109 protein-coding genes (2 of these 109 running past the window's edge) are annotated in these 115,343 nt (G+C 69.3%); 61 read left to right on the forward strand and 48 right to left on the reverse strand.

What is annotated here, in order from left to right; all coding sequences use genetic code 11:
* Together HQ325_RS09175 and HQ325_RS09180 are read right to left on the reverse strand one after the other, a co-directional pair.
* On the reverse strand, positions 1-279 hold the 5' portion of the coding sequence (locus tag HQ325_RS09175) for a C40 family peptidase (RefSeq protein ID WP_222628227.1). 732 nt of this gene lie to the left of the window's left edge; only the first 279 of its 1,011 coding nucleotides appear in the window; its start codon is at positions 277-279; the stop codon falls past the left edge of the window.
* A complete protein-coding gene (locus HQ325_RS09180; protein WP_222628229.1) occupies positions 276-599 on the reverse strand; it encodes a type VII secretion target in 324 nt (107 codons plus the stop codon). Before HQ325_RS09180 ends, HQ325_RS09175 begins: the two co-directional genes overlap by 4 nt.
* Positions 600-748: 149 nt before the next feature.
* Here HQ325_RS09180 and upp point away from each other — a divergent pair, with 149 nt between their 5' ends.
* Entirely contained in the window at positions 749-1,372 is a 624-nt protein-coding gene (upp, locus tag HQ325_RS09185; protein ID WP_027503708.1) for a uracil phosphoribosyltransferase, read from the forward strand.
* Here the strand turns inward: upp and HQ325_RS09190 are convergent.
* The 3 genes from HQ325_RS09190 to HQ325_RS09200 are packed head-to-tail and all read right to left on the reverse strand — an operon-like array spanning position 1,369 to position 4,023.
* Positions 1,369-2,973: a phospho-sugar mutase gene (locus tag HQ325_RS09190; protein WP_222628231.1), complete on the reverse strand. Its 1,605-nt coding sequence runs from the start codon at positions 2,971-2,973 to the stop codon at positions 1,369-1,371. The genes upp and HQ325_RS09190 overlap by 4 nt on opposite strands.
* Positions 2,970-3,815 (reverse strand): purine-nucleoside phosphorylase, encoded by an 846-nt coding sequence (locus HQ325_RS09195; protein WP_222628234.1) that lies wholly within the window; start codon positions 3,813-3,815, stop codon positions 2,970-2,972. The genes HQ325_RS09190 and HQ325_RS09195 overlap by 4 nt, the downstream gene beginning before the upstream one ends.
* A 55-nt stretch (positions 3,816-3,870) precedes the next feature.
* Positions 3,871-4,023, reverse strand: coding sequence for a hypothetical protein (locus HQ325_RS09200; RefSeq protein ID WP_222628236.1), 153 nt, complete (start codon positions 4,021-4,023; stop codon positions 3,871-3,873).
* 89 nt (positions 4,024-4,112) lie between these two features.
* Here HQ325_RS09200 and HQ325_RS09205 point away from each other — a divergent pair, with 89 nt between their 5' ends.
* The 3 genes from HQ325_RS09205 to HQ325_RS09215 are packed head-to-tail and all read left to right on the forward strand — an operon-like array spanning position 4,113 to position 7,163.
* Complete coding sequence (locus HQ325_RS09205) at positions 4,113-4,814, forward strand: enoyl-CoA hydratase/isomerase family protein (protein WP_222627188.1); 702 nt, start codon at positions 4,113-4,115, stop codon at positions 4,812-4,814.
* 13 nt (positions 4,815-4,827) lie between these two features.
* On the forward strand, positions 4,828-6,000 hold the full coding sequence (locus HQ325_RS09210) for a M20 family metallopeptidase (protein WP_222628238.1): 1,173 nt from the start codon (positions 4,828-4,830) through the stop codon (positions 5,998-6,000).
* Positions 5,997-7,163 carry a M20 family metallopeptidase gene (locus tag HQ325_RS09215; RefSeq protein WP_222628239.1) on the forward strand — a complete coding sequence of 389 codons (1,167 nt, stop codon included), beginning with the start codon at positions 5,997-5,999 and terminating at the stop codon, positions 7,161-7,163. Before HQ325_RS09210 ends, HQ325_RS09215 begins: the two co-directional genes overlap by 4 nt.
* A gap of 20 nt (positions 7,164-7,183) precedes the next feature.
* Here the strand turns inward: HQ325_RS09215 and HQ325_RS09220 are convergent, their stop codons facing one another.
* Positions 7,184-7,651 carry a gamma-glutamylcyclotransferase gene (locus HQ325_RS09220; RefSeq protein ID WP_222628240.1) on the reverse strand — a complete coding sequence of 156 codons (468 nt, stop codon included), beginning with the start codon at positions 7,649-7,651 and terminating at the stop codon, positions 7,184-7,186.
* Between the two features lie 161 nt (positions 7,652-7,812).
* Here HQ325_RS09220 and HQ325_RS09225 point away from each other — a divergent pair, with 161 nt between their 5' ends.
* Positions 7,813-9,216: an NAD(P)H-quinone dehydrogenase gene (locus HQ325_RS09225; RefSeq protein WP_222628241.1), complete on the forward strand. Its 1,404-nt coding sequence runs from the start codon at positions 7,813-7,815 to the stop codon at positions 9,214-9,216.
* 167 nt (positions 9,217-9,383) lie between these two features.
* Positions 9,384-10,571, forward strand: coding sequence for a PLP-dependent aminotransferase family protein (locus tag HQ325_RS09230; protein WP_222628242.1), 1,188 nt, complete (start codon positions 9,384-9,386; stop codon positions 10,569-10,571).
* A 33-nt stretch (positions 10,572-10,604) separates the two neighbouring features.
* Here the strand turns inward: HQ325_RS09230 and HQ325_RS09235 are convergent, their stop codons facing one another.
* Positions 10,605-10,820: a DUF2945 domain-containing protein gene (locus HQ325_RS09235; protein ID WP_222628243.1), complete on the reverse strand. Its 216-nt coding sequence runs from the start codon at positions 10,818-10,820 to the stop codon at positions 10,605-10,607.
* Positions 10,821-11,008: 188 nt separating this feature from the next.
* Here HQ325_RS09235 and HQ325_RS09240 point away from each other — a divergent pair, with 188 nt between their 5' ends.
* From HQ325_RS09240 to HQ325_RS09260, 5 genes are read left to right on the forward strand one after another with little or no spacing between them, the layout of a single operon-like run.
* Positions 11,009-12,592, forward strand: coding sequence for a serine hydrolase (locus HQ325_RS09240; protein WP_222628245.1), 1,584 nt, complete (start codon positions 11,009-11,011; stop codon positions 12,590-12,592).
* Entirely contained in the window at positions 12,589-13,896 is a 1,308-nt protein-coding gene (locus HQ325_RS09245) for a serine hydrolase (RefSeq protein ID WP_222628247.1), read from the forward strand. The genes HQ325_RS09240 and HQ325_RS09245 overlap by 4 nt, the downstream gene beginning before the upstream one ends.
* 36 nt (positions 13,897-13,932) lie before the next feature.
* Complete coding sequence (locus tag HQ325_RS09250) at positions 13,933-14,586, forward strand: PadR family transcriptional regulator (RefSeq protein ID WP_222628249.1); 654 nt, start codon at positions 13,933-13,935, stop codon at positions 14,584-14,586.
* 54 nt (positions 14,587-14,640) lie between these two features.
* Positions 14,641-16,968: a molybdopterin oxidoreductase family protein gene (locus HQ325_RS09255; protein WP_222628251.1), complete on the forward strand. Its 2,328-nt coding sequence runs from the start codon at positions 14,641-14,643 to the stop codon at positions 16,966-16,968.
* Positions 16,965-17,432, forward strand: coding sequence for a hypothetical protein (locus HQ325_RS09260; protein ID WP_222628253.1), 468 nt, complete (start codon positions 16,965-16,967; stop codon positions 17,430-17,432). The genes HQ325_RS09255 and HQ325_RS09260 overlap by 4 nt, the downstream gene beginning before the upstream one ends.
* On the opposite strand, the gene HQ325_RS09265 is transcribed toward HQ325_RS09260, so the two are convergent.
* The 3 genes from HQ325_RS09265 to HQ325_RS09275 form a co-directional block, all read right to left on the reverse strand.
* Entirely contained in the window at positions 17,421-18,215 is a 795-nt protein-coding gene (locus HQ325_RS09265; protein ID WP_222628255.1) for a DNA-formamidopyrimidine glycosylase family protein, read from the reverse strand. The genes HQ325_RS09260 and HQ325_RS09265 overlap by 12 nt on opposite strands.
* Positions 18,216-18,218: 3 nt before the next feature.
* The gene (locus HQ325_RS09270; protein ID WP_222628257.1) at positions 18,219-22,778 is read right to left on the reverse strand and encodes an ATP-dependent helicase; all 4,560 of its coding nucleotides are present in this window, start codon (positions 22,776-22,778) and stop codon (positions 18,219-18,221) included.
* Positions 22,779-22,862: 84 nt separating this feature from the next.
* On the reverse strand, positions 22,863-23,465 hold the full coding sequence (locus HQ325_RS09275) for a hypothetical protein (protein WP_082544656.1): 603 nt from the start codon (positions 23,463-23,465) through the stop codon (positions 22,863-22,865).
* A gap of 71 nt (positions 23,466-23,536) precedes the next feature.
* Between HQ325_RS09275 and HQ325_RS09280 the strand changes: the two genes are divergently transcribed.
* From HQ325_RS09280 to HQ325_RS09290, 3 genes are all read left to right on the forward strand, one after another.
* Complete coding sequence (locus HQ325_RS09280) at positions 23,537-24,691, forward strand: NAD(P)H-binding protein (RefSeq protein ID WP_222628259.1); 1,155 nt, start codon at positions 23,537-23,539, stop codon at positions 24,689-24,691.
* Positions 24,692-24,760: 69 nt separating this feature from the next.
* Positions 24,761-25,471: a CPBP family intramembrane glutamic endopeptidase gene (locus HQ325_RS09285; RefSeq protein WP_222628260.1), complete on the forward strand. Its 711-nt coding sequence runs from the start codon at positions 24,761-24,763 to the stop codon at positions 25,469-25,471.
* Between the two features lie 34 nt (positions 25,472-25,505).
* Complete coding sequence (locus HQ325_RS09290; RefSeq protein WP_222628262.1) at positions 25,506-25,970, forward strand: Lrp/AsnC family transcriptional regulator; 465 nt, start codon at positions 25,506-25,508, stop codon at positions 25,968-25,970.
* Here the strand turns inward: HQ325_RS09290 and HQ325_RS09295 are convergent.
* From HQ325_RS09295 to HQ325_RS09305, 3 genes are read right to left on the reverse strand one after another with little or no spacing between them, the layout of a single operon-like run.
* On the reverse strand, positions 25,958-28,660 hold the full coding sequence (locus tag HQ325_RS09295; protein WP_222628264.1) for a molybdopterin-dependent oxidoreductase: 2,703 nt from the start codon (positions 28,658-28,660) through the stop codon (positions 25,958-25,960). The genes HQ325_RS09290 and HQ325_RS09295 overlap by 13 nt on opposite strands.
* On the reverse strand, positions 28,657-29,469 hold the full coding sequence (locus HQ325_RS09300; RefSeq protein ID WP_222628266.1) for an FAD binding domain-containing protein: 813 nt from the start codon (positions 29,467-29,469) through the stop codon (positions 28,657-28,659). Before HQ325_RS09300 ends, HQ325_RS09295 begins: the two co-directional genes overlap by 4 nt.
* A 4-nt stretch (positions 29,470-29,473) precedes the next feature.
* Complete coding sequence (locus tag HQ325_RS09305; protein ID WP_222628268.1) at positions 29,474-30,844, reverse strand: 8-oxoguanine deaminase; 1,371 nt, start codon at positions 30,842-30,844, stop codon at positions 29,474-29,476.
* Between the two features lie 140 nt (positions 30,845-30,984).
* Here HQ325_RS09305 and HQ325_RS09310 point away from each other — a divergent pair, with 140 nt between their 5' ends.
* The gene (locus HQ325_RS09310; RefSeq protein WP_222628269.1) at positions 30,985-32,538 is read left to right on the forward strand and encodes a PucR family transcriptional regulator ligand-binding domain-containing protein; all 1,554 of its coding nucleotides are present in this window, start codon (positions 30,985-30,987) and stop codon (positions 32,536-32,538) included.
* Here the strand turns inward: HQ325_RS09310 and pucL are convergent.
* The 4 genes from pucL to HQ325_RS09330 are packed head-to-tail and all read right to left on the reverse strand — an operon-like array spanning position 32,520 to position 36,209.
* Entirely contained in the window at positions 32,520-33,440 is a 921-nt protein-coding gene (pucL, locus tag HQ325_RS09315) for a factor-independent urate hydroxylase (protein WP_222628270.1), read from the reverse strand. The genes HQ325_RS09310 and pucL overlap by 19 nt on opposite strands.
* A gap of 4 nt (positions 33,441-33,444) precedes the next feature.
* Positions 33,445-33,768 carry a hydroxyisourate hydrolase gene (uraH, locus tag HQ325_RS09320; protein ID WP_222628271.1) on the reverse strand — a complete coding sequence of 108 codons (324 nt, stop codon included), beginning with the start codon at positions 33,766-33,768 and terminating at the stop codon, positions 33,445-33,447.
* Positions 33,765-34,274 carry a 2-oxo-4-hydroxy-4-carboxy-5-ureidoimidazoline decarboxylase gene (gene uraD, locus HQ325_RS09325; RefSeq protein ID WP_222629140.1) on the reverse strand — a complete coding sequence of 170 codons (510 nt, stop codon included), beginning with the start codon at positions 34,272-34,274 and terminating at the stop codon, positions 33,765-33,767. The genes uraH and uraD overlap by 4 nt, the downstream gene beginning before the upstream one ends.
* Positions 34,275-34,304: 30 nt before the next feature.
* Positions 34,305-36,209 carry a solute carrier family 23 protein gene (locus tag HQ325_RS09330; RefSeq protein ID WP_222628276.1) on the reverse strand — a complete coding sequence of 635 codons (1,905 nt, stop codon included), beginning with the start codon at positions 36,207-36,209 and terminating at the stop codon, positions 34,305-34,307.
* A 202-nt stretch (positions 36,210-36,411) separates the two neighbouring features.
* Between HQ325_RS09330 and HQ325_RS09335 the strand changes: the two genes are divergently transcribed.
* The 3 genes from HQ325_RS09335 to HQ325_RS09345 all read left to right on the forward strand — a co-directional run bounded on the left by HQ325_RS09335 (position 36,412) and on the right by HQ325_RS09345 (position 38,281).
* A complete protein-coding gene (locus HQ325_RS09335; RefSeq protein ID WP_222628277.1) occupies positions 36,412-37,053 on the forward strand; it encodes a pyridoxamine 5'-phosphate oxidase family protein in 642 nt (213 codons plus the stop codon).
* A 133-nt stretch (positions 37,054-37,186) separates the two neighbouring features.
* Positions 37,187-37,726 carry an NTP transferase domain-containing protein gene (locus HQ325_RS09340; protein ID WP_222628278.1) on the forward strand — a complete coding sequence of 180 codons (540 nt, stop codon included), beginning with the start codon at positions 37,187-37,189 and terminating at the stop codon, positions 37,724-37,726.
* A 42-nt stretch (positions 37,727-37,768) separates the two neighbouring features.
* A complete protein-coding gene (locus tag HQ325_RS09345; RefSeq protein WP_222628279.1) occupies positions 37,769-38,281 on the forward strand; it encodes a bifunctional 2-polyprenyl-6-hydroxyphenol methylase/3-demethylubiquinol 3-O-methyltransferase UbiG in 513 nt (170 codons plus the stop codon).
* Here the strand turns inward: HQ325_RS09345 and HQ325_RS09350 are convergent.
* The 12 genes from HQ325_RS09350 to HQ325_RS09405 all read right to left on the reverse strand — a co-directional run bounded on the left by HQ325_RS09350 (position 38,260) and on the right by HQ325_RS09405 (position 51,440).
* Positions 38,260-38,982, reverse strand: coding sequence for a haloacid dehalogenase type II (locus HQ325_RS09350; RefSeq protein ID WP_222628280.1), 723 nt, complete (start codon positions 38,980-38,982; stop codon positions 38,260-38,262). The genes HQ325_RS09345 and HQ325_RS09350 overlap by 22 nt on opposite strands.
* A gap of 115 nt (positions 38,983-39,097) precedes the next feature.
* Positions 39,098-40,891 carry an acetyl/propionyl/methylcrotonyl-CoA carboxylase subunit alpha gene (locus HQ325_RS09355; protein ID WP_222628281.1) on the reverse strand — a complete coding sequence of 598 codons (1,794 nt, stop codon included), beginning with the start codon at positions 40,889-40,891 and terminating at the stop codon, positions 39,098-39,100.
* Positions 40,892-40,980: 89 nt separating this feature from the next.
* Positions 40,981-42,438 carry a condensation domain-containing protein gene (locus HQ325_RS09360; RefSeq protein ID WP_222628283.1) on the reverse strand — a complete coding sequence of 486 codons (1,458 nt, stop codon included), beginning with the start codon at positions 42,436-42,438 and terminating at the stop codon, positions 40,981-40,983.
* Between the two features lie 102 nt (positions 42,439-42,540).
* A complete protein-coding gene (locus tag HQ325_RS09365; protein ID WP_037186768.1) occupies positions 42,541-42,960 on the reverse strand; it encodes a SufE family protein in 420 nt (139 codons plus the stop codon).
* Entirely contained in the window at positions 42,957-43,844 is an 888-nt protein-coding gene (locus HQ325_RS09370) for a sulfurtransferase (protein WP_222628286.1), read from the reverse strand. Before HQ325_RS09370 ends, HQ325_RS09365 begins: the two co-directional genes overlap by 4 nt.
* A gap of 82 nt (positions 43,845-43,926) precedes the next feature.
* Entirely contained in the window at positions 43,927-44,607 is a 681-nt protein-coding gene (locus tag HQ325_RS09375; RefSeq protein ID WP_222628289.1) for a nucleoside triphosphate pyrophosphatase, read from the reverse strand.
* On the reverse strand, positions 44,604-44,855 hold the full coding sequence (locus tag HQ325_RS09380) for an acyl-CoA carboxylase subunit epsilon (protein ID WP_222628291.1): 252 nt from the start codon (positions 44,853-44,855) through the stop codon (positions 44,604-44,606). Before HQ325_RS09380 ends, HQ325_RS09375 begins: the two co-directional genes overlap by 4 nt.
* Positions 44,856-44,890: 35 nt before the next feature.
* Positions 44,891-46,279, reverse strand: a complete 1,389-nt coding sequence (locus HQ325_RS09385; protein WP_222628294.1) for a condensation domain-containing protein — start codon at positions 46,277-46,279, stop codon at positions 44,891-44,893.
* A complete protein-coding gene (locus HQ325_RS09390; protein ID WP_222628297.1) occupies positions 46,270-47,700 on the reverse strand; it encodes a condensation domain-containing protein in 1,431 nt (476 codons plus the stop codon). Before HQ325_RS09390 ends, HQ325_RS09385 begins: the two co-directional genes overlap by 10 nt.
* Entirely contained in the window at positions 47,697-49,157 is a 1,461-nt protein-coding gene (locus HQ325_RS09395; RefSeq protein WP_222628300.1) for a condensation domain-containing protein, read from the reverse strand. The genes HQ325_RS09390 and HQ325_RS09395 overlap by 4 nt, the downstream gene beginning before the upstream one ends.
* Before the next feature lie 76 nt (positions 49,158-49,233).
* Positions 49,234-50,109, reverse strand: coding sequence for a glycosyltransferase family 2 protein (locus HQ325_RS09400; RefSeq protein ID WP_222628303.1), 876 nt, complete (start codon positions 50,107-50,109; stop codon positions 49,234-49,236).
* Positions 50,106-51,440, reverse strand: coding sequence for a glycosyltransferase (locus HQ325_RS09405; protein ID WP_222628306.1), 1,335 nt, complete (start codon positions 51,438-51,440; stop codon positions 50,106-50,108). The genes HQ325_RS09400 and HQ325_RS09405 overlap by 4 nt, the downstream gene beginning before the upstream one ends.
* Positions 51,441-51,873: 433 nt before the next feature.
* Between HQ325_RS09405 and HQ325_RS09410 the strand changes: the two genes are divergently transcribed.
* From HQ325_RS09410 to HQ325_RS09420, 3 genes are read left to right on the forward strand one after another with little or no spacing between them, the layout of a single operon-like run.
* Positions 51,874-53,193: a glycosyltransferase gene (locus HQ325_RS09410; RefSeq protein ID WP_222628309.1), complete on the forward strand. Its 1,320-nt coding sequence runs from the start codon at positions 51,874-51,876 to the stop codon at positions 53,191-53,193.
* Positions 53,190-54,536 (forward strand): hypothetical protein, encoded by a 1,347-nt coding sequence (locus HQ325_RS09415; RefSeq protein WP_222628312.1) that lies wholly within the window; start codon positions 53,190-53,192, stop codon positions 54,534-54,536. Before HQ325_RS09410 ends, HQ325_RS09415 begins: the two co-directional genes overlap by 4 nt.
* Positions 54,523-55,920, forward strand: coding sequence for a hypothetical protein (locus tag HQ325_RS09420; protein WP_222628315.1), 1,398 nt, complete (start codon positions 54,523-54,525; stop codon positions 55,918-55,920). Before HQ325_RS09415 ends, HQ325_RS09420 begins: the two co-directional genes overlap by 14 nt.
* A gap of 3 nt (positions 55,921-55,923) precedes the next feature.
* On the opposite strand, the gene HQ325_RS09425 is transcribed toward HQ325_RS09420, so the two are convergent.
* Positions 55,924-57,585 (reverse strand): acyl-CoA carboxylase subunit beta, encoded by a 1,662-nt coding sequence (locus tag HQ325_RS09425; RefSeq protein WP_261777776.1) that lies wholly within the window; start codon positions 57,583-57,585, stop codon positions 55,924-55,926.
* Between the two features lie 77 nt (positions 57,586-57,662).
* Between HQ325_RS09425 and HQ325_RS09430 the strand changes: the two genes are divergently transcribed.
* The 5 genes from HQ325_RS09430 to HQ325_RS09450 are packed head-to-tail and all read left to right on the forward strand — an operon-like array spanning position 57,663 to position 61,703.
* Positions 57,663-58,517, forward strand: coding sequence for a biotin--[acetyl-CoA-carboxylase] ligase (locus tag HQ325_RS09430; RefSeq protein ID WP_222628317.1), 855 nt, complete (start codon positions 57,663-57,665; stop codon positions 58,515-58,517).
* 26 nt (positions 58,518-58,543) lie between these two features.
* A complete protein-coding gene (locus HQ325_RS09435; RefSeq protein ID WP_222628322.1) occupies positions 58,544-59,086 on the forward strand; it encodes a PH domain-containing protein in 543 nt (180 codons plus the stop codon).
* Between the two features lie 9 nt (positions 59,087-59,095).
* On the forward strand, positions 59,096-59,779 hold the full coding sequence (locus HQ325_RS09440; RefSeq protein WP_222628325.1) for a response regulator transcription factor: 684 nt from the start codon (positions 59,096-59,098) through the stop codon (positions 59,777-59,779).
* 12 nt (positions 59,780-59,791) lie between these two features.
* Positions 59,792-61,117, forward strand: coding sequence for an ATP-binding protein (locus HQ325_RS09445; RefSeq protein ID WP_222628328.1), 1,326 nt, complete (start codon positions 59,792-59,794; stop codon positions 61,115-61,117).
* A gap of 28 nt (positions 61,118-61,145) precedes the next feature.
* Positions 61,146-61,703: a TetR family transcriptional regulator gene (locus tag HQ325_RS09450; RefSeq protein ID WP_222628331.1), complete on the forward strand. Its 558-nt coding sequence runs from the start codon at positions 61,146-61,148 to the stop codon at positions 61,701-61,703.
* A gap of 33 nt (positions 61,704-61,736) precedes the next feature.
* Here HQ325_RS09450 and HQ325_RS09455 read toward each other — a convergent pair whose 3' ends face one another.
* Positions 61,737-64,190 carry a cytochrome P450/oxidoreductase gene (locus HQ325_RS09455; RefSeq protein WP_222628334.1) on the reverse strand — a complete coding sequence of 818 codons (2,454 nt, stop codon included), beginning with the start codon at positions 64,188-64,190 and terminating at the stop codon, positions 61,737-61,739.
* A gap of 161 nt (positions 64,191-64,351) precedes the next feature.
* Positions 64,352-64,942, reverse strand: coding sequence for a GtrA family protein (locus HQ325_RS09460; protein WP_222628337.1), 591 nt, complete (start codon positions 64,940-64,942; stop codon positions 64,352-64,354).
* A gap of 54 nt (positions 64,943-64,996) precedes the next feature.
* On the opposite strand from HQ325_RS09460, the gene HQ325_RS09465 reads away from it, so the two are divergent.
* From HQ325_RS09465 to HQ325_RS09485, 5 genes are read left to right on the forward strand one after another with little or no spacing between them, the layout of a single operon-like run.
* A complete protein-coding gene (locus tag HQ325_RS09465; RefSeq protein ID WP_222628340.1) occupies positions 64,997-66,289 on the forward strand; it encodes a 5-(carboxyamino)imidazole ribonucleotide synthase in 1,293 nt (430 codons plus the stop codon).
* The gene (purE, locus tag HQ325_RS09470; protein ID WP_222628343.1) at positions 66,282-66,812 is read left to right on the forward strand and encodes a 5-(carboxyamino)imidazole ribonucleotide mutase; all 531 of its coding nucleotides are present in this window, start codon (positions 66,282-66,284) and stop codon (positions 66,810-66,812) included. Before HQ325_RS09465 ends, purE begins: the two co-directional genes overlap by 8 nt.
* Positions 66,809-67,249 carry a fluoride efflux transporter CrcB gene (gene crcB, locus HQ325_RS09475; RefSeq protein ID WP_222628347.1) on the forward strand — a complete coding sequence of 147 codons (441 nt, stop codon included), beginning with the start codon at positions 66,809-66,811 and terminating at the stop codon, positions 67,247-67,249. Before purE ends, crcB begins: the two co-directional genes overlap by 4 nt.
* Complete coding sequence (locus HQ325_RS09480) at positions 67,246-67,632, forward strand: CrcB family protein (RefSeq protein WP_222628350.1); 387 nt, start codon at positions 67,246-67,248, stop codon at positions 67,630-67,632. The genes crcB and HQ325_RS09480 overlap by 4 nt, the downstream gene beginning before the upstream one ends.
* Entirely contained in the window at positions 67,629-68,042 is a 414-nt protein-coding gene (locus HQ325_RS09485; RefSeq protein WP_308014325.1) for a hypothetical protein, read from the forward strand. The genes HQ325_RS09480 and HQ325_RS09485 overlap by 4 nt, the downstream gene beginning before the upstream one ends.
* Here HQ325_RS09485 and HQ325_RS09490 read toward each other — a convergent pair.
* Together HQ325_RS09490 and HQ325_RS09495 are read right to left on the reverse strand one after the other, a co-directional pair.
* Positions 68,023-68,736, reverse strand: a complete 714-nt coding sequence (locus HQ325_RS09490; protein ID WP_222628353.1) for a TIGR03089 family protein — start codon at positions 68,734-68,736, stop codon at positions 68,023-68,025. The two genes, HQ325_RS09485 and HQ325_RS09490, sit on opposite strands and share 20 nt — an antisense overlap.
* A gap of 27 nt (positions 68,737-68,763) precedes the next feature.
* On the reverse strand, positions 68,764-70,200 hold the full coding sequence (locus HQ325_RS09495) for an LCP family protein (protein ID WP_222629147.1): 1,437 nt from the start codon (positions 70,198-70,200) through the stop codon (positions 68,764-68,766).
* 267 nt (positions 70,201-70,467) lie between these two features.
* Between HQ325_RS09495 and rfbD the strand changes: the two genes are divergently transcribed.
* From rfbD to HQ325_RS09510, 3 genes are read left to right on the forward strand one after another with little or no spacing between them, the layout of a single operon-like run.
* On the forward strand, positions 70,468-71,376 hold the full coding sequence (gene rfbD, locus HQ325_RS09500) for a dTDP-4-dehydrorhamnose reductase (protein ID WP_222628356.1): 909 nt from the start codon (positions 70,468-70,470) through the stop codon (positions 71,374-71,376).
* A 10-nt stretch (positions 71,377-71,386) separates the two neighbouring features.
* A complete protein-coding gene (locus HQ325_RS09505) occupies positions 71,387-72,277 on the forward strand; it encodes a glycosyltransferase family 2 protein (protein ID WP_222628359.1) in 891 nt (296 codons plus the stop codon).
* A gap of 26 nt (positions 72,278-72,303) precedes the next feature.
* A complete protein-coding gene (locus HQ325_RS09510) occupies positions 72,304-73,380 on the forward strand; it encodes a sugar phosphate nucleotidyltransferase (protein WP_222628362.1) in 1,077 nt (358 codons plus the stop codon).
* A gap of 37 nt (positions 73,381-73,417) precedes the next feature.
* On the opposite strand, the gene HQ325_RS09515 is transcribed toward HQ325_RS09510, so the two are convergent.
* Genes HQ325_RS09515 through cofD form a run of 3 tightly spaced genes read right to left on the reverse strand, consistent with a single transcriptional unit; the run spans position 73,418 to position 76,297 of the window.
* Positions 73,418-73,975: an NUDIX hydrolase gene (locus HQ325_RS09515; protein ID WP_222628365.1), complete on the reverse strand. Its 558-nt coding sequence runs from the start codon at positions 73,973-73,975 to the stop codon at positions 73,418-73,420.
* A gap of 10 nt (positions 73,976-73,985) precedes the next feature.
* On the reverse strand, positions 73,986-75,344 hold the full coding sequence (locus HQ325_RS09520; protein WP_222628368.1) for a coenzyme F420-0:L-glutamate ligase: 1,359 nt from the start codon (positions 75,342-75,344) through the stop codon (positions 73,986-73,988).
* Positions 75,341-76,297: a 2-phospho-L-lactate transferase gene (cofD, locus tag HQ325_RS09525; protein WP_222628372.1), complete on the reverse strand. Its 957-nt coding sequence runs from the start codon at positions 76,295-76,297 to the stop codon at positions 75,341-75,343. Before cofD ends, HQ325_RS09520 begins: the two co-directional genes overlap by 4 nt.
* Before the next feature lie 603 nt (positions 76,298-76,900).
* Between cofD and HQ325_RS09530 the strand changes: the two genes are divergently transcribed.
* Entirely contained in the window at positions 76,901-77,131 is a 231-nt protein-coding gene (locus tag HQ325_RS09530) for a WhiB family transcriptional regulator (RefSeq protein WP_197027846.1), read from the forward strand.
* Between the two features lie 46 nt (positions 77,132-77,177).
* Here HQ325_RS09530 and HQ325_RS09535 read toward each other — a convergent pair whose 3' ends face one another.
* Positions 77,178-77,600, reverse strand: coding sequence for a metallopeptidase family protein (locus HQ325_RS09535; RefSeq protein ID WP_051613606.1), 423 nt, complete (start codon positions 77,598-77,600; stop codon positions 77,178-77,180).
* 167 nt (positions 77,601-77,767) lie between these two features.
* On the opposite strand from HQ325_RS09535, the gene HQ325_RS09540 reads away from it, so the two are divergent.
* From HQ325_RS09540 to secA, 14 genes are all read left to right on the forward strand, one after another.
* On the forward strand, positions 77,768-78,175 hold the full coding sequence (locus HQ325_RS09540) for a DUF3499 domain-containing protein (RefSeq protein WP_222628375.1): 408 nt from the start codon (positions 77,768-77,770) through the stop codon (positions 78,173-78,175).
* Positions 78,176-78,311: 136 nt separating this feature from the next.
* Positions 78,312-79,682: a phosphomannomutase/phosphoglucomutase gene (locus HQ325_RS09545; RefSeq protein ID WP_222628378.1), complete on the forward strand. Its 1,371-nt coding sequence runs from the start codon at positions 78,312-78,314 to the stop codon at positions 79,680-79,682.
* Positions 79,683-79,738: 56 nt separating this feature from the next.
* Entirely contained in the window at positions 79,739-80,938 is a 1,200-nt protein-coding gene (locus HQ325_RS09550) for a tobH protein (RefSeq protein WP_222628381.1), read from the forward strand.
* 49 nt (positions 80,939-80,987) lie between these two features.
* Positions 80,988-82,235 (forward strand): mannose-6-phosphate isomerase, class I, encoded by a 1,248-nt coding sequence (manA, locus tag HQ325_RS09555; protein ID WP_222628384.1) that lies wholly within the window; start codon positions 80,988-80,990, stop codon positions 82,233-82,235.
* A 179-nt stretch (positions 82,236-82,414) separates the two neighbouring features.
* Complete coding sequence (locus tag HQ325_RS09560; protein ID WP_222629150.1) at positions 82,415-83,842, forward strand: amino acid permease; 1,428 nt, start codon at positions 82,415-82,417, stop codon at positions 83,840-83,842.
* Between the two features lie 155 nt (positions 83,843-83,997).
* A complete protein-coding gene (locus tag HQ325_RS09565) occupies positions 83,998-85,158 on the forward strand; it encodes an alkane 1-monooxygenase (protein WP_222628388.1) in 1,161 nt (386 codons plus the stop codon).
* A gap of 114 nt (positions 85,159-85,272) precedes the next feature.
* Positions 85,273-86,784 carry an adenosylhomocysteinase gene (gene ahcY, locus HQ325_RS09570; protein ID WP_222628391.1) on the forward strand — a complete coding sequence of 504 codons (1,512 nt, stop codon included), beginning with the start codon at positions 85,273-85,275 and terminating at the stop codon, positions 86,782-86,784.
* Positions 86,785-86,824: 40 nt separating this feature from the next.
* Complete coding sequence (locus tag HQ325_RS09575) at positions 86,825-87,508, forward strand: dTMP kinase (protein ID WP_222628394.1); 684 nt, start codon at positions 86,825-86,827, stop codon at positions 87,506-87,508.
* 5 nt (positions 87,509-87,513) lie between these two features.
* A complete protein-coding gene (mtrA, locus tag HQ325_RS09580; protein WP_027506869.1) occupies positions 87,514-88,191 on the forward strand; it encodes an MtrAB system response regulator MtrA in 678 nt (225 codons plus the stop codon).
* Positions 88,192-88,219: 28 nt separating this feature from the next.
* Positions 88,220-89,905: an MtrAB system histidine kinase MtrB gene (gene mtrB, locus HQ325_RS09585; RefSeq protein ID WP_222628396.1), complete on the forward strand. Its 1,686-nt coding sequence runs from the start codon at positions 88,220-88,222 to the stop codon at positions 89,903-89,905.
* The gene (gene lpqB, locus HQ325_RS09590) at positions 89,902-91,686 is read left to right on the forward strand and encodes an MtrAB system accessory lipoprotein LpqB (RefSeq protein WP_374107197.1); all 1,785 of its coding nucleotides are present in this window, start codon (positions 89,902-89,904) and stop codon (positions 91,684-91,686) included. Before mtrB ends, lpqB begins: the two co-directional genes overlap by 4 nt.
* Before the next feature lie 55 nt (positions 91,687-91,741).
* Positions 91,742-92,395, forward strand: a complete 654-nt coding sequence (locus tag HQ325_RS09595) for a ComF family protein (RefSeq protein WP_222629159.1) — start codon at positions 91,742-91,744, stop codon at positions 92,393-92,395.
* Between the two features lie 454 nt (positions 92,396-92,849).
* Positions 92,850-93,440 (forward strand): ribosome hibernation-promoting factor, HPF/YfiA family, encoded by a 591-nt coding sequence (hpf, locus tag HQ325_RS09600; RefSeq protein ID WP_308014358.1) that lies wholly within the window; start codon positions 92,850-92,852, stop codon positions 93,438-93,440.
* A gap of 220 nt (positions 93,441-93,660) precedes the next feature.
* A complete protein-coding gene (gene secA / locus HQ325_RS09605) occupies positions 93,661-96,579 on the forward strand; it encodes a preprotein translocase subunit SecA (RefSeq protein WP_222628400.1) in 2,919 nt (972 codons plus the stop codon).
* Between the two features lie 30 nt (positions 96,580-96,609).
* Here secA and HQ325_RS09610 read toward each other — a convergent pair whose 3' ends face one another.
* On the reverse strand, positions 96,610-97,161 hold the full coding sequence (locus HQ325_RS09610) for an Rv3235 family protein (RefSeq protein WP_222628402.1): 552 nt from the start codon (positions 97,159-97,161) through the stop codon (positions 96,610-96,612).
* A gap of 253 nt (positions 97,162-97,414) precedes the next feature.
* On the opposite strand from HQ325_RS09610, the gene HQ325_RS09615 reads away from it, so the two are divergent.
* From HQ325_RS09615 to HQ325_RS09635, 5 genes are all read left to right on the forward strand, one after another.
* The gene (locus HQ325_RS09615; protein WP_222628403.1) at positions 97,415-98,839 is read left to right on the forward strand and encodes a wax ester/triacylglycerol synthase family O-acyltransferase; all 1,425 of its coding nucleotides are present in this window, start codon (positions 97,415-97,417) and stop codon (positions 98,837-98,839) included.
* A gap of 54 nt (positions 98,840-98,893) precedes the next feature.
* Positions 98,894-99,403, forward strand: coding sequence for a hypothetical protein (locus HQ325_RS09620; RefSeq protein ID WP_261777779.1), 510 nt, complete (start codon positions 98,894-98,896; stop codon positions 99,401-99,403).
* A gap of 100 nt (positions 99,404-99,503) precedes the next feature.
* The gene (locus HQ325_RS09625) at positions 99,504-100,619 is read left to right on the forward strand and encodes a ferredoxin reductase (protein WP_222628407.1); all 1,116 of its coding nucleotides are present in this window, start codon (positions 99,504-99,506) and stop codon (positions 100,617-100,619) included.
* A gap of 145 nt (positions 100,620-100,764) precedes the next feature.
* Positions 100,765-102,030, forward strand: coding sequence for a fatty acid desaturase (locus HQ325_RS09630; protein WP_222628409.1), 1,266 nt, complete (start codon positions 100,765-100,767; stop codon positions 102,028-102,030).
* Positions 102,031-102,109: 79 nt separating this feature from the next.
* The gene (locus tag HQ325_RS09635; RefSeq protein WP_222628412.1) at positions 102,110-103,360 is read left to right on the forward strand and encodes a fatty acid desaturase; all 1,251 of its coding nucleotides are present in this window, start codon (positions 102,110-102,112) and stop codon (positions 103,358-103,360) included.
* Between the two features lie 19 nt (positions 103,361-103,379).
* On the opposite strand, the gene rsgA is transcribed toward HQ325_RS09635, so the two are convergent.
* Genes rsgA through HQ325_RS09650 form a run of 3 tightly spaced genes read right to left on the reverse strand, consistent with a single transcriptional unit; the run spans position 103,380 to position 106,161 of the window.
* Positions 103,380-104,402 carry a ribosome small subunit-dependent GTPase A gene (gene rsgA, locus HQ325_RS09640; RefSeq protein ID WP_374107198.1) on the reverse strand — a complete coding sequence of 341 codons (1,023 nt, stop codon included), beginning with the start codon at positions 104,400-104,402 and terminating at the stop codon, positions 103,380-103,382.
* Positions 104,366-105,649: a 3-phosphoshikimate 1-carboxyvinyltransferase gene (aroA, locus tag HQ325_RS09645; RefSeq protein ID WP_222628416.1), complete on the reverse strand. Its 1,284-nt coding sequence runs from the start codon at positions 105,647-105,649 to the stop codon at positions 104,366-104,368. Before aroA ends, rsgA begins: the two co-directional genes overlap by 37 nt.
* Before the next feature lie 2 nt (positions 105,650-105,651).
* A complete protein-coding gene (locus HQ325_RS09650; RefSeq protein ID WP_222628418.1) occupies positions 105,652-106,161 on the reverse strand; it encodes an aminoacyl-tRNA deacylase in 510 nt (169 codons plus the stop codon).
* A 442-nt stretch (positions 106,162-106,603) separates the two neighbouring features.
* Here HQ325_RS09650 and HQ325_RS09655 point away from each other — a divergent pair, with 442 nt between their 5' ends.
* Both HQ325_RS09655 and rsrA read left to right on the forward strand, forming a co-directional pair.
* Positions 106,604-107,230, forward strand: a complete 627-nt coding sequence (locus HQ325_RS09655; RefSeq protein ID WP_037186858.1) for a sigma-70 family RNA polymerase sigma factor — start codon at positions 106,604-106,606, stop codon at positions 107,228-107,230.
* Positions 107,227-107,499: a mycothiol system anti-sigma-R factor gene (gene rsrA, locus HQ325_RS09660; protein WP_027506855.1), complete on the forward strand. Its 273-nt coding sequence runs from the start codon at positions 107,227-107,229 to the stop codon at positions 107,497-107,499. The genes HQ325_RS09655 and rsrA overlap by 4 nt, the downstream gene beginning before the upstream one ends.
* A 64-nt stretch (positions 107,500-107,563) precedes the next feature.
* On the opposite strand, the gene HQ325_RS22965 is transcribed toward rsrA, so the two are convergent.
* Positions 107,564-107,638 carry a 50S ribosomal protein bL37 gene (locus HQ325_RS22965; protein ID WP_110293457.1) on the reverse strand — a complete coding sequence of 25 codons (75 nt, stop codon included), beginning with the start codon at positions 107,636-107,638 and terminating at the stop codon, positions 107,564-107,566.
* A gap of 139 nt (positions 107,639-107,777) precedes the next feature.
* Here HQ325_RS22965 and HQ325_RS09665 point away from each other — a divergent pair, with 139 nt between their 5' ends.
* Both HQ325_RS09665 and HQ325_RS09670 read left to right on the forward strand, forming a co-directional pair.
* Positions 107,778-107,993, forward strand: coding sequence for a biotin/lipoyl-binding carrier protein (locus tag HQ325_RS09665; protein ID WP_027506854.1), 216 nt, complete (start codon positions 107,778-107,780; stop codon positions 107,991-107,993).
* A 52-nt stretch (positions 107,994-108,045) separates the two neighbouring features.
* Positions 108,046-109,560, forward strand: a complete 1,515-nt coding sequence (locus HQ325_RS09670; RefSeq protein WP_222628419.1) for a sensor histidine kinase — start codon at positions 108,046-108,048, stop codon at positions 109,558-109,560.
* 81 nt (positions 109,561-109,641) lie between these two features.
* On the opposite strand, the gene HQ325_RS09675 is transcribed toward HQ325_RS09670, so the two are convergent.
* Both HQ325_RS09675 and HQ325_RS09680 read right to left on the reverse strand, forming a co-directional pair.
* Positions 109,642-109,896, reverse strand: a complete 255-nt coding sequence (locus HQ325_RS09675) for a WhiB family transcriptional regulator (protein ID WP_027506852.1) — start codon at positions 109,894-109,896, stop codon at positions 109,642-109,644.
* A gap of 259 nt (positions 109,897-110,155) precedes the next feature.
* Positions 110,156-111,121, reverse strand: coding sequence for a diacylglycerol kinase family protein (locus HQ325_RS09680; RefSeq protein WP_222628421.1), 966 nt, complete (start codon positions 111,119-111,121; stop codon positions 110,156-110,158).
* Positions 111,122-111,208: 87 nt separating this feature from the next.
* On the opposite strand from HQ325_RS09680, the gene HQ325_RS09685 reads away from it, so the two are divergent.
* Positions 111,209-111,631 (forward strand): hypothetical protein, encoded by a 423-nt coding sequence (locus tag HQ325_RS09685; RefSeq protein ID WP_374107212.1) that lies wholly within the window; start codon positions 111,209-111,211, stop codon positions 111,629-111,631.
* A gap of 28 nt (positions 111,632-111,659) precedes the next feature.
* Here the strand turns inward: HQ325_RS09685 and HQ325_RS09690 are convergent, their stop codons facing one another.
* Positions 111,660-112,310, reverse strand: a complete 651-nt coding sequence (locus tag HQ325_RS09690; RefSeq protein ID WP_222628427.1) for an acid phosphatase — start codon at positions 112,308-112,310, stop codon at positions 111,660-111,662.
* Positions 112,311-112,465: 155 nt separating this feature from the next.
* Here HQ325_RS09690 and HQ325_RS09695 point away from each other — a divergent pair, with 155 nt between their 5' ends.
* Together HQ325_RS09695 and HQ325_RS09700 are read left to right on the forward strand one after the other, a co-directional pair.
* Positions 112,466-114,037, forward strand: coding sequence for a DHA2 family efflux MFS transporter permease subunit (locus HQ325_RS09695; RefSeq protein WP_222628432.1), 1,572 nt, complete (start codon positions 112,466-112,468; stop codon positions 114,035-114,037).
* Between the two features lie 96 nt (positions 114,038-114,133).
* Positions 114,134-114,928, forward strand: a complete 795-nt coding sequence (locus tag HQ325_RS09700) for a ParA family protein (protein WP_222628436.1) — start codon at positions 114,134-114,136, stop codon at positions 114,926-114,928.
* Here the strand turns inward: HQ325_RS09700 and HQ325_RS09705 are convergent.
* The gene (locus tag HQ325_RS09705; RefSeq protein WP_222628439.1) at positions 114,910-115,122 is read right to left on the reverse strand and encodes a helix-turn-helix transcriptional regulator; all 213 of its coding nucleotides are present in this window, start codon (positions 115,120-115,122) and stop codon (positions 114,910-114,912) included. The two genes, HQ325_RS09700 and HQ325_RS09705, sit on opposite strands and share 19 nt — an antisense overlap.
* Positions 115,123-115,129: 7 nt before the next feature.
* Positions 115,130-115,343 carry the 3' end of a hypothetical protein gene (locus HQ325_RS09710; protein WP_222628441.1) on the reverse strand. The gene runs 269 nt beyond the window's last position, so only the last 214 of its 483 coding nucleotides appear in the window; its start codon lies beyond the right edge, outside the window; it ends in the stop codon at positions 115,130-115,132.

Genomic DNA, 115,343 nt, shown 5'->3' on the forward strand with positions numbered 1-115,343 from the left:
CACGCTCGCCTGCGCCTCGGCGGCGAGTGACTGCAGCGCGCCGGCGTGCTCGATCATCGACCCGGCCGCGGCGGCGCCGCGCACGGTGAGGTCGAGAGCGGCCTCGGACGCGGGTCCGGACCACGCGTCCGAGAGAGCGGTGACTCCGTCGGTCACCTGTCGCGAGGCGTCGGACAGTGACGCGATGCCCGAGTCGAGGGAATCGGTGTCGGGGGACGGACAGCCGGTGCCGAGAGAGCGGATCAGAGTCTCGAGGGGCGCGGCCAGCAGATCGATCATCGCGGTGCACCGGTGCCGACGAGCACGTCGGACAGCGCGGTGTCGCCGTCGCCGTACGACTGCGCAGCGGAGCGCACGGACGACCCGAGGTGCTCGAACAGGTCGGACAGCGCGCCGAGGCCGTCGGCGTAGCGCGCCGCGGCACCGGCGAACGCGACTCCGAAGTCGGCGCCGATCATCCCCAGCGAGGCCGCGGAGCCCGTTGCTGCCCGTGCCACCGTGGACGCGTCCCGCACGAGAAGTGCGGCGTCGGTCAGACGGCCGGCGCCGTCGTGTAGACCGTCCACCCGGACGTCGAATCTGGTACCGCTCTCGGCCACTGCAGGTCCACCGTTCACTCGCGTGCTCGCACCGTCTCGAAGTCAGACGGCGCGGACACGCCCACGGTTCCCCGATTCCGAGGATCAGTTCGATCGGAGCCACGCGCTGCTCGCCGACTAGGGTGATCCCGGTGAACACCACGCCCGACATGGACACCCGCGTACTCGACCACCCCCTCGCGTCCGCGCTGCTGACCCAGATGCGCGACCAGTCGACGGACAACCCCGCGTTCCGATCCGCGCTGCGCCAGCTGACGCAGATGCTGGTCTACGAGGCGCTGCGTGACGCGCCCGTGGTCGAGTTCGACGTCACGACGCCGGTCGCGGTGACCACCGGGACGCGCCTGAAGTCGCCGCCGCTGCTGGTGCCGGTGTTGCGCGCCGGCCTGGGCATGGTCGAGAAGGCCAGTTCGCTGATCCCGCAGTCGCGGATGGGCTTCGTCGGCATCGCGCGCGACGAGAAGACACATCAGCCGGTGCCGTACATGGAATCGCTGCCCGACGACCTGGCCGGTTACCCGGTGTACGTCCTCGACCCGATGCTCGCCACGGGCGGGTCGATGGTCCACACCATCGAGCTGCTGGTGCAGCGCGGCGCGGACGACGTCACGTGCATCTGCGTCGTGGCGGCCCCCGAGGGAGTGCAGGCACTCGCGTCGTCGGGACTGCCCGTGCGCCTCGTCGCCGCGAGCATCGACGAGGGGCTGAACGAGAACGCGTACATCGTGCCGGGCCTGGGCGACGCCGGGGACCGCCAGTTCGGCCCTCGCTAGAGCGAGCGGGCGAAGTCGGCCAGGGACTCGAGCGTGTCGGCTGCGCGAGTCCTGGCCGGCGCCAGATCCTCCGCCGTGGCGACCGGTTCGACCACTTCGAGGTAGGCCTTCAGCTTCGGCTCGGTACCCGAGGGCCGAATCATGACGCGGAACCGTTCACTGCTCAGTTCGACTGCGTCCGTACGTAGCTCGGCGTCAGGGGAATCGAGGTCGCGCACGGTCACCGTCGCACCCGCCAGGGTCGTCGGTGGGGCGGAACGCAGGCGCGTCATCATGTCCCCGATCTCCGAGAGGTCGGTGACGCGCCGCGACACCTGGGTGCCCACGCGCGCTCCGAACTCGCGGTCGAGATCGTCGAGGACGTCGAGGATCGTGCGTCCCTCCTCGGCCAGGTCGGCCGCGATGTGCGCGAGCAGCACGGCCGCCGAGATGCCGTCCTTGTCCCGCACGGCGTCCGGGTCGACGCAGTGTCCGATCGCCTCCTCGTAGGCGTACACCAGGCCGTCGCCGGCGCGCACGAGCCACTTGAAGCCGGTGAGCGTGCGCCGGTAGCGGGCGCCGCGGGCGGGCGCGAGTGCCGAGAGCAGGCTCGACGACACGATCGTGCTGGCCACGAGTGATCCCGGCGGCGCCGACCGCAGGATGTGGTCCGCGATCACCGCTCCCGTCTCGTCGCCGGTGAGCATGCGGACACCGTTCGGCCCGCGCACGCCGATCGCGCACCGGTCCGCGTCCGGGTCCAGAGCGATGGCCAGTGCCGCGTCGACCCCGGCGGCGAGCGCCAGCACCTGGTCCGCCGCGCCCGGCTCCTCGGGGTTGGGAAACGTGACGGTGGGGAAGTCCGGGTCGGCGTCGAACTGCGACGTCACGATGTGGACGTCGGTGACACCGCTGCGGCGCAACGCCTCCACGGCCACGGGCCCGCCGACCCCGTGCATCGGGGTGAGTGCGACACGCAGGGTGGAGTGCGACGGCCGCTCGGGAACGCGCTGTGCCACGCGGTCGAGGTACTGCTCGATCACGGGGTCCGCAGTGGGCGTGACGGCGGTGCGTGCGATCGAGGACGCACCCGGCGCCTGCCGGATGAACTCCTCGATCTCCCGGTCGGCGGGCGACACCAACTGGGCGCCGCCGTCGAGGTAGACCTTGTAGCCGTTGTCCGCCGCGGGATTGTGCGAAGCGGTGACCTGGATGCCGGCGACGGCGCCGCGTGACCTCGTGGCGAACGCGAGCACCGGGGTCGGGGCGGGGTCCGGGAGCAGGGTGACGCGGAAGCCCGCCGCGGCCAGGACCTCGGCCGCGGCGACGGCGAACTCCGCGGAGCCGTGCCGGGCGTCCCGGCTCACCACCACCTCGGAGCCGGTCGCGTGATGACGCGAGAGATACTGCGCCACACCGTGTGTGGCCCTCGTGACGACGGCGACATTCATGCCGCTCGGCCCGGCCTGCACGGGTCCGCGCAGACCCGCGGTGCCGAACGTGAGCGCGCCGGCGAACCGCGCGTCGAGATCGCTCGCGTCGAGATCGCGCAGTTCCGCCTGCGTCGCGGGGTCCGGATCGTCCTCGATCCACTGCCGGACGACGGCGTCGAGATCTCTCACAGTTGCGGGACCAACCGTCGCAGCAGAGTTCCCATCCGCTCGGCCGAGGCGGCGCCGGCGGCGATCACCTCGTCGCCGTCCAGGTGCTCTCCGGTCATCCCGGCCGCGAGGTTGGTCACCAGTGAGATACCGAGGACACGGGCACCCGCACCCCGAGCCGCGATGGTCTCGTGCACCGTGGACATGCCGACGAGGTCGGCGCCCAGCGTGCGGAGCATGCGGATCTCGGCGGGCGTCTCGTAGTGCGGGCCGGGCAGTCCGGCGTAGACCCCGTCGGTCAGGCTCGGGTCGATTCCTCGGGCCACCTCGCGCAGGTCGGCCGAGTACGCGTCGACCAGATCGACGAACTGGGCGCCGATCAACGGCGACCGCGCCGTCAGATTGAGGTGGTCGGAGATCAACACGGGATCGCCGACGGCCATGCCCTCACGGATGCCGCCCGCCGCGTTGGTCAGGACGATGGTGCGAGCGCCGGCGGCGGCCGCCGTGCGGACGGGATGGACCACGCGGCCGAGATGATGTCCCTCGTACGCGTGGGTGCGCCCGAGCAGGATCAGGACCTGCGTGCCCTGGACGTCCACGGACCACATGGCGTTGGAGTGGCCCAGCGCCTTGGGTGCGGCGAAGCCGGGCAGCGAGGACATGGGGACGATGTGCTGGGGCGTGCCGAACTGCTCCGCGGCCTTCTGCCACCCGGATCCGAGGACCACTGCCACGGGGTGCTCGGCGATGCCGGTGATCCGGGCGAGGGCGGCGGCGGCCGCTTCCGCGGCTCCGGTGGGATCGGTCTCGGGATCGACGAGTGCGTTCTCCGAGTCGGCCGGTACGGGGGGAGTGCTCACACGACCGACCCTATCGCCGCGGGCGGGTGTTCGCGGCAGGCGAGACGGAGGAGTGTCAGGTGTGGGCTCGGTAGAGCCGCCAGAACCACACCGACGCGGCCGAGGCGAGTACGGCTCCCGATCCGAATGCTCCGACGAACAGCAGCATCGCGGAGATAGCCGCGAGCAGCACGATCACACCGAGCTGGAGGATCGCTGCGAGAGCCATGACTGCACGGTCCTCCGGAAATCGGTCCCGCGCAACCAAGCGTCTCCGGCGTCGATCGGGGTCTGGTTACCGGCGAGTACCATCCGTCCATGCCTTCACTCGATCGCCACGGAGACGTCTTCGTCCTCAGCCTCGCCCACGCCGACGGCGTCAACCCGGAGAACCGCTTCCACCCGGAGTGGATCGAGCAGGTGCACACGCTCCTCGACGAGGCCGAGGCGTCCGAGGGTCCGGCCGCGTTGGTGACCGTCGGCGGCGGCAAGTTCTACTCGAACGGCCTGGACACCGACTACCTGTTCAGCCACGCGGACTCCATTCCGGAGTACCTCGACCTGGTGCACACCGTCTACACCCGGCTGCTGCGCTTCCCGATGGCGACGGTCGCCGCCGTGCAGGGCCATGCCTTCGGCGCCGGCGCGATGCTCGCCCTGTGCCACGACACGTCCGTCATGCGCGCGGACCGGGGCTTCTTCTGCCTTCCCGAGGTGAACCTCGGCATGCCGTTCACCGAGGGCATGTCGACGCTGCTGGCCGAGCGTCTGCCGAGTCGGACGATGATCGACGCGATGACCACCGGCCGTCGCTACGGCGGCGCGGACGCTCTCGAGTTCGGCATCGTGCAGGCCGTCGCCGGCGAGGACGAGCTGCTGTCCACCGCGGTGGCGCAGGCGGCCGAACGGGTGTCCACCCGCGGCGCCAACCTCACGTCCATCAAGGACAGCATCCACGTGCGCACCCTCGCCGCGCTGTCCGTCCCCACGGCGGAGAGCACCTTCTCACTGGGGCAGTGACACACTGAGTCCCGTGTCCTCGACCCTCGATTCCGTTCTCGACGCCGCGACCGGCGATCTCGTCGCCCTGTCGCACGCCGTGCACGCGCGTCCGGAGCTGGCCTTCGAGGAGCACTTCGCGTCGGCGGCGACGGCCGATCTGCTCGCAGGTGGCGGATTCGAGGTGCGGCGGGGCGTCGCGGGCCTGCCGACGGCGTTCGACGCGACCTACGGTTCGGGCGAGCTGGTGGTCGCCGTGTGCGCCGAGTACGACGCACTGCCGGAGATCGGCCACGCCTGTGGACACAACATCATCGCGGCGTCGGCGGTCGGTGCGGGGCTGGCCCTCGCGTCGGTCGCCGACGAGCTGGGGCTGACCGTCCGAGTGCTCGGCACCCCGGCCGAGGAGTCCGGCGGCGGCAAGGTCCTCATGCTCGACGCCGGGGTGTTCGACGACGTCTCGCTGGCGATGATGGTGCACCCCGGTCCGTTCGACATCGCCGCCGCGCGCTCACTCGCGCTGTCGGACATCGCCGTTCGATACGCAGGGCGTGAAGCGCACGCTTCCGCGGCGCCCGAGTGGGGCATCAACGCGGGCGACGCCGTCACCGTCGCGCAGGTCGGTGTCGGCCTGCTGCGCCAGCATCTTCGTCCGGGTCAGCAGATCCACGGCATCGTCGGTCACGCCGGCACCGCCCCGAACATCGTTCCCGGATCTGCGGAGATGTTCTACTACCTGCGCGCGGACACCGCCGAGGCACTCGCCGATCTCGGTCGTCGCGCGCGGGGATGCTTCGAGGCCGGAGCGGTGGCCACCGGGTGCACCCACGAGATCGTCACCGTGTCCCCGACCTACACCGAACTCACTCCCGATCCCTGGCTGGTGGCCGAATACCGTCGTGTCGCAGGCACTCTCGGTCGCGCACTGGTTCCCGAGGAGTTCGAGACCTCGCGCCCGTTCGGCAGCACGGACATGGGCAACGTCACCGCGCGGATCCCGGGCATCCATCCGGTGATCGGTCTCGATTCCGGCGGCGCGGTCACTCACCAGCCGGGTTTCACCACGGCGTGCATCACCGAGTCGGCCGACCGCGCCGTCGTCGACGGGGCCCGCGCCCTCGCTCGGGTGGCCGTCGCGGCGGCCACCGACCCACAGCAACGCTCTCGACTCGTCGAGGGCACACACGAGAGGACGGTACGACGATGAATCCGGCCGACGCCTGGATCGCAGCACACGGGGCGGATCTCGTGACGTGGCGTCGACGGATCCACATGCACCCCGAGCTGGCCAGGCAGGAATTCGAGACGACCAAGTTCGTCGCCGAGACCCTCACCGCCGCGGGACTGTCACCGGTGGTGCTTCCCAGTGGCAGCGGCGTCATCTGCGACATCGGCCCCGCCGGTCCGCGCGTCGCTCTCCGGGCCGACATGGACGCGCTGCCCCTGACGGAGTTCACCGGCGCCGAGTACTCGTCGACGGTCCCGGGCGTGTCCCATGCCTGCGGACACGACGCCCACACGACGGTTCTGCTGGCGACCGGGCTGGCGCTGGCCTCGCTCGACTCGCTGCCGCACGGCGTCCGGCTGATCTTCCAGCCCGCCGAGGAAGTCATGCCCGGGGGCGCTCTCGACATGGTGGCCGCGGGCGCGCTGGAGAGCGTGTCGCAGATCTACGCGCTGCACTGCGATCCCCGTCTCGAGGTCGGACGCGTCGGCATCCGCGTGGGCGCGATCACCTCCGCGGCGGACACCGTGGAACTGCGGTTGGACTCGGCCGGCGGACACACCTCCCGTCCGCACCTGACGTCCGACCTGGTGTACGCGCTGGGCACGGTCATCACCGGTCTGCCGGGACTGCTGAGCCGCCGCGTCGACCCGCGTACCAGCACCGTCATGGTGTGGGGCGCCGTCGTCGCAGGTCAGGCCCCAAACGCCATCCCGCAGAAGGGGATGCTCACGGGCACGGTCCGGACGGGCGACCACGAGACGTGGGCACTGCTCGAGCCGCTGGTGCAGGAGATCGTCGCCGGCGTGCTCGCGCCCACCGGCGTGAAGTACGAGGTGCACTACCGCCGCGGCGTGCCGCCCGTGGTCAACGACGAACACGCCACCCGGCGCTTCGAGGCGGCCATCCGCTCACTGGGTCCGGACGCCCTGGCCGACACCGCGCAGTCCGGCGGCGGCGAGGACTTCTCGTGGTACCTGGAGCACGTGCCCGGAGCCATGGCGCGTCTCGGCGTGTGGTCGGGTGTCGGCCCTCAGCTCGACATCCATCAGCCGACCTTCGACCTGGACGAGCGTGCGCTGGCCGTCGGCGTCCGCACGATGACGGCACTGGCGCTAGGACTGGGAGACGACACCGTCGCCTGAGAATCAGAGCTGCCCGAGGATCAGAGCGACGAGGTCCCGGGGCCGACGTTGCGGCTGTTGCGGGTGCGCAGGTCGCGCACGTAGTCGACCGGGGCGCCGGCGATCTCCGCGGCTTCGGCCATGACTCCGAGGTAGCGCGCCGAGGGCAGTCCACCCTCGTAGGCATCGAGTACGTAGAGCCACGCGAGGACGGGTTCGTCGTCCGTCTCGACGCGGAGGCGGATCTTGCGGTGGATGCCGAGCTCGGAACCCTCCCACCGGTCGAGGCTCTCCTCGTCCTCCGGTGAGACGTCGTAGAGCACGACGAAGACCTTCGAGTCGGGGTCCTCCACGACGGTCGCGAGTGCGCCCTCCCAGCCGATGTCGCCGCCGCCGAAGGTCAGACGCCACCCCGGCAACCACCCGGTTCCGGCCGCAGGGGAGTGGGGGCACCGCTCGAGCATCTGCTCGGGGTGCATGTTGGAGCCGTAAGCGGCATAGATCGGCACGGCGGTCAGCCTAAACCGTCGTACCCGATTCGCGCGGATCGAGGTGCCCACCGATATGGGCTCGGCCTGACGTGCAGCCGCACCACCCCGTGGAATAGGTTTGAGGCTGTGAGCAACCCTCACTCGCCAGGACTCTCCCGAAAACCCGCAACGGAGGACGAATGACCCGCATCGTGATCATCGGAGGCGGACCGGCCGGATACGAGGCCGCTCTGGTCGCCTCCCAGCACGGCGGGACGGTGACGCTCATCGACTCCGACGGAGTGGGCGGCGCCTGCGTCCTCTGGGACTGTGTTCCGTCCAAGACGTTCATCGCCTCGACCGGCATCCGCACCGACATGCGTCGCGCGTCCGACCTCGGTATCGAGCTCGACCCGACCTCGGCCACCATCGACCTGCCGCAGATCCACAACCGCGTGAAATCCCTTGCGCAGGCTCAATCCTCCGACATCCGCGCCCGTCTGCAGACGGTCGGCGTGACCGTGCTGTCGGGAACGGCGAAGGTGGTGGACACGCAGCCCGGCCTGGCCGCCCACCAGGTGGAGGCCACCTTGGCGGACGGGTCGACGCAGGAGATCGACGCCGAGGTCGTGCTCATCGCGACCGGTGCGAGCCCGCGCATCCTGCCCGGCGCCGAGCCCGACGGTGAGCGCATCCTGACCTGGCGTCAGCTCTACGACCTCGACTCCCTGCCCACCCACCTCATCGTGGTCGGGTCCGGCGTGACCGGAGCCGAGTTCGTCTCCGCGTACACCGAGATGGGCGTCAAGGTCACCGTCGTGTCCAGTCGCGACCGCGTCCTTCCCGGTGAGGACGCCGACGCGGCACTCGTGCTCGAGGACGTCCTGTCCGAGCGTGGTGTCACGTTGATCAAGAACGCACGCGCGGACTCGGTGGCCCGCACGGCCGATGGCATCGTCGTGACGATGTCCGACGGCAAGACCGTCGAGGGTTCGCATGCGCTGATGACGGTCGGCTCCGTCCCGAACACGCAGAACCTCGGCCTCGAGAGCGTCGGCATCGAGCTCGACCGCGGCGGTTACCTTCGCGTGGACCGGGTCTCGCGCACCCGCGTGCCCGGCATCTACGCGGCGGGCGACTGCACGGGCCTCCTGCCACTGGCCTCCGTCGCCGCCATGCAGGGCCGCATCGCGATGTACCACGCGCTGGGCGAGGGCGTCAGCCCCATCAAGCTCAAGACGGTCGCCTCCGCCGTGTTCACGCGACCCGAGATCGCCACGGTGGGTGTCGGCCAGTCCGCCATCGACAACGGGGACGTCCCCGCGCGCACGGTCATGCTGCCGCTGAACACGAACCCCCGCGCCAAGATGTCCGGCCTGCGTCGCGGCTTCGTCAAGATCTTCTGCCGTCCCGCGACGGGTGTGGTCATCGGCGGAGTGGTGGTCGCTCCCACCGCGTCCGAGCTGATTCTCCCCATCGCCATCGCGGTGCAGAACAACCTGACGGTGAACGATCTCGCCGCCACCTTCTCGGTCTACCCCTCGCTGACGGGGTCGATCACCGAGGCGGCGCGCCAGCTCATGCGCCACGACGATCTGGACTGAGATCCGCTGATCTCACACTGTGAGACTGCGGTGTCAGTATGTGAACGAACGCGCTACGCTTCGAGAACGGTGCCCCACCCGCGGCGCCGTTCTCGTCACGACCGACTCCGAGCCCACCCCGGTGAGCGCGCCGCGACGCCTCGTGTCCCACGATGCTCGGAGAATCCATGTCGTCCTCTGTTCTGCCACCCCTGTCCGTCCGCGCCTCGGCGATCACCGGATCGGCGATTCGTGACCTGCTCACGCTGACCGCGCGGCCTGACATCCTGTCCCTCGCGGGCGGTCTGCCCTCGTCGGACGTCATGCCGCGCAGCGCCATTCGCGACGTCACGCATCGAATACTGAGCGGCGACACCGCGGCCCTGCAGTACGCGGAGACCACGGGGGTGCGGCGGCTCCGAGACGTCATCGCGGCGCGGGAGTCGGCGCTCGTCCGGGACGAGGTGCCGCCCACCTCGGTGGTGGTGACGCACGGCTCCCAGCAGGCGCTCAGCCTGCTCGCGTCCGTGCTAGTCGGCCCCGGCGACGTGGTCGTGGTCGATCGACCGGTGTATCCCGGTGCGCTGCAAGCGTTCCAGGCCGTCGGTGCCCGTATCGAGTCGGTCCCGGTCGATGCGGACGGTACCGACACCGATGCCCTCGCGCGGCTGCTCGAGTCAGGAGTGCGCCCTCGCGCCGTGCACACCGTCAGCAACTTCCACAACCCTCGAGGGGGAGTGCTGTCGCTCGGGCGTCGCCGCGCCCTCGTCGACCTCGCGGAGCGGTACGGCTTCTGGGTCGTCGACGACGATCCCTACGGCGACGTGTGGTTCGACGCACCCCCGCCGGGCCCCATCGCGTCCGATCGGGTGATCCGTCTGGGCTCGGCGTCCAAGATCCTCGCACCGTCGTTGCGCGTCGGGTGGCTCACCGCGGCCCGACCGGTGTGCGACGCCGTAGAACGGCTCAAGCAGAGCGCCGATCTGTGCGGGTCGTCGCTGACGCAGATGGTCGCGGCGGACCTGCTCGCCGACGAGCCGTGGTTGCGACAGCACCTGGACGACGTGCGCGCGGTCTACTCGGCACGGGCGGAGGTGCTGGTCGGAGCATTGCGGGGCGAACTCGGTCCGGCGATCGAGGTCGATGCGTCCCGCGGCGGAATGTTTCTGTGGGTGCAGTTCACCGACGGCACGGACACGTCGGCGCTGCTGCCGGCAGCGCTCGACCGCGGCGTTGCGTACGTTCCCGGTCGCGCCTTCGATCCGGCCGGTGGCGACGAACTCGGCACCGCGTTGCGCGTCTGCTTCGCGACGTCGACCGACGACGACCTGCGGGAGGCCGTGCGACGCCTCGCGGCGGCGCACGGCGTCCGGTAGGCGACGAGACGGCGTCGGCGAACGCTCCCGGTGTCAGTCCTTCGGGTCCAGCGCCGACGGCTTGTGCACCGCGTCCTTGCCGGACTTGTCGCTCTCCACTCGGTACTGGGGGTCGTCTTTCGACGCCCTGACCGTGCGCCCGCCGGCTTCGGTCTCGGAGGTGATCTTCTCGACCACCTCGCCTTCGGTCTTGGTGCCGTGCGTGTTCCACTCGACCTTGTCGCCCTTGGTGAACTCGTCCTTCGACATGTGTCGGTTCCTTCCGTCGGATAGGGGGCTCATACCCGGGAACTGCTGTCGGCACCCACGACCGTCCGATCGTCGATGGTGCAACTTGCATGGTGCAAAGTACACAGTCGGCGTAAGGTCTCGAACCGATCGGTCTCCGGCCCATGTTCGTGGGACGGGGACTCGGCACGTCGAACGGGGAAGACGAGATGGCCGCGAGAATTGCTGCGACGGTACTGACGCTGGCCTTGGTGGCAGCGGGATGCAGCTCGGAGGAGGCGTCGCCGGAGCCACTTGCGGACAGCCCGCCGGCCGTCCCTGCCGCCCAGATCGACCGCGCGGACGTCGACGCGGCCGTCGGCGCTCTCGACGGGTACGTCGAGGCGATGATGGCGCGTACCGGGACGCCGGGAGTCGCGGCTGCCGTCGTGTACCAGGACGAGGTGCTGTACTCGCGCGGATTCGGTGTCCGGAAGGTCGGTACCGACGAGCCTGTCGACACCCACACCCGGTTTCAGCTCGCGTCGGTGTCCAAGCCGGTCGCGTCGAGTGTCATCGCTGCCTCGGTCGGAGACGGAGCGGTCGACTGGGCTGATCCTGTCCGACGGTACGAGCCGGAGTTCGCGGTGGCGGATCCGTACGTGAGCGAGCACGCGACGTTCGTCGATCTGCTCTCGCACCGATCGGGTCTGCCCGATCACGCCGGTGACGTGCTCGAGGACTTCGGCTACGACTACGACGACATCATGGGCCGCCTCGACCAGCTCCCGCTGGCGTCGTTCCGGGACAGCTACGCGTACACTAACTTCGGGTTCACCGCCGCCGGCAACGCCGCGGCCAAGGCGCAGGGCACCGACTGGCCCGAGCTGTCTCGTCGTCGCATCTACGAGCCCCTCGGTATGGCCGACACCTCGTCACGATTCGAGGACTGGGCGAACTCGCCCAACCATGCGGTGAACCACGTGCTCGCCGAGGGTTCGACCACCGAGTGGGAAGCGAAGTACGTCCGCGAGCCCGACAACCAGTCACCTGCCGGCGGAGCGAGTTCGTCCGTCGACGACATGACGAAGTGGATCCGCATGGAACTCGGCGGGGGAGAGTTCGAGGGACGTCGCATCGTCGACGCGGACGCACTGCAGTACACGCACACCTCGCACTCCCTGTCGGGCGCGTCCGGGACGGAGGGCGCGCGAGACTCGTTCTACGGGTTGGGGTTCAACGTGGGCACGGACGACAAGGGGCGCGTCGAGCTGTCGCATTCCGGAGCGTTCGCCCTCGGGGCGAGCACCACCGTGTTCATGGTGCCGAGTGAACAGCTGGGCATCGTCGTCCTGTCCAACTCGGCACCGGTCGGGGGCTCGGAAACTGTTGCCGCGCAGTTCATGGACCAGGTGCGGAACGGTCGGCAGACCGTCGACTGGGCACCGTTGATCGCCGGGATCTTCGACGGGATCGCAGAGGAGGAGGCGTCGCCGATCGACTACGCGACACCGCCGGCCTCGGTGACCCCTGCTCGTCCCGCGACCGACTACGTCGGAATGTTCGACAGCCCGTTCCACGGACCGGCACGGGTCTCGGCAGACGGTGATCGGCTCACGCTCACCGTCGGCAAGGACGGCCAGCTGACGTACCCCCTGACCCACTACGACGGTGACACCTACTTCTTCGAGACGTCCGGCGAGAACGCGGTCGGCCCGACCGGGGTCACGTTCGAGATCGAGAACGGTGCTCCCGCCTCGTTCACGGTCGAATACCTCGACAAGCAGGGACTCGGAAGGTTCACACGCTCATGACTGTTCGCACTGTCTCTCGTACCGTCGGTATCGCGACGGCCTCTGCCCTGATCTTCCTCGCGGGCTGCTCGTCCGGCAGCGGCGAGTCGCCGGCACCGGCCACGTCGTCAGCGACCGAATCGGCTCTCTTGCCACTCGATCCCGCAGCTCTCGATGCGATGGTCGAGGACGTCGCCACGACGTCGCGGGAGATCGGCATGGTCGTCTTGATCACCACACCGGACGGTGAGTACGTCAAGACCTGGGGTTCGGTGGCGGCCGATCGGTCGGAGGCCCCGACTCTCGACACCAAGGTGCGGATCGGGTCGAACACGAAGACGTGGACGGGCACGGTCATCCTGCAGATGGTCCAAGAGGGGTTGCTGTCCGTCGACGATCCGGTGAGCACGTTCCGGCCGGATGTGCCGAACGGTGATGCCATCACGATCGGGCAGTTGCTCGACATGCGCAGTGGGCTCTACAGCTACACCCAGACCGTGGAGCTCAACGAGGCACTCGACACCGATCCCGGCCGGGTGTGGACCGCCGAGGAGCTTGTCGCACTGGGGCTGAGCAATCCGCCGAACTTCCCAGCGGGAGAGGGTTACAGCTACTCCAACACCAACACGGTGCTTCTCGGACTGATCGCCGAGAAGCTCGACGGCAAGCCCATCGCTCAAATCTTCCAGGACAGGCTCTTCGGTCCACTGGCGCTGGCGGGGACGTCGTATCCCACCACCACCGATACGAGCATCCCGGCGCCGTTCACCCGCGGGTACAGCTACAGCGGCAACGTCGAGACGCTCGGGGAGGGCAAGGAAGCGCTGTCTCCGGAGCGGATCGCTGCGATCGACGCCGGCTCGGTCCAGCCGAGGGACACCACGAACGACAACCCGTCGTGGACGAGCTCGGCCGGCCAGGGCATCTCGACCGCGAACGATCTGGCCACGTGGGTCCGGGCGCTGGTCAAGGGCGACCTGCTCGACGCGGACACCCAGACGTTGCGGATGGACAGTGTGCAGCCGACCGATCCCGACAACCCGTCCTCTGCCGGGTACGGCTACGGGCTCGCGCAGATGGGCCCGATGTTCGGCCACATCGGCGAGATGCCCGGGTACAACTCCTTCATGGGGTACGACCCGGTCAACGACCTGACGATGGTGGTCTGGGCGAACATGGCGCCCGGAACGGACGGGAGTGCGCCGGCGGCGGCGCTGGCCGGGTCGCTGGCGAAAGCCCTGTATGCGCAGCAGTCCGGGCCGTCTTCCGGCGCCGAGGACACAGCCGACGACATCGACGAGGTGGCGGAGGACACCGGCAAGTAGGCTCGCTACCGGGGGAGAAATCCAGAGGTGGAACCGGTGGCTCAGGGCGACCTCACCACGACGTCGTACGTCGTGCTCGGCATGTTGGTGTCGCGGGATCTCACCGCGTACGACATCTCGGAACTGTTCGGTCGTGGCGTCGGAGAACTGTGGCCTCGGGCGGGACGGCAGCACTACAACGCGCCGAAGAAGTTGCTCGAGCGCGGGCTGGTGACAGCGAGGGCCGACGCCGTGGGCGCGCGTCCCCGCACCGTTTACTCGATCACCGACGAGGGGCGCGCAGCCCTGACGGCGTGGCTGGCGGAGCGGTCCCGTCCGTCGGCCCTCGAGTTCGAGGGGATGATGCGGGTGCTGTTCGCCGACCAGGGCTCCCTCGAGGACCTGCGCAGCAACCTACGGACGATGCGGGAGCAGGCCGACGCCACCCGCCGACTCTTCGGGCGGCACGCCGTCACGCTCCGAGACACCACCGTCGCGACGTTTCCCGAACGTCAGCACCTGATGGCACTCGCCAATCGCTTCATGGTCGGACACTTCTCGCACATCGTCGAGTGGAGCGACTGGGCGCTGGCGGAGATCGAGGACTGGCCGGACACCACGACTCCGGCCACCTCGCACCGGGATCGGACCGAGACTATGCTCGACGCCTCGGCGCGATTGGGTGCGCCGGAGGTGCCCGAGAAGTCGTGAGCCGGTATCCCCGGCGAGGCGGTTCACAGCCCGTCGTGTGGGTAGGCGATGCGGATGAGCGACGACCGCATCGCGAATCCGTGGGGTGAGCGCACCCCGTATGCCGCAGGCGACCAGTGGCCCCGGCGGGTGGACCAGCACTTCGCGGACGGTGTCGACGCCTCCGACGTGGAGAAGTGGGTGCCGTCCGCGTCGATCCTGCACAGCAACGGCGACGCGATGGACATCGCGGTACGGGACGGCCGGATCATCGGGGTGCGGGGGCGCGCCGACGATCGAGTGAACCATGGCCGCCTCGGACCGAAAGATCTGTTCGGGTGGCAGGCCAACGCCTCACCGGACCGGTTGACGCGCCCGCTCGTGCGAGTGAACGGCGCACTGGTGGAGTCGGACTGGGATTCTGCGATGAGCAGGGTCGTGGACACGAGTCAGCGGTTACTACGGGATCACGGGCCGCGGTCGATCGGCTTCTACACCAGCGGTCAGTTGTTCTCGGAGGAGTACTACACCCTCGGAGCCATCGCGCACGGGGCGATCGGCACCAACCACGTCGACGGCAACACGCGGCTCTGCACGGCGACCGCCGCGGAGGCGCTGAAGGAGTCGTTCGGCAGCGACGGCCAGCCCGGCAGCTACGAGGACGTCGATCACGCCGACGTGATCGCCCTCTTCGGCCACAACGTGGCAGCGACGCAGACGGTGCTGTGGTCGCGCATGCTCGACCGCCTCGCGGGAAGCGACCCGCCCCGGCTGCTGTGCGTCGATCCGAGGACGACGGAGGTCGCCCGGGCCGCGACGGTGCATCTCGCTCCCGTGCCGGGCACCAACGTCGCCCTCATGAACGGTCTGCTGCACCACATCGTCGATCGTGGCCTGGTCGACCACGACTACGTGGACGCCCATTCGGTGGGATACGACGACCTGTGCACCGGTGTCCGGGAGTACACCCCGGAACGCGCGGCGCAGATCTGCGGTGTCGACGCCCACGACATCCGCCGGGGAGCAGAGCTGCTTGGGTCCGCGACCAGACTGCTGTCGACGGTGCTGCAGGGCTTCTATCAGTCACACCAGGCCACCGCCGCGGCCGTGCAGGTGAACAACCTCCACATCGTGCGAGGAATGCTCGGTCGACCGGGCTGCGGGGTGCTGCAGATGAACGGCCAACCGACCGCCGAGAACACGCGCGAGTGCGGTGCCGACGGCGATCTCGCAGGATTCCGCAACTGGTCGAACGACGACCACGTCGCCGACCTGTCCGCGCTGTGGAACCTCGACATGCACAGCATCCCGCACTATTCGCCGCCCACCCACGCGATGCAGATCTTCCGCTACGCGGAACAGGGGTCGATCCGGATGTTGTGGATCAGCGCGACGAATCCTGCTGTGTCCCTTCCGGAGTTGCGGCGCATCCGTTCCATCCTCGGGCAGGAACGGCTCTTCGTCGTCGTCCAGGATCTCTACCGCACCGAGACGACTGATCTTGCCGACGTGGTGCTCCCGGCCGCGACGTGGGGTGAGAAGACCGGAACGTTCACCAATGCCGATCGGACAGTGCATATCTCGGACAAGGCCGTCGAACCGCCCGGAGAGGCGCGCGCCGATCTCGACATCTTCCTCGACTACGCCCGGCGCATGGATTTCCGGGATCGGGACGGTGCTCCCTTCCCCCAGTGGCACGATCCTGCGTCGGCGTTCGAGGCGTGGAAGCGCTGCAGCGCTGGCCGCCCGTGCGACTACACGGGCATCACGTACGACATGTTGCGGGAGCGCGGCGGGATCCAGTGGCCGTGCTCGGAATCCGCGCCGTCGGGTACTGCGAGGCTTTACACCGACGGGCAGTTCTTCGCGCATCCCGACTACTGCGAGAGCTACGGCAAGGACCTGGTGACCGGGGCGCCGACGGACCCGTCGCAGTATCGGGCGACCAATCCGGACGGCAAGGCGATGATCAAGGCTGCGCCGTTCATTCCGCCGCACGAGCCACCGAGTACGGACTATCCGTTCGCGCTCATCACCGGCCGAACGGTGTATCACTTCCACACGCGCACCAAGACGGGACGAGTTCCGCGTCTGCAGGATGCGGCGCCGGAGGTGTGGGTCGAGATGTGCGCGACGGATGCCGACCGGCTGGACGTCCACGAGGGCGAGTGGGTTCGCATCTGCTCCCCGCGCGGGGTCGTCCGGGCACGAGTGAGAGTCACGGACAACCGCGAGGGCGTGCTGTTCGTCCCGTTCCACTACGGCTACTGGGACCGTGACGATGCGGACGTCGACGAGCACGACCGGGCCGCGAACGAGATGACGATCACGGACTGGGATCCGGTGTCGAAGCAACCGCTGTTCAAGACGTCGGCCGCGCGCGTGGAGAAGGAGACGTCATGACGCTCGGGCTCGCGATCAGGGAACTGCACCGCTCCGAATCGATGCTGGCACGGGCGCTGGCCGCGCTGGCCGAGAACCACGTATCGGAAACGGAAGTTCACCACGTCGCGCTCGATGTGCGGCAGTGGTCGGTGGATCATGCCGAGCGCCTTCGCGCGGCCGGGCGTGCGCGGGGAGAACGCCTGTGGCGGTGGCCCCATGTCGTCGACCCGAGGCCGGCCCTGGTTCGCGCCGCGACGCGGCGTGATCCCGCGCTGGTGTTGCTGGCCGATCTGCGGCGGTTGCACCGCGATGCGGCCGGGGTCTCGCTGGACTGGGAGTTGCTCGCTCAGGGTGCACAGGCGCTGCGAGACGTGGAGCTGGTCGATCTGTGTCGACGCTGCCATCCACAGACTCTGCGACAGATGCAGTGGACCAACGGAATGCTGAAAACTCTGTCACCGCAGGCTTTGTCAGCCAGGTGAGGGAACGACTGCGGGTTGGCACCGCGGGCACCAGTAGATCTGCCGCTCCTCGAGAGGGTTGTCCCCGAGAAGCCCCTCGCGGATGCGCGTTCCGCAGCGACGACACGGCTTGTTCTCCCGGCCGTAGACCCAGAAGTGCCGGCCCGCGCGGAGATCACCTGTGAAGGTGCGAGCGTTGCGGTTCTTGTTGGCCGTGATCGTGCGGTGCGACAGATCGATCATCTTGGTCAGGTTCCCCGCCGCGGAGACCGGCGTGTGCGGGTCCACTCCGCGGAGGAACAGGATCTCGTTGCGGTAGACGTTCCCGAGACCGGCGATGACGCGCTGGTCGAGAAGAGCGAGACCGATCGGCCTGTCGGGTTCCGCTTCGAGATTCGCAAGGGCCTCCGCCGGGTCCCACAGGGGCCCCAGCAGATCCGGACCGAGATATCCGACCGCTTCCTCGACGGTATCCAGTATCTCGACGACGCCGAGTTCGAATCCGACGGCGACCCGGTCACTCGTTCCCAGCACGATGCGCGCTTGGTAGGCGGGCCGTCTCCACGGTGTGTCCGGCTGGTAGACGTGCCACGCACCTTCCATCTTCAGGTGCGAGTGGATGACCTTGCCGCCGACCTCGATGACGAGGTGCTTTCCCGCCGACAGAACCGATTCCACTGTCTCGCCGGTGAAGTCGACCGTGGCGTAGCGCGGCACGCGCACATCACATGTGGTGAGAACCTTGCCGTCGAGTGCGTCGCGCAGACTGTTGGCCGTGCGCCAGACGGTGTCGCCTTCGGGCATGGATCAGGCCCTGATCCGGAGGCCACGCGGCGTCGCCGAAAAGCCCGCCTCGGTGAGTATCGTCGCGAAGACGGAGCCGTGGATGTCGCTCCCGTCGGTGCGTTCGATCACCAGCTTGTCGACGGACCTGGTGGTCACCAACGACACGAGAGCCGACGCGGCGGTGACAAGCACGTCGCGCTCCTCGGTGAAGGTGAGCACCGTCTTGCCGCCGCGCTCGACGTACAGCACGAGTTCGCCGTCCACCATGACGACGAGGGCACCGGCCTTGCGTCCGGGGCGGTGCCCGGATGCCGCGTCCACAGGACTCTTGGGCCAGGGCAGTGCGGCGCCGTACGGGTTGGCGGGATCGGTCGCGGCAAGTGCGACGGCTCCGACAGGACGTTCCGACTCGCTGCGCAGTCGGTCGACGACGTCCGAGGTGGAGAACTGGGCGCCGCCGAGCGAGTCGACGAAATAGCCGCGTCGCGCCCGGCCGCTGTCCTCGAAGCCGGTGAGCACCTTGTAGACACCGCCGAAGCCGCCGGGCACGCCCTCGTTCATGACGGACCCTCGGGTGACGACGCCGTAGCGCTCGAGCAGGATGTCCGAGGTGGCATGTGCCCGGATGGTGGGGTCCGACTCGGCCTCCGGAAGTAGGGCCCACCGGCCACCCGCGGAGGGTGGTCCCGTGCGCGTCGGTAATGAGGGTCGCGCGAACCGCTGGTAGGACCGCGCCCGCGGCGAGCGTCGCGCGGGGCGGTGGCTCGGCGCCGAACGGGTGGTGCCGTGCAGCAGCGCTCGCAGCGGGGCGAACGTGTCGTTGGTGAGGTGACCGGTCCACACCAGATCCCACAGTGCCGCAACCAGAGTCGTGTCGTCGGCCGGGGCGCCGGACTCGGTCTGGTGCAGCTGCCCGACGGTGTCGGACAGCTGTCGGAAGAAGTACGCGCCGCCGCCCGAGAGCACCTGCAGCACGGTCTGCTGCAAATCCGTCAGTTCGTCGTCCTTGGCGGGCGGCAGCGTCACCGGTGCGGCGTCGGCGGGATGGAGGCAGATCCACCCGTCCTTCGAGGAGATCGCGCCGTGGCCGGACCACACCACTTCGCCGGTGGCGGTGAGCTCGTCGAGCATCGCGGGGGAGTAGTCCCGGACACGCTGAGGCAGGATCAGCGATTCCCAGGCCGAGGCGGGCGCGGGGACGCCGGCGAGCTGGTCGATGACCGTGGCCACGCCGTCGAGTCCGCGGAGGGTGCCGCCGACGTGTTGCCAGCGCGGAAGGAAGCGGCCGAGGACGCCGGTGGACACGGGTTCGACGTCCTGGCGTGCGGCGGCGAGCGAGCGCCGGCGGAGCCTGCGCAGCACCTCGGCGTCACACCACTCACTGCCGGAACCGCCGGGCCGGAATTCACCTTCCACCACCCGCTTCTGGGCGACGAGGCGCAGCAGCACGTCACGGGCGACCGCCGACCCGATGCCGAAGCGGCCGGCGACGTCCGCGACGGAGAACGGACCGTGGGTGCGGGCGTAGCGGCTCACGAGATCCCCGAGCGGATCCTCGACCGGCTCGATGAACGCCGCCGGGGTGCCGATGGGCAACGGGACACCCAGCGCATCACGGAGTCTGCTGGCGTCCTCGATGGCGACCCACCACTGCGACCCGGCGAACGAGACCTCGAGGGCGCGGCGCGCCGCGGTGAGCTCGCCCGCCCACTGCGCTGCGGAGCCGGGCGACTCGATGCGTGCCTCTATCTCCGCCGTCGTGAGCGGGCCGAGCAGGCGCAGCAGATCGGCCACGCCCTCCGCGTCACGTGCCTTGCGGTCGTCGACGAGGCGCTGCAGTTCGAGCTCGGTGTCGGTGACGACGTCGCCGTCGAGCAGGTCGCGCAGTTCGACCCGCCCCAGTAGCTCGGCGAGCAGGGACGCGTCGAGAGACAATGCGGCAGCGCGACGTTCGGCCAGCGGAGAGTCGCCCTCGTACATGAACTGCCCGACGTAGCTGAACAGCAACGACGTGGCGAACGGTGACGGCGAGTCGGTCTCGACGTCGACGATGCGGATCTGGCGGCGCGCGATACGCACGCAGAGGTCCTCGAGTGCGGGCAGGTCGTACACGTCCTGCAGGCACTCGCGCACCGTCTCGAGCAGGATGGGGAACGTGGGGTACTTCTTGGCCACGTCGAGAAGCTGCGCGGCGCGTTGACGCTGCTGCCAGAGCGGCGCTCGCTTTCCGGGATTGCGGCGGGGGAGAAGCAGTGCGCGAGCGGCACATTCACGGAACCGCGATGCGAAGAGCGCGGAGCCGCCGACCTGCTCGGTGACGATGTCGGTGATCTCGTCCTTCTCGAAGACGAACAGGTCCGGGCCGGGCGGCTCGTCGTCGGTGTCCGGGAGCCGCACGATGATGCCGTCGTCCGATGCCGTCGGTTGAGAGTCGATGCCGTACCGCTCGATGAGGCGAGCGCCGATGGCGAGTGCCCATGGTGCGTGCACCTGCTGGCCGTACGGGGAGTGCAGCACCAGACGCCAGTCGCCCAGCTCGTCGCGGAACCGTTCGACGACCAACGTGCGATCGGTGGGCATGTGGCCCGTCGCCGTGCGCTGCTCGGTGAGCAGCGCGGACAGGTTGTTCACCGCGTTGACGTCGAGCCCGCTCTCCTGCAGTCGGCCGCGCAGGGCGTCGTCGTCCGACGACTCGCGCAGGAACGCGCCCAGTGCCTCCCCGAGTTCGGCCGGACGGCCGAGGCCGTCACCGTGCCAGAACGGAAGCCGGCCCGGTTGACCGTAGGCCGGGCTGACCAGGACACGGTCATGCGTGATCTCCTCGATGCGCCAGCTGGTGGCACCGAGGGCGAAGACGTCTCCGACGCGGGATTCGTAGACCATCTCCTCGTCCAGTTCACCCACGCGGCTGGCCTTTTCGCCGACCATGAACACACCGAACAGTCCGCGATCGGGAATGGCGCCGCCGGAGGTGACCGCCAGACGCTGGGCGCCGGGGCGACCGGTCAGCGACCCACCGTCGCGGTCCCACACCAAACGTGGTCGCAGCTCGGCGAACTCGTCGGACGGGTACTTTCCCGACAGCAGGTCCAGCGTGGACTCGTAGGCGGACCGAGGCAGCGACCCGAAATTGCCGGTGCGCCTGACCATGTCGAACCACTCGTCGGCGTCGATGGGTTCGAGGGCGCATGCCGCCACGGTGTGCTGGGCCAGGATGTCGAGGGGATTGGCCGGCACCTTCAGAGCCTCGATGTGCCCGTCGGTCATCCGCTGCACGGTCACGGCGCAGTGGATCAGGTCGGTGCGGTGCTTCGGGAACAGCACGCCGCGGGAGATCTCGCCGACCTGGTGACCGGCGCGGCCGACGCGCTGCAGACCACTGGCCACGGACGGCGGCGCCTCGACCTGCACCACCAGATCGACTGCGCCCATGTCGATGCCGAGCTCGAGGCTGCTGGTGGCAACCACGCAGCGGAGGCGGCCGGACTTCAGGTCGTCCTCGATGAGAGCGCGCTGATCCTTGCTCACGCTGCCGTGGTGTGCGCGGGCCAGCAGCGGCTCGGCACCGTGGACGACGTCGCCGGACGCGCCGATCTGCGAGGGCGGCGCGTGATCCGCGGGGGCGCCGTCACCGATACGTTCGGCGTAGATCTCGTTGAGTCGGGCGGTGAGTCGCTCCGAGAGCCGACGGGAGTTGGCGAAGACGATGGACGACCGGTGCTCCAGGACGAGGTCGACGATCTGCGCCTCGACATGCGGCCAGATGGACCCCTGTTGCGGGGCGGCCGACGCGGACCCCTCCTGCGGCTCGGTGGTGCCGAGTTCCGTCATGTCCTCCACCGGAACGCGCACCGAGAGGTCGAACGTCTTCGGCGACGGCGGGCACACGATGCTGATGGGTGCCGATCCGGTGAGGAAGCGTCCCACCTCCTCGTGCGGACGGACGGTCGCGGACAGACCGATGCGCTGAGCGGGCTTGTCCAACCTCGCGTCGAGACGCTCCAGCGACAGCGCCAGGTGCGCGCCGCGTTTGGTGCCGGCGACGGCATGCACCTCGTCGACGATGACGGTGTCGACGCGTTCGAGTGATTCGCGCGCCGCGGACGTCAGCATCAGGAACAACGATTCCGGTGTCGTGATGAGGATGTCCGGCGGCGTCTTGAGCATCAGACGACGATCGGCGGGGCTGGTGTCGCCGGACCGCACGCCCACCGAGATCTCCGGCGGCGCGACCCCCTGCAACTTGGCCGTCTGGGTGATGCCGACCAACGGCGCGCGGAGGTTGCGCTCGACGTCGACAGCAAGGGCTTTCAACGGGGAGACGTACAGCACCCGGGTGCCCGGTGCCGTGTCCTCGGGATCACGGCTGACCAGCTTGTCCAGCGCCCACAGGAATGCGGACAGCGTCTTGCCGGAGCCGGTGGGAGCGACGACCAGGGTGTGCGCGCCGCTGGAGATGGAGTCCCACGCGCCGATCTGCGCGGCCGTGGGAGCGGGGAAGGCACCGTCGAACCACGCACGCGTCGGAGCCGTGAACCGCGCGAGCACGTCCTCGGGCGACGGAGCGGTGGGGTTCTTCACCTCTCCATAGTGCACGGACCCACCGACACGGTTGCCGTGTGTGGTCCCCACCCCCCGCGAGTACGTCGAGAATGTCGCCGACGATCAGTCGTGCAGGCGTTCCTCGCCGCGATTGCGGAAGAACTTGAAACCCGGGATGCCGATGACGGCCTTGCGCACGTCCTTGGTCACCTCGAGCAGTTCGTGGATCTCGGGGGACACCGTGTCGAGCGTCGCGAGGATCGGCATGATGCCCTCCATCCGCTGCACCAGCTCCGGCAGCTGGTCCACGAGCTTCACCGCCGCCTCCACCTCGGCCTCGGAGAAGTTGTCCACAAAGGTGCGGCCCAGCGGGATCGCGCGCGCGGTGATGGGTTCGAGCTCGGAGATCATCGCCAGCGCCTTGGACGAGGCGGACTCCGCTCCGACGATGACGCCCTGCGCGTCCTCGGTGGTGGCCGAGACCTTTCCGATGACGGTCTGAGCCTGGTCGGTGATGCGCTCGATCGCGGCGATCACCTCGTCGACACGCACGAACAGGTCGTCGATGCGCCGGGGCAGCTGCGCGACGAACGCGACGGTGTCGAGTGACCAGAGCACGGTCCCGCGGGCGAGTCCGAGCATGTTGCCGAGGGACGGTACGGGCAGCCGGACGGTGCGCACCGACAGATCGTTGTCGGGTGCTCGGTGTCGATCCACGTCGGCCATGAGCACAGTGTGCACGGTGACGCCCCTCACGCGGCGGTATGCGAGCGCACTGCACCCGTAATGTCGAGAACATGACTGCTTTCGTGACCGGGGCCAGCGGCTACATCGGTTCTCGCCTCGTCGACGCGCTCGTGTCGGCCGACGAGAGCGTCGTCGTGGGCTCGCGCACGCCGGAGAGGCTGACCGCCTTCGACTGGCACGACGACGTGCGGGCCGTGCGACTCGACGTAACCGACGCCGACTCGTGCGCCGAGGCGCTGTCCGCGGAGGACATCGACGTCGCGTACTACCTGGTGCACGCCATCGGGGAGTCCGGCTACCGGGCCACCGACCTCGCGTCCGCGCGGCACTTCGCCGAGGCGGCACGCGCTGCGGGAGTCCGACGCATCGTCTACCTCGGTGGCTTCGTCCCCGAGGGCGAGAAGCTGTCCGAGCACCTCGCGAGCCGCGCCGAGGTGGGCGAGGCGCTCACCATCGACGGCATCGAGGTGGTGTGGCTGCGCGCCGCGATCGTCATCGGCGCCGGGTCGACGTCGTTCGAGATGATCCGCTATCTCGCCGACCGACTCCCGGTGCTGCCGCTCCCGAGTTGGTTGAGCAAGCCGGTGCAGCCGATCGCCGTCGACGACGTCGTGCACTACCTCATCGCCTGCGCATCGCCCGACGTACCCGCCGACGCGTACGACATCGCCGGCCCCGAGATTCTTCCCTACAAGGACCTCGTCTTCGCCTATGTCCGCGCCGCCGAACTGCATCGTCTCGGGGTGCCCGCCCCGGGCATCCCGACCAAGCTTGCGGCCCTGGTGATCGGTCGTCTGATCCCGGTGCCGGGACTGCTCGCCGACGACCTGGTGCAGTCGCTCGTCAACTCGATGACCGCCTCGGAGAACCGCATCTCGGAGTTCGTCCCCGAGCCCGAGGGCGGTCTCACCGACGTCGACGACGCCATGCGCCGAAGCCTGCTCGGCGCGAGCGCCACCCGCGGCCTGGCCACGACGCCCGACTCGCTGCGCCTGGTGTCCTCGGACGCGGAGTGGACCGGCGGCGATGTCCGCAGTATTCGCCGCCGCGGCGCCGAACTGCTGAGCGAGGACGGGTGGAAGCTCGCCGAGGCACTCGGCATCGGTGCGGTGCTCTACTCGTGGCCCGTCGCTCCGGTCGTCCGGACCAACCTGGACGTGGTTGCCGCGGTCTCGTCCCGGGTACGGTCTCTTCTGAAGTTCTAGTCGGTCTCTCGTCCACAGACCGCAAGTTCCGACACGACCGACAGGTTCGACGAGCCGGAGGAGTACTTCATGGTGTCCTGGCAGATGAAGGCCGAGTCCATCGTGCGCAACGCGCTGGTGGACAAGGTCGATCGCGACCATCACGAGACGGATCGCGCCTTCCTACGGCGGCGCATCATCGTGGCGGTCGTGCTCGTCGTGGGCGCGACGTTGCTGGGAGTGTCGCTGTCGACCGAGCCCGGCGACCCCATGTTCTACACGCTGACCATCGCGCTGGCGTTGGTGTGGATCGTGGGCGGTTTCCTGTCCGGGCCACTGCACCTCGGTCGCATCAACTTCCGCGGGACCCTGCGGCGGCCGATCATCACGCCGATCGCGATCGGTCTCGCCGCGGGTGGCGTGTTCATCCTCGGCGCACTGGTCGTGCGGGAGATCCCGCCGCTGCGGGACTTCACGGCCAACGTCCTCGATCACGCCCGCGTCGGACCGCTCGCGCTCATCGTCTTCATCACACTGTTCAACGGGGTGGCCGAGGAGATCTTCTTCCGCGGCGCTCTGTTCTCGGCCATCGGCGTGAAGCGGCCGGTCGTCATCTCGACGGTCGTCTACACCATCGCCACTCTGGCCACGGGCAACCCGATGCTCGGCTTCGCCGCCATCACCCTCGGTTTCGTGCTGGGACTCGAACGCCGGGCGTCCGGCGGCATTCTCGCGCCGATCCTGACGCACGTCGCGTGGTCGACGGTCATGGTCTTCGCCATGCCCCCACTGTTCGCCTGACGCTGCCCGATCGGGACGTGGCAGGGTAGCGCCCATGACCGGTGCACGAGGCAAGTCCGTCCGCTCGGACGATCTGGACGCCACCGACCGCGTGCTGGTGGAGGAGCTGATCACCGACGGCCGCGCGACGCTCGCTCACCTCGCGGAGCGGGCGGGCCTCTCGGTCTCGGCCGTGCAGTCACGCGTGCGCAGGCTCGAGTCGTCCGGGGTGATCCTCGGATACACCGCGCGCGTCGATCGGGAGGCCATCGGCCAGCCACTGTCGGCGTTCGTGGCCATCACCCCCTTGGATCCGATGGCGCCCGACGATGCCCCCGCGCGTCTGCGGCCGCTGCCCGAGGTGCAGGCGTGCCATTCCGTGGCGGGGGAGGACAGCTATGTGCTGCTGGTCCGCGTCGCGTCACCGCGGGACCTCGAGCGACTGCTGCAGCAGATCCGGACCACCGCCAACGTGCAGACCCGCAGCACCATCATCCTGCAGACCTTCTACGACTCCTGATCGCGCTGCAGCATCCTCCAGACGCGGTCCGCCGACATCGGCAGTGCGTGGGGCCGCACGCCGACGGCGTCCGTGACGGCGTTGGCCAACGCCGGTGCGACGGGGTTGTACGGGGACTCGCTCATCGACTTCGCACCCAGCGGCCCGAGCGCATCGTAGGTGTCCGCGAACAACACTCGCGTCGTCGGAACGTCGGCGAGTTGCGGGATGTGGTAATTCCGTAGCGACGCGGTGGTCACGTGCCCCGACTCGTCGAGCCGCATCTCCTCGTACAATGCGGCGCCCAACGCCTGCGCCACACCACCTTCGACCTGTCCACGGCACTGCACCGGATTCATCACCGTGCCGGCGTCGACGGCCTGTACGGAGTCCAGAATCGCGACGCGTCCGCTTGCCGGGTCGACCGCGACCCGAAACCCGTGGACGTTGAACACCACTGAGCGAGGCGATCCGCCGTGGTACCCGTCCGCCGCCAACGGTCCGTCGTGGGCCGCGACGATCTCGTCGAGGGAGCACAGTGCGCCGTCCACCGTGACGCCCTCCGGACCGAGCACGCCCTGCGTCGGCAGCGATCCGGTCAGGCTCGATGCGGCACCGATGATGCGCTCGCGCAACGACTCCGCGGCGAGTGCGACAGCCTTGCCGGCGACCACTGTGCCCGCCGACCCGAAGGCGCCCGTGTCGTGGGAGGTGACGTCGGTGTCCGACTGTGCGATCTCGATGCGGTCGACGGTCGTGTTCAGGATCGACGCCGCGATCTGACCGTGCACCGTCGTGGTGCCGTTACCGAATTCGGCAGTGCCGACACGCACCAGGTAGCGCGCTCCGGGCAGGGCCGTGATCGACGCGTCGGAGACGTGGCCGCGCGGCGGCACGGTGGCATTCATGCCGATGGCCACGCCGACGCCCACCTGCCATCCGTCGGGCGCCGGCGATCCGGGCTCGGCGAGTGCCTCGTCCACGAGATCGAGGCACTGGTCGAGTCCGTAACTGCCGAACAGGAGGTCGCCGTCGAGGACGTGCGCGGCGACGAACGGATCACCCGGCACGACGACGTTGCGACGCCGGAACTCGATCGGATCGATGTGCAGTCGGTGCGCCAACTCGTCGAGCGCCGACTCGACGGCGAAACCGGTCTGCCCGACGCCGTATCCGCGGAACGCGCCGGACGGAATCGTGTTCGTGTACACCGCTCTCGCCTCGACGCGCTTGGCCGCGCAGCGGTAGAGGGCGATCGAGTCGGTGGAGTGGTGCAGCACACCGGGACTGTGGTTGCCGTAGGCGCCGGCATCGCTCAGCACGTCGAGGGTCAGCGCGGTGAGCGTGCCGTCGGCCGTGGCGGCTGCGGTGACCGACACCTCCATGGGATGCCGACAGGGCGCGACGGTGAACTGGTCGGCACGGGAGAACTCGAGCTGTACCGGTCGACGCACCGTCAGAGCGGCGAGCGTCACGAGATCCTCGGTGAGCATCTCCTGTTTGGCGCCGAACCCGCCACCGACCCGCGTCGTGAACACCCGCACGGTGTCGGGATCGAGGTCGAAGATGTGACACAGCTCGTCCCGTACGAGGAACGGGACCTGCGAGCTCGTGCGGACGGTCAGGCGCCCGTCCTCGGCGAACCAGGCGATCGCACCGTGCGTCTCGAGGTGAGTGTGCTGCACGCGGGCGGTGCGCCACGTTCCGGTCACCACGGCGTCCGCGGCCGCCAGACCCGCCTCGACGTCGCCGGTCGTACCGCTCACCTCGGCCACGACGTTGCGCTCGACGTCCGCGATCCTGGCCTCGGGACCCTTGCCGGCGTGGACGATCGGGGCTCCCGGTGCGAGCGCGTCCGCGGGATGCAGCACGGCGGGCAGCACCTCGTACTCGACGAGGAGGCGCCGTCTGCCCTCCTCCGCGGCGGCCACCGACTCGGCGATCACCGCCGCCACCCGCTGCCCGATGTAGCGGAGCTCGCGGTCCAGAACGAGAGTGTCGTCGGGATCGTCGTCCCGTGACTCGTGGCGTGCGGTGGAGAACGCGACGGGCGGCGCGTCCTCGTGGGTGAGCACCGCGACCACACCCTCGGCGGCCAGTGCGGCCGACGTGTCGATCGAGACGATGCGCGCACGGGCGTGGGGGCTCCCCAGCACCGACAGATGCAGTAGACCCGGCATCGCGACGTCGAGCGTGTAGGGCTCCGTTCCCGTGACGACGCGAGCGCTGGCCGGTGCGGCGACGGAGCGTCCGCACGCCGGTCCCTCGGTGGACTTCTCGATGGTGCGCACCCCCGTGACCGCGTCGGTGATCGCCCGATACCCGGTGCAGCGACACAGGTTTCCCTTGAGCGAGGTGTCCAGATCCTCGGTCTGCTCGTCGCTGAGGGCGGCGGCGGTGACGATCATGCCGGCCGTGCAGAAACCGCACTGGAATCCCGCGGCGTCGACGAATCGCTGCTGCATCGGATGCAGGTCGTCCGGCGTGCCCAGCCCGGCCACCGTGGTGACCTCCCGACCTTCGGCGCGGTAAGCCGGAACGATGCACGACTGGACGGCGGCACCGTCCAGCAGCACCGAGCACGCGCCGCAGTCGCCCGCGTCGCACCCCTTCTTCACCTCGAAGCGCCCGACGTCGCGCAGGGCCGTGCGCAGGCACTGGCCCGGTCGCGGGGACATCTCCACGGTCTCCCCGTTGACTCCCACTCTCATGACAGCTCCTCGCAGATCTGCTGTGCCAGCAAGCCGCTCACGTGGCGTCGCCAGTCCGGTGCCCCGTGCACGTCGTCGTACCACTGGTCGGCGGGTATCGCGGCGTCCAGCAGCGCGGCCACGTCCTCGGCGTGCGGCACTGCCTCGAGTCGCAGCTGGTGCGGGCGGCGCGTCGACGCGGTGACGGTGAGGACGCACGATCCGTCGGCGTCCCGGCGACCGATCACGACGGCGCCGGAGCGCCCGCGAGGTGCCAAGGACATTCTGCGGCAGGCGAAACGGGAGCGCAGAACGGCGTCGTCGATCTCGATGCTGCGTATCACCTCGCCCGGTGCGAGCGACGTGTGTTGGGGTCCGGTGACCAGCGTGGCGACGGGTACGCGCCGTTCGTGACCGTCGGGGGTCCAGATCACCGCGACGCCGTCGAGCGCCGAACACAGCGAGGTCATGGATCCCGCGGGCAGTCCGAGCGCGATGTTCCCGCCGACCGTGGCGAACTGCTGCACCTTGAACGACGCGAGCAACGCGTCGGAGCAGAGGGCCACCAGCGACTCGAGGTCCGGCCACCGCGGCGGCCACGACATCCGACGCAGCGTGTCCACGGTGCACGTCGCGGCGATCTCGAGCCCCTGACCGACGACGACGGGTTCCCAGCCGAGGTCCGTCAGATCGACCAGTCGGTGCACCCCCACCTGCGGTTCCGAGAAGACCCACGTCCCACCTGCCACCACGGCGGTGCCGCCGTCGATGACCGAGAGATCGCCCCGCGTACGAGCCCGGACGACCTCGCGCACGGTGTTCAGGTCCACGCGATCACCGCCCGGCCTTCGTGAGCAGCGCCGTGTGCGCCGCCGCCACGTCGCGGGCCACCGTCTCCTCGTCGACGGTGACCACCACCCCGTTCTCGACCACCACCCGCCCGTGCACGAGGAGCCGTTCGAGGGGCGGCCGGTCGCCCAGAACCAACGCGGCGACGGGGTCGGTGATGCCCGCGTGGGCGGCGCCGTCGATGCGCCACAGCGCCAGGTCGGCCACCTTGCCCACCTCGAGCGACCCGATCTCGTTCTCACGGCCGAGGACTCGCGCACCGCCGATGGTGGCGAGCTCGAGACTCTCCCTCACCGTCATCGCCCGCGGGCCACCCCGCGCCCGCGCGAACAGTGCAGCGTGGTGCGCCTCCTCGAGCATGCTGCAGGACTCGTTGCTGGCGGCACCGTCGACCCCGAGCCCCAGGGGAACCCGCGCGTCGATCAGATCGCGCGCTCGGGCGATGCCGGCGCCCAGCCGCGCGTTGGACGTGGGGCAGTGGGCCGCCCCGGTTCCGGTGGCCGCCATGGTCGCGATCGCGGCGTCGTCGAGATGCACGGCGTGCGCGTACCAGACATCGTTGCCGACCCAGCCGACCGATTCCATGTACTGCACCGGCGTCATGCCGAACTTGCTGCGGCAGAACTCCTCCTCGTCCAGCGTCTCGGCGAGGTGTGTGTGCAACCGGACGCCGAGCTCGCGCGCCAGCGTCGCCGATTCGCGGAGGAGGTCGCCGGTGACGGAGAACGGCGAGCACGGTGCGAGAGCGATGCGCAGCATCGATCCGAAGGACGAGTCGTGCCAACGGTCGACCGCGGCGCTGCTCGCGGCCAGGATCGCATCGAGCGACTCCACGACGTTGTCCGGTGGCAGGCCACCCTTACTGTGTCCCAGGTCCATCGATCCGCGCGTCGGGTGGAACCGCAGACCGACCGTCCTCGCGGCGTCGATCTCGGCGCCCAACACGTCGCCGCCGTCGTGGGGGAAGACGTAGAGGTGGTCGGTGGTGGTGGTGCATCCGGTCGCGGCCAACCGGGCGAGCCCACCCGTCGCCGCGACGCGGACCGAGTCGGCGTCGATGCCGGCCCACACGGGATACAACGTCGTCAACCACTCGAAGAGCGTCGAGTCGGCCGCCAGACCGCGGGTGATCCACTGATAGAGATGGTGGTGCGTGTTCACCAGACCGGGAGTCAGGACGCAACCGCGGCCGTCGATGACGGTGATCTCCGGACCGTCGGGACGCGGCGGCGGTGTCCCGTCGCCGAGCGCCGCGATGAGCCCGTCCTCGATCAGGACCCAGCCCGCCGCCCACTCGGAGCGGGCGGGATCCACGGTGATCACGTGGGCGTCCGTGATGAGAATGGGGTCCGGCACGTCGTACTCCTGTCCTCGCTGTGCCACCGAGTCAACACCGTGACGGCGACCCGCGCAGGGCGCGCGCCGACGAAATGTGGCCGAAACGAGCGCCGCCTACTGTCGGATCCTCCAACGACGATGCGGGCAGGTGAACGGGTGTGCTGATCCAGGACGTGCTCGACGTACCGGAGCTCGCGCTGCGGCGCCTCGTCGGCACCGACGATCAACTCGGTAGGTCCGTGCGGTGGGCCTTCGCGACCGATCTGCCGGATCCGTCGCGCTACATCGTGGGCGGTGAGCTGGTCGTCACCGGCATGGTGTGGCGCCGCGCGCCGGAGGACAGCGATGCCTTCGTGGCGTCGGTCGTCGCGGCGGGCGCTGTGGCGCTCGCGGCGGGCGACGAAGTGTTCGGGTCCGTTCCCGACGACGTGGTGCGTGCGTGCGAGAAGTACTCGCTACCGCTGCTGGCAGTGCCGTCGGCGGTGGCGTTCGCGGACGTCATCGAGGCCGTCACCAGCCGGGTGACCGGCGATCGGGTTGCGCGCCTGTCCGCCAGTCTGGCCCGCCAGCACCGATTGCTCACCGCGGTCACCGAGGGACGCGCGCTCGCCGACCTCACACACGAGACGGCGCGGGACACCGGCGTGACCTGCCGAATCATCACCGCGGTGGGCCGGTCCGTGGTGTCCGGCGAGCCGCTGACCACGGAGGTGGTGGACGCTCTCGTCCGCACTGCGGCGCAGAGTCTTCCGTGCCGCGTGGTCACGGGGAGCACGGTGCGATCCGTGCTGCCCGTCGGATCGAGTTTCGGTCACCGCGCGACTGCGTGGTATCTCGTCGTGGACGGTGACCACGAGTGCATGGACGGGCAGATTCTCGATGCGCTCGGTCAGCTGGCGAGCATCGCGGCCCTCGATCGCGTGCGCGTCGACGACGGCGCGCGGGTGCTGCGCACCATGGCCGACCGCGCGGCCGAACTCATCGTCGACGGATCCGGAGAGCAGGCGCTGGAACGCATTCGTCAGATCGGCGTCGACGTGACAGGAGACGTCGTCGCGCTGGCCGCCACCGCGGATCTGCCTGTCGAGGTCCTGGCCGCGGTGCTCACCGACGCGGTGCGGGAATCGGTCGACGGTGCGGTGAGTGTGGGAGTCACCGGCGGGGACCTCGTGATCGGCGTCGTCGGGCTACCTCCCGGTCGGACGTCCACCCGCATGGCCGCCGATCTCGCCCTTGCACTGCGTCGACTCGAGGACACCGTGACCGGACGGATCGCCGTGGGCGTGGGTACGGCGGTGGAGGCCGCGGCCCTCGTCGGCTGTGTGCGGTCGGCACAGCATGCACGCGAAGTCGCGGCGGCGTCGGCCGACCGCATCGCGGTGCGGACCAGCGCGGACACCGGGTCGGCCGCCGTCCTGCTCTCGGTGGTCCCGGACGGACTGCGCGCCGCCTACGCCCGACGGGTGCTCGGCGCGGTGCTCGACCACGACAGCCGGACCGACGCGGGACTGCTGGACACGCTGCGGGCGTACCTGCACCACGACGGTTCGTGGAGTCGCACGGCCGACGCGCTGCACGTGCACGTCAACACGGTGCGGTACCGCATCGGACGGGTGGAGGCGCTGACGGACCGAGACCTGGGGACGACGGAGGACCGCACCGACGTCTTCGTCGCCTTGGCCGTGCTGGGGCCTCAGCCGACGACGCTGTAACCCCGCCAGGCGGATCCCGCGTCGGGGGCGTCCTCGCGTTCGACGGTCGCCTGGATGAGCCCGTACGGACGGTCGTCGGCGTGGAAGACCTCGCCGTTGTTCTCGACGCCGAACCGGTCTAGGTCGTACAGGAAGTGGTGCTTGTTCGGTGCGCTCATCCGGAGCTCCGCGATGAACGGGAATGCCTCCAGCGCAGCGCGTCCCATCGCGAACAATGTCTGCTGCAACGCGAGCGACTGGAGTGCGGCGAACTGCTCGATCATCACCGCCTTGACGCCGGCGTACACCTCGTCCCACGCCACGTCGGTGGTGGTGTAGCGCCACCGCGCCTCGAGTGAGGTGGCCATGACGCGATCATGAGTCGGGGCGAGCACGGTGTAGGAGTCCTCGAGGAAGCCGGCGAACTCGGACCCCGTCGACTTCAAGATGATCAGATCCTTGAAACCTGCCGTGACCCAAGTCTTCTGCTCCGATCCGGTGCCGGCGACGGTGACCGAGGCGACCCGCGTCTCCTGGCCCTTGCGCACCCACGTGTGATCGTGGGGGCGGCCGTCCACGGTGACACGCTCCCACGCGTACTCCTCGAGTTCGATCCGCGCCTCCGTCACCGGCTCGACGTCGTCGACGAAATGCCGTGCCAGATCGAGGCCGTACGACTCGAGATGCAGCAGGCCCTTCTCCTTCGCGTAGGCGTACGCGGTCTGCTTCTGGGTGTCCGTCGGCAGGACCGCGCCCTGGTCACCGACGAGATGGGCGGCGGAGAAGTCGCCCCGCAGTGCCGACGACACGGAGATGTCCCGGATCTCGTGGCGGGCGGTGTCGCGATAGATCCGCACCACCCGGTTCTCGGCCTTGCCGTACTGGTTTGCTCCCAGGACGATGTTCCCGGTCAGGTCGGTCATGGCGTCAGCTTCCTCGATAGGTGGAGTACGCGAACGGGGACAGCAACAGCGGAACATGGTGGTGCGCATCGACGTCGAGGACGGTGAAGGTGATGGACACCTCGGGGTAGAAGGTCTGCGTCCCGGACTGTTCGAAGTACGCGGCGGTGTCGAACACCAGTGTGTAGACACCGGCAACAGCGTCGTCGGGCAGCAGTTCCTTGGCGCGGCCCTCCTCGTCGGTGATGCCGGTGGTGACCACGTCGCCGTGCTCGTCGACCACCGCCAGACCCACCCCCGTCGCCGGGGCCCCGTGCACCGCGTCGAGGACGTGGGTGCTGACACTCACTGTTCGGTCCGCTCGGACAGCATGCGGGTCAACCTGATTCGATTGATCTTCGCCAGTTCGGTTCTCATCACGCGCCTCTCCGTCTCCGGATCGTTGTCGAGCCTCTCGGTGAGGATAGCGAGAAGCTCCGTCGCCGGGCGGCCGGTCGCACACACCAGGTAGACGTGGCCGAACTTCTCCTCGTAGGTCCGATTCCCCGCCGCGAGCGCGTCCTTGACGCCCTGGTCCGCCTCGCTCACGGCCGCTTGCTCGCGCTGCGACGACGAGCCGGCGGTCACCGAGGCGCCGATACGTGGATGACCGTCGAGTGCGCGGTCGATCTCCGTCTCGGACAGTTCCGCCAACTCGCTGTCGGCGCGTTCCAGGAGGGCCTCGGCGCTGTCGAAGGGGCGACCGGCGGCCACCCGGCGCGCCCAGATGGACGACGAGCAGCACTCGAACAAGGCGTGCATCGCGGCGCGATCGGACAGCCGATTGAATCCGTCGAGCCCGAGTGCTTCGTGCAGGAACACGAGCGTTCCCTTCTGTGGTGGGGATCAGGACAGGTCGTTCAGTCTGCCGAAACGCGCCGCGGCGATGGGATTCGCATCGGCGACCAGGTCGTCGAACCGGTGGTTCGCGATCTTCGCGACCTCGATCATGGCGAACGACCGCTCCGCACCCGGGGAGTTCTCCATCCGCGACCACCCGTTGGCGAGCACCCGGTCGTAGTGCTCGGTCTCGGCCGCGCAGATGACGAGGGGGAAGCCGAAATGATCCCGGTAGGCGGTGGCCAGGTCGACGACCGAGCGGTGCTCCTCGTCGCCGAGGTGCGCGAGCGAGACGTGGTCCTTGGCGAACGCGGTGCCGGTGTCGTCCTCGCTGCCCAGATCGGGGAAGGCGCTGATCAGCTCGACCTGCTCCTCCGTGGTGCCTGCGAGCAGGGAATCCTGGAACGCCTCCCGCAGTGCATGAGCATCCGCGTAGGGACGTTGCTCGTACGCGCGGCGCACCACCCAGTCGGATCCCTGCACCACGTCGCCGAACGTCGTCGAGAACTCGTCGAGGCTCATCTCGTTGACGGCGTCGAGAGTGATGGAGTCGCCGGGGGAGCCGGCGACCGTCGCCCCGCGCGAGCCGCCCACATGGAAGAACAGGATGTTGAGCACGATCGCGGTGAACGCACCCAGCACGATGCCGCTCGAGAACAGCAGCTCGAGCCAGCTCGGGACACCCTCCGAGACGGTCGGCTGGATCGTGACCAGCAGGGCGAGACCGAGACTGGTCGCGACGATGATGAGGTTGCGGTGATCGGTGAAGTCCACCTTCGACAGGGTCTGGATGCCCACGACCGCCACGGTGGCGAAGAGCGCCAACGCGGCGCCGCCCAGGACGGGCGACGGAATGGACGCGACCACCGCCGCCGTCTTCGGCAGCAGGCCCAGGATGATCATGATGGCACCGGCGGCGGCGACCACCCAGCGGCTGCGCACGCGAGTCAGCCGCACCAGACCCACGTTCTCCGAGAAGGCCGTGTACGGGAACGAGTTGAAGGAACCACCGATGACCGTGGCCACGCCGTCGGCACGCAGGGTGGCAGCGATGTCGTCCTTCGTGATCCGCTTGCCGACGATCTCACCCGTGGCGAAGACGCTGCCCGTCGACTCGACAGCCGTGATCATCAGGACCACGATCATCGAGATGATGGCGATGACACTGAACTTGGGCGCGCCGAACAGGAACGGCTGCGTGAACCCTACCCACGACGCCTCGGAGACACCGTCGAACGTCATGTCGCCCAACACGTACGCGGTGGCGCTGCCGATGACGAGTCCCAGCAGCACGGCGATGGTGGCGGTGAAGCCGCGGAAGAATCGCTGGATCAGCACGATGATCACCAGGGTCCCGATCGCGTAGGCCATCCAGCGACCGTTCGTCGGATCCTGCTCGTGCGTCGCAGGATTGGTGACGGCGTCGTTGACGGCCACCGGCAGCAGGGCGATACCGATGATGGCGATGACCGTTCCGGTCACCACCGGCGGGAAGAACCTCAGCAGCCTGCTGAACCACGGGGCGATGAGGAACGTGAACAGGCCCGCCACGATGACGGCGCCGTACACGTACAGCAGCCCCTCGGTTCCGCCGCCGTTCGCCATCGCGATCGCGATGACCGGGCTGACACCGGCGAAGGTGACGCCCTGCAGGAGCGGCAGCTTCACACCGATCTTCCGGAAGCCGACCGCCTGGATGATCGAGGCGATGCCACACGTGAAGAGGTCGGCGTTGATCAGGTGGATCAACTGCTCGTTGGTGAGCCCGATGGCCCCACCGATGATGATCGGGACCAGCACCGCCCCGGCGTAGAAGGCGACGACGTGCTGGAACCCGTAGGCCGCCAGCTTGTGGGCGGGGAGAACCTCGTCGACGGGGTGACGCCGCGTGACGGCGGAGCGAACAGTCATGAGTGGACCTGGTTCCAGGCGAGGGCCGAAAAGGCCTGAGGCGGTGCCCTGCGACGGTGCAGGGCGGCGAGTGACCGGCGTGCGGTGCGATCAGACTCCGCCATGCGGAGCCACCCCGCCAGTCGAGACCGCACAAAGTCGGGGCACCGGTCCGCGCTGGTCGTTGGGTGATCCGCCAACAGGTGGTGAAGAGTGAGGGGCGATGAGCAACCACTATCACCACCTGGTGTTCGGATCCTCGGCGCTGGCGCGGCAGCGCGAGAAGGGCAGCTACACGGCCTACGGTGCGCAGACGGAACGCGGTGACGACGGACCCGACGCACTCGACGGCCGCGAGAAGGTGATCATCCGCGCCGCGGACCAGTTCTACCTGTCGACGGTCACCGAGACCGGATGGCCCTACGTCCAGTACCGCAGCGGGCCGGCCGGGTTCCTGCAGGTGCTCGACGACCGCACACTCGCGTTCGCCGACTTCGCCGGGAACAACCAGTACGTGACCGCCGGCAATCTCGACGCGAACGATCGCGTGGCGCTGATCGTCGTGGACTACCCGCGCCGCCAGCGCGTGAAGATCTACGGCCGCGCGACGGTGGTCGAGGGGAGTGCGGACCCGGCGTTGCTCGAGCGACTCCGGCAGGTACCCGGCGGCACCGTCGAATCGCGGTGCGAACGCAGCGTCGTGATCTCCGTCGAAGCGATCGACTGGAACTGCACCCGCAGCATCATCCCGCGCTACGACCAGGACTACGTGAGCAGGATGGGGGCGCTGTACGAGCGCGACGCCGCGGCGCGGGAGAAGGTGCTGCTCGACCGCATCGCCGAGCTGGAGGCGTGGCTGGAGTAGGCGTGCACGGGGTGTTCCACTCGCGGGCGCTGGGGGCGGGTTCCCGCGCGTGGGTGCAAGAAGTGGGTCGTGGCGCCCGGGAGGTGCTCGACGCGCACTGGCGCCGGGGTCGTCGCCCGTGCAGGGTGGTCGCATGACGACGGTCGGCGTGGTGCTCGCGGCGGGTGCGGGCACCCGGTACGGCGCCCCCAAGATCCTGTCGCAGGACGGGCTCTGGTTGGACCTGGCGGTGCGGGCGCTGCGCGATGGCGGGTGCGACGAGGTCCTGGTCGTCGTGGGTGCCGCGGCGCCGGAGATGCCTTCCGGCGCGCGGGCCGTGGTGAACGAGGAGTGGCGCACCGGTATGGGCAGCTCGGTGCAGGTGGGCCTGCAGGCATGTGAGACGACCGACGCCGACCTCGCGGTGCTGCACCTGGTGGACACCCCCGACATCGGCGCCGAGGTGGTGGGGCGGGTTCTCGACCACGCCATGAGCACCGGAATCGCGCGGGCCACTTTCGACGACACTCCCGGTCACCCCGTGGTGCTCGCGCGTCGGTGGTGGGCGCAGGTGGCGGAGGCGGCGACCGGGGATCAGGGCGCCCGGACCTTTCTCCGCGGCAACCCCGACGTGATCACCGTCGAGTGCGGGGACCTCGCGACGGGTCGAGATCACGATCGCCCGAGCCCCTGACGGTTACGCGAGAGCCAGGCTGGGCACAGGACAGTCATGCCGATGAGTTCGTCCGAAGGTAAGTCCTGGACCCGCGACCGTGTCCACGCCCTGGGGTCCGAGCGACCCGTCTCCGTGCTCGACATCGGACCGGGGGTGGGGACCTACGCGAAACTGCTTGCAGGACCGCAGCTCTCCCGCATCACCGGTGTCGAGATCTGGGAGCCGTACGTCGAGACCTATCGCCTCCACGAGTACTACGACGAGATCATTCTCGGAGACGCGCGCAAGGTCGACCTTCCGACGGCGGACGTGGTGATCATCGGCGACGTGGCGGAGCACATGACGGAGGCCGACGCGGTGGCGCTGTGGGCCAAGTGCTGTGCGGCCGCGACGCGGGCGGCGTACCTGTCCATCCCGATCGTCCACTACCCGCAGCACGAGATCGAGGGCAATCCGCACGAGATCCACGTCGACGAGGACTGGAATCACGAGCGCGTGCTGTCGTCCTTCGAGGGCATCGGCGCCTGGGAACTCGGATCCGAGGTCGGCGTCTACGAGCGACTGCTCGCCTGAGACCGGAGAAGCCTGCCCAGTTCCTCGAGATCGTCGACGACGAACTCCCAGTCGTCGGTGGGTTCGGACTCGGTCTGCTGCGTCCCGTGCTCGTGCGGGCGGCGCACGAAGGCGGTCTGTAGTCCGCATCCGCGGGCGGCGGCGAGATCGTCGTTGTGGGTCGCGACCATCAGGCACTGGCCGGGAGCGAGATCGAGCAACTCGGCAGTCCGTAGGTACGACTCGGGGGTCGGCTTGTAGGCCTGCACCACCTCGGCGCCCAGGACGGCGTCCCAGGGGATGCCGGCACGCTTGGCCATGTCGAGGAGCAACGACACGTTGCCGTTGGACAGGGGCGCCACGATGACGGACTCGCGGACGGCTGCGATACCGGCGACCGAGTCCGGCCACGGTGGCAACCGGTGCCACGCCAGAGTCAGATCGTCGACCGCCTCGGTGGGGAGCATGTGCTCCGCCAACAGTTCCACGAGACTCTCGCGGTGCAGCACGTCGAGCTTGGTGAAGGGGCGGTCACCGGTCCGGATCGGTTGCATCGAGGGCTGATAGCTCGCGCGCCACCGATCCGCGAAGCCGCCCGGATCGACGTCGTCGCGTTCGGGGGCGTACTCGTCCAGCCACCGCCGCACCTCGTCGGCGATACCGCCGCGCCAGTCGACGACGGTGCCGAACACGTCGAAGAGAGCGGCGCGGACCGCCGTCACGACACGTACCCGTGCGAGCAGGGAGACGGGAACGCCCGCCCTCGTCGATCGGTTCTCACGTGCGGACTGTCGTCGGCCATGAGAGGAGCGTAACGGGGGCGGGCGTCCGGCCGGCTCACTTCAGTTCTGCGAGAACAGTTCCCTGGGTGATGGCGGAGCCGGGCTCGACGGAGAGGCCGGTGACGACACCGTCCTTGTGGGCGGTGACGGGGTTCTCCATCTTCATGGCTTCGAGGACGGCGATGAGGTCGCCGGCGACGACTTCCTGGCCCTCGGTGACGGCCACCTTGACGACGGTGCCCTGCATCGGCGCGGTGACGGCGTCACCGGAGGCGGCGTTGCCGCCGGCACCACCGCGGGTGCGGGGCTTGGGCTTGCGGCGGATGACGTTGCCACCGGCAGCAGCATTGCCGCCGAGCGAGAACTGGCCGGGCAGGGAGACCTCGACGCGGCGGCCGCCGACCTCGACGACGACGTTCTGTCGGGGCCCGTTCTCGTCGTCCTCGATGGGGGCGCCGGCGGTGAACGGTTCGACGGTGTTGTCCCACTCGGTCTCGATCCACCGGGTGTGGACGTCGAAGGATTGACCGTCGCCGATGAAGGCGGGGTCGGAGACGACGGCGCGGTGGAACGGGATGACGGTGGCGAGGCCTTCGACCGTGAATTCTTCGAGGGCGCGGCGGGAGCGGGCGAGGGCTTCCTCGCGGGTGGCGCCGGTGACGATGAGCTTGGCGAGCATGGAGTCGAACTGGCCGCCGATGACGGAGCCGGACTCGACACCGGAGTCGACGCGCACGCCGGGGCCCTCGGGGGCGATGAAGGTGGTGACCGGTCCGGGAGCAGGGAGGAAGCCGCGGCCGGCGTCCTCGCCGTTGATGCGGAACTCGAAGGAGTGTCCGCGTGGGGTCGGATCCTCGGTGATGGACAGGGCGTCGCCGTTGGCGATGCGGAACTGCTGCAGCACGAGGTCGATGCCGGAGGTCTCCTCGGTGACGGGGTGTTCGACCTGCAGGCGGGTGTTGACCTCGAGGAAGGAGACGAGTCCGTCCTGGCCGACGAGGTACTCGACGGTGCCGGCGCCGTAGTAGCCGGCTTCCTTGCAGATGGCCTTGGCGGAGGCGTGGATCTCGGCGCGCTGGTCGTCGGTGAGGAACGGTGCGGGGGCTTCCTCGACGAGCTTCTGGAAGCGGCGCTGCAGGGAGCAGTCGCGGGTTCCGGCGACGACGACGTTGCCGTGCTGGTCGGCGATGACCTGCGCTTCGACGTGGCGGGGCTTGTCGAGGTAGCGCTCGACGAAGCACTCGCCGCGGCCGAAGGCGGAGACGGCTTCGCGGGTGGCGGAGTCGAAGAGCTCGGGGATCTCCTCGCGGGTGCGGGCGACCTTCATGCCGCGTCCGCCGCCGCCGAAGGCGGCCTTGATGGCAATGGGGAGGCCGTGCTCGTCGGCGAAGGCGAGGATCTCGTCGGCGTCCTTGACGGGCTCACTGGTGCCGGGGACCGAGGGGGCCTTGGCGCGGGTGGCGATGTGGCGGGCGGTGACCTTGTCGCCGAGGTCGCGGATGGACTGCGGGGACGGTCCGATCCAGATCAGGCCGGCGTCGAGGACGGCCTGGGCGAAGTCGGCGTTCTCGGAGAGGAAGCCGTAGCCGGGGTGGATCGCGTCGGCGCCGGACTTGGCGGCGGCGTCGATGATCTTGTCGATCGCGAGGTAGGACTCGGCGGAGGTCTGACCGCCGAGGGCGAAGGCTTCGTCGGCGAGGCGGACGAAGGGCGCGTCGGCGTCGGGTTCGGCGTAGACCGCGACGGAGGTGTAGCCGGCGTCGGCCGCTGCGCGGATGACACGTACCGCTATCTCACCGCGGTTCGCGACGAGAACCTTGCTGATGCGGGCAGTGGCGTGGCTGGGCACGAAGCCTCCTGTGAGGTCGGGTGGGCCGTCGCGTGGAGTCGCTCCGGCGGACGAGCACGGGCCTTCGCCCGCGCCATCGGTTGGTCATCCTAGTTTCGGAGTGTAGGGGTGAGGTCACTCCGGGCCCGCACGAGGTGTGTCCCGGTGGTCACGACGTCGCTGAGCACGGTCCGCAGTTCGGCCACGAACCGATGGACGGCGGCGGTGGCGACCTCGCTGCTGGGGAACCGGGCCGAGATGTTGACACCCTGCGGAGTGCGATGCACCCACAGGTAGACGTCGTGGTCGTACTTCCGGCTACGCAGCGCACGCGCGTTGACATCGGGCCACGTCCGCGCGTCGGGTGCGAAGCGCACATCCATGAAGGAGACGACGAAACGCGGGGTGTCGCGCAGATCGATCGCCTCGGCGACGAGATCGAGGGGAACGCGCGAGATCGGACGGGTGCGCGCGATCTCGGCTCCCGCACGGACGATGACCTCGGCGAACGGTTCGCCGTCCGCGACGTCGAACGCGAGGGGAGCCACGCCGACGAACCAGCCGAGCGACGCGGCCCACGAGGGGTCGTGACGGGTGTGCATCGGGGTGACCGTACGGAAACGCCCCGCACCGGACACGGCAGCCGCCGCAGCGCCCATCGAGGCCATGAGGCCTGCGGAGAAGCCCGGACCGGCGCGGCGGCACGCCACGGTGAACGCGTCCGCCTCCTCGGGCGAGAGGACCCACGCGGACAGTCCGGCCTGCGGGATCGGCACCTCCGGGACGGGTCCGATGTCGAGCGGGAAGGACGGGAATCGTCCCCCGTCCTCGGCGAGGAAGTTCGCCCACTCCACGGCGGCGTCGTGCGTCCGGTCGACCCCGCTGCAGAGGGTGCGCTCGAGTTCGCCGAAATCGAGGTAACTGCCGGTGGGGAAGAGCCCTGCCGGGGCGCCGGTGGTCTCCTGCTCGTAGAGGCGGGTGAGTTCGTGCGCGATGAGCACGATGGACAGCCCGTCGATGATCGAATGATCGGCCGCGAAGAACACGGTGAAGTGGTCCGGTGCCGCGTCGCCGCCTGAGTGTCCGGTGGGTTCGAGAGTGACGAACGCGTACGACGGCCACACCAGCGGCGACGTGTACTCGTCGAACAGGTGCTGCAGGTGCTCGTACACCTCACCGGCCTGCGTGCACGCGTCCTGCTGGATGACCCAGATGTCGGTGGCACCGACCGGGGCCGTCACGCGCGAGAGCACGCCCGTGTCGGGGTCGACAGTGGCGTTCGACCGCATGCCCTCGTGCCGGTCGATCCATGCCAGGACCGCGCGGCGGAACGCGGCGGTGTCGAGCGGGCCCGCGATGTCGAACGCGGTGCCGAGCCACGACTCGCGACCGGCGGACGGCCTGGCCAGGGTGCGACGCAGGTGCGCCTCGTGCACGTAGGAGGTGGGCCGATCGTCGGGCAGCCACCCCGCGTCCTCCGGCGTCGATGCGTGCGGACCGACACTCGGGATCCATTCGGTGAGGGTGCCTGCCGGAATCGGGTAGTCGACCAGTTCGGTGAACTCCACGATTCGGCTGTCCTTCCACACCGGCGCGGCGCCCCGTCCGGACGTCGCTCTCGGTACCTCAGTCTACCGCCGAGAGCGACATTGTCCGAACAAAGCGGCGAGTCAGGACCGCAGGTGCTGTTTGACGCGGCTGAGCATCGCCGACATCCCGCGCAGCCGTAGCGGACTCACGGCCGCCGCGAGTCCCAGCTCGGTGTAGAAGTCGTCCGGGACGTCGAGGATGTCGTCGGCGGGAAGCCCGTCGAGCCCCTGCGCCAGGATCGACGCGAAGCCGCGCGTGGTCGGTGCCTCCGGCGGGGCGCTGAAGTACAGGCGCACCGCAGACCGGTCGGACGAGTCCACCGACAGGAACAGCGGTGACTGGCACTCCGGGACGGGCTCCATCGCGGCCTGCTCGAGACCTGCGGGCAGGGCCGGCAGCTCCTTGCTGAACTCGAGCAGCATCGTGATCTTGTCCTGGCCCTCGACGGCCGCGAAGTCGTCGACGATCTCGGCCAGCGGCGCGGGCAGTGTTCCGCTCACTGCAGGGCTCCGGGCTCCTCGCCGCGCGCGATCGGTGTGCGCACGGCGTTGCCCCACTCGGTCCAGGAACCGTCGTAGTTCCGGACGTTCTCGTACCCGAGCAGATGCGTCAGCACGAACCACGTGTGCGACGACCGCTCGCCGATGCGGCAGTATGCGATGACGTCGGCATCGGAGGACACGTCCCCGTAGACCTCGTCGAGCTCGGTGCGGGACTTGAACCGGCCGTCGGGTGCCGCAGCCTTCGCCCACGGGATGCTCAGCGCGGTCGGGATGTGGCCACCGCGCAGCGCGCCCTCGTCGGGGTAGTCGGGCATGTGGGTGCGCTCGCCGGTGTACTCGGCGGGGGACCGCACATCGACCAGCGGGCCGGATCCGAGGTGTGCGAGGACGTCGTCCTTGAACGCACGGATGGCGGCGTCGTCGCGCTCGACGACGGGGTAGTCCGCCCCGGAGACGTCGGGGACGTCGAGTGTGGTGTCGCGGTTCTCGGCGAGCCAGGCGTCGCGTCCGCCGTCGAGCAGTCGGACGTCCTCGTGGCCGAACAGGGTGAAGACCCACAGCGCGTACGCGGCCCACCAGTTGCTCTTGTCGCCGTAGATGACGACCGTGTCGTCGCGCGAGATGCCCTTGCGGTTCATCAGGTCCGCGAACTTCTCGCCGTCGACGTAGTCGCGCGTGACGGGATCGTTGAGGTCGAGGTGCCAGTCGATCTTGACCGCGCCGGGGATGTGGCCGACGTCGTAGAGGAGCACGTCCTCGTCGGACTCGACGACCTTGAGTCCGGGTGTGCCGATGTTGGCGGAGAGCCACTGCGTCGTGACGAGTCGTTCGGGGTGCGCGAACGACGCGAAGGCGGGGTGGGGATCTGGCGCGACGGACACGTGCGTCTCCTGAGGTTGTCAGACGGGGGGTCGAACTGGTTGTGCGTGACCACACGATCCTAGGGCGCGCGTCGGGACGGCGTCAGACGCTGGTGTCGTCGATCCCGTCACGACGCGTCTCGGCGCCCTCCCAGAGATCGGCGACACCGACGCCCACCTCGGCGAGCAACCGGCGTACCAGCGGCAGGCCGATGCCGATGACCGACGACGGGTCGCCCTCGATGCCGTCGACGAACCAGCCACCGAGACCGTCGAGGGTGAACGCGCCCGCGACGGCGAGCGGCTCGCCCGAGCGGAGGTAGGCCTCGAGATCCCGCTCGGACGGCGAGGAGAAGTGCACCGTCGTCCCGCAGTGGGCCGCGCTGCGTGCGGTCACCCGGCCGTCGTCGAGCCGCAGGACGCAGTGACCGGTGAGCAGATCGCCGCTCGCACCGGCCATGACCGTCCAGCGTTCGCGCGCGACGGCGACGTCCCGTGGTTTCCCCACGAGGTCACCGGCGATCGACAGCATGGAGTCGCACCCCACGACGACGACGATGCCCGTCGACAGGTCCGGATCGTGGGCGAGAGCATCCGCGATCACCGTCGCCTTGGCCGCGGCCAGTTCGGTGACCACCACCTCGTGCGGGGCGTCGGGTGGCAGCGCTGCCGCGACTGCGTCTTCGTCGACGTCGGATACCCGGACGATCGGATCGACTCCGGCCGCCCGCAACACGGCGAGGCGTGCGGGCGATCGCGACGCGAGTACGAACCGGACCGTCACCGCGGTCCGGTGACCCCGGTGGTGAACGAGTAGGGCGAGAACGCCGTGCCCGGGCGGTGCATGGTGGACGGACGACCCCAGTGATCGAGCACGGGGATCTCGGCCGGCCCTGCGTCGGCTGCGGACAGCACGGCCACGAGTGCGGCGATCTCCTCGTCGGTCGGATGTCCCGACTCGACGCGCAGGAAGGGTGCCGAGGGGGCGGTCTCGTCCGCTCCGGACTCGGTCCGGTCGTCGGCTGATGTCACGAAGCGTCTCCTCCAGGTGCAGGTGTTCCTCGACTCTAGGGGACGGTGACCGGCGCGTCGGTCGCGGTCCGGGTGTCCACCGCGAATTGCAGGGCGGCATCGCGCGGGCGGGCGACGAGGGCGAGGTGGTCCGCGACGGCGGCCACGAAGGTCTCGATCGTGGATCGGGCGGTCGAGTTGTCCGGGAATCGGCTCCGGAGTGCGAGGCCGTCCGCAGTGCGGGAGATCCAGAACTGCGCGTCGTCGGAGACGGTGACGTTGGAGATGTGGTGGGCGTCGATGCTGCGCAGCAGGTCGTGTCCGGGGGCCGACCGGTAGTCGACGTAGGACACCATGAAGACGTCCTTGCGCGGGCGCCGGAGTCCGCCCGCGGCCTCGACCACGCGGGCGATGGGGACCTCGCCCAGCGCGACCGCGCGCCGCACCGCCGGTCCGGTCGAGCGGATCGTGGCCCGGAGGTCGTTCTCGGTGACGACGTCGAGCGGCGCGTTGGTGACGAACCAGCCGACCGACGACCGCCACGCCGCGGATCGGCGGGTGTGCAACGGGAAGAGCAGGGGCACCGTTGCTCCACCGCCGAGGTCTCGCACCGCGTGCGCCATCGCGGCGAGAACACCGGCGTACAGGCTGGCGCCGTCCGCTCGGCACCCGGTCTCCGCCGCGTCGGCCTCGCGTGCGGTGAGCAGAGCGTCGACGCGGACCGCGCACCGGTCCGTGCGCCCGTGCGGGACTCCGAGATCGAGAGGGAACTGCGGCGGAGCGCCGTCGCCTGCGCGCAGGAAGTCGACCCACGTGCGGAGCCGGTTGTCCTCGAGATCGATCGGCGTGCCCGCCGACTCGGCTGCGCAGTAGTCGACGAAGTCGCCCGGATCCGGTGCGGTCTCCGGCTCGTCGAGATAGCCCCGACGGACGTCGTCGATGACGACCGCCAGTGAATAGGCGTCGACGTGCGCGTGATCGAAACCGCACACGACCGTGGAGACGTCCGGACGATCGACGGCGAGGAACGTGTACGCCGGTGCGGAGAAGGGCGCGCATGCGGTGTCGAGAGCGGAGCGCACGACGCGGTGCGCCTCCGGGACGGACGGGACCGCGATGTCGGGTTCTCGTCGGAGGGTGAGTGCACCCTGCGGGTGGATCACGCGCGACGGTCCGGTGTCCGACCGGACGAAGCCGGTCCGGAGTGAACCGTGGCGTGCGACCAGCCGCTCGAGTGAACGCTCCAGGGCGGCGGTGTCCAGCGACCCGGGGACATCGAACGATGCTGCGAGCCAGGTACTCCCGTCGTCGACATCGGCGAGGTGTGCACTCTGGTTGAACGACGGCGGGACCGTCGACGGGACGGGTTCGGCGTCGGAACGCACGATCCACTGCAGGACGACGCCGGGGCGCGGGGCCCAGGCGTCCACTCCGATCACGTGCACGCGCCACCACCGACGACTCGGTTCCCGTCCCGCGCGATCGTCTGCAGAACCTCCCGCAGATGCTGGTGATAGCGCGCCACCTGCCGTTGCGCCTCGGGGGTGGCGGGAGTCTGCGACCCGAGGTAGAAGTGGCGATCGTCCCGGTTGAACCACATGGACGCGTTCGCGGTGCGGCCCTCGCCGGTGAACAGGATCGCGTCGTCGTCGGCCTCGGAGCCGTGCCCGGGGAACCAGCGGAAATCGATGTAGGACAACAGGTGTGGACTCGATGCCAGTCCGGCGCCGCCGACGCCGGACTCGAAGAGCAGCTGCAGCACCTTCCCGATCGGCGCTGCCGCGGTGGCCTTCGTGCGGGCGTACGCCTCGCTCGCCCGACCGATGAGGGTGCGGAAGTCCCCGGCGCTCGCCACGGGGAACGTCACGGGCGCGAAGTTGCAGAACCAGCCCTGAGACAGGGCGAAGTCGCCGAGGTGGCGGGTGCCGAGCACGGTGATGCCGGCGTAGTCGTCCCGGCCCGCGAGCTCGTGGTCGGTGATCGCGACCGCGGCGAACAGCCCGGTGACGAACTTCCCACCCGCCGCCCGGCACGCGGCGTCGAAGGCCGCGGTGTCCTCCGCGCCCAGCAGGTCCATCTCGATCGGCTCCACGGGGGCTGTCTCACCCGGGGCGAGTCCGAGGTCGAGTGGGAAGGACGGCATCGCGCCGCCGTGGGCTCGCACGACGTCGATCCACTCGGCCAGCTCGGGGGAGTCGGCGTCGACTGCCGCGGCCTTCTCGTTCTCGATCGCGACGTGATCGAGGAAGCTCCCGGTCCACGCCGAGATGTCGGTGGGTGCACGGTTCGACTGCGCCGCGCGATAGAGATCGATCAACTCCGCCAGGACCAGGACCTGCGAGGCGCCGTCCGAGAACGCGTGGTCCGCACCGTAGTAGAGCGTGAAGCCGCCCGGGCGCGCCACCGCCCCGAACGCCACAGCGGGCCAACTCAGGGGTGTGGCGTCCCGCGAGAGCCGATCGCGCACGTAGTCGAGGAACTGGTCGGGTGCCGAGAACTCGCCCGCGGTGACGGTCCGCAGGCGCACGGCGGCAGGGGGAACGCGGCGCCGCACGACCGCGCCGCCGTCCGCCTCGAACCACGTCTGCAGTCCCTCGTGGCGGAGGAGGAACTGCTCGAAGGCGCGGGTGAGCGCGTCGACGTCGAGATCCCCGACGACCTCGGTCGCGGACCCGAGGTACGCGGTGTGCGTGCCTCCCCGGTCCGCCACCGCGCGCACACCACGGACGTGGTTCTCCTGCAGGAACGACGGCGGGGTGGGATCGACCGGTGCGGACTCGACGAGCGGCCGCGCGTCGTCGACGGGATGCCACTCGAGCAGCGCGCCGGGTGCGGGTTTCCAGTTGCGCATCGCCGTGATGATCATGCGAGCACCGTCCTGTCCGCCCCGCTCTCGACGACGACGCCGGCGGATTCGCGCAACACCTCCTGGAATCGGGCGAGGTACGCGTGCACGTTGCGGACCGCCTCCTCATGGCCGGGGAAGCGCGCCGCGATGCTGATGCCGAGAGGCGTGCGGAGGATCCAGAAGTAGACCTCGTCGCGGGAGGCGGTGGCGCTGCGGAGCGTGCGCGTGTTCCACAGCGGCCACGACTCGGCATCGGGGGTGTGGCGCAGATCGAGGTAGGACACCACGAACTGCGGGACGGAGTCGACGTTCAGCAGCCGCGCGACACGCGAGTACGGCTGGCGTGCATAGCCCTTGACGGCATCGAGGCCGGCGGCGGCACGACGCACGGCATCGTCCACGTCCGAGGTGGGGTCGACGTGGACGTCGACCGGAACCACTCCGACGTACCAGCCGACCGATTCGGCGTACTGGGGTTCGAAGCGCGTGTGCATGGGCATCGTCACGCGCAGTCGACGTTCACCGGCGAGGTCTCGAGAGGTGAGCGCGAGCGCCCCGACCATGGCCGCGGTCATGGACGCGCCACGTCCGCGGGTGCGTGCGGCGAGCGCGTCGGTGTCCGCCGCACCCAGCAGGTATCGGGACAGACTGCTCTGTCGCTCGGGACCGTGTTCGTCGTCGGCGCCGACCGGGAGGGGGAACGAGGGGAAGCTGCCGTCGGTGAGGAAGGACGACCAGGTGCGGACCACCTCGTGGTCGGGAGTCAGGCAGTCGCCGGTCTTTCGGTCGACGACGCTGAAGTCGAGATGACTGCCGATCGCCGTCAGCCGTGGGTCGCGCGCGTGGATCTCGAACTCGTACAACCGACGGAGTTCGCTGACGGCCAACAACATCGAGTACGCGTCCATGACGGAGTGATCGGCGCCGAAGACCAGGAGGAACCGGTCCGTCTCGTCGTCCGCCGAATCCGACGAACTCGGGACGATGTCCTCGACCGTGGCCACCACGCAGTGCGGCCACCGGAACGGCGAGAGGGTGCGCGCGAAGAAGTCCGAGACGTCGGCGTGCACATCGGATCCCGTGCGCCGACGCCCGAGCACACGCGGAACCACGTCCACTGCGTCCTGCGGGACGGTGGAGCGGGTGAGACGAGCGCCGCCGTCGGCGTCGACGCCGTCCGTCGCGACGGTGGAGCGGAAGGTCTCGTGGCGAGAGGTCCAGGCGCGCAGGGCCCGACGCAGCGCCTCGGGGTCGTACCGGTCGTGGATCTCGAACACCGCGCCGATCCAGGCTGCACCGATGTCGTCCGACGACCCGGTGGCGGCTCTCGCGAGGCTGTGGCGGCAGTGTTCCTCGTGCGTGTAGGCCAGTGGCCGCTCGTCCCGATACCAGCGGTCGGTCGCGGTGACGGTGGGGATCCACTCGGTCACCACGCCCCGGGGGAGCGGGTGATCGGCGAGCTCTGTGAATTCCATCTTCGGTCTCACGTCCGTTCGGGTCGAGATCGCAGGTCGGGTGACGATCGCAGGGTCGAGAAGGAGAGCGGTGCGCTCAGGGCATTCCGCGATCGGTGCGGGGGCGCAGGAGATGTCGCGCGGAGAAGGATCCGCTGTCGCTGTCGTAGGCGCGGATCATCACGAGTCGGCAGGCGTGGAGCACGGACACCCCCGGCACGTACAGCACGAGCGCTGCCGCGGCGAGCGCGTGGCGTCGATGCAGTCGCAGGGTTCGGGGGAGGCACGCCATGTAGCGGACGAAGGACCGCATTCCCGATTCCATTCGGCGCGGCGACACTCCCACGGTGAGGGAGGGCAGAAAGGCGTTGCGCCCGCCCGACTCCTGGACGCAGAGCCCCATGTCGACGTCCTCGAAGACGTCGCGGCGCAGCGAGACGTCCTCGCGGATCAGCTTCCACGTCTCGCGGCGCAGGATCATGTTGGAGCCGTACAGGACCGGGACGTCGCGGACCTCCGGTGTGGAGGGCGACCGCCGGGCCAGCGGTGACCACCTCGCCTTGACGTGGGCTGCCGCGTCGCCGTAGGGAAGCTCGTACGCCTCACCGCGTCCACATGCGGCGGCCCAGTGCTGATCGACGTCGGCGGCGAAGAAGTCGAGAATCCTTGCCGCCCAGTCGTCGGGCACCCGGGTGTCGGCGTCGATCCGGGCGACGAGATCACCGGACGCGGCGTCCATTCCGGCGTTCCGTGCGAAGACGAGTCCTTGCTGCTCCTCGGTCACCACGCGAATCTCGGGATGCTCGGCGGCGTGGCGTCGAACGATGTCACGAGTGCCGTCCGCGGAGTTGTTGTCCACGACGATGATCTCGGTGATGCAGTCCAGCTGGGTGCAGAGCAGATCGAGGCACGCGCCGATGCACTCCTCCTCGTCGAATGCCGGGACGACGACGGACAGGGACAGTCGGTTCATCGGGAGATCTCCGTTCGCGAGGCGGTCGGGTGCCGCGGGACCGTGCGGCCCTGCGCTGCCGCCTCGACGAGGTCGGCGCACCGCCGGACCGCATCGGCAGGTGTGACGAGAATGTCCGCGAGACGCTGTGCGGCAGAACGTGTCCGCGGGTCCAGGACCCGCGCCAGTGCGGTGTCGAGCGAGGCGGGGGACGCCGATCGTGCGGCGACGCCGGCGCCGACTCCGGAGGCGACGACGCGTCGCCCCCACAGTGGCTGATCCGCACCCACGTGGCACACGAGAGTGGGTCGGCCGGCGCGCAGACCCGCGGCGGTGGACCCGGCGCCGCCGTGGTGGACGACGGCCTCGCATCGCGGGAGCACCGCGGTGTGGTCGACGGCCGACACCGAGAGGACGTCGGTCCCGAACTCGTCGGGAGGGAACGTGGCGTCGCGCAGCCGGTCGTCCCAACCGCCGACGAGCAGAACGCGCCGCCCGGCACGCCGGACGGCGGCGACGAGCTCGTCGAGAAGAGCCGCGCCGCCGGGGACCGTCATGCTGCCGAACCCGACGTACACCGGTGGCGTGCCCGCGCGGAGCCAGGTGTCGAGGTCGTCGGTGACCGGAGCGGCACGTTGCAACGCGGCGCGAGTGTCGGCGTCGGGATGCAGAAATCCTGTGAGAGGCCGTGTCGGACCCCATTCCTCCGTGAGCCCGGGGAACAGCGCCGCGTCGTACGCCTGGATCTCGGTGACGCCGGAACGACTCAGTGCTGCAGCGACACTGGACGTCATGGGCGGCAGGCCGAGTTCTCCTCGGAGGGTGGTGTGCGCACCGCGGGAGGCGCGCCACAACGTGGTGTCGAGCGCCCACCACGCCGCGCGGTGCACGAACCCCGGGAGGGCGGACGGCACCGGGACGACGGAGGCCACGCCGTTGCTGCGAACCGGGCAGAAGTGGAGGGGTGCGTAGGGGATCGAGTGCACCTCGGCCACGTCGAACGCACTCTCCTGACCGACGGACGATCCCACGAGGACGTCGCTGCCGTCGGCCAGATCGGTCAATGCGGCTCTCGCGGCGCGACCTCCCGCCACGGTGATGGCCGTGACGGCGGCGAGCCGACGCCGCGGATTTCGCGAGGCCATGTCTCGGGTCACCAGCGGAGAGGTGAGCAGCTCTGCGGTGTCCACTCCGCACGGACGGGCATCGAGGCCGACGGACGCGGCGAAGGCGACGAGGTTCGGTGGAACGGCGAGCACGACGCGATGTCCGCGTCGTTCCAGCTCGGTGGCCAGGACGATGCCGGGCTGCACGTCGCCTCTACTTCCCTGAAATGCCAACGTGACCTGCATGTCTCACCCCCTCGAGCATCATCTCGCGATGACCGGTCGCAACTGATGACCTCCGCGAACTGTTCGTGTGACGACCATTGCAGACATGGTGGGACTCCGCCAATCGTGACGTCCCACGCCACACCGACACGCCAGCGTGACGAGTGTCTCGCCCGCCGAGTTGCGGTCGAGGCCGTCGTGAGATGCCACGCCGCTGCGCGGACCTGACCTCCGACTTCCGCGTATTCTGCTGTCAGGCTTGACAAGTCGACATCGATCACAATTGTGACCAGCGTGCGCTGCCGACCTCGAGGTCTGTCCGTACTCCAGTTCTCGGATCGGCACCACGACATGCCGTCCGGTGCGCCGAATGGTACGAACAAGTGACATCGGCGTACGAGACGCCATTTCCGGCGCAATCCGGACCAGGTATGTCCGAGGGGGGAACCGAATCGTGCGAATCGTCATGGCTGTCAGCGGAACGCGAGGTGACGTGCAACCTGCCGTCGTCCTGGGTGCGGAACTGGCGGAGCGCGGACACCACGTGATGATGGCCGTCCCGCCCAACCTCGTGGACCTCGCACGCCGGGCCGGACTGGAGTCGGTGCCGTTCGGATACGACACCCGCGAGCACATGAACTCGGACCTGGTCCGTCACGGTCTCTCCCGCGGATCGGTCGTCGACCGAGCGCGAGCCCTCGCGGAACTGTGGAACTTCGGATGGGATCAGATGGTGACGGAACTGCGCGACGTCGTCGAGACCACGGCTCCGGACGTCCTGCTCACCGGCATCACCACCGAGCAGATCGCGCTGCCGCTCGCCGAGGCGCGCGGAATCGGTCTCGTCGCGCTCCATCACGCGCCGGTGCGCTCCAACGCGCAGTACTCCCCGGTGCCCGGCACCGACGGTGCGCCGTCGGTGGTCATCGGACTGGCCTGGACCGTGCTGGACCACGTCCTGTGGGCGGCGACGCGGTGGCGTGAGAACGCGCTACGCCGCTCGCTGGGCATCTCGACTGTGTCCTCGCCGCTTCCCGGTCGCATTGCCCGTCGCGGGAGCGTGGAGATCCAGGCCTACGACCGGGTCCTCTGCCCCGAGTTGGCGGCGGACTGGGACGGCACGCGTCCCCTCACCGGCTTCCTCGACGTCTCCCCGGAACTCCGCGTACGGATGGATCCGCAGCCGTCCGACCCCAGTCTCGAGGCGTGGATCGACGACGGCACCCCACCCGTCTACGTCGGCTTCGGATCCATGCCGGTGACGAACCCGGCTGCCGTCGTGGCCGCCGTCGCGGACGCCGCGGCCCGCGTGGGCGAACGGGTTCTTCTGTGCGCCGGATGGAACGACGTCGACTCGGCCGGCCCGCTCGGTGATCACGTCCGCGTGACCGGCGCCGTCGACCACGCCGCGGTCTTTCCCCGGTGCCGCGCCGTCGTGCATCACGGCGGCGCGGGGACCACCGCGGCGGGACTGCGGGCGGGGCGACCCACGGTGGTGTGCTCGGTGTCGTCGGACCAGCCCTTCTGGGGTCGACGGGTCGTCGCGCTCTCCTGCGGCGCGGCGATGGCCGCCTCCGACATCACGGCGGAATCGCTGGAGAAGGCGCTGCGTCTCGCTCTGGAACCGGCCGCGGCCGCGGGTGCTGCCGCCGTGGCCGCCGCGATGACGAGTCCCGAGGAGGCGGTCCGTCGGGCGGCCGACCTCGTGGAGTCGGCCCGCCGCGCACCGAAAGATGCGGTGCTCCGCGCACCGAAGGACGCGGTGGTCGCATGACGGCCCGGCTCCAGGATCAGGACTTCACCTACTGGTTTCTCTCCGAGGCCTTCGGGTGGGACGTCGTCCTGCAACTCGTGTGGCGCTTCGACGACGCGGTGCCGGACGCCGACGTGGCGGCGATGGCCGCGGCCCTCGCGCGCGGCGCACTGCATCGACGCATCGTCCGACCGTCGATTCCCGTCGCCCGCCCGGGATGGGTCCGGTCCGACGGGGCTCCCGCCGTTCAGCTCGACGAGGAGCCGGTGGCGCCGGACGAGGTTCTCGACTGGGCGACGCGCGATCTCGAGAACGTCGACCTCGACGCCGAGGCGGGTCGGTGCTGGGCGCTGCGGTCCACCCGGACGACCACCGGTGGATCGGCGCTGTCTCTCACCTGCCTGCACCTCGTCGCGGACGGCCGAGCGTTGACGGCCGCCGCTGTGGCCGCCGTCGCCGACGCGGCCGGGGTGCGCGACGACATGGGCGCCGCGCCGACGGGCCTGGCCGCGCTCGTGGGGGACGTCGGCGACGCAGCACATCAGGTGGCCGGGGCCGCGGCGGGCGTGGCACGGACCGCCGTCGCGGTGGTGTCCGACCTCCGTTCGACCGAGTCCACCTCCGCCCGTCCGGCCTCCGTCACTCCGCGCACCGCGGCGCACACTCGCGCGCCGCGCGCTCGTCCGTCCTGGGCGGCGGTGACAGTGCCACTCGCGGAGTGGGACGCCGTCGCACAGCGCCACGGCGGGACGCGGAACTCGCTGTTCGTCGCGGTGCTCGCCGGTGCGCTCATCGCCACCGGGTACGCCGACGACGGGCTGCCCGTGAAGGTCGGGATCCCGATGAGTCTGCGACGGGGAGAGGACGACCCACGTGGCAATGCCACCGGGGGCGTGTCGATCTCGCTCACCGAGCGCGTGGTTCCGGGTTCCGACCTCGGCGGTGTCCGCGCGTTGTGCCGGGACGCCTTCGCGGCACTGTCCGCCGGACGTCGTCCCGCGATGATTCACCTGCAGCCGCTGCTTCAGGTACTCCCGCTGTCCGTCGTGACGTCGGTGGTGACGGGCGGCGGGTCCGGAATGCCCGACGTGGTCGCGTCGAATCTCGGGGCCTTCGACGGTCTCCGCCATGTCGGCGGCCGTACCGCGACGGACGTCGCCTTCCGCGGGACGGCGCATCACGTCGACCCCGCCGGGACGCAACGCTTCGGCGAGGGAGTGCAGTCCTGGTACCTGGAGACGGACGGCGCGGCGACCTTCGCCGTGGCCGGGTTCGACGAGACGCGCGTGGGTTCCGCGCAGGTGCTGACCGCAGCCCTGTCCGCTGAGCTCACCGGATGGGATGTGCCGCATGAGTTCTGGTGACGTGACCACCGATCCTGCCCGGCCGGCCGACCGCGTGGCGGGCGCCGACGAGTCGTACGCGTTGGCGGAGCGGCTCTTCGGATGGACGGCGCCGATCCAGTATCTGTGGATCTTCCCGGCGGACCCGGGTGCGGACGCCGTCGCCACGCTCGCCGACCGGCTCGCGTCCGGATCCTTCGATCGCCGGGTGGTGCCCACGTCCGTTCCGTTCGGCCACGACCGCTGGGTGCGGGCCGAGCGCCCCGCCACGGTGTACACCGAACCGGGCACCATCGCGGACGACGCGGTGGGGGACTGGGTCGATGCGCGGCTCCGTGCGGCCGATCTCGACCCGTCTGCCGGACGCGGTTTCGCGCTCGAGTGCGCGCACACCGATACCGGGAGAACTGTTCTGGCACTGCTGGTCTCGCACATGATCGCGGACGGGCAAGCCGTGTACGCGGCGCTCGATGCGGCTCGCCGGGGGCCGACGCGCTCGGCACTGCCCACGGGGCGTGACGTTGCCGGGTGGGCCGGCGTGCGAGGCGATCTCGGTGACGTGGGAGCGCAGATTCCGGCGGTCACCCGAGCGCTCGCGGTGATCGGGAAGGCGGCGGTGACGGCCGGCGCGACGGCGCTGCGGACGGCGATCACGCGATCCGACGAGACTGCACCGACCGCCGCGCCGGTCGCGGCTCGCGCGGACGGACCCACTCCGACCGAGTCCGACACCACCCTCGCCGTGGTGGATCTCGATCGCCGCGAGTGGGTCGCCCGCGCGGCCGAGCACGGTGGTACGCCGAACAGCCTCTTCACGGCCGTCATGGGCGGGGTTCTGCGTGCGTCCGGCCATCCGACGGGTCCCGAGGGCACGCGCATCTGCATCGCGGTGAGCAACCGCGCCGACGGCGACGACAGAGCGAATGCGTCCGGGGGCGTGTGGATCCGGGTGCCCGGGCCGATCGGACCCGAGGTGGGGCTCGGCGAGATCCGCGCGCTGAGCAAGGCGGCGTTCGCGAAGTACGCGACCACGGACGACGCTGTCACCGACCACCTGCAGGCGGTGGCCCGGTTGCTTCCGGACCGGGTGCTCGGCCGGATGATGACGTCCATCGCCGGCCCGGACACCACGGTGTCGAACCTGGGCGCCGCGCCTCAGAGCGCCCTCGAACTCGGTGATCAGGTCGCGGAGTCGTTCGGGATCCGCGCGATCATGCAAGGCCGCGACGCGGCCGCACGGCGTCGACAGGGACCGGCGATCGCCGCGTGGGCGGTGGAGTACGGCGACAAGGTGACGGTCACCGTGTTCGGCATCCACCCCGAGTACGCGGGAGACACCGGCCGACTCCGCGAGACGGTGTCCGCGGAGCTCGACCGGTGGTCACTCGAGCACTCGTTCTGGTGAGGTCTACAGCGGAATGTTGCCGTGCTTCTTCGGGGGCAGGGTGACCATCTTGCGTTCGAGCAGGCGCAGTGCGGTGACGATCTGTCCGCGGGTGTGGCTCGGGGGGATCACGGCGTCGACGTAGCCGCGTTCGGCGGCGACGTACGGGTTGACGAGGGTGTCCTCGTACTCGTTCTGCAACTCCAGGCGCAGCGCGTCGACGTCGTCACCGTTCTTCGCGGCTTCGAGGAGGCGCTTGCGGTAGACGAAGCCGACGGCGCCGGAGGCGCCCATGACGGCGATCTGCGCGGTGGGCCACGCGAGGTTGAGATCTGCGCCCATGTGCTTGGACCCCATCACGTCGTACGCGCCGCCGTACGCCTTGCGGGTGATGACGGTGATCTTGCCGACGGTGGCCTCACCGTAGGCGTAGAGCAGTTTCGCGCCGCGGCGGATGATGCCGTTGAACTCCTGGTCGGTGCCGGGCAGGAAGCCGGGGACGTCGACCAGGGTGATGATCGGGATGTTGAAGCAGTCGCAGGTGCGGACGAACCGGGCGGCCTTCTCGGAGGCGTCGATGTCGAGGGTGCCGGCGAACGCGGTGGGCTGGTTGGCGACGATGCCGACGCTGCGCCCGTCCACGCGGCCGAACCCGACGATGATGTTCCGGGCACGCCCTTCCTGCACCTCGAGGAACTCGTCGTCGTCGAGGATGCGGCGGATGACCTCGTGCATGTCGTACGGGGTGTTCGGCGAGTCCGGAATCAGGGTGTCGAGTTCGAGGTCCTCGGCGGTGAGGGAATCGGCGATCGCTCCGTCGATGGGATCCGACGGCGTCAGTCGGGGCGCGGTGGCCTGGTTGTTCGAGGGGAGGTAGCCGAGGAGTTCGCGGACGTAGTCGAGAGCGTCCTGCTCGCCGGAGGCCACGTAGTGGGCGACGCCGGACTTCTCCATGTGGGTGTGGGCGCCGCCGAGGTCCTCCATGGTGACGTTCTCGCCGGTGACGGTCTTGATGACGTCGGGTCCGGTGACGAACATCTGGGAGGTCTTGTCGACCATGACGACGAAGTCGGTGAGGGCGGGGGAGTAGACGTGTCCGCCGGCGGCGGGTCCCATGATCAGGGAGATCTGGGGGACGACGCCGGACATGCGGACGTTGCGGTGGAAGATCTCGCCGTAGAGGCCGAGGGAGACGACGCCTTCCTGGATGCGGGCGCCGGCGCCCTCGTTGATGCCGACGAGGGGGCGCCCGGTCTTGAGAGCGAGGTCCATGACCTTGACGATCTTCTCGCCGTAGATCTCACCGAGGCTGCCGCCGAAGACGGTGGCGTCCTGGGAGAACACGCACACGTCGCGGCTGTCGACGGTGCCGTAGCCGGTGACGACGCCGTCGCCGAAGGGGCGGTTGTCGGCGAGGCCGAAGTTGACGGAGCGGTGGCGGGCGAGGGCGTCGAGTTCGACGAACGAGCCCTCGTCGAGGAGGGCGGTGATGCGTTCGCGGGCGGTGAGCTTGCCCTTGGCGTGCACCTTCTCCACGGCCGCCTCGCCCATGGGGAGCTCGGCCTGGGCCTGGCGTGCGGCGAGCTCGGCCAGCTTTCCGGCAGTGGTGTGGATGTCGGGAGCAGCAGCCCCCGTCTCTTCCCTGGCCACTGATTCCTGCGCGGACGCATCCTGAACACTCGTCATAGACCAGCACTGTATCGACGCCGCGCTGCCGGACGTGGCAGGGGTGGTGCGTCGGCCGCGTCTCTATGCTCGGCTCCATGTGGGAGAACCTGGACAGACCGCCGCTCGACGGGCGTGCGCTGACCCGAGCACTCGTCGACGGACCCCGCGGATCGTGGTCGCGTGTGGACGTCGTGGCGCGGACCGGATCGACCAACGCGGATCTCCTGGCCGTCGCCGACACCGCCGGGGACCGCACCGCGCTGATCGCCGACGTCCAGGACGCGGGGCGCGGTCGTCACTCGCGGTCCTTCACCGCGCCCGCGCGGTCGCAGGTCATCGTGTCGGCACTGGTCAAGCTTCCCGGGGTGCCGCCCGGATCGGTGGGGTGGCTCCCGCTGCTCACCGGTGTCGCGGTGGTCGACGTGCTGCGCACCGTCACCGAGGTCGACGCGGTGCTCAAGTGGCCCAACGACGTCCTGATCCGCGGCGACGAGTCGTCCGGGTACGCCGGGGGCAAGGTGGCGGGCATTCTGGTGGAGGTGGCCTCGACGCATCCCGTCGTGACGGCGGTGTCCGGAGTGGGCATCAACGTCAGCCTCACCGAGGCGGAACTGCCCGTCCCGACGGCGACGTCGCTGCAATTGGCCGGTGCCGCGGTGATCGATCGCGGCACGGTGGTGCGCGCCTTCCTGCGGGCCATGGGTGCGGCACTGGACGAGTGGCGCGAGTCGGGGTGGGACACCGCGCCGATCGCGGAGCTGTACCGGTCCCGGTGCGATACTCTCGGCCGCCGCGTGCGGGTCACGATGCCCGGGGACACCGAGCTGGTGGGCGTCGCGACCGACATCGACGAACACGGTCGAGTGGTGATCGTGCCCGAGTCGGGTGACACCACGCCGGTCGCCGTCTCGGCGGGCGACGTCACCCACCTCCGCGCGCTCGACGCCTGACCGCCCCCTTCCCTCAGGAGAACCGCATGTCGTTTCCGCAGGACGCCCTGGGGCACGAGGAGGACCTGATCCTGCATCGGCACCCGCACTGGAAGATGCTCGTGCTGCCGGTGCTGACGTTCCTCGTCGCGACGCTCCTCGCCGGTTTCCTCGTGGGTCTGATCGGACGGTCGCTGGAGTCCACGGCACGGTCCGCCGCGCTGATCGCCGTCGCGGTGGTGTGGGTCGGGCTCATCGCGTGGCGCACCGTCGTCCCCGTGTTGCGCTGGCGATCCACGCATTTCGTCGTGACCGACCGCCGCGTCCTCGTCCGCCAGGGCGTGCTGTCGCACTCGGGCATCGACATCCCGGTACGCCGGGTGTCCAACGTGCAGTTCCGTCACGGTCTTCTCGACCGGCTCCTGAAGACCGGCACCCTGGTCATCGTCGCGAGCTCCGACGACCCCCTCGAGTTCGACGACATCCCGGACGTCGAGCGGGTCCACTCCCTGCTGTACCACCAGGTCTTCGACTCGCAGAATCACGGCTGGGACGACGGAGACGATCTCGGTCCCGCCCGTACTACGTAGGGTGGTCCGGTGACCGAAGTCCTGCTCGCCGAAGACGATGAAGCCATCGCGACCCCGCTGTCCCGCGCACTCGGACGAGAGGGGTACACGGTGACGGTCGAGCAGACCGGTCCCGCAGCGCTGTCGCGCGCCCTGGAGGGCTCGTTCGATCTGTTGATCCTCGATCTCGGGCTCCCCGGGATGGACGGTCTCGAAGTGTGTCGGCAGATCCGCGCCACCAGGTCCGATCTCGCCGTCCTGATGCTCACCGCCCGCACCGACGAGGTCGACTTCGTCGTCGGTCTCGACGCGGGAGCCGACGACTACGTCAGCAAGCCCTTCCGCGTCGCCGAACTCATGGCGCGGGTCCGGGCCCTGCTCCGGCGCCGCGGGGCGGCTTCCGAAGACGGCACCATCGAGGTGGGCGGCCTGCGCCTCGAACCCGCCGCGCGGCGCGTCCTGCTCGACGGCCACGAGATCCCGTTGGCGAACAAGGAGTACGAACTTCTCAAGATCCTGCTGGACCACGCTGGTCAGGTGGTCTCCCGCGACACCATCCTGCGCGAGGTGTGGGGCGACGCCGAGCTACGCGGATCCAAGACGCTGGACATGCACATGTCCTGGCTGCGCCGGAAGATCGGGGACGAGGGCTCGGTGGCGGAACGACGCATCGCGACCGTGCGCGGCGTCGGCTTCCGGATCAACACGGACTGACCGGGCCACCACATGAGGCGTCGGATCCTGCAGTCGATCCTCGCGGTCGTCATCCTCACCGGCATGCTGCTCGGCATACCGTTGACCTACACCGCCTGGCTGTGGGTCGAGGACTTCACCCGCGGCGACCTGCGCACCCGGCTCGAGCGCATGGCGTCCGAGATCATCGACCAGGAGGGTGGGGACGGCCGCGTGGACGGCGGCCTCGACACCGCCTCCCTGCGTCTCGTCGTCCCCATGGGCGGGCGCCTCGTCGTCGTCTACCCCACCCCCGAGAACCCGGCCTCCCGCATGGACATCGGCGCACCGTCCGTCGAGGATCCGATCGAGGAGTCCCTGTCCATGGGTACCTCCGGGTCGTTGCTCCTCGAGGTGCCGTCCGACGAGATGCGTACCGCCCAGAAGCAGGCCGTCGGCGCGGTGGCTCTCGTCGTCCTGGCGTCCATCGCTGCCGGCACCGTCGTCGCCGTCCTCACGTCCCGTCGACTGTCCACGCCCCTGCAGCACGTCGCGGGGCGAGCCGCCCGGCTCGCGGAGGGCGACTTCCGCAAGGACGCCACCCGCCACGGCATCCCCGAGCTCGACCGGGTGTCCGACGTGCTGGACTCCGCATCGGTGGAGATCGTGGGGCGGCTGCAGCGCGAACACTCACTCGTCGCGGACGTGTCCCACCAGTTGCGCAGTCGGCTCACCGCGGTCCGGCTGCGTCTCGACGAGCTCTCCGGGCACCCCGATCCCGAGGTGGTCACCGAGGCCAACGAGGCCATGGCCCAGGTGGACCGGCTGACCACCGCCATCGACGACCTCGTGCGGTCCTCCCGCAGCGACGGCGCGGCCGACGCGTCCACGGTGCGCGTACGCGGTGAACTCGAACCCGTCATCGACGACTGGCGCGGCCCGTTCGCCGACGCCGGGCGAGACCTCGAGCTGCGCGGCGACTCGTCGGTCACCGCCCTCGTGACGGGTTCGCGACTGCGCGAGGCGGTGTCGGTACTGCTGCACAACGCGCTGGACCACGGCGGCGGGCGCTGCGTCGTCTCGGTGCGCCTCGTGGGGGAGTCGCGTGCTCCCGCACAGGACGGACCGCGTCCGCCCGTGGTCGTGGAGGTCTCCGACGAGGGAACCGGTGTCAGCGACGAACTCGCGCCGCACATCTTCGACCGCGGCTTCTCCGGCGCGGGATCCACCGGGGTGGGCCTCGCCCTCGCCCGCGCGTTGATCGAAGCGGACGGGGGACGACTCGAACTGCAGCGCCGTCGCCCGGCGCTCTTCGCGGTGTTCCTGCCCGCCGCGCGTGTGGACCAGGTGGTCCCGGTCGGGATGTCCGAACCGCGCTGACAGGACCCGGCTGACCTAGGCTCGCGACGTGACTGCGCCCGACTTCTATTCCGAATTGCGGACTCTGCGACTCGAGCGGGTGCTCGACGCCGGGGTGGAGATCATCGCCGATCGTGGGTGGGACGGCCTCAGCATGACCGAGGTCGCGAAACGGTCCGGGGTTCCCCGGCAGAGCCTCTACAAAGAGGTGGGCACCAAGGACGACCTCGGTCGCGCCGTCGTGGATCGCGAGGTCGAGCGATTCCTGGAGCAGGTGCGCACCGGGCTGGCAGCGCATCCCGACAGCTTCGAGGACGGCATCTCCGCCGCCGTTCGGGGCGTGCTCGAACACGGTCGGGCGAACGTCGCTCTCGCAGCCGTCCTGCGGCCGGGGCACGACTCCGGTCTGCTCGCCCTGGTCACGGTTCACCCCGACGCCGTGTTGGGCCACGCGAACAGTGCCGTCGGTGCGTTGGTGGGCGAGAGAGCGCCGGAGGCATTGGTGGACTGCGTGGTGCGACTGACGCTGAGCCATCTGGTGCAACCGTCCGTGGACGTGGACGAGGCGGTGGATCGCATCGACCGGGTGGTCCGCGGGTTCGCCTGACCGGACCCGGGTCGCTCGCACCGGCCGGGCGCCCTACAGGTCGAGCACCAGCTTCGACGACAGCGATCGCGAGACACACATCATGACCGTGTCCCCGCGTTCGCGTTCGCGACGCGACAGCACGGAGTCGCGGTGGTCGGGAGTGCCGCTCAGGACGTCGGCCTCGCACGTCCCGCAGATGCCTTCCATGCACGACCCGATGACGTCGGCGCCGGCCTTCTCGACGGCGTCGAAGATCGACGTGCCGTCGGGGACGGTGACGGTCACCCCCGAGCGCGCGCACTCGACCTCGAACGAGTCGAGCGCGTCGTCGGGTGCCTCGACGGTCTCGGCCGCGAAACGCTCCAGGTGCAGGCTCCCGTCCGGCCACGCCGCGCACGCGTTCTCCACGGCATCGAGGAGCGGGCCAGGCCCGCAGCAGTAGATCAGGGTCTCGGGCCGGGGCTCACCCAGCACGGTGTCGAGATCGACACGCTCGCCGCGTTCGTCCTTGGCCCAGACCGTCACGCGGTCGTCGCCGTCGAACTCGTCGAGGAACGCCATGGACGAACGAGATCGACCGGTGTACACCAGGTTCCACTCGGCGCCGGCGGCTCGGGCAGCGGCGATCATGGCGCGGATCGGAGTGATGCCGATGCCGCCGGCGATGAAGAGGTAGCTCGGCGCGGGATCGAGGGCGAAGTGATTGATCGGCCCCCGTGCTCGGAGAGTGGCTCCCTCCGGCAGGTGGTCGTGCACGTGCGCCGAGCCGCCGCGGCCGTCCGGCTCGCGCAGGACAGCGATCGTCCACGAGGACTCGTCGGCGGTGTCTCCACAGAGTGAGTAGTGCCTGACCAGGTCGGGGCGCAGCATCAGTTCGACGTGCGCGCCGGGCGTCCAGGACGGCAGCGATCCGCCTGCGGCATCGGTGAGGACGAGTTCGACGACGCCCTCCGCCGCGGTACGCCGGTGCGCGACCCGCACATCGAGCTGCGTCCGCTCTGCTCCGCCGCCGTCGCGGCGCTGTCGAGAGGGCGCGACAGTGGACGTGTCCACCACGGGAGCAGTGTCGTCGGCGGCGCTCGCGGCCTTCCTGTCGGTGCGGTAGGTGCCGTGCGGTCGACGCTCGCCGTCCTTCGGTGTCGTCATCACCATCATGGAGCTGTAGCCACGAACGAAGTTGGACTGCACGCGCGTCGGCTCCGCGAGGACCTCGATGTCGTCGAAGCGCGTCAGCAGCTCCTCCCAGAGGATCCGCAGCTGCATCTCCGCGAGCCGACTTCCCATGCAGCGGTGGGTGCCGATGCCGAACGCGAGGTGATGCCGTGCGTTGCGCCGGTCGATCACGAAGCTGTCCGGGTCGTCGAACGTGCGCTCGTCGCGGTTGGCCGAGGCGTACCACATGACGACCTTGTCGCCCTCGCGGACGAACTGACCGTTCAGGACGGTGTCTCGAGTCGCGATGCGGCGCATGTAGGCGAGGGGCGTCTGCCACCGCAGGATCTCGTGGACCATCTTCGGTACCAGGCCCGGATCGGCGCGCAGGCGGTCGAACTGCTCCGGGAACTGGTTCAGGGCAAGCAGTCCGCCCGTCATCGAATTGCGGGTGGTGTCGTTGCCGCCGACGACGAGCAGGACGATGTTGCCCAGGAACTCCATCGGGCGGTCGATCAGGTCCTTCGTGTCCTCGGACAGCTGCATGAGGGTGATGAGGTCGTACCCGGGCTTCTCGCCGGCTGCGAGGCGCGCCGCCTTGTCGTGCCACAGGGCGCTGAAACTGCGCGCTGCTTCCGCCGCGGCCCGATACGCCGCGTCCGTGTCGGTGGACCCGCCGGTGGCCGACGCGCTCGCGGCCACCAGATCGGTCCACTCGACCAACTTCCGTCGTTCCTCGTAGGGGAAGTCGAGCAGCGTCGCGAGCATCCGCGAGGTCAACTCGATGCTGACCCGGTCGACCCAGTCGAAGGGCTCGCCCACGGGGAGTTCGTCGAGGACCTCCGCGACCCGCGAGCGGATGAGCCCTTCCATCTCCTCCAGATTCCGAGGTGCGACGACGCCTTGCACCGCGGCGCGCTGCTGGTCGTGGCGCGGTGGGTCCATCGCGATGAACATCTCGATGTCGAGACCCTCCGGCGGTGTGCCCAGGATGATCTGCGGCTCCGCAGAGAAGGTCTCGAAATCCCGGTCGACGGCGACGATGTCGTCGTAGCGCGTCACCGACCAGAACGGCCCGAACGCGCTGTCGGCCCGGAAGTGTACGGGCGACTCGTCTCGCAGTCTCCGGAAATAGGCCTCCCACGATCCCTGCCGCCACAGGAAAGGGTTGCTGACATCGATCTCGGTCAGCTCCAGCTCTGCCACGTCGGGGATCGCGGATTCACGGAAGTGCGGCTGCCCGTCGCTCACCACGAGCCTCTTCGCGCGCTGCCACAGGTGCAGTCCCTGGATCTGACGCTCCATCGGGACCAGCGCCTGTGTTCTCGTGATGATCGTGTCGCGAACGCTCATGACGACTACCGCCTCGGTGCTGGAATGGTTCTGCCGAATGGAATGACAGAACTAAACCATGTGTACCCGAAGATGACAATAGTCGGTTGATTGTCGCACCCGGGCGGCAGAACGGTGCCCACATCGCCTGGCGGAGGGTGAGAGGGGCCTGACGCGTCGCGTCAGCTGTGACCCATGAACTGCGTCTGCTCGTCGTCCGGGTCCACGTCGGGATCGAGATCGGGGTCCGGCTCGTCCTCGATCAGCGGGTTCGCGATGACGCCACGGCCGTTCTCGTCCGGGAACGCGAAGCGACGCAGCGCCCAGAAACGGAAGACCATCTGCAGCAGGTTGCCGATGACGTAGTTGAGGACGAAGTCGATGATGATCAGTGCGGTGAGGGTGGTCTGTCCCTCACGGATGTCGAAGACGTTGTTCGCGATCCACAGCGGAGCGGCGGCGAGGATGACGCCGATGCCACTGATGGTGAAGAACAACAGTGCCTCGTGGTGGCGCTCGCGGCCACCACGGTTCTTGAACGACCACTCGCGGTTGAGGATGTAGCTGAGGATCGTGGCCATCACGCCGGAGAAGATCTTGGCGACGACGGGCTTCGACTCGAGCACGGTGAGGCTCAACGAGTAGAAGATCGCGAGGTCGAAGACCATCGTGGTCGCGCCGACGATCGCGAACTTGATCAGTTCGGAGTGGCGGAGGGCGATGCTTCGGAACGGCTGCGGGATACCGGCAACCACACGGTCGATCAGAGGCACGGTGACCCACTTTACGAAGAGCAGTGACCAAACACTAATCGGACTCGTGACACGATGAGCGGCGTGACAGCAGGAGACACCGTGAATTCGGACATCCCTCAGCAGGCCCCGCGTAGCGACCCGCCGCGGCAGCGCACCTCGTCCCTGCCCGTCGTCGCGATGGTCGGCGGAGGACAGCTCGCACGGATGACACATCAGGCTGCCATCGAACTCGGTCAGACCCTGCGCGTGCTCGCGGCCGGGGAGAACGATCCGGCGGCCAGGGTGAGCGCCGACGTGGTGCTCGGCGAACACACCGATCTCGCGGCACTGCGTGCGGTGGCCGCCGGTGCCGACGCGCTGACCTTCGACCACGAACACGTCCCCACCGAGCATCTCGACGTCCTCGTCGCCGAGGGAGTCAACGTGCAGCCGCCGCCCGAGGCGTTGATCTTCGCGCAGGACAAGCTGCGGATGCGCGTTCGCCTGCGGGAACTGGGCCTGCCGGTGCCGGACTTCACCGAGGTGGCCTCGGTGGAGGACGTCGTCGCCTTCGGTGACGCTCACGACTGGCGCATCGTGATCAAGGCCGTACGCGGCGGCTACGACGGTCGCGGCGTCTGGATGCCCGCCGATGCCGACGAGGCGCGCAGCGTCGTGTCCGATCAGCTCGCCGCCGGCGTGCCGCTGATGGCGGAACAGCGTGTCGACATGGCCCGCGAACTCTCGGCGATGGTCGCGCGGTCCCCGTTCGGTCAGGGCGCCACCTGGCCCGTCGTCGAGACCGTGCAGCGGTCCGGACAGTGCGCCGTCGTCATCGCCCCCGCTCCCGGCCTGTCCGAGGACCTGGCCGCGGACGCCGAGCACATCGCGCTCCGCATCGCGTCCGAACTGGGTGTGGTGGGAGTCATGGCCGTCGAGCTGTTCGAGAAGGTCGACGGCACCCTCTCGATCAACGAACTCGCCATGCGCCCGCACAATTCGGGCCACTGGACCCAGGACGGCGCCCGGACCTCGCAGTTCGAGCAGCATCTGCGCGCGGTGCTCGACTACCCCCTCGGTGACTGCGCGCCGCTCGCGCCGGTGTCCGTGATGGCCAACGTCCTCGGCGCCGAGGAGCAGCCCTCGTCGACCATGGACGAGCGGGTGCATCACCTGTTCGCGCGGATGCCCGACGCCAAGGTGCACCTCTACGACAAGGGCGAGCGCAAGGACCGCAAGATCGGCCACGTGAACATCGTGGGACCGCGGAACGGCTCCGCGTCCGATGCCGAGCACGTCGCCGAGGTCCGTGAGCGCGCCGAGCGTGCCGCGCACTGGCTCTCGCACGGGGTCTGGACCGACGGATGGGATCCGCATCATGGTTGAGAACAGCAGGGTCGACGACGACAGCACGGCCGTCCGGGTCGGCATCATCATGGGCAGCGACTCGGACTGGCCGGTGATGGAGGCCGCCGCCCTGGCGGTCGCCGAGTTCGGCGTCCGCTTCGAAGTGGGCGTGATCTCCGCGCACCGGACGCCCCAGCGCATGCTCGACTACGCGCGGGACGCCGCGGACCGCGGGATCGAGGTGATCATCGCCGGCGCCGGCGGTGCCGCCCACCTGCCGGGCATGGTCGCCTCTGCGACGCCGCTCCCTGTCATCGGTGTCCCGGTTCCCCTGAAGTACCTGGACGGGATGGATTCCCTCCTGTCGATCGTGCAGATGCCGGCGGGGGTGCCCGTCGCGACGGTCTCGATCGGCGGCGCACGCAACGCCGGTCTTCTCGCCGTGCGCATTCTGGGTGCGGCCGATCCGCAGCTGCGTGGACGTATGGCGGAGTTCCAGCGTGGACTCGAGCAGATGGTCCTGGACAAGGACGAGGCGCTGCGTCGCAGTCTGCTCGAATGACTGCGTCCGCGGACTCGGTCCGCCCGCTGCACCGCACGCCCGCTGCCCTGGTCGCGGTCTTCGTCGGCGGTGCCGCGGGAACGGGTGCGCGCTACGCGGCGGAGACGTGGATGCCGCACTCCGGAACGGGATGGCCGTGGGCCACGTTCCTGATCAACCTCGGCGGTGCGTTCGTCCTCGGTCTGCTGCTGGAGGCGTTGGCGCGTTCGGGACCGGACGTCGGGCGGCGTCGGTGGCTGCGTCTGGTGGCGGGTACCGGGTTCTGTGGCGCGTTCACGACCTACAGCACGTTCGCCCTCGAGACGGTCGAGCTGGTCCGGGACGGCGCACCGACGACAGCACTGACCTACGCCGCCGTCGGAGTCGTGGCGGGGCTGATCTGTGCCTGGGCGGGCATCGTGACCGGTGGCGCGCTCGCGCGGCGGTCGCGCTCATGACGCTCGCCGCGGTGCTGCTCGCGGGCGCACTCGGAGCGGTGGTCCGATCCGTCGTCGACGGCGAGGTGACGGCCCGGCTGGGTCGGCCTTCTCCCCTCGGGACCCTGTTCGTCAACGTCAGCGGGTCGTTCCTGCTGGGCGTGCTCGCAGGGCTCGTGCTGTTCGCCGGCCGGCCCGCCGAGTGGCAGGCCGTCGCCGGCACCGGGTTCTGCGGCGGCTACACGACGTTCAGCACCGCGAGCGTGCAGTCGGTCCGGCTCGTGCAAGAGGGTCGGCACCGCGCAGCTGCGGCGAACGTGGGGATCACCGTGATCGCTTCCGTCGTCGCCTGCGCCGGTGGGCTGGCTCTCGTGTGGGCGGCGTCGGGTGGGAGCTCGGTGTGACGTTCTTCGGTCCGCGGGGGTCGAGCCCGCTGCGACGGGTGTCGCGTGGCAGCGTCCAGTCGCTGGTCGTGACCGCCTCGGCGCTCACCTGGGCACGGTTGTGGCGCGCGCAGGTCTCGTACGACGCGTCGTCGAACCTGATCGTGTGCGAGGCGATGCGTGGTGGATATGCCCGCGGCGGAACCTGTTTCGGCGGAGCGTTCCTCACCGGACACGCGCTCGTCGATCCCCGTCGACGGCGGGCGATGCTGCGCCACGAGTCCGTACACGCCGACCAATGGTCCCGCCACGGGTTCTCGTTCGCGATCCGGTATCTGGTGGAGGAGATGCGCCGGCCCGGCGCCGCCAACCGCTTCGAGGTGGAGGCAGGACTGGGCGACGGAGGCTACCTCACTCGAGGACCGTCGTGACCTTCTCCGTGGCGACGCGGCGATCGAGCGCCGCCGGGTCCAGCGCGGTCACTTGAACCAGTGACGCGCCGGCCGCGAGCACCGCGACGAGACCGTCGAGTAGTCCGTCGGCGTCGTCCCACGATCCGGTCGCGAGAACCCGGTCCGTCGCCGACAGTCCGCGCGCTGCCGCACGGCCCTGTGCGTCGGTCAGGACGTCCTGGACGGAGCGACCGTCCAGGGCCGGCCCGGCGCCGGCGGGAACGAACTGATCGCCGTGCACGCGAACCGACGTCGCGTAGTCGGTGACTCCGAGGGGAAGGTCGTCGACGGGCCGACCGAACGGGTCGAGCGACAGTGCGGCCACCTCACCGGCGTCGGCGGTCTCCACACCGGAGGCGGTCACCAGGGCGACCGTCGCGTCCGGATCGGGCCGGAGAGTCACCTCGGCGCCGGCCGACCACGCGCCGAGCAGCACCGAGGCGGTCTGCCAGTGCGCGGGGAGCACGACACTGACGACGTCGCCCGGCGACACACCGAGCTCGTCGCGGAGGAAGTTGGCCGTCTTCGCGGCCCAGTTGGCCAGCGTCAGCGCGGACAGCTCGATGCGCTCGCCGGTCGAGTCGTCGTAGTAGGTGATGCGCGGTCCCGCCGCGTCCGCCGCGAGGATGGGTCCGAGAAGCGCGTCCGTGAGCGTCGTGCCACCTGAGGTCATCGACGACATTCTTCCGAACTCACCCGATCAGTTGACGCACTGGGGGCCTGCGGACCCGGCGTCGATCGGGTCGGCGGCCGCGGGAGCCGGGGTGGCGGTGTCACCCGCGGGCGAGACGCCGGCCGGGAGCGAGCCCGCCGCCGCGGGAGCGGAGTAATCGGAGGCCACCACGACACGCACGGTTCCGGACGGCAGAGAGTCGTCGGTCTCCGTCCGGTCCGTGCCCACCCGCGCGGCGACGGCCGCCGCGGCGTCCCCGTCCGAGGACGCGGCGTACACGGTGGTCCGGTCGACGCTCGCACCCTCGTTGTTGCCGACCTCGCCGGGAACGAAGCCCTCGCCCGACAGGGTGTCGGAGACCGAGGACGCCAGACCGTCGACGCCGCTGTCGTTCGCGACGTCCACGGTGACGCTCGAGGCGTCGATGTCGGGAACGGTGGGCGTCGGCGTCACGCTCTCGGACGGCGCGGCGTCGCCGATCAGCCCGCGCACCCAGGTCTGGACCTCGGCGGGATCGACCGCGACGATCGACTCGCCGTAGTCGGTGACGCCGTTGATGTCCGCCACGGGGATGGTGTCGAAGGTGACCGCACCGCCGGCGACGTCCTGCAGCTTCGTGGCGAAGTCCAGGACGTCCCAGTCGTCGTCGATGGTGACGGAGCGTTGCACCGCCGACCCGAGCTGTCCCAGCGTGCCGGGATTGCTCAGCGTGCGGGCGCTGAGCACCTTGCGGACCAGCGACGCCATGAACACCTGCTGACGGACGATGCGGTCCAGATCGCCACGGGGGAGATCGTGGCGCTGACGCACGAAACTGAGGGCGTCGGCGCCCGAGAGCGTCTGCTGCCCGGCCGCGAAGCGCGCGCCCGAGAGGGGCTCGTCGACCGGAGCGTTCAAACACACGTCGACGCCGCCGACGGCATCGGTGAGCAGGACGAAGCCGAGCAGCCCGACCTCGGCGTAGTGATCGACCGTCACGCCGGTGAGTCCCGCGACGGAGTCGATGAGCGCCTTGCGGCCCGCGAGCGTCGACTCGCTGTCGGCCTCGGCGTCGGGCACCCCACTCTCGACGAGTTCGAGGCGCTTCTCCTCCTTGGTGGCTCCGTACGCGGCGTTGATCTTGCTGTCGCCGATACCGGGCACGTTCACGTAGGCGTCGCGCGGGATGGAGATCGCCGACGCGGACGAACCGTCGTTGGGAACGCGGATCAGAATGATGGTGTCGGTGTTGTTGGCCACCTCGTCGCCGGCGCGGAGCGAGTCGAGCTCGCTCTGCGAGAGCGCGTTGCCGTGCGCGTCGGTCCTGCTGTCGGTTCCCACGAGCAGGATGTCGACAGCACCGTCGGCGCCGTCACCGAGATCGAGGTTCGACACCGTCGCGAGGTTGCTGCGCAGCGAGTCGATGCTCTGCCATGCCACGCCCGTCACCAGCAGCGCGCCGGCGGAGAACAGTGCGACGGCGATTCGACCGGCGTTGGAGTGTCCCGGTGCCCGCGAGGGGCGGTGGCTCGTCGGAGGTCGACGACCCCGATCGGAGCGGGCGGAGGCGGCCCGCGCACGAGGCTCCGGCTCGCGAGAATCGGGTCGTCGCTCCGCACCGCGCGGTGTCCGAGGTCTGTACGGATCGCGCGGTGTCCCGGGGCCCGTCACAGAATCCGTCACGATCCCCAGGCTAACGGCAGGGTCGCCGCGCCCCGCGCAACCGGACACGGCGTGCCACACTCTGTCGCTGTGACCACCGACGCAGAGCAGAGTTCGGACAGGACCATCGTGGTGACCGGAGCCGGAGGTCAGCTCGGTCGCCGGCTCGTCGACCGCGCGAGGGACGGGTATCGCGGGGCACGCGTGCGCGGCCTCGGATCCGCCGAGCTCGACATCACGGATCCGGAGTCGATCGCCGCTGCCGTCGTGCCGGGCACCGTGGTGATCAACTGTGCGGCGCACACGGCGGTCGACGCGGCGGAGACCGAGGAGGACCGCGCCGCACTGCTCAACGAGGTGGGACCGCGTCTGCTCGCCGAGCGGTGCGCCGAGGTCGGCGCAGGACTGCTGCACGTCTCCACCGACTACGTGTTCGCCGGGGACGCGAGGACGCCGTACGAACCCACCGACCCCACCGCGCCGGCGACCGCCTACGGGCGGACGAAGCTGGCGGGGGAGCGGGCCGTACTGGAGGCACTGCCGTCCGCGACGATCGTGCGGACCGCGTGGGTCTACACCGGCACCGGCTCGGACTTCGTCGCCACGATGCTCCGGCTCGAGGCCGAGCGGGAGACCCTCGACGTCGTGAACGACCAGGTGGGTTCGCCGACGTACTCGGCCGACCTCGCGGACGCGCTCCTCGAGGCGGCGACATCGCCGCGAGCCCTGCCGCAGATACTGCACGCCACCAATGCCGGGACGGCGTCCTGGTTCGACCTCGCCCGGGCGACCTTCGAGGCCGTGGGCGCCGATCCCGACCGGGTCCACCCGTGCGGCAGTGATCGCTACGTGCGGCCGGCGCCGCGTCCGGCCTACTCGGTGCTCTCGTCCTCGGCCTGGAACAGTGCCGGTCTGACTCCGCTCCGGCCCTGGCGTGACGCGTTGACGGCCGCGCTCGCCGCTCGGGCGGTCGCGGACCCGCCCGGAGCCGCCCAGTAGGGTGACCGGCGTGAGTGCCCCCCTGGCCGTCGTGACGGTGACCTATTCGCCCGGCGAGCACCTCGACGCATTCCTCGAGTCCCTGCGGGGCGCGACGACGCGGCCGGTGTCGGTGATTCTCGCGGACAACGGATCCACGGACGGCACACCCGAGGCGGCCGCGGCGGCCTACGACCATGTCAGGTTGCTGCGCACCGGTGCGAACATCGGCTACGGCGGCGCCGCCAATCGAGCTGTCGCCGAAGTGGATCCGGCCGCCGAGTTCGTCATGGTCGTCAACCCGGACGTACAGTTCGGGCCCGGGTCCATCGACGAGCTGATCGCGGCTGCCGAACGGCACCCCAGAGCCGGGTCGCTCGGGCCCCTGATCCTCGAACCGGACGGCTCCCGCTACCCGTCGGCTCGACGGGTGCCCGATCTCACGTCCGGGTCGCTGCACGCACTGCTCGGGTCGGTGTGGCCGTCGAATCCGTGGACACAGCGCTACCGGCAGGACAACGACGAGGTCAGCGAGCGCTCGGTCGGATGGCTGTCCGGCTCGTGTCTGTTGCTGCGCCGCGCCGCGTTCGACTCCGTGGACGGGTTCGACTCCCGGTATTTCATGTACATGGAGGACGTCGATCTCGGAGATCGCCTCGGGCGGGCGGGCTGGACCAACATCTATGTGCCCACCGCCGTGGTGACGCATGCCAAAGGCCATGCCGCGGGGCGTCATCCGGAGTCGATGCTGCCCGCGCACCACCGCAGCGCCTACCGCTTCCAAGCTGATAGACACCCGCGGAGATGGCAAGCTCCTCTCCGGTGGACGTTGCGCGCCGGGTTGGCGTTGCGGTCGAGGGTGGTCGTGACTGCCGCACTGCGGAGCCGCGACGACACGGTCGGGTCAGGTTCGAGCTCGTGAGAAGTTTCTGAGAAAGGCGATACGCGATGACTGCTCCGGCTACCGATGCCGTAGTTCTGGTCGGAGGAAAGGGCACGCGACTGCGTCCGCTCACGCTCTCCGCCCCCAAGCCGATGCTGCCCACGGCAGGTCTGCCGTTCCTCACCCATCTCCTGGCCCGCATCAAGGACGCCGGGATCGACCACGTCGTGCTCGGCACGTCGTTCAAGTCGGAGGTGTTCGAGCAGCACTTCGGTGACGGCAGCGCACTCGGCCTCGAGCTCGAGTACGTGTTCGAGGAGGAGCCGATGGGCACCGGCGGCGGCATCCGCAACGTCCTGCCCCGGCTCCGCGCCGACACCGTCATGGTCTTCAACGGCGACGTGCTGGGTGGTACCGATCTGCGCGGCGTGCTCGACACCCACCGCACCACCGAGGCCGACGTCACGCTGCACCTCGTCCGCGTCGGCGACCCGCGCGCGTTCGGCTGCGTGCCCACCGACGAGTCCGGACGCGTCACCGCATTCCTGGAGAAGACCCAGGATCCGCCGACGGATCAGATCAACGCCGGCTGCTACGTGTTCACGCGCGAGATCATCGAGAAGATCCCGTCCGATCGTCCGGTGTCCGTCGAGCGCGAGGTGTTCCCCGCTCTGTTGGCCGAGGGCAGGCGGGTCTTCGGACACGTCGACGCCGCCTACTGGCGCGACATGGGGACACCGGAGGACTTCGTGAAGGGCTCGGCCGACCTCGTGCGCGGCATCGCACCGTCGCCGGCCCTGACGGGGACCCGTGGCGAGTCGCTGGTCCATCCCGGCGCCGGTGTCGCGCCCGGCGCCCTGCTGATCGGCGGCACTGTCGTCGGACGCGGTGCCGAGGTGGGCGCGGGCGCGCGTCTCGACGGCGCCGTCCTCTTCGACGGTGCCGTGGTCGAGGCCGGCGCGGTGGTCGAACGATCGATCCTCGGGTTCGGTGCGCGCATCGGTCCGCGGGCGCTCGTGCGCGACGCGGTCATCGGCGACGGTGCCAACATCGGCGCGCGGTGCGAACTGCTCCGCGGCGCTCGCGTGTGGCCCGGAGTGACGCTGCCCGACGGCGGGGTCCGGTTCTCGACCGACGTCTGAGAATCCGGGGCGCCCGAGAATCCGGGGCGTCGAAGGATCAGCGAGCCGCCGCGCGGGAGATCATGTCCCGCAGGGCGTCTCGTTCGGCGCCCGCCTCACCGCCGGGGAGGTCGTCGACGGGCCACCACCGCAGGTCGTTCGACTCCGCGCTGCGGACGATGTGCGCACCGTCCGCGGCGCGCACGACGAAGCGCAGGTCGAGATGGCGCGTCGGCTCACCGAGCGAACACGTGATCGGGTGCGTGTGGATCGAGAGCAGTTCCGGCTCGAGAAGCAGGTCGTCGATCCCGCTCTCCTCACGCGCCTCGCGCAGTGCCGCGTCGCGCACGGTGTCGTCGTCGACCTCGCAGTGTCCGCCCAGTTGGAGCCATCGTCCGACCCGCGGGTGCAGCGTCAGGAGCACGTGGCACCCACCCTGATCGAGCACCAGAGCCGACGCGGTGACATGACCGGCAACGTTCTCGCGGAGACAGCCACGCGGCGCGCTGTCGAGAAACGCCAGCATCGTGTGGCGCATCGAGTCGTCGTGCGGGTCGGTGGTGGACCAGGTACGGAGCATCTCTCGCGCCGACTCGTGGAGGCTCTCGGCGCTCATGGACGATTCCTCACAGTTCTCGGAACGCGGAGCCGGGCGGCGTCGGCGCGCGGGGCGACGGGGGAGTGAGCGGGTGTCCGACAGCGACGGCCCCGACGGGGTGCCAGTCGTCGGGCAGTTCGAGCGTCTCGCGCACGGTGTCGGCGGCGAAGATGGTCGACCCCACCCAGCAACTGCCGAGGCCACGTGCCGCGAGGGACACCAGGAAGGCCTGCACAGACGCGCCCGCCGCGACCGTGAACATGACGGTCTCCGCGGACTGCCGTTGCGCGTCGGGATAGTCGTGTGCGTCGTCGAGCACCGCGAACACCAGAATCAGTTCCGGCGCGGTGCGCAGCAGATCACCACGGGCCAGACGTGCCTCGATCGAGTCCTCGCTGCGTCCGTCGCGTTCGAGGTCCGCGCGCCAGCGAGCCGCCATCGCATCGAGCAGCGCGGTGCGCAGTGCCGGGGTACGGACGGCGACATACCGCATCGGGTGGGAGTGATGGGGGGCCGGTGCGGTGACCGCGTCCGCCACGGCGGCCTCGACCATCGCGGGATCGACCGGAGTCGAGTCGAACTCGCGGACCGACCTCCGGGCGGGAACCGCTCCGAGCGCGCCCCGTCGCATCGCCTCCTGCGTTCCCAACCAGAAGAGATCGTCCTCCCCGGGGCGCACGAGATCCCGTGCGGAGGAACCGTCGTCCGCATAGTGCAGCCCTCGGACGACGGCGACCGGGACCGAGCCGAGCTTGCCTTTGACCAGATCTCCCGCGGACGCGAGTTCGTCCGCCAGGGCGACCTCCGTGACCATCAGTTCGTTACCCTGCGCGTCCCGACCACCGGCGTACGCGTGCAGGACGGGCAGTCCTGCCGATCCGATCGCGTTGTCCGTCTGTCCGTTCCGCCAGGCTCGGCCCATCGTGTCGGTGACGACGACGGCGACGTCCACGCCCAGTGAACGGCGTACACCGTCGCGCAGCACGCTCGCCGACGCGTCGGGATCCTCGGGGAGCAGCGCCAACTCGTCCGTCGACACGTTGGATCCGTCGATGCCGGACGCGGCCTGGACGATCCCGAGTCGGTTCTCGGTGATGAGCGTGCGACCCCGTTGAGCGAGGACGCGCACGGCCTCCTGCTCGACGAGGATGCGACGCAGGGCATCTCGCGCCTCCGGGTCCGTCGGTGCGGTCACGAGCCGCCCCTCGACCTTGGAGACGATCTTGCTCGTGACCACCAGGACGTCGCCGTCGGCGAGCCACGGTGCTGCCGTGACGACTGCTGTCACCAGATCGTCGCCCGGCCGGAACTCGGGGAGTCCCGCGACGGGAATCACCTCGATCGAACCGCCCGGTGCATGATCGCCCGGACCGGCGGATCGGGTCACAGGACGCCCGCTGCCTCGAGCGCGGCGCGCGCCATCCGTGCGGTCACCGCGGGTTCGGTCATGAGCAGAGGGACCGCACGCACGTCCACTCCGGGGACGTCGGCGGTGTCGGTCTCGTGTATAAGCCAGGCATCGAGGATGCCGGCGGCCGAGCGAGCACCGTAGTGGCGGCCGATGGCCTCGGCCGTCGTCTCCACCCCGATGACGGACAGGCACTCGTCGGCCATGCCGCGCAACGGCTTGCCGTCGATGACGGGGGAGAGCCCGACGACCTTCGCGGGTGTGGTGCGCAGTGCGGAGCGGATACCGGGCACCGCCAGGACGGCGCCGATGCTGACCACCGGGTTGGACGGTGCGAGCAGTACCGCGTCCGCGGTCTCGATCGCCTCGACGACGCCGTTCGCCGGGGTCGCCTTGTCCGCTCCGACGTACGCGAAACTGTGAGTCGTCACAGCAGCACGGTGGCGCACCCACCACTCCTGGAAGTGAACGGCCTTGTCGGTCCCGTCGTCGGGATGGGTGATCACCACATGGGTCTCGCTGCGGTCGTCCGTGACGGGCAGCAGGCGGACACCCGGAGACCACCTGTCGCACAGCGCCTCCACGATCGCGGAGAGCGGGTACCCGGTGCGCAGCATCCGCGTCCGGATCAGGTGCGTCGCGATGTCGCGGTCGCCGAGCCCGAACCAGTCCGGGTGGGCCCCGTAGGCCGCGAGTTCCTCCTTGACGCTCCAGGTCTCGTCGCGTCGACCCCACCCTCGCTCGGTGTCGATGCCGTCGCCGAGCGTGTACATGCAGGTGTCGAGGTCGGGTGTGATGCGCAGACCGTGCATCCAGACGTCGTCACCGACGTTCACGACCGCCGTGATGTCGCCGTCCGGTCCCAGCAGTTCTCGTACCCCCTGGAGGAACCGCGCGCCACCGACGCCGCCCACCACCACAGTCACCTTCATGACCCTCGACCCTAGGCGGTCGCCGTCGGCGCGATCGGGCCGGTGGGCGCGAACCACGGCGTGTCCGACGCGAAACACCGGGGAAGTGTCGCCTTCCGGGAAAACCGGAGATCGGATGGTATTGCAAATCGAGCGGTCCGCTTGACCGCGACACACCGCGGCGTGTCTAATCACAGTCATGTCATTAACGGTTCGAACAGCGGAATCGCTTGTAGCGAACCACCGTTCGAACACGTGTTCCCATGATTCGACACGAGTTCGCGCGCTGCCCACAGCAGCGTCACGTCCCATGGTGGCACGAGGATTCGCTCTTCGATCCGGCTTCGCGGTCGATCATCGACACAAGTGACCGACAACAACTGCGCTCGAACAGGTGAGGAGGCGGACGTGATGCCGGAACAACACCACGACCTCGGTCGACAGGAGTCCCCCGTCGGGGAACTCGACGACGTACTCGAGGTGGATCCCGTGACGGAGGACGCCCCGGTGGATCCCGTGGACGGGATCGACTCGGAGGACGTCTCGGTCGACGACGTCGACCCGCCGCTCACGACTCTCGGAATGCCTGCTCCCGCACTGCATCTGAGCCTGGTGCCGGGCGATATGGATCCGCTCGAGGATCAGTGGCAGGAGCGCGCTCTGTGCGCCCAGACCGATCCCGAGGCGTTCTTCCCGGAGAAGGGCGGCTCGACGCGCGAGGCCAAGCGCATCTGCCTCGGGTGCGAGGTGAAGGACGACTGCCTCGAGTACGCCTTGGCGCACGACGAGCGCTTCGGCATCTGGGGTGGGCTGTCCGAGCGCGAACGTCGCCGCCTCAAGCGCGGCATCATCTGACGCGTCGCGTCACCGCAGTGGTCGCAATGCTGCAGGCACCGAGGCCTCAGTCGTCCTCGGTGTCGGGGTCGACCACCTCGGGCGTGACCCCCAGGTAGGTCGCCACCTGTTCCACCAACACATCGTGCACCAGGTCCGTCAGCTCCAGCGAGTCGTGTGCTCTCCGCTCGAGGGGCCGACGGAACAGCACGATCCGCGCCCGCGTCGTCGCTCCGCGCGTGTCCACTCCCGCCGGAACGAGTCTCGACAACGGCACCGGTCCCTCGGCCACGACCTCGGGTGGCCAGTTCACCGATTCCGGGTCCACCGCACGGATCTTCGGCACGTCGTCGACGGCGATGTCCAGCTTCGTCAGCCGGTCGTGCCACTTGCGGTCGATCTCGGCGAACGCGTCCAGTACCGCCGCGTCGAACTTCTCGGCGCGAGATCTGCGAGCGGGCACCGTGTCGGGGAACAGAGTGCCGCGCATTCCGCGCCCCCGCCGTGCCGCGGCCCGCGAGCTCGATGGTCGATGGTCGCGTCCGGGACGTCCGCCGGAGCGGCCGCGGGGCTGAGAGGATCCGGTGAACGACACGCGCCCATGCTACGACCGTGTCCTGCGGGGTACGCCGGAGGACACGCGCTAGGGTTCGAGCTGTGAGAGCTGTGCGGGGATGCTGCCGACCGGGATGCAAGAGGCCGGCCGTTGCGACGTTGACGTACGTGTACTCCGACTCGACCGCAGTCGTCGGACCCCTCGCCACCGTGGACGAACCTCACTCGTGGGACCTGTGCGAGGTGCACGGATCGTCGATCACCGCCCCCAAGGGGTGGGAGATGGTGCGGTACGAAGGTGGGTTCTCCACGTCCAGCCCGGACGACGACGACCTGACGGCACTCGCCGAGGCGGTCCGCGAGGCCGGCGCGCGTGAGCGTCCCGCTCCGTCGTTCGGTCGACGGGCGTCCTCCTCCGACTCGCGAGCGTCCACCGACACACCGGCCGCTGCGCCGACACGCACGGGCCGACGCGGACATCTGCGTGTTCTGCCCGACCCCACCAGCTGAACGACGGTTCTCCGGCGCAGCGTAGGGCTGCAGGACTGCTCGCGTGTCGCCTCCGGGCACTAGGCTCCCAGCATGGTCTCGTCGACTCGACGTCGCGCGTGATCCGTCCGGTTCGTCCCAGATGCAGGAGTGTGCAGTGGCCCGACCAGCTGACCTGGTTCACAGCGTCATCAAGGCGTACGACGTGCGCGGTGTCGTCGGAGAGCAGATCGACGAGGACTTCGTCGCCGACGTGGGAGCCGCCTTCGCGAGACTCGTACGCGGCGAGGGCGTCTCGCAGCGCGTCGTGGTCGGGCACGACATGCGCGACTCGTCTCCCGCGTTGTCGTCCGCCTTCGCGCGGGGGGTGACCTCGCAGGGTCTCGACGTCGTTCTCATCGGTCTCGCGTCGACCGATCAGCTCTACTTCGCCTCCGGTCGGCTCGACTGCCCCGGTGCCATGTTCACCGCCAGTCACAACCCGGCGAAGTACAACGGGATCAAACTCTGCCGGGCCGGTGCCAAGCCGGTCGGGCAGGACTCGGGACTCGCGACCATCTCGGCCGAGATCATCGACGGCGTCCCGTCCTTCGACGGTGCGCCGGGCACGACCAGTGAGCAGGACGTGCTCGAGGACTACGCCACGTTCGTGCGGGAACTCGTCGACATCAGCGGCATCCGTCCGCTGTCCGTCGCGGTGGACGCGGGCAACGGCATGGGTGGACACACGGTGCCCGCGGTCCTCGACCCGACGTCGGTGACCGTGCACCCCCTGTTCTTCGAACTCGACGGCACGTTCCCCAACCACGAGGCGAACCCGCTCGAGCCGGCGAACCTCGTCGATCTGCAGAGGTTCGTCACCGAGACCGGCGCGGACATCGGCCTCGCCTTCGACGGCGACGCGGATCGTTGCTTCGTGGTGGACGAGCGCGGCGAGCCCGTCTCACCGTCCGCGATCACCGCGCTGGTGGCCGAGCGGGAGCTGGGCAAGCACCCCTCCTCGACCATCATCCACAACCTCATCACGTCGCGGTCGGTGCCCGAGTTGGTGGAGCAACTCGGCGGTACCGCCGTGCGTACCCGGGTCGGTCACTCGTTCATCAAGGCCCTGATGGCCGAGACCGGCGCGGTGTTCGGTGGCGAGCACTCGGCGCACTACTACTTCCGCGATTTCTGGGGTGCCGATTCGGGCATGCTCGCCGCGCTCCACGTGCTCGCCGCTCTCGGGACGCAGGACGAGCCGCTGTCCGCGCTCATGCGCAAGTACGAGGTGTACGCGGCGTCGGGCGAGATCAACTCGACCGTGGCCGATGCGCGCGAGCGCACTGCCGCGGTGGTCGAGGCGTTCGCCGATCGCACCGTCTCCACTGACGAACTCGACGGTGTGACCGTCGATCTCGGGAACAGCGCGTGGTTCAACCTGCGTGCTTCGAACACCGAGCCCCTGCTCCGACTCAACGTCGAGGCCCGTACCCCCGAGGACGTGGACCGCCTGACGACGGAGATCCTGAGCATCGTCCGCGCCTGACGGTTGCGGACTGTCATAGTGGGGGATACGGAACGAGAGAGGCGGGTGAGGTGCCCATGACTGCTCCTTCGGCGTACGTCGATCTCGACGATGCGAGCGCGATACTGGCTGCGGACTCGTTGGGCGCACTGCACTCCGCCGCGCTCGCGGGCGCACAGATCCGCGCGACCGCGTCCGCCGTCCGTGAGGGCCTGTTGGCCCCGCTGGACGGTCTGCGTCCCCGGAGCGTCGTGCTCGTCGCCGCGTCCGGTCCCGCTCGGAGGGCGGCGGCACTGGTGGCTGCGGTCCTCGCGCCGACCGCCGGCGTGCCGGTCGTCTCACTTCCGGCGACCCCGCCGTGGGTCGGTCCCCTGGACGTCGTGGTCGTGGCCGGCGACGACGCCGGTGATCCGGCGGTCGCGGAGTCCGTCGCCGCGGGAGTCCGCCGGCGAGCGGAGGTGGTGGTGGCGGTACCGGACGAGGGCCCCGTCGCGGACGCCGGTGCCGGCTGGGTGGTGTCCTTCCCGCCGCGGGTCCGTGTGCTCGATCGCAACTCCTACGCCCGGCACGTCGCGGTCATGGCGTCGGTGCTCGCCTCGGTGGACACGGCATCGTCGGTGGGTGACCTCGACGCGGTCGCCGACGCGGTCGACGCGGAGGCCGTGCGGCACCATGCGTCCGTCGAGGTGTTCCAGAATCCCGCGAAGGGGCTGGCGTCCCGGATGGCAGGTCGTCGGGTCCTCATGACCGGTGACGGCGTGGTGGCGACGGAGGTGGCCCGGCACGGAGCCGCGTCCCTGCTGCGTGCGGCGGGCGTCGTGGCGGCAGCCGCCGAACTCTCCGATGCCGTCGGTGTGATCCACGATCTCGGCGCCATCGGCGGGGACTCCGCCGACAGCGGCCGTGTCGACTACGACCCGCTGTTCCACGACGACCAACTCGACGGTCCGCCCCCGGCCGATCCCGTCCGCGTGTTCACCGTCTCGACCGACCCCGACGACAGTCTGGTCCGGCGGCGGGTGGCAGTCCTGGGCGAGGTCGACGTGGTGCGCGCCGACGACGACGGCGTCCCGCGGACGGATCCCGAGGCACCCGCGCCGGCTCCGGCTCCCGGTCCGACGACACCGGTCGGGGCGTCGCTGCGCAGGGCGCTCGTCCTCGCGGTGCGGATCGAGGCCGCCGCGGCCTACCTTCAACTCTCGAACGGGCAGGGCTCGAACTTCCGGGGCTCGAACTTCCGGGGCTCGAACTTCCGGGGCTCGGGAGGCGGGGAGTGACCCCAGCCGTGACCGGGTTCGCAGCGATGACGACGGCAGGTGGTGGTCTGTGAATCTCCTCGACGGAACAGCTCGGTCGTATGCGTGGGGCTCGCGCACGGCTCTCGCCGAACTGCGCGGCGCGCCCGCACCCACCCGGCATCCCGAGGCGGAGATGTGGTTCGGTGCCCATCCGGGCGACCCCGCCCATCTCGTGACGCCGCGCGGTCGGGTGTCGCTGCTCGAGGCCATCGACTCGGACCCGACCGGACTCCTCGGAACAGGCGTGGTGGAGCAGTACGGCCCGCGGTTGCCGTTCCTCCTGAAGTTCCTCGCGGCCGAGGAGCCCCTGTCGCTGCAGGCTCATCCGTCCTCGGACCAGGCTCGCGAGGGTTTCCGCCGCGAGAACGCTGCGGGGGTGCCCCTCGATGCCTCCGTCCGGAACTACAAGGACGCCAGCCACAAGCCCGAGCTCGTGGTGGCTCTGACGGAGTTCGACGCGCTGGCCGGGTTCCGCAGTCCCGCCGAGACGGTGGAGTTGTTCGGCCGGCTCGACGCGCAGGAGCTGCGTCCGTACACCGAGATGCTTGCCGCGCAACCGGATTCGAGTGGTCTGCGTACCCTCTTCACCTCGTGGATCACGCTGCCGCAGCGCGCGCTGGACTCCGTGCTGCCGGCCGTGCTGGACGCGTGCGTCCGAGCCCTCGAACGCGCCGAGCAGACCGGGGACCGCACCTTCGTGCCGGAACTGCGTACCGCACTGGAACTGGGGGAGTACTACCCCGGCGATGCGGGCGTGCTGGCGGCGTTGCTGCTCAACCGGGTCACGCTTCAGCCGGGCGAGGCTCTGTACCTGGACGCCGGAAATCTCCACGCGTACCTGCGCGGAACCGCGGTGGAGATCATGGCCAACTCGGACAACGTGCTGCGTGGGGGACTCACGCCCAAGCACGTCGACGTCCCGGAACTGTTGCGGGTGCTCGACTTCGAGCCGCTCGACTCACCGGTCCTCGTCGCCGACACCAGCCGTCCGCACGTGGTGCGGTATCCCACGCCGGCCCCGGAGTTCGAACTCGTCGGTGTCGAGTTGACGGCAGCATCCGACGACGCTGCGCCGTGGACGCTCACGCACGACGGTGATGCCGCACCGCGCATCGTCGTGTGCGTCGAGGGCAGGGTGCAGGTCGCGTCCGGCGAGACCACCCTGGTCGTGGAGCGGGGAAGTGCCGTCTGGATCGCCGCGTCCGATCCTGACCCTCACCTGTGTGCCCTCACCGACTCAGCTCGGGTGTTCGTGGCGGGCGTCGGCGGTAACTGACGCGTCCCGACACGCTGGCGGATACGTCCCGCCGAGTTCGCAGTTCGTGTGACGATGACCTCGGGCGGTCGACGGTCGCTCGGAGGACGTGAGGAGTTTCGACGGTGACCATCGACGGCAAGGACGCACCCGGTTCGCGCAACACCGGTCTGCGCAGAACGAAGTCCATCGAGCAGTCGATGCGGGACACGGACGAGCCGGACACGAAACTCCGCAAGAGCCTCTCGTCGTGGGATCTCACCGTCTTCGGTGTCGCGGTCGCCGTCGGCGCCGGCATCTTCACCCTGACGGCACGTACCGCGGGGAACGTCGCGGGCCCGTCCGTCTCACTCGCCTTCGTGTTCGCGGCGATCGCCTGCGGACTCGCCGCGCTCTGCTACGCCGAGTTCGCCTCGACGGTGCCCGTCGCGGGCAGCGCGTACACGTTCTCGTACGCGACCTTCGGCGAGTTCGTCGCCTGGATCATCGGCTGGGACCTCATTCTGGAGTTCGCCCTCGCGTCGGCCGTCGTGGCGAAGGGCTGGTCCCTGTATCTCGGCGAGGTCCTCGGTACGGCGTCGCCCGTCGTGTCGATCGGCGGACTCGATGTCGACTGGGGGGCGCTGGCCATCGTCGCGGTACTCACCGTCCTCCTCGCGACGGGCGTGAAGATCTCCTCGCGCGTGTCCCTCGTCATCACAGCGATCAAGGTGGGCGTCGTGCTGCTCATCGTCGTGGTCGGTGCGTTCTACATCAAGGCGGCGAACTACTCGCCCTACATCCCGCCCGCCGTCCCCGCCGAGAAGGAGTCGGGCCTGACCCAGTCGCTGTTCTCCTTCGTCACGGGCGCCGAGGGCAGCAACTTCGGTTGGTACGGACTCCTGGCCGCCGCGAGCCTGGTGTTCTTCGCGTTCATCGGGTTCGATGTGGTCGCCACCACGGCCGAGGAGGCGTCCGATCCGCAGAAGGCTCTGCCGCGAGGAATCCTGGGCTCGCTCCTGATCGTGACGATCCTGTACGTCGCGGTCACGCTGGTGCTGACCGGAATGGTGAAGTACACCGAGCTCGGCGGCGAGGGCGCGACCCTGGCCACGGCGTTCGAACTGAACGGCATCACCTGGGCGTCGAAGGTCATCTCGTTCGGTGCGCTGGCAGGACTCACGACAGTCGTCATGGTTCTCATGCTGGGCCAGTCGCGTGTGCTGTTCGCGATGTCGCGCGACGGTCTGATGCCGCGCCGCCTCGCGAAGACGGGGAGCCGGGGCACCCCGGTGCGCATCACCGTGCTCGTCGGCATCGTGGTCGGTCTTCTCGCGGCGTTCTTCCCCATCGGGACGCTCGAGGAGATGGTGAACATCGGCACGCTCTTCGCGTTCGTCCTGGTCTCCATCGGTGTCGTCGTCCTGCGCCGCACCCGCCCCGACCTGAAGCGTGGTTTCCGCGTCCCGCTGGTTCCGCTGGTTCCGATTCTCGCCGTGCTGGCCTGCGTGTGGTTGATGTTGAACCTGTCGGTGGAGACGTGGCTCCGATTCGTCGTCTGGATGGCGATCGGTGTCGCGGTGTACTTCGGTTACAGCCGACGCCACTCGGTGCTCGGCGCCCGGCAGCATGCGGATGACCCTCAATAGTCACCACATTTCGCCCCGAGGACCAACTCTTCTCACCACGAGGATCGCTGGACCGTCACAGAACTTGCTCTAGACTCACAATCGAGACCGGAAGTTTGTTTCCGGGATGGACACTGGTTCGTCTCGGAATCCACTCGATGTCGAGGAGTTGACGTATGGCGCGGCGGTGGCACGACCCGAAGAAGCTGCTCTGGCTGTTGGGGATGCTCGCGCCCGCGTCCGCACTGCTGCCGTCCCAGCTGGTCCTGCACACCGGTGTGTCGGTGTTCTGGTGGAGCGGTGCGATGCTGTTCTTCCTCGTCATCCCGGTGGTCGATGCCCTGGCGGGGGAGGACGGCAACAACCCGTCCGACGCACAGGTGCGGGATCTCCAACACGACCGCTTCTACCGGTGGTGCACGTTCCTGTTCCTGCCGGTGCAGTACGCCGGACTCGTCGTCGCCTGCTACCTCGTCACCTTCGGCACCCTGTCCGCCGTCGACAAGATCGGCTACGCGGTCAGCGTCGGTCTCGTCGCGGGCATCGGAATCAACGCGGCGCACGAGCTCGGGCACCGCGTGGAGACCAATGAGCGCTGGCTGGCCAAGATTGCTCTGGCGCAGAGCCTGTACGGCCACTTCCACGTCGAACACAATCGCGGTCACCACGCTCGCGTCGCGACGCCCGCCGATCCGGCCAGTGCGCGCATGGGCGAGTCCCTGTATCGCTTCCTGCCCCGGAGCGTCGGCGGCGCGGTCGTGTCCGCCTGGACACTGGAGAAGCAGCGTCTCGAGCGCAAGGGCAGTGGCGTGTGGACTGTCCGCAACAACGTTCTCAACGCCTGGGCCATGTCCGCTGCGCTCTTCGGTGTCCTGGTCGCCGTCTTCGGCGTCGGCATCCTCCCGTTCCTGATGCTGCAGGCGGTGGTCGGAGTGATGACCCTCGAGTCGGTCAACTACATCGAGCACTACGGCCTGCTCCGGGCGCGCACACCCGCGGGTCGGTACGAGCGATGCGCGCCGCGCCACAGTTGGAACAGCGACCGCATCGTCACGAACATCTTCCTGTACCACCTGCAGCGGCACAGCGACCATCATGCGAATCCCGGTCGGCGATTCCAGACGTTGCGCACCTTCGACGAGGCACCGCAGCTGCCGGCCGGCTACGCGACGATGGTCGTCCTCGCGGCCGTCCCGCCCCTGTGGCGTCGACTGATGGACCCCAAGGTCGTCGCGCACTACGACGGCGACGTCACTCGCGCGAACCTGCAGCCGAGCGCCCGTGCTCGACTGGAACGGCGCTGGGCGACCGTTCCCGAACGCGTCGCAGCCGCCTGACCCGTCGGCGCGAGACGCCGGAACCGGACACGTCGTGGCCCCGACCCACCCGCGGGCGGCGGTGAGCCGATAGCCTGGAAGCCGATCATCAGCCGACAGGAGTGGCATCACACAATGACGACATCGACATCGCCCGACATTTCGAGCACCGAGGCGCTGCAGGCGGACATCCGCGGTGGCATCGAGTTCAAGGTCGCGGATCTCTCGCTGGCTGAGTACGGCCGCAAGGAGATCGGGCTCGCGGAGCACGAGATGCCCGGCCTCATGTCCCTGCGTCGCGAGTACGCCGACGTGCAGCCGCTGAAGGGCGCACGGGTTTCCGGGTCGCTGCACATGACGGTCCAGACCGCCGTCCTGATCGAGACGCTGGTCTCGCTCGGCGCCGAGGTGCGGTGGGCGTCGTGCAACATCTTCTCCACCCAGGACCACGCGGCCGCCGCGATCGTCGTCGGACCGCACGGCACGCCCGAGGACCCGCAGGGAATCCCGGTGTTCGCCTGGAAGGGTGAGTCGCTGGCCGAGTACTGGTGGGCCGCGGAGAAGATGCTGACCTGGCCGGTGGCCGAGGACGGCACCCCCCGCCACGCCAACATGATTCTCGACGACGGCGGAGACGCCACGATGCTGGTGCTGCGCGGTGCGCAGTTCGAGAAGGCCGGCGTCGTGCCCCCCGTCGACGAGGACCGCGACTCCGACGAGTACAAGGTCTTCCTGGGACTGCTCCGTGCTTCGCTCGCGCAGGACGCCACCAAGTGGACGAGCATCGCCGAGTCGGTCAAGGGCGTCACCGAGGAGACCACCACCGGCGTGCTGCGCCTGTACCAGTTCGCCGCTGCCGGCGAGTTGACCTTCCCGGCGATCAACGTCAACGACTCGGTCACCAAGAGCAAGTTCGACAACACCTACGGCACCCGCCACTCGCTGATCGACGGCATCAACCGCGGCACCGATGTGCTGATCGGCGGCAAGAAGGTCCTCATCTGCGGTTACGGCGACGTGGGCAAGGGCAGCGCCGAGTCGCTGGCCGGCCAGGGCGCCCGCGTCCAGGTCACCGAGGTCGACCCGATCAATGCCCTCCAGGCACTCATGGACGGGTTCGACGTCGTCACGGTGGACGAGGCGATCGGCAAGGCCGACATCGTCATCACCGCGACGGGTAACAAGGACATCATCACGCTCGACCACATGCGGTCGATGAAGGACAAGGCCATCCTGGGCAACATCGGCCACTTCGACAACGAGATCGACATGGCCGGCCTCGAGCGGTCCGGATCGACGCGCATCAACATCAAGCCGCAGGTCGATCAGTGGATCTTCTCCAGCGGCAAGTCGATCGTCGTCCTCTCGGAGGGCCGTCTGCTGAACCTCGGCAACGCCACCGGCCACCCGTCGTTCGTCATGAGCAACAGCTTCTCCAACCAGGTCATCGCGCAGATCGAGCTGTGGACGAAGCCGGACGAGTACGACAACGAGGTCTACCGCCTCCCGAAGCACCTCGACGAGAAGGTCGCCAAGATCCACGTCGAGGCCCTCGGTGGCACGCTGACCAAGCTGAGCAAGGAGCAGGCCGAGTACATCGGTGTCGACGTCGAGGGCCCGTACAAGCCCGAGCACTACCGATACTGACACTCGGTCTCGTAGGCGTCGAGAGGCAGGAGCGGAGTCGATGGGCACTCTCGTCGCGATCGAGGGCGTCGACGGAGCGGGCAAGTTCACGCTCTCGTCCCGCCTCACGCACGCATGGGAGGCCGCCGGCGTGGACGCCGTCCGCGTCGGCTTCCCCCGCTACGGGGAATCGATCCACGCCGATCTCGCCGCCGAGGCATTGGCAGGCGAGCACGGCGATCTGGCCGCGGGTGTGAACTCGATGGCCGTGCTGTTCGCTCTCGATCGTGCCGGTGCGGTGTCCGACCTTCGTCGGATGCTGTACCGGCACGACGTCGTTCTGCTCGACCGGTACGTCGCGTCCAACGCGGCGTACTCGGCCGCGCGCGTGCATCAGGACGCGGACGGCGAGATGGTCGAGTGGGTGCGTGCGCTCGAGTTCGACCGCCTCGTCCTGCCGCGCCCCTCGGCCCAGATCCTTCTCGACGTTCCGGTCGAGGTCGCGGAGCAGCGTGCGCGCGGCCGCGAGCAGGAGGATCCGTCCCGCGCCCGCGACGCGTACGAGCGTGACGGCGGTCTCCAGGCCCGCACCGCGGCGGTCTACGCGGGGCTCGCTGCGGCGTCGTGGATGTCGCCGTGGTTCGTCGTGAACGGCGCGCAGGCGGACGGCGAGCAGATCGACGTGACGAGACTCGCCGCCGAACTTCTCAATCAGACTGCGGAGTACGACGGGATGACACGATAGTCGCCATGAAGCCACGAATTCTGGTCGTCGACGACGATACGGCTCTTGCCGAGATGCTCACCATCGTCTTGCGCGGTGAGGGATTCGAGCCGTTCGTGGTGGGAGACGGCACCCAGGCACTGTCCGCCGTCCGGGAGAACCGACCGGATCTGGTGCTGCTCGACCTGATGCTGCCCGGGATGAACGGTATCGACGTCTGCCGCGTTCTGCGCGCCGACTCCGGCGTGCCCATCGTGATGCTCACGGCCAAGACCGACACGGTCGACGTCGTGCTCGGACTCGAGTCCGGCGCCGACGACTACATCATGAAGCCCTTCAAGCCGAAGGAGCTGGTGGCCCGCGTCCGCGCGCGGCTGCGACGTACCGAGGAGGAGCCGGCCGAGCTCCTGTCGATCGGCGACGTCGTCATCGACGTTCCGGCGCACAAGGTCACCCGCGACGGCTCGCTCATCTCCCTGACGCCGCTCGAGTTCGACCTGCTGGTGGCGCTGGCCCGCAAGCCTCGCCAGGTCTTCACTCGTGAGGTGCTGCTCGAACAGGTGTGGGGATACCGGCACGCCGCCGACACCCGCCTGGTGAACGTCCACGTCCAGCGGCTGCGCGCCAAGGTGGAGACGGACCCGGAGAACCCCGAGGTGGTTCTCACAGTGCGCGGTGTCGGGTACAAGGCGGGCCCGCCGTGATCGGAGCCGATCGGTCGCGGGACGGTCGGTGATCTTCTCGTCCCGCTCCCGCCGACGCATCAACGGAACCTTCTCGCCTCTGGTGCGACGGTCCCGCTCTCTGTGGGCTGCCGCCGGCCACGCCTGGCGTCGGTCGTTGCAGCTGCGCGTCGTCGTGTCGACACTGACGCTGTCGCTCATCGTCATCACGATCCTCGGTGTCGTGCTCACCAGCCAGATCACGGATCGCCTCCTCGACACCAAGATCGATGCCGCCACGAAGGAGTTGGACCGTGCGCGCTCGTCCGTCGAGAGCCAGTTGGCGGGCGACGACTCGACCTCGATCTCGAACCGGTTGGAGCTCGCCCGGTCCGGTCTGACGAGTCGGGACACGGAGAGCGGCGCGGACAGCACGTCGGCCGGCACGTTCGATCCTGTGCTCATCGTTCCGGGCGACGGCGCTCGCGACGAGTTGTTCACCGGCCCCGCCGACCAGATCCCGCAGACCCTGCGTTCGTTCGTGCAGGCCGGTCAGGTGAGCTACCAGTACGCGACCGTCACGGAACCGGACGGTTACTCGGGTCCTGCTCTCATCGTCGGCAGTCCGACCGCGTCCGACCTCTCGACCCTCGAGCTGTACCTGGTGTTCCCGCTCGCGGGTGAGGATCGCAGCCTCGCCCTCGTCCGCGGAACCCTGTTGATCGGCGGCGCGGTCCTGTTGGTGCTGCTCGCGGCCATCTCGATGCTCGTCGCCCGGCAGGTCGTGGTGCCCATCAGGTCGGCGTCGCGCATCGCGGTGCGCTTCGCGGACGGCCGACTCAAGGAGCGGATGCCGGTACGCGGCGAGGACGACATCGCCCGTCTCGCCATGTCCTTCAACGAGATGGCCGAGAGCCTGTCGAAACAGATCACCCAGCTCGAGGAGTTCGGAAACCTGCAGCGCCAGTTCACGTCCGACGTCTCGCACGAGCTGCGGACGCCGCTCACCACGGTCCGGATGGCCGCCGAGCTCATCCACGACGCCAGTGAGAGTCTCGATCCGCTGCTCAAGCGCTCGTCCGAGTTGCTGGTCGCCGAGCTGGACCGTTTCGAGACACTGCTCAACGATCTGCTCGAGATCTCCCGCCACGATGCGGGCGTCGCCGAACTGGCGTCCGAGCAACTCGATCTCCGCATGTGTGCTCGCGCCGCGGTGTCCACCGTGCGGCACCTCGCCCGCGAGACCGGCACCGAGCTGATCGTCGACATGCCGGACGAGCCGGTCAACGCCGAGGTGGATCCACGCCGTGTCGAACGCGTGCTGCGCAATCTGCTGGCGAACGCCCTCGATCACGGGGAGGGCAAGCCCGTCCTGCTGCGCCTGCGCGCGGACGACGACGCCGCCGCCTTCGTCGTGCGCGACCAGGGTGTGGGCCTGCGCCCCGGCGAGGAGAAGCTCGTGTTCAACCGTTTCTGGCGATCGGATCCCTCCCGCGTGCGGCGCTCGGGTGGAACGGGTCTCGGGCTGGCCATCAGTCTCGAGGACGCTCGCCTGCACGACGGCAAGCTCGAGGCCTGGGGCGAACCCGGGCAGGGCGCCTGGTTCCGCTTCACGCTGCCGCGTGTGCGCGGTCGCAAGGTGGTGTCCAGCCCGCTGCCGCTGCGCCCCGTCGGCCGCAGGTACGCACAGGGACAGCCCCTTCCGGCAGCGCGTCCGACGAGTGTCGGCGCCGCAGCGGGGGAGCAGCGACCGTGAGAGAACGCACCGTGCCCCGGCGGAGAGCCGGCCTCGTGGCCGCCGTCGTCGCGCTCGCGCTCGTCGCGTCCGGATGCGCGTCGCTGCCCGCGTCCTCCGCGCCGCAGGCCATCGGCACCGTCGCGCGTGGCCCGATCGAGCAGGAGCTGCCCGTGCCCGCCTCGGGTCGCGAACCCAACCTTCTGGTCCGCGACTTCGTCAAGGCCAGCACCGATCCGGCGGACGACCACGCGGGCGCGCGTCAGTTCCTCACGGCGAACGCCGCCTCGGAGTGGAACGACGGCGCCAGCGTCATCGTCGTGGACAAGGTGGACGTTCTCGAGGACTCCCGGTCGAGTGACGCCGCGCAGTACACCATCCGAGCCAACCGGGTGGGGCAGCTCGATCAGGGTGGGCAGTACCGCGCCGAGCAGGGATCGTTCGAGACGCAGGTGACACTCGCGCGCGAGGACGGCGAGTGGCGGATCGACGAGCTGCCCTCCGGAGTCGTCATGGACCGGACCCAGTTCCTGACCTCGTACCAGCGCAAGTCGCTGTACTTCGTCGACCCCACCGGCACCGAACTGGTGCCCGATCAGCGTTGGGTGAACACCACGCAGGATCGCATGACCGAGACCCTCACCGCCTTGCTTCAGGCCGGTCCGCGACTGTCGCTGGAACCGGCGGTGCGCAACGTGTTCAACGGGGTCACCACGGCCGGGCCCATCACGAAGGCAGACGGTCGTACCTCGGCCGTCGGCATCGGTCTCGGCGGAGTCCGCATCGACTTCCGCGGCGCCGGGGCGCTCGATCGCGCGACCCGTGAACTGCTTGCGGCGCAGATCATCTGGACCTTGGCCGAGGCAGAGGTGTCGGGGCCGTACGTTCTTCTCTCGGACGGCGCACCGCTGGACCCGAACTACCCGGACGGCTGGACCACCGCCGAGGTCGCGGAATTCGACCCGCTTGCGGTGACGGGTGCCGACGTGGGCCTGCACGCGCTGCGCAACGGTGGACTGGTGCGCATCGGAACCGATGGCGTGACACCGGTTCCCGGCTATTTCGGCACCGTGAACAACATGCGGTCCATCTCGTTGTCCAGTGACGGAACGCTCGTCGCGGCGGTGTCGGACACCGGCCGAGCCGCACCGCAGCCGCCCGACGCCCTTCTCGTCGGGTCGTACGGCGGGAACGCCTTCCCGGTCGCGGAGGGCGGATCGATCACCAGGCCCACCTGGGGCCCGGACCGCGATGCCGTGTGGGCGGTGCTGGACGGCAGCGTCGTCAAGCGTGCGGTGCGCGATCCGGCCACCGGCCAGGTGTCGGTGGCGGACGTGGACTCCGCCGACATCGCCGAGTTGGGTGGCCAGATCACCGAGCTGCGCCTCTCCCGCGACGGGGTGCGCGCCGCCCTGATCGTGGACGGGGCCGTCTACGTCGCGGTGGTGGTTCGTCGCGCCGACGGTACGTACGCTCTCCGGGAGCCCGAGGCGGTGGCCAACGGCCTGGCCAGTGCGGCTCTGTCCCTCGACTGGAGCACCGGCGACACGGTGGTCGTGGCCCGAGCGGCCACCGACATCCCGATCGTGCAGGTGGCGGTCGACGGGTCTCGCCTCGACGGATTGCCGAGCCGCAACCTGACCGCTCCCGTCGTGTCCGTCGACGCGTCCGCGTCGAGCACCTACGTGGCCGATTCGCGCGCGGTCTTCCAGATCGACGACAGCGACCCGGCGAGCGACCGGTACTGGCGCGAGGTTCCGGGTCTGACCGGTACGAAGTCCGTCCCCGTCCTGCCGGGCTGAGGAACGGACACCTGTCGGAGGCCTGCGGCACAGTGTGCCGGTGCCGACGACCTTGATGGATCTGATCCTGCCGCGCGAGTGCGGCGGCTGCGCGCGCGTCGACGCGTCGTGGTGCCCCGCGTGCGCCGCCGCGCTCGACATGGCGCCGCTGTCGGCGCGTCCGCGTGTCGATCCGGGTGTGCCGTGCTGGGCGCTCGGCCCGTACGCCGGCCCCCACCGTGCGTCGATCCTGGCGATGAAGGAACGCGGTCGGCGGGACCTCGCGGCACCTCTCGGGGTCGCCCTCGCCGCCGCCGTGACGCGTCTGCGTGACGCCGGGGAGATCGATCCACCCGAGCTCTCACCACTGGTGCTCGTCCCGGCCCCGTCCCGACGCCGCGCGGCACGGGTGCGCGGTGGCGATCCGATCCTGCGTACCTGCCGCCACGTCGCGCGGGTGCTCACAGCGGAACCCGTTCTCGTCGAGCCGCTGCTGAGAGTGGACGCGCGGGTGCGCGACTCCGTCGGACTCACCGCCGGCGAGCGTGCCGACAACCTGCGAGGGCGGGTCCACGTCCGGAGTGCGGGCGTCGCCGCGATCGGTCGTGGACCGGTGCTGCTCGTCGACGACGTGGTCACCACCGGGACCACCGCCGCGGAATCGGTGGCAGCACTGCGACGGTCCGGTGTCGGTGTGGACGCGGTGCTGGTTCTCGCCGCCGTGCGCTGACGTCGTCGGTCCGTCACAGTGCCTGTCCCGGTGCCGGAAAGAGAGCCTGAAAAGGTCCCGTGAATATCCCGTGAACAGTGGCAGACCATCCGGGGAGCGACTACGGTCAGGGCCACGATCGATCCTCGCTACCGGGTCTGGAGGTGATGCCTCACCACCGAAGGCGCCGGGCGGTCCGCGCTCCGGTGTCACCGTTCTTCCGCTGCGCCAGAAGCGATCTCGGCGCGGCCTCTATCGGGAGGTACGTATGACGACCACGTCACCAGTGACGACTGCACACACGAGCACCCACCGGGTGCACGCGCATCCCCGCGAAGCTCACGCCCACGGCCCGGAGCAGAACGACTCCGCCGCCCTCGACTCGACCGACACCACTGCGGATTCCGTCTACTTCGACGATGTACCCAGTGCCGCCCCGGCCGCCGACAGCTCGAGTGCCGAGCCCGCCGCCGAGGTGGTGGTGAAGGGTCGCAACGTCGAGATACCCGACCACTTCCGTACGTACGTCTCCGAGAAGCTCGCTCGCCTCGAGCGCTTCGATCCCACCATCCACCTGTTCGACGTCGAGCTGTTCCACGAACGCAACCGTCGGCAGTCCAAGAGTTGCCAGCGGGTCGAGATCACCGTGCGGGGCAAGGGACCCGTCGCGCGTGCCGAGGCCTGCGCGGACAGTTTCTACGCCGCCCTCGAGTCCGCGACCACCAAGCTCGAGAGCCGGCTCCGACGTACGAAGGACCGCCGCAAGGTCCACTACGGAGAGAAGCGGCCCGTGTCGGTGGCCGAGGCGACCGCCGCGCTCGTCGAGGAGGCCGTCACCGCTCCGGTCGCGGAGGCGCCGGCCGTCGACGAACAGTCCACCGAGGGCCCCGGCACCGTGGTGCGCGTCAAGGAGCATCCGGCCGTGCCGATGACCGTCGACGACGCCCTGTACGAGATGGAGCTCGTGGGCCACGACTTCTTCCTGTTCCACGACAAGGAATCGGACCGGCCTTCCGTGGTCTACCGCCGTCACGCGTTCGACTACGGACTGCTGCGCCTGTCCTGACGGTCGCACCGCCACTTCGACCACATCGGGCGTCCGCTCCGGCGGGCGCCCGGCGTCGTGCGCGGAGCATCCGGTGTGCCTCACAGCGCACTGTCAGGCTCGACGCCTACGATGGTTCCGCCGGGAGACTGACGAGGTCTCTCTGCGACGAATCGAGCCCCCCGTGTGGACGAGCTCGGTTCACGCCCCACGTACCCGATATTGAGGACGAGTAAAGCCCGTGCCGACGTTGTCGTTGTCCAAGTTGCTCCGTGTCGGTGAAGGTCGCATGGTGAAGCGGCTGAAGCACATCGCCGACCACGTGTCGTCTCTGTCGCCGGACGTCGAGTCCCTCTCGGACGCGGAACTGCGTGCGAAGACCGACGAGTTCAAGAAACGGCACCAGGACGGCGAGAGCCTCGACGAGCTGCTGCCCGAGGCGTTCGCGGTCGCCCGCGAGGCGTCCAAGCGAGTGCTGTCCCAACGGCACTTCGACGTGCAGATCATGGGCGGCGCCGCGCTGCACTTCGGCAACGTCGCGGAGATGAAGACCGGCGAGGGCAAGACACTCACCTGCGTCCTCCCGGCCTACCTCAACGCGCTGTCCGGTGAGGGCGTCCACGTGGTCACGGTCAACGACTACCTGGCCAAGCGCGACTCGGAGTGGATGGGTCGCGTCCACCGCTTCCTCGGTCTGAGTGTCGACGTGATCCTCTCGGGGATGACGCCCGCCGAGCGCCGCGCCGCCTATGCGGCGGACATCACCTACGGCACCAACAACGAGTTCGGCTTCGACTACCTCCGCGACAACATGACGCACTCGCTCGACGACCTGGTCCAGCGCGGCCACAACTTCGCCGTGGTCGACGAGGTGGACTCGATCCTCATCGACGAGGCCCGTACCCCGCTGATCATCTCGGGCCCCGCGGACGCATCGTCGAAGTGGTACCCCGAGTTCGCCCGCATCGCGCCGATGATGAAGAAGGACGTCCACTACGAGGTGGACATCAAGAAGCGCACGGTCGGCGTCCACGAGGCGGGCGTCGAGTTCGTCGAGGACCAGCTGGGCATCGACAACCTGTACGAGGCGGCCAACTCTCCGCTCGTGAGCTACCTGAACAACGCCATCAAGGCGAAGGAGCTCTACCAGCGCGACAAGGACTACATCGTGCGTGACGGCGACGTCATCATCGTCGACGAGTTCACCGGCCGCATCCTGGTGGGTCGCCGCTACAACGAGGGCATGCACCAGGCCATCGAGGCCAAGGAGAAGGTGGAGATCAAGGCCGAGAACCAGACGCTCGCCACGATCACGCTGCAGAACTACTTCCGGCTGTACGACAAGCTCTCCGGCATGACCGGTACCGCCGAGACGGAGGCGGCCGAGCTCCACCAGACGTACTCACTCGGTGTCATCCCCATTCCCACCAACCGCCCGATGGTGCGTGTGGACAACGGCGACCTCATCTACAAGAGCGAGGAAGCCAAGTTCAGCGCTGTCGTCGACGACGTCGTGGAGCGGCACGAGAAGGGTCAGCCGGTTCTGATCGGTACCACCAGTGTCGAGCGCTCGGAGTACCTGTCCAAGCAGTTCACCAAGCGCGGTGTCGCGCACAACGTGCTCAACGCCAAGTTCCACGAGCAGGAGGCGACCATCATCGCCGAGGCCGGCCGGTCCGGTGCGGTGACGGTGGCCACCAACATGGCGGGTCGCGGAACCGACGTGGTGCTCGGCGGCAACCCGGACATCATCGCGGACCTCGCGCTGCGCGGGCAGGGGCTCGATCCCGTCGAGTCGCCGGAGGAGTACGAGGCGGCGTGGGAACCCACACTGGAGAAGGTCAAGGATCAGGTCCGTGAGGATGCGGACAAGGTCCGCGACGCGGGTGGTCTCTACGTCCTCGGTACCGAGCGGCACGATTCGCGCCGCATCGACAACCAGTTGCGAGGACGCTCGGGTCGTCAGGGTGACCCGGGGGAGAGCCGGTTCTACCTGTCGCTCGGCGACGAGTTGATGCGCCGGTTCAACGGTGCCGCTCTCGAGTCGATCATGACGCGACTCAACCTCCCGGACGACGTTCCGATCGAGGCCAAGATGGTCTCCAAGGCCATCAAGAGCGCGCAGACGCAGGTCGAGCAGCAGAACTTCGAGATCCGCAAGAACGTCCTCAAGTACGACGAGGTGATGAACCAGCAGCGCACCGTCATCTACGAGGAGCGCCGACGCATCCTCCGCGGAGAGGACATGGAGGGCCAGGTCGAGCAGATGATCACCGACGTGGTCACCGCGTACGTCGACGGAGCCACCTCGGAGGGTTATGTCGAGGACTGGGACCTCGAACAGCTGTGGACCGCACTGAAGACGCTCTACCCGGTGGGCGTGCAACACACCGATCTCGCGGCGGAGAACGAGTTCGGCGAGAAGGGCGACCTCTCGCGCGACGAACTGCGCGAGGCGCTGCTGGACGATGCTCGGGCGGCCTACGCCACGCGTGAGGCGGAGATTAACGAGATCGCCGGCGAGGGCGGTATGCGCGAACTCGAACGCCGCGTGCTGCTGTCCGTGCTGGACCGCAAATGGCGTGAGCACCTCTACGAGATGGACTACCTCAAGGAGGGCATCGGTCTGCGTGCGATGGCGCAGCGCGATCCTCTCGTCGAGTACCAGCGCGAGGGTTACGACATGTTCACCGGCATGCTCGACGGGTTGAAGGAGGAGTCCGTCGGGTTCCTGTTCAATCTCCAGGTCGAGGCAGCCGCGCCGAGCCCCGCGGCGGCCGCGGGCCTGCAGGTGGGCGCGGGACTGCAGTCGCCTGTCGCGGCCCGACCGGCAGCGCAGGCCGCTCCCACCGCACAGGCCGCGCCGGCAGCGCAGGCCGCTCCCGCGGCGCCGCGTCGAGCCGAACCGACTGCGGAACCGGCGCCCGAACCGCGGCCCGCCGCGCCTGCCGCGCTGCGCGCCAAGGGGCTCGACGAGGAGTCGACCGGTCGCCTGACCTACTCGGGTCCGGACGAGACGGGCGGCACCTCGGTTCGCCGCGCCGGATCGGGGTCTCCGACGGGCGAGTCGAGCTCCGGTACCCGTCGTGAGCGTCGGGAGGCGGCTCGGGCCGGGGTCAAGCCGGTCAAGCGTGCGCCGAAGGCCAAGCGTCGCAAGTGATCCGCTCGTCCTGAGGCGGACATCGCCGCCTCAGGACAGACGCAGGCTCGTGAGCACCCAGGCAGGACCGGCGGTGTTGCGGCGTGCCGTGAGGCGCGCCGCGACAGCGAACACGCGGGTGCCGCGCGAGTAGGTGCCGAAGACTTCGACGTCGCCGTGGGCCGCGCCGTCGGGCACCGGTCCGGCGGCGCGCACGTGCACTGTCCGGACGACGGCGACACCGAGGGTCCGCCCGGGGACTGCCGCCGTCGACAGGGCGGTCGCCATTCCCACCATCGCCGGCGACAGCACCGCACGCAGCGACGCCGCGGGCCGGCGGCGGTCCACCACCTCGAGGGTCAGACGCAGGACGCGATCGGCGACGTGTCGCGCGGCCGCGGCGGTACGGGCGTCGGCCTCCGACGGTCCGACCGCGGTCCGGGTGGGACGCGGGGTCGATCGTCCGGAGTGCGGGCCGGGGCGCGGTGACGAGATCGACCGCCCGGCCGACCGGGTCGTGGGGCGCGCAGGCGCGGCAGTCGCGCCGATCTCGGGTGGCTCGGACCTCGGCAACCGAGCCACGTGAACGACCTCCGATGTCATGCGTTCCCCTCCATGCTCGTACCTGCGCGGCCACGGCCGGTGTGCGGCGAGTGTTGCACGCACGGATGCGGTTCCGGCCTGTCGACGCAGATGCGGGGCGCGGTCACACCACAGCCGATCAGGGTCGGTGAATTCCGACGAGGACGACGGGGAACCGACACGGCGCGGACCACGTGGACGATCGTGGGCGTGGTCGGTCTCCTCTGCCGTGCGAGACTGGGAGCCGTCACACTCGACCGAGGGGATTCGCGCGTTGGCCACCAGACTCACCACTCAGGACGCGTCCTTCTACTTCCTGGAGGCCAGCACGACTCCCATGCACGTGGGGTCGCTCGCCGTCTTTCGCCTCCCGCGCGGGGGCTTCAGTTACGACGAACTGCTGACTCTCGTCGAGAGCCGACTCGCTCTCGTTCCGCGCTACCGCCAGAAGGTGCGCGAGGTGGCCTTCGGCCTGGCCCGGCCGGTGTGGGTCGACGATCGCGACTTCGACATCACGTACCACATCCGGCGGTCCGCGCTACCCAAGCCCGGATCGACCGAACAGCTGCACGACCTGGTCGCGCGCCTCACCTCACGACCCCTCGATCGCACGAGGCCCCTGTGGGAGATGTATCTGGTCGAGGGACTGGCCCGGAACAGATTCGCGATCTTCACCAAGTCGCACTCGTCGATCGTGGACGGCGACAAGGCGCTCGAGATCAGTCAGGTCATCCTGGACGCCACCAAGGCACCCACTCCGATGGCCGAGGAGTTGTGGATGCCCGCGCGGGAACCGTCGGAGAAGGCGCTGGTGGCCCAGGCGCTCGCCGAGTTGGTGTCTCGACCGGGGGAGGGCGTGGACGCGGTGCGCGGCGCCGTCGGAGACGTCACGCGGGCCGCGGGGGAGGCCGTGCGCGCCGTGGGCAAGTTCGCGGCGGTGGTCCGCACCGCGGCGCAGACGGCACCGACGAGTCCGTTGAACACGACCATCTCCCGCAACCGCCGGTACTCGGTGGCCAAGACGGACCTCGACGACTACCGGCTGGTGCGGTCGAAGTTCGGGGGAACGGTCAACGACGTCGTGCTGACGGTCGTGTCCGGCGCTCTGCGGAACTGGTTGCTCTCGCGGGGTGAGCCCATCGGCCCGTACACCACGGTGCGCGCGATGGTGCCCCTGTCGGTGCACGCGGCGGTCACCGGGACGGGCGACGAGGGCGACGTGCCCCCCAACGAGGTCGAGTCCTTCCTCATCGATCTGCCGGTGGGCGAACCGAACGCAGTGGTCCGGTTGTCCCACGTGTCGCACGCGACGGAGGCCCACCTGCGACAGAGCCCGGGTGTGACGGCGTCGACGCTCATCACACTGTCCGGCTTCGCGCCGGCCACGCTGCACGCGATGGGTGCACGCGTCGGGTCGAGTTTGTCCCAGCGCATGTTCAACATCATCGTCACCAACGCTCCGGGCCCACAGTTCCCGCTGTACGCGGGCGGTGCACGCATGCTCGAGATGTATCCGGTGCCACCGCTCGTGCGCAACCAGGCGCTCAGCATCGGCCTGACGTCCTACGACGGCAACGTCTACTACGGTGTGAACGCGGACCGGGCGGCGATGCCGGACATCGACGTGATCACCACGTTGTTGCACGAGGCACTCGAGGAACTGGTCGACGCGGCGCGCGACGACAAGAGCGTCCGCTGACGACGGTGAGGGAGTGAGGCGCAGGTGAGGGTGTTCGTTCCGGCGACCATGCGGATGTTGCAGACACTGGTGGACGAGGGTGAGTTCTCGCCGGTCAGTCGTACGGCGTTCGCCGTGACGCCGAGACTGCGGGAGGCGTACGTCTCCGGTGACGACGACGAGCTGGCCGACGTCGCGCTGCGGGAAGCCGCGCGTGCGTCGCTGCGGTTGATCGGCGGCGAGCCGGATCTCGATTCCGACGGTGACGACGGCGGGGACGAGGTGGCCGATGCCACCCCGAGCTTTCGCCGAGTCGTCATCGCCGCCGACATCGATCCGGTGACGCTGCGCCCCGATCTCGACGACGCCGTGGTGCGCCTGCCGGCGCCCCTCTCGCTGACCGAGGTTGCGGCGGTCCACGTCGATCTCGCGGCGGCCGAGTCCGCGGTGAGCGCCGCGGTCGCCGCGGTGGACGAGGCCGACCTGGGAGATCCCGACGCCGAGTTCGTGCTGGGAGACGTCGAGGATCATGAGCTCGCCTGGTACGCACCGCAGGAGATACCGTTTCTCCTGGAACTGCTCTGACTCTGGAACTGCTCTGACACCGGAACTGCTCTGACACCGCCACGCTCCGTCGCAGTCGTCGACTGCGTCCGTGGTGGCCGCTCGATCGAGGAGATGTGACATGGGATTCAAGGACTGGCTCGAGGCCCCGGCGGCGAGCGTGTCGTCTCCGCGCAGGCCGTCGCTGAACGTGGTGCGTGGCGCTGTCGCCCGCATCACCACGCCGTTGATTCCCGACGACTATCTCCACCTGGCCAACCCGCTGTGGTCCGCGCGTGAGTTGCGCGGCCGCATCGTGCGGATCGAGAAGGTGACCGGCGACGCCGCGACCATCGTCATCAAGCCGGGATGGGGTTTCGACTTCGACTACAAGCCGGGTCAGTACATCGGCATCGGCCTGCACGTCGACGGTCGGTGGCACTGGCGCTCGTACTCGTTGACGTCGCCTCCGGACTGGAAGGACAAGCAGATCTCCATCGCCGTCAAGGCGATGCCGGAGGGTTTCCTGTCGTCGCACCTCGTCGGCGGTGTGCCGTCGGGCACCATCGTGCGTCTCGCTGCACCGAAGGGGAACTTCGCACTTCCCGAGCCGCCGCCCGCCAAGATTCTCTTCGTCACTGCGGGCAGCGGCATCACTCCGGTGATCGGCATGTTGCGCAGTCTCGATGCGCGGGGTCACATGCCGGACGTGGTGCACGTGCACTCGGCTCCCACGGCGGACGACGTGATGTTCGCCTCGGAGCTGTCGGCCCTCGACGCGAAGTACGACTCGGTCGTGTCCCACGTGCAGCACACCCGCTCGGACGGCAAGTTCGATCTGGGGTCGCTCGACGAGCACTATCCGGACTGGCGCGAGCGTCAGACGTGGGCGTGCGGCCCGGCGGCGATGCTCGACGACATCGAGAGGGTGTGGCGGGAGGCGGGGGTCTCGGAGAACCTGCACACCGAGCGGTTCGAGATCGTCCGTACCGGCGCGCCGAGCGACGGTGGCACGGTCACGTTCTCCGTCTCCGACCGCACGGTGGCGGTGGACGGTGCCACCACCTTGCTGGAGGCCGGCGAGAAGGCCGGTGTGCGAATGCCTTTCGGATGCCGCATGGGGATCTGTCAGACGTGTGTGGTTCCGCTGACCGACGGTCACGTCCGAGATCTCCGCTCGGGCAAGGAGCATGCGCACGGCGAGCGGATCCAGACATGCATCTCCGCGGCCGCCGGGGACTGCACTCTCGAACTCTGACTCCGTCGGCCCCGGGTCGCTCCGCGGGTGGGTGATCGCACACACACCCTGCACACAGGCTCGTCCGCTATTCTCGGAAAAGCCTGCCCGCCGATACCGAATCGGTGCGAGGAATGGCGTACCGCGATCCGGGGAGTAGACCAGCATGGCCATCACGGACATCTTGGAGTTCGCACATCTGACCGACGAGGACATCGAGTCCCTCGGTCGTGAACTCGATGCCATCCGTCGGGACGTCGAGGACACCCGAGGACGCAAGGACGCGGAGTACATCCGCCGCACCATCGCGTTGCAGCGTGCGCTCGAGGTCGGTGGACGACTGGCGATCATGGGATCTCGGTGGCGGTCTGCCGCACTGGTGGGCGCAGGTCTGCTGGCGGCCAGCAAGATCATCGAGAACATGGAGTTGGGACACAACGTCTCTCACGGTCAGTGGGACTGGATGAACGATCCGGAGATCCATTCGACGTCGTGGGAGTGGGACCAGACGGGCCCGTCCGCGCACTGGAAGCGTGCACACAACTACTCGCATCACACGTACACGAACATCGTCGGCATGGACCACGACGTGGGCTTCGGGATCCTTCGGATGACCCGCGACGAGAAATGGCGGCCTCGTAACCTGGTGCAGCCCCTGGGCAACCTGGTGCTGGCACTGACGTTCGAGTGGGGCATCGCTCTGCACGACCTGGACGCGGCGAAGCTCGAGGCCGGTGTTCCCGCCACGGAGCTCCTCTCGGAGCCGAACAAGGAGTTCGCCCGGAAGGTCGCGTCGCAGGTCGGCAAAGATTTCGTGCTCTTCCCGCTGCTGGCGGGTCCGGCGTGGCGTCGTGCACTCGGGGCCAACCTCACCGCCAACGTGGTGCGAAACCTCTGGGCGTACGCGGTGATCTTCTGTGGACACTTCCCGGACGGGGCCGAGAAGTTCACGATGGGCCAGTTCGAGTCGGAGACCCACGAGGAGTGGTACCTCCGGCAGATGCTCGGTAGTGCCAACTTCACGGCCGGCCCCACGATGGCGTTCATGAGCGGCAACCTCTGCTACCAGATCGAACACCACCTGTTCCCGGATCTGCCGAGCAACCGATACGCCGAGGTGGCCGTGCGCGTGCGCGCCCTCTGCGACAAGTACGACCTGCCGTACACCACCGGCAACCTGGCGACTCAGTACTGGAAGGCGCTGCGCACCATCTTCAAGCTGTCGCTGCCCGACCAGCTGCTTCGTCGCACGTCGGACGACGCCCCGGAGACCAGTTCGGAGCGCCGTTTCCAGGGTGCCGGCTCGTCGGTCGTGGATCGCGTGCGGTTCGATCCGGTCACCGGTCGCAAGCGCGGACTGCGATCGGCCATGCACGAAGCACGACTCGAAGCGCGCCAGGCCGTGAAGAGGGTCACAGATACGACGGCGTAACCTACGGGTGCGTAACTTCCGGTAGAGTAACCACGGTCAGGCCCGCACGGGCATCGACCACCTGCCGAGGAGTGATCACATGGCGATTTCCGACGTCAAGGAATATGCCCACCTCACCGAGGCCGACGTCGAGGCGCTGGGCCATGAACTCGACGCGCTGCGTCGGGAGATCGAGGAGTCGCGCGGCGAGAAGGATGCGCGGTACATCCGCAACACCATCCGTTTCCAGCGCTCCCTCGAGGCTCTCGGCCGCACCACGATGCTCGCCAGCAACCACCGCGCCGCATGGTGGGCCGGTAGCGCGATGCTCGGCGTCTCGAAGATCGTCGAGAACATGGAGCTCGGCCACAACGTCATGCACGGCCAGTGGGACTGGATGAACGACCCGGAGATCCACTCCACCTCGTGGGAGTGGGACAACACCGGTCCGTCCGAGCACTGGAAGCAGACCCACAACTACATCCATCACAAGTACACCAACGTGCTGGGGATGGACGACGACGTGGGCTACGGCCTCATCCGCGTCACGCGTGACCGCAAGTGGGTCCCGTTCAACGCCGGCAACCTCGTCTACAACACGCTGCTGATGCTCCTGTTCGAGTACGGCGTGGCGGTGCAGCATCTCGAATTGGGCAAGGCCGTGAAAGGCCGTGTGCCCAAGGAGGAGACGCGACGCAAGCTGAAGGAGGTCGGCGACAAGGTCGGCCGCCAGATGCTGAAGGACTACGCGATCACGCCGGCCATCACGTCGCTGTCGCCCGCCGCGTCCTATCGGAAGACGGTGACCGCCAACATCATGGCGAACGTCATCCGCAACATCTGGACCAATGCCGTCATCTTCTGCGGTCACTTCCCGGACGGTGCGGAGAAGTTCACGCGCCACGACCTCCAGGACGAGACGCAGGGGCAGTGGTACCTCCGACAGATGTTGGGCAGCGCCAACTTCCACGCCGGACCGACCCTCGCCTTCATGTCGGGCAACCTCTGCTACCAGATCGAGCACCATGTGTTCCCCGATCTGCCGAGCAACCGGCTCGCGGCGATCAGCGTGCGGGTCCGGGAGCTGTGCGAGAAGTACGACCTGCCTTACACCACAGGGCCGTTCCTCGCCCAGTACGGCAAGTCCTGGCGCACCATCGCGAAGCTGTCGCTCCCCGACAAGTACCTCAAGGCCACGGCGGACGATGCTCCGGAGACGGCATCCGAGCGCAAGTTCGGCGGCCAGGTCACGTCCACCGTCGATCCGGTCACCGGGCGTCGTGCCGGTCTGCTGACCGCGATCAAGGGGTCCGAGCGCGGCAAGGGACTGCGAAAGCTGCTCTCGCGCTGACCGACCGAAGGAGACTCCGTCAGTAGGAGTCGTTCGACATCACAGCCACCAACAGCAGGCGGACCGCGGCGACGCGGTTCGCCTGCTGTCCTGTCAGCGTGTCCAGAGCGCACTCCGGGTCGGCCGGCGGACCGAGGTGCGTGCAGCCGCGCGGGCAGTCCTCGATGGTGACGGCGAGGTCCGAGAACGCCGCTACGACGTCCTCCGGAGAGATGTGGGCCAGCCCGAAGGACCGGATACCGGGAGTGTCGATGACCCAGCCGCCACCCGGAAGATGCAGCGACACCGACTGAGTCGACGTGTGTCGTCCCTTGCCGACGCCGGAGACGATTCCCACGGCGCGGTGTGCTTCCGGCACCAGCCGGTTCACCAGAGTCGACTTGCCCACCCCCGAGTGGCCGATCAGCGCGGACGACTTCCCGGTGATCATCGACAGGAGCTCGTCCAGCGGACGATCCCTACCCACGAGCACCACCGGCACGTCGAGGTCGGCGAAGACTGCGGCGAACTCGTCGGAGGCCGCCAGGTCGTCCTTCGTCAGACACAGCACGGGACGCAGACCGCCCACGAACGCAGCCACCATCGCGCGCTCGACGAAGCCCGAACGCGGCGGCGGGTCCGCCAGCGCCACCACGATCAGCAGCTGATCCGCGTTGGCCACCACCACGCGTTCGTACGGATCCGTGTCGTCGGCGGTGCGACGCAGTACCGTTCGGCGATCGTCCACGCGGACGATCCGGGCCAGTGCGTCGACTCGTCCCGAGACGTCGCCCACGATGCCCACCGCGTCACCCACGACGATCGGGGTCCGGCCCAGTTCGCGCGCCCGCATGGCGACCACGAGGCGTTCGGGATCGTTGTCGATGACACAGCCCCACCGGCCTCGGTCGACCGAGACCACCATCGCGTCCGACGCGTCGGCGTGTGTCGGCCGGGTCTTCGTTCGGGGGCGCGTGCCCTTACCCGGTCGGACACGGACGTCCGACTCGTCGTACACCCGCCGGATCAGCGTGCACCACCTCCGGCGAGCATGGCGCTCCACAGGTTCGAGAACCCCGGCAGCGTCTTGGCCGTGGAGTCGATGTCGTCGACCTCGACGCTGGGGACGACGAGACCGATCACGGCGCCCGCCGTGGCCATGCGGTGGTCGGCGTACGCCCGCCACGGTCCGCCGTGCAGCGGCGCCGGCTCGATGATCAGGCCGTCCTCGGTCTCCTCGACACCGCAGCCGAGTGCGCCGAGTTCCGCCGTGAGTGCGGCGAGTCGATCCGTCTCGTGCCCGCGCAGATGGGCGATCCCGCGCAGGCGCGAGGGGGACCCGGCCAGGGCCGCCATCGCCGCGACCGTGGGGGTCAGCTCGCCGATGTCGTGCAGGTCCACGTCGACGCCCTCGAGTTTCTCCGGCCCCCGCGCCGTGAGCGACTCGGCAGTGAGCACCACCTCGGCACCCATCGACGTCAGGATGTCACGGAACGCGTCACCGGGCTGCGTCGTGCGGACGGGCCACCGGGGCACGGTCACCGCACCGCCGGTGACGGCCGCCGCGGCGAGGAACGGGGTCGCGTTGGACAGGTCCGGTTCCACGACACGGTCGACCGGAGCCACGCCGCCGGGATGCACGCGCCACCGGTTCGGGACGCCCGAGTCCTCGGGGGTCTCCACCTCGATCCCGCTCTCGCGCAGCATCTCCACCGTCATGTCGATGTGAGGCATCGACGGCACCGGGGGACCGACGTGCTCGATGACGAGCCCCTCGTCGAACCGCGCCGCCGAGAGCAGGAGCCCCGACACGAACTGGGACGAGCCGGACGCGTCCAGTCGGACCGTTCCGCCGCGGACCCGGCCCGTGCCGTCGACGACGAACGGCAACCGGTCTCCGCTCACGGGAACACCGAGGGCGCGGAGCGCGTCGAGGATGGTCTGCTGTGGGCGCGAGCGGGCGTGCTCGTCGCCGTCGAAGCGCGAGCGACCGGTGGCCAGCGCGGCGACCGGGGGAACGAAGCGCATGACGGTGCCGGCCAGACCGCAGTCCACGTCGCCGCCGTGGCCGGGTCCGGGTGTGATCCGCACCGTCGTCCCGTCGTCGGCGGACTCCACGACGGCACCCAGGGTGCGCAACGCGTCGATCATCAGATCGGTGTCGCGACTGCGCAGAGCGCCGGTCACCGTCGACGGTCCGTCCGCGAGCGCGGCCAGGATCAGGGCGCGATTGGTGATCGACTTCGACCCCGGGAGATCGACGGTCGCACGGACGGGCTGCGGGGCGAGGGGCGCGATCCAGGACGTCACGGTCACAGTCTCTCACTGGCGGACGCGCGTCGGATGTCCGCAACTGTCGCGGCGGTGGCCCGGACGAGATCCTGCGCGGAGAGTTCGATCTCCAGGCCGCGCCGACCGCCGCTGCAGAAGAGGGTCGAGTGCCCGAGTGCCGACGTGTCGACGACCGTGGGCAGGGGCGTGCGCTGACCGAGCGGGGAGACGCCCCCCAGCACGTAGCCCGTCGACCGGCGAACGGCCGCCGGATCGGCCATCGACACCTTGCTCGCTTCGAGGGCGGCGGCGACGGACTTGAGGGCGAGCATGTCCGGTACGGGAAGAACCGCGACCGCCAACGAGGAGCCCGTCGACACCACCAGGGTCTTGAACACCCGATCCGCCGACACACCGAGTCGTGCGGAGAGTGCATCGACCGCTTCGGTGCCGTACTGCTCGGTGCCGCGGTCGTGCTCGTAGGTGTGGACGGTGAAGTCGATTCCGAGCCGCGACAACATCGTCGTCGCGGGAGTGGCCGATCCGGCCATGCGTCGTGATCCCTTCCCCCGTGATCACCCACCCCCGCGAGTACGGCGAGAACGTCGTGATCGGCTGCTCGTTCGCGACATTCTCGCCGTACTCGCGGAGACGATCCGGCAGCGGGGGGAACACGACGACGGCCACGGCTGTTGCACGCAGCATCAGGACGGCGCGCACTGTGCGCCGCCGCTCGACGGAGGAGGGCGTGTGAACGTCGTTGCACCGGAGCGCTCCGGAGCCGAGAGGCTCTCGGCGACGCTGACGAATGTGGTGGTGATCCCACCGGTAAAGTGGAGTCCGGACGACCACGGTGATCTCACCGGTTCCCGGCTGTCCGAGGTCAGCACCTCGGAGGGCGGGGCGGTCGCCGCGGGGCACACGAGAGGGGCCAGCGTGACCGATCAGCCACGTACCGAGACCGGCACCACGACGGGCGCCGTCGATCCTGCGATCCTCGAGACCGAGGACGGCATCCGCTCGCGCGAGAACGCGGCGGACCTGACGGCGCGGTTCGAGCGTGACGCGCTCCCGCTGCTCGATCAGCTGTACGGCGCAGCGCTGCGGATGACGCGGAACCCGTCCGATGCCGAGGATCTGGTCCAGGAGACGTACGTCAAGGCGTACACGGCGTTCAAGAGTTTCCGCGAGGGCACGAACCTCAAGGCGTGGCTCTACCGCATCCTGACCAACACGTACATCAACTCCTATCGCAAGAAGCAGCGTCAGCCGGCGCAGTACCCGACGGACGAGATCACGGACTGGCAGCTCGCGGCCACCGCGGAACATTCGTCGACTGGTCTGCGGTCCGCCGAGGTCGAGGCGCTCGACGCCCTGCCCGACGACGACATCAAGGCGGCGCTGCAGGCGCTGCCCGAGGAGTTCCGCATGGCGGTGTACTACGCCGACGTCGAGGGATTCCCGTACAAGGAGATCGCCGAGATCATGGGCACGCCCATCGGCACCGTGATGTCGCGGTTGCACCGCGGCCGCAAGCAACTGCGCAACGAACTGGCGGAGGTCGCTCGCGACCGTGGATTCAATCGGTCCGCCGCGGCGACCGAGGAGGTAGCACGATGAGCGGCAACGAGTTCGAGGACCTGGACTGCTCGGCCGTCATCGCCGACGTGTGGACATTGCTCGACAACGAGTGCGACGAGGCGAGCAGGCAGCGCGTGCAGCGTCACCTCGACAGCTGCGGTTCGTGCCTCGCGCAGTACGGCATCGAGGAGAAGATCAAGTCTCTCGTCGGCCGCAAGTGCGGCGGCGAGCGCGCTCCGGAAGGGCTGCGGGAGCGCCTGACACTCGAGATCCGGCGTTCGGTGACCATCACCGCCACCGAGGACTGATCGCCGAAGCAAGGAAGGGCCGGGACGCATCGCGTCCCGGCCCTTCCTCGTGTGATGCTCGTGATCAGCTGTTGGGGCGCTTGCCGTGGTTGGCTGCATTTCCCTTACGGCTGCGCTTCTTGCGTCCTCGCTTGCCCATGGTGGATCTCCTTCCTGTTCCACCCAGTTTCTCACGTGTGGTTGGCTGTACGACGAGCGGCCGTGCCTCCGGCGTGGTCCGTTCACCGAACGAGTCGACACGCGCGTGCAGACGAGCGGAATGGAACAGGGGGACCGTGATGGCCGAGGACGTCCGAGCCGAGATGGTGTCGACGGTGTTCCAGATCGTCGTCGCCGAGGGTGATCACGTGAACGAGGGCGACGCCGTGGTGGTGCTCGAGTCGATGAAGATGGAGATTCCCGTGCTCGCCGAGTCCGCAGGCACCGTGACGTCCATCGGAGTCGCCGTGGGCGACGTCATCCAGCAGGGCGACCTGATCGCCGTCATCTCCTGATCCGGTCACCACTCCGACCAGCCGACGCCGTACCGGGACAGGGTGATTCGTCGTGTCCACGCTGTCCGAGATGCTCGCCGAGCACACCGACCTGCCGGGTACGGCGGTCGATCATCTGCAACGCGTCGTGGGGGAGTGGCAGATCCTCGCGGACATCTCCTTCGCGGACCTGCTGCTCTGGGTACCCGTCGACCATCCCGGATCGCGTGCGGTGACGTCGTCGGACACGGCGACGGTGGTGTGCGTCGCGCAGTGTCGTCCGACGACGGCCCCCACGGTGATCCCGTCGGACACGGTCGGTGCGGTGGTCGGGGAGACCGAACATCCCGAGGTCGCGGAGTGCCTGCGCACGGCGTCGATCGTGCGCGGCGGTGGTCGCCTCCCCGACGATCAGGGTCCGCCCCACGACGCCGTTCCCGTGCGCGTCGACGGCCGCGTGGTCGCCGTGCTGACGCGTGACTCCGCGCCGGTCTCCGGCCGACCGCCGAGCTTGCTGGAGGCCGCGTACCGCGACTGCGCCCACCACCTCTCCGACATGATCGCGGAGGGGTCGTTCCCCTCGCCGTCCGAGAAGACGGACGTCAACTCGAGCCCACGCGTCGGCGACGGGTTCATCCGCCTCGACACCGCCGGCATGGTCACCTACGCGAGCCCCAACGCGGTGTCCGCCTACCACCGGATGGGGTTGACGGCAGATCTCCCCGGCCACGACCTCGCTGCGTCGACCCGGTCGCTCGTCACCGATCCCTTCGACGCGGAGGAGATCGCCGCCACCATCGGAGCGGCCGTCGCGTCCGCCGGGGGTCGACGCATGGAGGTCGACGCTCGCGGTGCCACCGTCCTGCTGCGCACGGTTCCGCTGCGTCCGGCCGGCACGTCCGTGGGCGCTCTGGTGCTGGTCCGGGACGTCACCGAGGTGAAGCGTCGCGATCGCGCACTGTTGAGCAAGGACGCGACCATCCGCGAGATCCATCACCGGGTCAAGAACAACCTCCAGACCGTCGCTGCCCTCCTGCGTCTGCAGGCCCGACGGACGGACAACGACGAGGCCAAGGTCGCGCTGAGCGAGTCGGTCCGCCGGGTCACCTCCATCGCCCTCGTCCACGACGTGCTGTCGACCTCGGTGGACGAGGTCGTCGATCTGGACGAGGTGGTGGACCGCCTGGTCCCCGTCATGGTCGACATCGGCTCGCTGTCGGCGGATGTCACCGTCGGTCGTGAGGGCAGCCTGGGCGTGTTCCCGGCCGAACGGGCGACCCCGCTGGTCATGGTGCTCACCGAGCTGGTCCAGAACTCGCTCGAGCACGGGTTCGACCCGGGTGCCCGAGGCCGCGTGACCATCGAGTCCCGGCGGTCCTCCCGCATGCTGGAGGTCACCGTGCGCGACGACGGCCGCGGGGTCTCCGACGACTTCGACGCGTCGGCGTCCGACCGGCTGGGACTGCAGATCGTCTCGACACTCGTCACGGTGGAGCTGGGCGGCACCATCAGTGTCGCGGCCGGGCGGGACGGGGGCACCGCCGCCGAGCTCCGCGTCCCGCTCGGACGCCGGGAGCCACGCGGCTGACCCGGGTTGCGAACCCCCGTCGGACACACAAAAGGCCCGGCACCATGCGGTGCCGGGCCTGCGTGCGTCTTACGAGCTGTGTCAGACCGCCGAGCGTGCGCGGGTCCGTGCGTTGCGACGCTTCAGCGCGCGACGCTCGTCCTCGCTCATCCCACCCCAGACACCCGCGTCCTGGCCGGACTCGAGAGCCCAGGACAAGCAGTCCGCGGTGACGGGGCACCGGTTGCACACGACCTTGGCATCAGCGATCTGTGCGAGTGCCGGACCGCTGTTTCCCACCGGGAAGAACAGTTCCGGGTCCTCGTCGCGACAGATAGCCTTGTGGCGCCAATCCATCCTCTTACTCCTCACTGAGCGCACGACGGCGCTGTCGAATAACTGGTCCTGGACTCACGTCCGGACCGTGGGCTTGTTGTCCTGCAGTTCGCGAGCGCGGCAACCAATGTTTCCGCACTGTTACTTGTGAATGCTTTCACGAACCAAGCAGAAGTCAAGAGATGACGCGGTGCGGGTGGCCAAGCTCACTGGACCCGATTTGGATTCACACCCGACGTCTGGTACCCGGATCGGGAGATGTGAAACACAGTAGCTTGGCCTACGGGGTATCGCCAGGTAAAGGCGCCACGACGGCGAGGGCGTCGGGCGCGGACGCGAATTCCACCTCGGTGCGTTCTCCCAGGTAGTCGCCGTCGACCTGGAGGCCGGTCGGTTCCGCCGAACGCACGCGAATCCATTTCACGTCGTCGTCTCGAAGAAGTGCCCGAGAATGCGGACCGGACGTTCCGGACAGCATTTGCACCACCACTCGTAAGGTCGTGAACACCTTCGTGGAGCGCATTGCGAATATGCCGAGTCCGCCGTCGAAGGACGTCCCGGGGTTCGTCCGGACCGGGCGCGCGTCGAGGAACGTCCACGGATCGGAGTTGGTCACGAACGCGAAGTGGACGCCCGCCACGGCCTCGCCCGTGTCCGTCTCCACGGTGAGGTGCGGGTCGCGGCGCTTGCGGCGGAAGAACGTGGTGATCGCGGTCCGGACATAGCGTGAGGGCGTGACCGCCTCACCGCCCTTGCGGCCTCGATCGATCGCGTCGCACACGTCCGCGTCCCATCCCAGGCCGGCGTTGAACAGGAACCACGTCCGGTCGCAGTGCCCCAGACCGATACGCCGGCTCGATCCCGACTCCAGCAGATCGATGAGCTGGTTGGTGGCCTCGACCGGATCCTTCGCGATGCCCAGCGAGCGAGCGAACACGTTGGCGGATCCGCCGGGAACGACCGCCAGCAGAGGCACGGGTCCCACGGTGACCGACTGCATGGAGGTCGGGGCCGGAACCCCGAGAAGTCCGTTCACCACCTCGTTCACCGTCCCGTCGCCACCGTGCACGATCACCAGATCGATACCGGCCCGGCGGGCCTCGGTCGCGAGTTCACTGGCGTGTCCTCGGTGCGTGGTGTGGAGAACGCTGAGCGACACCCGGCTCGCGAGCGCGTGCGCCACCAGGTCCCGGCCGGCAGCCGTGGTGGACGTGGCGTTCGGATTGACGATGAGGATGGCTCGCACGATCACTCAGAGTAGACGCGAGCTTCGCCGGCTCTCGACCACCGGCGCGTGACCGTCTGCCACCCCGCACGTGTGCTCTAGGGTGGCCTGGTGCGTCCCAAGCTGCCCGATTCCGGTGTTCCGGCACCGGTGCGCGCCGCGGGCCTGTTGGTGTCCGCCCAGGGCGCCACGGCGGTCGTGGTGGCACTCGTCCTGGTGATCCGCGGCGCCGCCGGCGCCGACGAGAGCGTCATCAACGGTTTCGGCACCGCGATCTGGTTCGCTGCACTCGGGGGTGCCGTGCTCACCGGTGGTATCGCCCTCGTCCTCGGGCATCGCTGGGGTCGCGCCATCGCGATCGTCGCGCAGCTGCTCCTGCTCCCGGTGGTCTGGTCGCTCCTGACCGATTCCGAGCGGCCCGTGCTGGGCTCGTTGCTCGGCATCGTCGTCGTCGGCGTGCTGGGCTGCCTGTTCAGTGGCCCCGCGACGCGCTGGCTCGCCGACGACTACGTCGAGACCGACGACGCCTGAGCCCGCCCGCCGACCGCGCCGAGGACCCTCACGATCCCGGGCGCGGGTCCACGTTGTGAGTGTGGATCTGCCGGTACTCGTGCTCGTACCCCAGCACGGTGAAGCCGGCGGGTGCCAGCGCGAAGCGCTTGCCCTCGGTCACCGGTTGCTCGACCCACCGGGCGATGACGGACCTCGAGAAGTGGCCGTGCCCGACGAGCACGACGTCGCGCTCGGCCAGGGTGGGAACGACGACGGACAGGACGAGATCGGCTCGCGCCGACACGGCATCGATGGTCTCGCCGGACGGCGACGGATGCGTCCAGACGGTCCAGTGTGGCGCGGTCTCCCGGATCTGGGGAGTGGTCAGGCCCTCGTAGTCGCCGTAGTCCCACTCGACCAGCGCATCCCACACCCGATCGACGGTCAGGCCGGCCAGCTCCGCCGTCCGCAGCGCCCGCGATCGGGGGCTGCTCACCACCAGGGGGCGGTGAAGTCCGAGGGCATCGATGCGGAGACCGGCCGCGCGCGCCTGCTCCTCGCCGTCGGCGGTGAGGGCGATGTCCGTGCGTCCGGTGTGCCGCCCGCTCGCCGCCCACTCCGTCTGGCCGTGGCGGATCAGCACCAGTCGGGCGTCGGCGCGATGCGGCGCCGTCGCTGACGACGCGGGTGCCGGGTCACGGGGGTCGGGGTCTGCCATGGCTCGATCATGCTCCCGGGTGCTACCGCGTCGGTGACGGAGGTCTCCCGAAATCCGGTGGTGATCGCTGCCGGTGGGGTGTTCACTTACGTGGTCCGATCACGCGACACCCGGCCTCGATGCCGGCGGATACGTAGTCAGCCAGGAGACCTCGCATGACCGATCAGAGCACCGACCAGGGCGCGCAGGCGTCCCCGAACGCCCCCGGGCAGGGTGGGGTGGACACCGGTCAGGGTCTGGACGCGGCCGTCCTCAAGATCGCCGCGGTCATCGTCATCGGCGCCATCATGTCGATCCTCGACGTGACCGTCGTGAGCGTGGCGCTGCCGACCTTCGCCTTCGAGTTCCAGACGTCGTACGCCAACGTCGCCTGGACCATGACGGGATACACCCTCGCTCTCGCCACCGTCATCCCGCTGACGGGCTGGGCCGCGGACCGGTTCGGAACCAAGCGCCTCTACATCCTGGCGCTGATCCTGTTCGTCGCCGGATCCATGTTGTGCAGCGTCGCGTGGGACATCACGTCGCTGATCGTGTTCCGCGTCCTGCAGGGCTTCGGCGGCGGCATGCTCATGCCGCTCGGCATGACGATCCTGACCCGCGCCGCCGGTCCCGAGCGCATCGGTCGTGTCATGGCCGTCCTGGGCGTTCCCATGCTGCTGGGTCCGATCGCGGGTCCGATCCTCGGCGGGTGGCTCATCGACGCGGCGAGCTGGCACTGGATCTTCCTCATCAACGTTCCCATCGGCGCCGTGGCGCTGGTCGCCGCATGGGTCATCCTGCCCAAGGACGCACCCGAGCCCTCGCAGTCCTTCGACTTCGTCGGCATGCTGCTGCTGTCACCGGGCCTCGCGCTCTTCCTGTTCGGCGTCTCCTCGATCCCCGAGACCGGAACGGTGATGTCGGCTCGCGTGCTGGTCTCCGCCGTCGTCGGGCTCGTGCTGGTCGCGGCGTTCGTGCGCCACGCCCTGCGGACCGAGCACCCGTTGATCGACCTGCGGCTGTTCGCCAATCGTCACCTGTCCGTCGCGGTGATCGCGATGAGCCTGTTCGCTATCGCGTTCTTCGGTGCGGGCCTGATCTTCCCGAGCTACTTCCTGCAGGTCCGCGGAGAGACCACGCTCCTGGCCGGCCTGTTGCTCGCTCCGCAGGGACTCGGCGCGATGGTGTCGATGCCCATCGCCGGGCAGCTCGCCGACAAGATCGGGCCGGGCAAGATCGTGATCACCGGCATGGTGTTCGTGACGCTGGGCATGGCCGTCTTCACGCAGGTGGGAGCCTCGACCTCGTATGCCGTCCTGCTCGGCGCGCTGTTCGTCATGGGGTTGGGACTCGGCGCGACCATGATGCCGATCATGACCGCGGCGCTCCAGACGTTGGACGACGCGTCCGTCGCCCGCGGTTCGTCGCTGATGAACATCATTCAGCAGTCGGCCGGGTCGATCGGTACGGCCGTGATCTCGGTGGTGCTCACCAACCAGCTGCTCGACCGGGCCGCTGCGGGACCCGCCATCGCGGCACAGCGTGACCCGGCGATCGCCGAGCAGATCGGGCCGAATGCCGTGCAGGCTGGTCTGGCGCAGGCAGCCGACGCGTTCGGCGGCACCTTCCTGGTGGCCACGATCATCGTCGCGTTCACCTTCGTGCCCGCACTCCTGTTGCCGCGCAAGAAGTTCCAGCGTGCGGACCAGGGTGACGCCGTCGCGCGCGGTGCGATGCTGCACTGACCTCGGCCTCCGTTCCACCCCGTTCGGCCCGGTGCGGCATCACGCCACGCCGGGCCGAACGTCGCTCGACACCCCGAGTGATGCCAAGATCGTGCTGTGACGACGATCCTGGCAGTGGCCAACCAGAAGGGTGGCGTCGCCAAGACGACCACCGTGGCATCGCTGGGAGCGGCGCTCGTCGCTCTGGGCCGACGAGTACTCGTGGTGGACCTCGACCCGCAGGGAAGTCTGACCTTCTCGCTGGGGCACAACCCCGACAAGCTGGAGACCTCGATCCACGAGGTCCTCACCGCCGGGGTTCCCGTGGGCGACGCCGTGCTCGGCACGAACGAGGGTGTGGACCTGCTTCCCGCCACCATCGACCTGGCCGGCGCCGAGGCGCTGTTGCTCATGCGTCCGGGCCGCGAGTACACCCTCAAACGCGCCCTCGCACCACTCCTCGAGAACTACGACGTCATCGTGTTGGACTGCCCGCCCTCCCTGGGCGTGCTCACCCTCAACGGGCTGACTGCCGCGACGAGCGTGCTGATCCCGCTGCAGTGCGAGACGCTCGCTCACCGCGGCGTGGGTCAGCTGTTGCGCACGGTCAGTGAGGTCCAGCAGATCACCAACCCCGATCTGACTCTCCTGGGCGCTCTCGCGACCCTGTACGACGCCCGCACCACGCACAGCCGTGACGTCCTCGCGGACGTGTCCGGTCGGTACGACATCCCTGTGCTCGCGCCGCCGATCCCGCGCACCGTGCGGTTCGCGGAGGCGTCGGCGTCCGGCACCTCGGTGATCGCGGGACGTAAGAACAAGGGCGCTCAGGCGTACCGCGACCTCGCCGACAACCTGGCCGCGCACTGGACCGAGGGCGCACCGCTGGCCACCTACGACGCGGACGCCTGATCGTCACCGTCGTCGAAGATCTCCTCGATGCGGCGTTCGAAGACGCGGGCGATGCGGAAGGCGAGGGGGAGTGACGGGTCGAATCGACCTCGTTCGAGCGAGATGACGGTCTGACGCGAGACCCCCAGTCGATCGGCCAGGTGCTGTTGCGACCATCCGCGCTCACGCCGGAGATCGGGAAGGGTGTTGCGCACTTGGTGCTCAGACCCGCCGTCGCGCGAGCTGGTAGCGCAGACCGAACGATCCCATGGCGACGACGAGGACGAGACCGAGCGCCGGCACGGCGGAGACGTCGGTGCCGGAGATCGCGAGCCCCGCGGTACCGAGGCCGGTGATCAGCAGCAGATCGGTGAACGCGCCACCGGCCGCGCGGTCGTACCACGCGGACTCCACGGAGTGCTCGGGATCGGCGGGC

It is taken from the genome of Rhodococcus sp. BP-349, from assembly GCF_019835845.1.
Taxonomy (GTDB): Bacteria; Actinomycetota; Actinomycetes; order Mycobacteriales; family Mycobacteriaceae; genus Rhodococcoides.

Excerpts from the sequence above, each read along its gene's own strand:
- HQ325_RS09650 (WP_222628418.1), bottom strand. The coding sequence starts at position 106,161 with ATGGCCGGATCGGCCACTCCCGCGACGACGATGTTGTCGCGGCTCGGA.
- crcB (WP_222628347.1), top strand. The coding sequence starts at position 66,809 with ATGACTGCGTCCGCGGACTCGGTCCGCCCGCTGCACCGCACGCCCGCT.
- HQ325_RS09245 (WP_222628247.1), top strand. The coding sequence starts at position 12,589 with ATGACTGTTCGCACTGTCTCTCGTACCGTCGGTATCGCGACGGCCTCT.
- HQ325_RS09400 (WP_222628303.1), bottom strand. The coding sequence starts at position 50,109 with ATGAACCGACTGTCCCTGTCCGTCGTCGTCCCGGCATTCGACGAGGAG.
- HQ325_RS09630 (WP_222628409.1), top strand. The coding sequence starts at position 100,765 with ATGGCCATCACGGACATCTTGGAGTTCGCACATCTGACCGACGAGGAC.
- HQ325_RS09430 (WP_222628317.1), top strand. The coding sequence starts at position 57,663 with ATGTGGGAGAACCTGGACAGACCGCCGCTCGACGGGCGTGCGCTGACC.
- rsrA (WP_027506855.1), top strand. The coding sequence starts at position 107,227 with ATGAGCGGCAACGAGTTCGAGGACCTGGACTGCTCGGCCGTCATCGCC.
- mtrA (WP_027506869.1), top strand. The coding sequence starts at position 87,514 with ATGAAGCCACGAATTCTGGTCGTCGACGACGATACGGCTCTTGCCGAG.
- HQ325_RS09280 (WP_222628259.1), top strand. The coding sequence starts at position 23,537 with ATGACTGCTTTCGTGACCGGGGCCAGCGGCTACATCGGTTCTCGCCTC.
- HQ325_RS09225 (WP_222628241.1), top strand. The coding sequence starts at position 7,813 with ATGACCCGCATCGTGATCATCGGAGGCGGACCGGCCGGATACGAGGCC.
- HQ325_RS09255 (WP_222628251.1), top strand. The coding sequence starts at position 14,641 with ATGAGCGACGACCGCATCGCGAATCCGTGGGGTGAGCGCACCCCGTAT.
- HQ325_RS09625 (WP_222628407.1), top strand. The coding sequence starts at position 99,504 with ATGGGATTCAAGGACTGGCTCGAGGCCCCGGCGGCGAGCGTGTCGTCT.
- HQ325_RS09265 (WP_222628255.1), bottom strand. The coding sequence starts at position 18,215 with ATGCCCGAAGGCGACACCGTCTGGCGCACGGCCAACAGTCTGCGCGAC.
- HQ325_RS09235 (WP_222628243.1), bottom strand. The coding sequence starts at position 10,820 with ATGTCGAAGGACGAGTTCACCAAGGGCGACAAGGTCGAGTGGAACACG.
- HQ325_RS09275 (WP_082544656.1), bottom strand. The coding sequence starts at position 23,465 with ATGGCCGACGTGGATCGACACCGAGCACCCGACAACGATCTGTCGGTG.
- HQ325_RS09425 (WP_261777776.1), bottom strand. The coding sequence starts at position 57,585 with ATGACGAGTGTTCAGGATGCGTCCGCGCAGGAATCAGTGGCCAGGGAA.
- HQ325_RS09230 (WP_222628242.1), top strand. The coding sequence starts at position 9,384 with ATGTCGTCCTCTGTTCTGCCACCCCTGTCCGTCCGCGCCTCGGCGATC.
- HQ325_RS09445 (WP_222628328.1), top strand. The coding sequence starts at position 59,792 with ATGAGGCGTCGGATCCTGCAGTCGATCCTCGCGGTCGTCATCCTCACC.
- HQ325_RS09435 (WP_222628322.1), top strand. The coding sequence starts at position 58,544 with ATGTCGTTTCCGCAGGACGCCCTGGGGCACGAGGAGGACCTGATCCTG.
- HQ325_RS09550 (WP_222628381.1), top strand. The coding sequence starts at position 79,739 with ATGACTGCTCCTTCGGCGTACGTCGATCTCGACGATGCGAGCGCGATA.
- HQ325_RS09335 (WP_222628277.1), top strand. The coding sequence starts at position 36,412 with ATGAGCAACCACTATCACCACCTGGTGTTCGGATCCTCGGCGCTGGCG.
- HQ325_RS09480 (WP_222628350.1), top strand. The coding sequence starts at position 67,246 with ATGACGCTCGCCGCGGTGCTGCTCGCGGGCGCACTCGGAGCGGTGGTC.
- HQ325_RS09200 (WP_222628236.1), bottom strand. The coding sequence starts at position 4,023 with ATGGCTCTCGCAGCGATCCTCCAGCTCGGTGTGATCGTGCTGCTCGCG.
- HQ325_RS09595 (WP_222629159.1), top strand. The coding sequence starts at position 91,742 with ATGGATCTGATCCTGCCGCGCGAGTGCGGCGGCTGCGCGCGCGTCGAC.
- HQ325_RS09675 (WP_027506852.1), bottom strand. The coding sequence starts at position 109,896 with ATGGATTGGCGCCACAAGGCTATCTGTCGCGACGAGGACCCGGAACTG.
- HQ325_RS09510 (WP_222628362.1), top strand. The coding sequence starts at position 72,304 with ATGACTGCTCCGGCTACCGATGCCGTAGTTCTGGTCGGAGGAAAGGGC.
- HQ325_RS09690 (WP_222628427.1), bottom strand. The coding sequence starts at position 112,310 with ATGGCAGACCCCGACCCCCGTGACCCGGCACCCGCGTCGTCAGCGACG.
- HQ325_RS09395 (WP_222628300.1), bottom strand. The coding sequence starts at position 49,157 with ATGGAATTCACAGAGCTCGCCGATCACCCGCTCCCCCGGGGCGTGGTG.
- HQ325_RS09635 (WP_222628412.1), top strand. The coding sequence starts at position 102,110 with ATGGCGATTTCCGACGTCAAGGAATATGCCCACCTCACCGAGGCCGAC.
- HQ325_RS09345 (WP_222628279.1), top strand. The coding sequence starts at position 37,769 with ATGAGTTCGTCCGAAGGTAAGTCCTGGACCCGCGACCGTGTCCACGCC.
- HQ325_RS09490 (WP_222628353.1), bottom strand. The coding sequence starts at position 68,736 with ATGACCTCAGGTGGCACGACGCTCACGGACGCGCTTCTCGGACCCATC.
- HQ325_RS09285 (WP_222628260.1), top strand. The coding sequence starts at position 24,761 with ATGGTGTCCTGGCAGATGAAGGCCGAGTCCATCGTGCGCAACGCGCTG.
- ahcY (WP_222628391.1), top strand. The coding sequence starts at position 85,273 with ATGACGACATCGACATCGCCCGACATTTCGAGCACCGAGGCGCTGCAG.
- HQ325_RS09515 (WP_222628365.1), bottom strand. The coding sequence starts at position 73,975 with ATGAGCGCCGAGAGCCTCCACGAGTCGGCGCGAGAGATGCTCCGTACC.
- pucL (WP_222628270.1), bottom strand. The coding sequence starts at position 33,440 with ATGACCGACCTGACCGGGAACATCGTCCTGGGAGCAAACCAGTACGGC.
- HQ325_RS09290 (WP_222628262.1), top strand. The coding sequence starts at position 25,506 with ATGACCGGTGCACGAGGCAAGTCCGTCCGCTCGGACGATCTGGACGCC.
- HQ325_RS09295 (WP_222628264.1), bottom strand. The coding sequence starts at position 28,660 with ATGAGAGTGGGAGTCAACGGGGAGACCGTGGAGATGTCCCCGCGACCG.
- upp (WP_027503708.1), top strand. The coding sequence starts at position 749 with ATGGACACCCGCGTACTCGACCACCCCCTCGCGTCCGCGCTGCTGACC.
- HQ325_RS09565 (WP_222628388.1), top strand. The coding sequence starts at position 83,998 with ATGGCGCGGCGGTGGCACGACCCGAAGAAGCTGCTCTGGCTGTTGGGG.
- HQ325_RS09455 (WP_222628334.1), bottom strand. The coding sequence starts at position 64,190 with ATGAGCGTTCGCGACACGATCATCACGAGAACACAGGCGCTGGTCCCG.
- HQ325_RS09610 (WP_222628402.1), bottom strand. The coding sequence starts at position 97,161 with ATGACATCGGAGGTCGTTCACGTGGCTCGGTTGCCGAGGTCCGAGCCA.
- HQ325_RS09330 (WP_222628276.1), bottom strand. The coding sequence starts at position 36,209 with ATGACTGTTCGCTCCGCCGTCACGCGGCGTCACCCCGTCGACGAGGTT.
- HQ325_RS09420 (WP_222628315.1), top strand. The coding sequence starts at position 54,523 with ATGAGTTCTGGTGACGTGACCACCGATCCTGCCCGGCCGGCCGACCGC.
- HQ325_RS09340 (WP_222628278.1), top strand. The coding sequence starts at position 37,187 with ATGACGACGGTCGGCGTGGTGCTCGCGGCGGGTGCGGGCACCCGGTAC.
- HQ325_RS09530 (WP_197027846.1), top strand. The coding sequence starts at position 76,901 with ATGGATCCGCTCGAGGATCAGTGGCAGGAGCGCGCTCTGTGCGCCCAG.
- cofD (WP_222628372.1), bottom strand. The coding sequence starts at position 76,297 with ATGAAGGTGACTGTGGTGGTGGGCGGCGTCGGTGGCGCGCGGTTCCTC.
- HQ325_RS09695 (WP_222628432.1), top strand. The coding sequence starts at position 112,466 with ATGACCGATCAGAGCACCGACCAGGGCGCGCAGGCGTCCCCGAACGCC.
- HQ325_RS09465 (WP_222628340.1), top strand. The coding sequence starts at position 64,997 with ATGAGCGGCGTGACAGCAGGAGACACCGTGAATTCGGACATCCCTCAG.
- HQ325_RS09205 (WP_222627188.1), top strand. The coding sequence starts at position 4,113 with ATGCCTTCACTCGATCGCCACGGAGACGTCTTCGTCCTCAGCCTCGCC.
- HQ325_RS09535 (WP_051613606.1), bottom strand. The coding sequence starts at position 77,600 with ATGCGCGGCACTCTGTTCCCCGACACGGTGCCCGCTCGCAGATCTCGC.
- HQ325_RS09415 (WP_222628312.1), top strand. The coding sequence starts at position 53,190 with ATGACGGCCCGGCTCCAGGATCAGGACTTCACCTACTGGTTTCTCTCC.
- HQ325_RS09405 (WP_222628306.1), bottom strand. The coding sequence starts at position 51,440 with ATGCAGGTCACGTTGGCATTTCAGGGAAGTAGAGGCGACGTGCAGCCC.
- HQ325_RS09215 (WP_222628239.1), top strand. The coding sequence starts at position 5,997 with ATGAATCCGGCCGACGCCTGGATCGCAGCACACGGGGCGGATCTCGTG.
- HQ325_RS09260 (WP_222628253.1), top strand. The coding sequence starts at position 16,965 with ATGACGCTCGGGCTCGCGATCAGGGAACTGCACCGCTCCGAATCGATG.
- HQ325_RS09390 (WP_222628297.1), bottom strand. The coding sequence starts at position 47,700 with ATGATCATCACGGCGATGCGCAACTGGAAACCCGCACCCGGCGCGCTG.
- HQ325_RS09575 (WP_222628394.1), top strand. The coding sequence starts at position 86,825 with ATGGGCACTCTCGTCGCGATCGAGGGCGTCGACGGAGCGGGCAAGTTC.
- purE (WP_222628343.1), top strand. The coding sequence starts at position 66,282 with ATGGTTGAGAACAGCAGGGTCGACGACGACAGCACGGCCGTCCGGGTC.
- HQ325_RS09560 (WP_222629150.1), top strand. The coding sequence starts at position 82,415 with ATGCGGGACACGGACGAGCCGGACACGAAACTCCGCAAGAGCCTCTCG.
- HQ325_RS09240 (WP_222628245.1), top strand. The coding sequence starts at position 11,009 with ATGGCCGCGAGAATTGCTGCGACGGTACTGACGCTGGCCTTGGTGGCA.
- HQ325_RS09665 (WP_027506854.1), top strand. The coding sequence starts at position 107,778 with ATGGCCGAGGACGTCCGAGCCGAGATGGTGTCGACGGTGTTCCAGATC.
- HQ325_RS09620 (WP_261777779.1), top strand. The coding sequence starts at position 98,894 with ATGTTGCAGACACTGGTGGACGAGGGTGAGTTCTCGCCGGTCAGTCGT.